The organism is gamma proteobacterium symbiont of Axiagastus rosmarus, from assembly GCF_059730925.1.
This window is the reverse complement of sequence record NZ_AP035925.1, coordinates 2,119,032-2,230,860: the sequence shown is the minus strand read 5'-3', so window position 1 is coordinate 2,230,860 and position 111,829 is coordinate 2,119,032. Positions and strand designations below refer to the sequence as shown.

Below are 111,829 nucleotides of genomic sequence, written 5' to 3'. Positions count from 1 at the left end.
ATAACGCGGCAGCCAGCGGCGGCCCAGCAGCCACACCAGACACATGCTGCCGCACAGGGCAAAATGATCCTGTAAGCCGCTGAAGGTGCAGATGCCAAAACGTAGCAGAATCCCCGCCAGCATCGCGGCCGCCAGCGACTGGGGAATGTGGTTCATCAGCCGGGCGAACAGGCCGGTCACGCCGCTCAGCACAATCAGCAGATTGGTCGCGACAAACACCCCGACCACTTCATTCAGCGTCAGGCCGTGCACGCTGGTGGCCAGCAGCGCGGCACCTGGCGTCGACCAGGCGGCGAGCACCGGCATCCGCGTCCACAGCGACAGGCCGAGTGACGCCAGTCCCATGCCCACGCCCAGCATTGACAGCCAGCCGCCAATCTGCGCCGGTGAGGCGCCTGCGGCCTGCGCCGCCTGGAAGATCAGCGCCGCGGTGCTGCTGTAGCCGACCAGCACGGCGATCAGGCCGGAAATCAGCATCGGAAAGGAAAAAGCCGGACGAACAGTCGCAGTGGTCATGGAATCACATCCTGTTGTGCGTTATAACGCACATTGTGGCACGCACGGTATGGCGCGCACAAGTGGTACACTGCGCGCCCGCTTTTCAGGAGAATTCATGGAAAATCTGCATCAACATCTCAGCCAGGCGCTGAAACAGCTGCGTCAGGCCAATGGCTGGAGCCTGACCCTGGCGGCGGCGCGCACCGGCGTGAGTAAAGCCATGCTCGGTCAGATTGAGCGCGGCGAGTCGAGTCCAACGATCGCCACGCTATGGAAAATCGCCACCGGCTTTAATGTGCCGTTCTCCTTTTTTGTGCAGAGCGGGGCGCAGCCGTCGGGCGACGTGGCGACCTTCAGCCAGCCCAATGCACAAATGCAGGTGAAGCCGCTGCTGCCGTATGACGCGCGTTTGCGCTTCGATCTGCTGGAAGTGACGCTGGCAGCGGGCGCGCAAAGCGATTCGTCAGCGCACGAAAGCGGGGTGATTGAGCAGGTGGTGGTGATGGAAGGTGAGCTGTTGCTGGGCATGGCGGGCAGCTGGCGTCGCCTGCAGGCCGGCGAGGCCAGCCAGTTCGCCGCCGATCAGCCGCACAGCTACCGCAATCCGCTGGCCAGCCCGTTGCGCTTTCATAGCCTGATACACTATTTGCAGCGCAGCTGAGCGGCGGGATGCACAATTACAAATTGATACGAAGGCAAACTACACAGTTTACCTTCGTATTTATATACTGCGGTCTCATCAGTAAAGGAGAAGGGCGATGAGCGAGCTGATTAGCGCCGCTGCCGCGTTACGCAGCATTAATGGCAAACTGATGCGCCGCCTGCGTGAATCGGCCCCGCCGGGCGATCTCACCTGGCCGCAGGTTTCCGTGCTGGGGTATCTGGTGCGCGACGGCGCAATGACGGTGACCGAGCTGGCCGCGCGCGAAGGGGTGCGCAGCCAGTCGATGAGTGCCACGGTCGCCAGCCTGCAGACGCTGGGGTTGGTACAGGGCGTGGCCGATGCGCAGGATGGCCGCAAAACCCGTTATCAGCCTACCGCTGCCTGCCTGCAGCTCATCGCCAGCAATCGCGCCCAGCGTGACGACTGGCTGCTGCACAGTATCAGCAGCCTGCTCAGCCCACAGGAGCAGCAAACGCTACTGGCCGCCATTCCCTTACTGCAACGACTCGCTGACCACTAATTTGAGAGGACTCACCATGGCTGTCACCACGTTAGATGCCCAAACCGCCCTGATTGTCATCGACCTGCAGCACGGCATCGTCCGCCTGCCGGTTACGCCGCGCCATCCGGATGAAGTGATTGCACGCGCCACGCAGCTGACGCAGGCGTTTCGCGCGAAACAGCTACCGGTGGTGCTGGTGAACGTGGCGGGCGGCGCGCCGGGCCGCAATCAGCAGCCGCGCCACGATGCTGCTCTGCCGGCAGACTGGGCGGTGCTGGTGCCGGAAATGACACCGCAGCCGGGCGATATCAGCGTAACGAAAAAAACCTGGGGCGCGTTCCACAATACCGATCTGCACCAGCAACTGCAGCAGCGTGGCGTGACGCAGGTGGTGGTGTGCGGGATTGCCACCAGTATCGGCGTGGAATCCACGGCGCGTCAGGCGTACGAGCTGGGCTACAACGTCACGCTGGCGACTGATGCGATGAGCTGCCTGAACGCTGAAACCCACCACAACAGCATTGAGCGCATCTTCCCGCGCCTCGGCGAAACCGGCACCACTGACGAAATCCTCGCGCTGCTGAACTGATCTTTTCCCTTCAGGGCTGGTGCTGCCGGCCCTTATCTTTGCGGCTCCCTGAAGGCTGTCTGGCGATGCTGGATGTTAGGCTGGCGATGAATAGTTAATTTAATAAAAAATCAGCCCAAAATGTGAGCTTTAAAGTTGCACAGTAACCATTTTTATCAGGCTCATTACCACAAAAACCGCATATAAAAGTAATGAAAATATTGACAGGTAATAATAAGTGTCAAGCCACTTTGTTACGTTTACATCGATAGCATTAAGAAAGGTAGAAATAGCCGCCTGCTCTTTGGGTTGAAAAATAATTTTCTGGCCTTTTTTAAGCCTGGAGAAGAAGTAAGACATGCCAAAAGAGCCAAAAAAACCCATGGAGCCGTAGAATCTATACAGTGGTGGTAATTCGAATGCGCTGTCGAGATATTGCGATAACAAAGTGTTATATTTGCGTTTGTTAATTAAATAAATAATAAACTGTAGCGTAGTTATAAAGAAAGGGATGATCGCACATCCGAGAGCAACATAAGAAAGAGTCGTGTTCATGCTATTTCAACCATAGATCCATAAGATAATCACTTGCTGAGCTGGCAGCAGACCCTGCCACCAATGAACCTACAGCGGCGCAAGCAACCCCTCCGGCTCCTGCAGTGGCTATGCCTACAGCAAAACAAATACCGATACCAGCAGATGCACCCAGCGTCCCTCCAGTCATACCAGCAAATGTACCGCTGGCGAATTTACTATATTCTTTGAAGGCAGTTTTGCCACATTCACTCTCGCGTCCGCTGGTGCACGCGTTAACTACCTCATTAGTGGTGTTTGCAAATGAGAAACCGATACCAATAAAACCGCCCATCCTGAGAAAACGAGCCGCCCTGGCCGCATTCCCTACGTAATATGAATAGCCTGGAATTCCACCCATCCCAACGGTAGACCACTCATGCACAATAGATCTACTGGACAGGTTAAGCGCGCGTTTCATATTCTCGTATTGCTGAAACTTAACTGAATATCGAGCAAGATTACTAAGCACAGGTTTGTTGACCAGTTCTTTCAGCTGGTTCAACAACTGATTTCGCTCAATAAAAAATTGCTGGCTTATCAGTGTTCCCTGAGTGCGAAACTGGTTTTGATAACTTGCTTCGATTTTCTTAAGCGTCTGCTCAATGGCATTGAAGTATTTTTCACCAGCATCACCGACGGTTCCGAAAACCTTATCTCCAGCACTGGTTAGCGCAGCAATTATGCCGTAGTGTTTCTGCATAAAACCGGCCTCGTCAACGCTGACTCCGACCAGGGCGTTATTAGTGCGGGACTTTGCCTGTTTTAATGCTGTAAGTGCCTGCATGGTTAGAGGGGCCGGCGTCTCTGGGTCAGCAACAATCAGTATCTGTCCCGGCCTTAACCAGGGCGTGTCAGCGTTCAACTGCATAAACATGGTAACTGCTGGAGCACGGGTGTCGCGAAACAATTCTCTGGCCTGGTACTCCAGTGATCCAGCGCGTTCGACAACACAATATCCCGGGGCGATGTTACGTGTCATGAATCCTTTCTCCCTTACCTGACTAACATCCTGCACGCCTGACTGCAGCAAACAATATAAGTAATTCTATTGCGCGGCGCAAAATGTGTTGGCTAACAAATGTGGTGTGAGCGCTCAGATGCGTAAATGCGAAACCGGCACCACTGACGAAATTCTCGCGCTGCTGAACTGATCTTTTCCCTCCAGGGCTGGTGCTGCCGGCCCTTATCTTTGCTGCTCGCTGCCGCGGGTTATTCTGCTGCGCCTCGCTTTCCCTGCCGCCGTTGAGAGTTGGTTGTAACAGCGCTGGTTACTGTCACAGTATGCACAGCAACACGATAACCAATATTTAGCCTGACTTTACGTTTTTATTAACACCAGTGAGCAGCAGGATCGGGCAGAGCAGTACAGCGCTATTCTGCTGCAGGGAGGTAGGGATGCTAAAAAAATCAAACGTGCTTTATCTCATCGCCAGCCTGTTTTTTCTGGGCACCGGTATTACCTTAGGTCTGGTGCTGTCACCGTTAATTACCGCGGAAGTGAATGCCACGCAAAAGGAGGTTGATCTGGCGAAACAGCAGGCGCTATATAGCGGCGAGTTTGATCGCCATCAGCCGGGCAGTGATGCGCTTTACTGGGCCAGCGGTAAAGTCTATCTCAATGAAAATGTCATCGCCTTTGAGGGGGAAATTGCCCCCGGGGCACACTATAAAATTTACCTCACCAAAACTCAGGCGTTTGATCAGCACTCATTTCTGCAAATAAAACATCAGTCGGCGTTAATTGGCGATTTAAATAATTTTGGTGATTTTATTAAATCGCTGCCGGAAGGCATCGATCCGCAGGAATATTGTGCCGTGCAAATCTGGAGTGAGCAATTTTCGAAATTTGTCGGCTCAGCGCGTTATCGCACCTGAATAAGGCACCGACGTGCGCCGGTGCCCGCATGAGATTACTGGAAAGCGTAATTTAGCGTCAGGCCGACGCTGTAATTACGCCCCGGTGCGGGTTCGTAATACCGGCCATTGCTCTCATTAACGATGACCGAGCCGATATAGTGGCGATCGAGCAGATTATCCACGCGGCCAAACAGATCCAGCGTCCAGTTCTGCACCAGCCATTTATAGCCGCTGTTCAGTCCCACCACCGTATACGCCGGCGCTTTGACATCATTCTGGTCGTTGGCCACAATGTCGCTCAGGTAGCGCAGGTCGCCGCCGGCATACCAGCCTTGCTCCGGCGCGTAAGCCAGTCCGGCGTAGGCCATATTGCGTGCAATACCGGGGATGCGCTTGCCGTCACAGCTGTCGCTGCCGCAGGCGTTACTGCGGTAGCGCGCGTCGAGCAGCGTCCACGCGGCTTTCAGGTGCCAGTCATAGCCAAACTGCTGATCGAGCCCGAGTTCCAGGCCACGGCGGCGCGTCTCACCGGCGTTTTTGTAGCTGGTGCGGCCTTCGTAACTGCTGTCTGACACGATCTCGTTTTTGGTATCGGTCTGAAACAGCGCAGCGGTCAGCAGACCGTTGCCGAGGCGTTTTTTGCTGCCGAGCTCCACGGTATTGCTGGTGGCCGGCTGCAGGTTGAGATTGAGCCCGGCCTGATCCGCCGCGCGGTAGGAGAGTTCATTGAGCGTCGGCGTTTCAAAGCCGCGACCGGCGGAAACATAGGCGTTCCAGCCATCATCAATCGCGTATTTGAGCGAGGCCGCAGGCAGCCAGCGGTGATAGCGGCGATTGCCGCTGTCATCCGGATCGCTGGCGGTCACGTAATAGTCGTTAGCATCGAAATTGACCGTGCTGAAGCGCACGCCGGCGTCCAGCGACCAGCGATCGCTCAGCTGCCACGCGGTCTGCAGATAGGGATCGAGGTTCCACATCAGGTTGCGCTCGTTGCGGCGCAGATCACCCTGCACGCCGTAGTCGGTGGCGCCGTCACGGCGGGTGAAATTCTGATAGCCTTTGCGCTTCTCGCTCATGGTTTCATAGTCGAGGCCGCCGGTCAGGGTCACCGGCAGCGTCAACAGCGTCGCGCGGTGCGTCCAGCGCGTATCAATGCCCTGGTAGTGGCGCGCCAGTGAAATGACACCACCGGGATAGCCGGCTTTCAGCTGGGTCGCCAGCGGGATGGACTGATACTGGGTGGTTTCGCGCTCACCGGCATAGAGCATCACGCTGAGATCGTCGTTGTCGCTCATCTGGCGCTGGTAGTGCAGACCCGCCTGGGTCTGATCAACGGTTTTGCGCGCGTTGTACAGCGTGACGTTGCTGGCCACCTGGCGCGGATTATCATGCCACTGATCCGGCGTCAGGCCGCCCGGATCCTGCGCCTCGACGTGAACGCTGTTGAACAGCAGTGTCAGGGTGCTGACATCGTCAATGCGCACGCCCAGTCTGGCATTGCCGAGGTTCTTCTGCGCGACGCTGTGGTCGCGATAGCCGTGCGTGGTGAAGCGCGAAGCCGACACCGTATAGTTAACATCGCCGGCATGGCTGCCATCACCGGTGGCACCGCTCGCTTTCACGCTGTTGCGCCAGCTACCGTAGCTGCCGTACCAGCTGCTGGCTTCCAGCGTAGTCGGCTGCTGGCCGCGCTGGGTTTCCACATTGATCACGCCGCCCGATGCGTTGCCGTACAGCGCGGAAAACGGGCCGCGCAGCACTTCCACACGATCGATGGAACCGATATCGATATTCGAGGTTTGCCCCTGGCCATCCGGCATGCTGGCCGGAATGCCGTCGACGTACATTCTGATGCCACGCACGCCGAAGGTGGAACGCGAGCCAAAGCCGCGCACCGAAATCTGCAGGTCCTGCGAATAATTTTGTCTGTTTTGAATTTGCAGACCGGGCACGCTGGTGAGTTTTTCAGACAGGTTAACGCGCGGTGCGGCGTGGCGCATATCGTCGCCGCTGACAACGCTGACCGCCGCCGGGGTATCCAGCTCGGAGAGTCCACTGGCCGCGGGCGCGGCGCTTACCACCAGGGTATTGCTGGCATTGTCCGCCGCCAATAGCGGCAGCGGCAGGAGTGCAGGCAGCATCAGCAACGGCGCCTGTCGCAAAAGAGCAATTTTCATTTTAATAACCGTAAAAGACGTGAAATGAACCAATCGGGACATTTATCGCGCGTATGTTAATCGTTTTAGCGCGGGTTTGAAAAGCGTTAATAGTAGGGCAGAACCCTGTTAAGTGTGGCGTGAAAAATGTCCTTTCACCGCACCTCTGGCCTGGCTGTTAGCCCCAATTTCTGTCAGTGTGATCGTTTTGCCTGCGGTAAGAAGAAGGAGAAAACATGAGTCAGCAACCTGTAGTGGCGGTACTGGGATTAGGCGCGATGGGACACGCATTTGCCGCCAATCTGTTGAAGAAGGGCTTTACCGTGCGCGGCTGGAACCGCACCCGTGCCAAAGGTGAAGATCTGGTGGCCGCAGGCCTGACGCTGAGCGACAGCGCCGCGCAGGCTGTGGAAGGCGCAGACGTGGTGATTGCCATGCTGGCGGACGGCGCTACCACGCGCGCCACGCTTAACCAGGTGCAGAACGCACTGCAGCAGGGGGCTACCGTGGCGCAGATGGGCACCATCGGTGTTGAAGCGACCGACGCGCTGATCGCCGGGCTGGCGGCCGCACGGCCGGACGTGGTGTTTATTGATGCGCCGGTCTCCGGTACCAAAGCGCCGGCTGAAAACGCGCAGATTCTGGTGATGGCCAGCGGCGACCGGCAGCGCGCCCAGGCGGCGGAGCAGGTGTTCGCCGCGATTGGTAAAGGGACGCAGTGGCTGGGGGCCGCCGGTGCCAGCTCGCGCATGAAGCTGGTGGTGAATAGCTGGCTGATTGGCCTGATGCAGAGTCTTGCCGAAAGCACCCGGCTGGCAGAGCAGTTGGGTTTCACTACCGACGATCTCTGGCAGGTGCTGGAAGGCGGTCCGCTGGCAGCGCCGTACGCCAAAATGAAACTCGGCATGATTGCCAGCGGCGACTTTACGCCGCAGATGCATCTGATCTGGGCGCTGAAGGATGCGCGGCTGGCGCTGGACGCGGCCGGCGACACCTCGCTGCCGGCGCTGGAAAACATCGTCGATGTCTGGCAGCAGGCGGTCGATGCCGGTTACGGCGAGCAGGATCTAGCGGCGGTTTATCAGTACCTGAAACGCTAAATGAGTCAGCGGCTCGACTTTGACTTCTCGCAGCGTCCGCTGGTGCCGTATGCGCATGATTACGCGCACGGCGATGCGGAGCCGTGGCACTATCACCACTGCGCGCAGCTGATCCATACCCTGAGCGGCGTGGTGAAAGTGGAAACGCAACACGGCAGCTGGATTGTGCCGCCCAGCCGCGGCGTGTGGCTGCCGGCCGGCACGCGTCATGCGCTGCACATCGTTGGCAGCGTGGCGGCGCGCACGCTGTTTGTCGATCCGCTGGCGCGCGCCGATCTGCCCGCCAGCTGTCAGGTGGTGCAGATATCGCCGCTGCTGCGGGAGCTGATTGTCAGCGCGCTCACGCTGCCGGAGCATTACGCGTCTGGCAGTCGCGCCGAGCGCATTTACGAGCTGATTCTCGATGAAATTCGCGTGATGGACGTGCTGCCGTTTGGCCTGCCACTGCCGCACAGCGACCGGTTGCTGGCGCTGTGCCAGCAGATTCAGCAGGTCCCGGGCGAGAGCTGGACGCTGGCGCGCGCGGCAGCGCAGCTGTGTGTGGCGGAACGGACGCTGGCGCGCCATTTCAGTCGCGAAACCGGTTTGCAGTTTAGCGACTGGCTGCGGCGTGCCCGGCTGAGCGTGGCGCTGACCCGGCTGGCACAGGGCGATACGGTGCTGGCCGTGGCGCTCGATCTCGGTTATGACAGCCCGAGCGCCTTCAGCGCCATGTTTCGCCGTGTGCTGGGCGTTACGCCAGCGAACTACTTTCCGGCGGCAGAAAAGCGCCCGCCGCGTTAAGCAATGCCTGCAGCGAGGCGCGCGTCACGTCATTATCAATACCCACGCCCCACGCACGCTCGCCACGCGGCGTGATGCAGCTGATATAGCACACCGAACGGCTGTCGCTGCGTTTGCCCAGCGTGTGTTCATGGTAATCCTCAATGGTTACGGCCAGATCGTAGCGCTGACGCAGCGCGGCCACCGCTGCTGACAGCAGTCCGTTGCCGCGCCCTTCCAGGGTCAGCTGCTGCGGACCCTGCTGCAGGCGCGCTTTAATCCGCGTCTCGCCCTGATCATCGCTATGGCTCTCCGACTGCAGCAGGCGACACCGCGGCTGTTGCAGGCCGTACTGCTGACAGAACAGCTGCCACAGCGCGTGGTGCGTCATCTCCTGGCCGTGAGCATCGGTCTGCTGCTGCACGCAGCGGCTGAAATCCTGTTGCAGGCCGCGCGGCAGTTGCAGACCGTGATTTTGTTCCAGCAGCCAGGCGGCACCGCCTTTACCGGACTGGCTGTTCACGCGGATCACTGCTTCATAGCTGCAGCCGATGTCCAGCGGATCGAGCGGCAGGTAGGGCATTTGCCATACCACTTCATTACGCGCGCTGCGTTCGGCAAAGCCTTTGCGAATGGCATCCTGATGCGAGCCGGAGAAGGCGGTAAACACCAGTTCGCCAGCGTAAGGATGGCGCGGATGGACCGGCAGCTGGTTACAGCGCGTCACCACTTCCAGCACCTCGCGCATATCGCTAAAGTCCAGCTCAGGCGTCACGCCCTGGGTATAGAGATTCAGAGCCAGCGTCACCAGATCGACGTTGCCGGTGCGCTCGCCGTTACCAAACAGACAGCCTTCAACGCGATCGGCGCCGGCCAGCAGCGCCAGCTCGGCGCAGGCGATGCCGGTGCCGCGATCGTTATGTGGATGGACGCTGATGGCCACCTGCGAGCGCTGGCTGAAGTGGCGACAGAAATACTCGATCTGGTCGGCATAGACGTTGGGCGTGTTGACTTCCACCGTGGCGGGCAGATTGATGATCATCGGCCGCTGCGGTCCCGGCTGCCAGATGGCGGCGACCGCTTCACAGATTTCCAGCGCAAATTCCGGCTCGGTAAAGCAGAAGGTTTCCGGCGAGTACTGAAAGGTCCAGTGTGTGGCGGGCTGCGCCGCACAGCGTGCGCGGATTTGCCGCGCGGCGGCGCAGGCCAGCTCGACGATCTCAGCTTTGCTCTGACGAAATACGCGCTCACGGAACAGCGGGGCGGTGGCGTTATACAGATGGACAATCGCCTGCGGCGCGTCACGCAGTGCTGCAAAGGTGCGATCGATTAAATCGCCGCGCGCCTGGGTTAATACCTGAATAGTGACGTCGTGAGGGATGTGCTGCTGTTCAATCAGCAGGCGCACAAAGTCAAAATCGGTTTGCGAGGCGGCGGGAAACGCCACTTCAATCTCTTTAAAGCCGCAGCGCAGCAGCAGTTGCCAGAATGCTAATTTGCGCGCGCTGTCCATCGGCGTAGCCAGCGCCTGATTGCCATCGCGCAAATCGGTTGAGAGCCAGCGTGGCGTGCGGGTGATCTGGCGTGACGGCCACTGGCGATCCGCCAGATTGATGACAGGCCACGGGCGATATTTTTCAGCAGGTTGAGTCAGCATGAGGGTCTCCTTGAGGTCTGCCTGTAGTCTGCAGTAACCTGCCGGACGCGGCTCACGCATAGCTGACAACCCGGCGTGCAAAACTGACAGCTGCCGCAGCGATACCCGTCAGTTAAACCCTACTGTGCTTCGATCCCGTGTTTTTTCATCATCGCGCGCAGCTGATGATAAGTGACGCGCAACAGTTCAGCGGCGCGGCGCTGGTTGTATCGCGCCTGTTGCAGACTGGCTTCGACCAGGGCGCACTCCTGCTGGTTTTGCCACTGGCGTAAATCCAGCGGCAGCGCCGGCAGGGCATTTTCACGCGGTTCTGCTTCCGCTTCGGTTACCGCAGGAGCACTGCGTGGCGCAAACGGATTGATGATGATGGTGTCGAGCGCCTGTTCGGTGCTGTGATGACGGTACACCGAGCGCTCCACCACGTTTTTCAGTTCACGCACGTTGCCCGGCCAGCTGTACTGCAACAGGGTGAGCTGAGCGCGCTCGCTAAAGCCGGGAAACAGCGCCAGGCCCAGCTCGCGGCACATCTGAATGGCAAAATGCTCGGCCATCACCAGGATATCGCTGCGGCGCTCGCGCAGCGGCGGCAGCTGGACAACATCGAACGCCAGGCGATCGAGCAGGTCGGCGCGAAAACGGCCGGCGGCGGCCAATGCTGGCAGATCCTCGTTGGTGGCGCACACCAGCCGCACGTTAACCTGCAGCGACTGATTGCCGCCTACGCGTTCCAGCTGGCCATACTCAATCACGCGCAGCAGTTTTTCCTGCACCAGCATCGGCGCAGTGGCCAGCTCATCCAGAAACAGCGTGCCACCATCGGCGCGCTCAAAGCGGCCAAGGTGGCGCTTCTGGGCGCCGGTAAAGGCACCGGCTTCATGGCCGAACAGCTCGGAATCCAGCAGGTTTTCATTCAGCGCGGCGCAGTTAAGCGAAATAAACGGCCCCTGCCAGCGGTCGGAGAGGTAGTGCAGGCGGCTGGCAATCAGCTCTTTACCGGTACCGCGTTCGCCAGTCACCAGCACCGGTTTCTCCAGCGGCGCCAGTTTCGATACCTGTTCCAGCACCTCTAAAAAGTTATTCGACTCGCCCAGCAGATTGTCTTTACCGTTTGCCATGATGAAATTCACCACTGATTAATTAATTTCACTACCTTAACGGATTGCGCGGCGCGTGTAAAATACTCAAATTCATTAAAATCAATACGTTAAAAACTGGCACGCATCTTGTATTAGTTATGGGCGTAAAGACATGACAACCAGAGGAACATCATTATGGGTATTTTTTCTCGTTTCGCCGATATCGTGAACGCTAACATCAACTCGCTGCTGGAGCGTGCCGAAGATCCGCAGAAACTGGTACGCCTGATGATTCAGGAAATGGAAGACACGCTGGTGGAAGTGCGTTCCACCTCGGCCCGCGCGCTGGCAGAAAAGAAACAGCTGCTGCGCCGTATTGAGCAGGCCGAAATTCAGCAGGCGGAATGGCAGGAAAAAGCTGAGCTGGCGCTGAGTAAAGAGAAAGAAGACTTAGCCCGTTCGGCGCTGATTGAGAAACAGAAGCTGACCGACCTGATCGCTGCGCTGCAGCAGGAAGCCAGCCACGTTGAAGAGACGCTGGATCGCATGAAAGGCGAGATTGGCGAGCTGGAGAAAAAACTCAGCGAAACCCGCGCCCGTCAGCAGGCCCTGACGCTGCGTCACCAGGCGGCTTCATCGTCACGCGATGTGCGTCGTCAGCTCGACAGCGGCAAGCTGGATGAGGCGATGGCACGCTTCGAATCTTTTGAGCGCCGCATCGATCACATGGAAGCAGAAGCGGAAAGCCAGCGCTTCGGTAAAAGCAAAACGCTGGACCAGCAGTTTGCCGATCTGAAAGCCGATGACGAAATCAGCCAGCAGCTGGCTGCGCTGAAAGCCAAAATGAACCGCAGCGAGTGATCGCCCCGGGCCTGCTAACGGGCCCGGATTGCCGGGTGTACTGAAAAAGGAGAGTCAATGAGCGCACTATTTCTGGCCATACCGTTAACGATCTTCGTGCTGTTTGTGGCACCGATCTGGTTATGGCTGCACTACAGCAACAAACGCAACGGCGGGGCGCTTTCGTCCGGTGACCTGCAGCGCCTGCAGCAGCTGACGCAGGAAGCGCGCCGCATGCGTGACCGGGTCGAGGCGCTGGAAGCGATCCTCGATGCCGAACACCCGAACTGGAGGCAGCCATGATGAACGGACGCAAACTGTGGCGTATTCCGCAGCAGGGCAAAGTGCGCGGCGTGTGTGCCGGGCTGGCCGAGTACCTGGATATTCCGGTGCGGCTGCTGCGTGTGATTGTGGTGCTGTCACTGTTTTTCGGTCTGTTTATGATCACCGTGACCGCCTACTTTATCCTCGGCTACGTGCTGGATGAAAAACCGCTGGACGCACCCTCTGAGCGCACACCAACGGCGCGCGAACTGCTGGATGAGCTGGAGAACACGCTCACCGCCGATGAGCGTAACGTACGCGATATTGAGCGTTACGTGACCTCAGAAACCTTCAGCGTACGCAGCCGTTTCCGTCAGATTTAATCCCTGTCGCGGGCCCGTCAGCGGGTCCGCTGCTCTAAGAGAGGCGCTATGCATACGCAACGTTTAACTGCTCTGCGCCGCCGCGCAACGCCTGCGTTGAAGTCGGCGGGAAAATTCATCATCATCAGTGCAGTAACCTATGCGCCCGGCGGCCTGGCCGGCTGGGCAGTGAAATCGGTGGCGCGCCGTCCGCTGCGCCTGTTGCTGGCGGCCGCCCTGGAACCGTTGCTGAGTAAGGCGTTTAACCGCTTGTCGGCACGTTTCATCAGGGAGAGCGATGAAAAGACTGCAAAATGAGTTGATGGGGCTGATGAACCGTGGCGTGGATCGTCATCTGCGCCTCGCCGTCACCGGCCTGAGCCGCAGCGGCAAAACCGCCTTTATCACCTCGCTGGTTAACCAGCTTCTCAATGTCCACAGCGGCGCGCGTCTGCCGCTGTTTTCCGTGGTGCGCGAAGAGCGGCTGCTGGGCGTGAAGCGCGTACCCCAGCGTGAGCTGGGCACGCCGCGCTTTACCTATGATGAAGGGCTGGCCCAGCTGTACGGCACGCCGCCGATGTGGCCGACTCCGACGCGCGGCGTCAGCGAGATGCGCCTGGCGCTGCGCTACCGGCCGGATCAGTCTCTGCTGCGTCATTTTAAAGATACCGCCACCCTTTACCTCGAAATTGTCGATTATCCCGGCGAGTGGCTGCTCGATCTGCCAATGCTGGCGCAGGATTATCTCAGCTGGTCACGCCAGATGGTCGGCCTGCTGCAGGGCGATCGTCAGCAGTGGGCCGCGCGCTGGCACAGCCTGAGCGCCGATCTCGACCCGTTCGCGCCCGCCGATGAAAACCGCCTGGCGGAGATCGCCGCGGCCTGGACCGACTACCTGCATCAGTGCAAAACCGAAGGATTGCACTTCATCCAGCCGGGACGTTTTGTGTTGCCGGGTGACATGGCTGGCGCGCCGGCACTGCAGTTTTTCCCGTGGCCCAACGTTGATGAACAGCAGGCCGGTAAGCTGTTACAGGCGCCGGCCGGCAGCAATTTCTCCATGCTGCAGCAGCGCTTCCACTACTACTGTCAGCATGTGGTGAAAGGGTTTTATAAAAATCACTTCCTGCGCTTCGATCGTCAGATCGTGCTGGTCGATTGCCTGCAGCCGCTCAACAGTGGACCGCAGGCGTTCAATGATATGCGGCTGGCGCTGACCCAGCTGATGCAAAGTTTTCACTATGGCCAGCGCACGCTGTTTCGCCGTCTGTTCTCGCCGGTCATCGATAAGTTGCTGTTTGCCGCCACCAAGGCTGATCACATCACCGCCGATCAGCACGCCAATATGGTGTCTCTGCTGCAGCAGCTGGTGCAGGACGCGTGGCAGAACGCCGCGTTTGAAGGCATCAGCATGGATTGTCTGGGGCTGGCGTCGGTGCAGGCGACCGAGAGCGGGCTGGTGGATCATCGCGGAGACAAATTACCGGCGCTGCGCGGTCATCGCCTCGCCGACGGTGAACCGCTGACCTTTTACCCGGGCGAAGTACCGCCGCGCCTGCCGGGCAACAGCTTCTGGCAGCAGCAGGGGTTTCAGTTTGAACAGTTCCGGCCGCAGCAGCTGGATGTCGACCGGCCGTTGCCGCATATCCGCATGGATGCTGCGCTGGAATTTTTACTGGGAGATAAATTGCGATGAGCGATGAAACGCCACTCAAACCACGGATAGATTTTGCCCGCCCGTTGCAGGAGCCTGTGGAGCCGACCCTGCGCGCGGCACACACCTTTAGCAGCGACGCGCAACAGGGGTTTCTGGTGACGCCTGACGCGGAGCCGCTGGAAGAGGGCGCCGGCGAGAAAGTGGTGGAAGCCGCGCTGCGGCCAAAGCGCAGCCTGTGGCGCAAAATGGTGGGCGTCGGGCTGGGTATCTTTGGCATCAGCGTGGTGGCGCAGGGCGCCCAGTGGCTGCACGATGCCTGGCTGACGCGCGACTGGTTTGCACTGGGCAGCGGCGTGGCCGGTGGGCTGATTGTCGCCGCCGGCGCGGGCGCGCTGATTGGCGAATGGCGTCGGCTGTATCGTCTGCGTCAGCGGGCGGAAGAGCGGGACGTGGGCCGTGAACTACTGGCCAGCCACGGCATCGGCAAAGGCCGGGCGTTCTGCGAAAAGCTGGCGCGCCAGGCGCAGCTGGATCAGGCGCATCCGGCGCTGCAACGCTGGCATGCGGCGCTGCACGAAACCCATAACGACCGCGAAATTGTCACGCTGTATGCCCAGCTGGTGCAGCCGGTGCTGGACCGTCAGGCGCGGCGCGAAATCAGCCGCCACGCGGCAGAATCGACGCTGATGATTGCCGTCAGCCCGCTGGCGCTGGTGGACATGGCGTTTATCGCCTGGCGCAACCTGCGGCTGGTGAACCGCATCGCGGCCATCTACGGCATTGAGCTCGGCTACTTCAGTCGCATCCGGCTGTTCCGGCTGGTATTGCTGAATATGGCGTTTGCCGGGGCGTCAGAGCTGGTGCGCGAAGTTGGTATGGACTGGATGTCGCAGGACATCGCCGCCCGTCTCTCGGCGCGTGCGGCGCAGGGCATCGGTGCCGGGCTGCTCACCGCCCGACTGGGGATCAAAGCCATGGAATTATGCCGTCCGCTGCCGTGGCTGGCGGAGGACAAACCGCGGCTCGGCGATTTCCGCCGTGAACTGGTGGGTCAGCTTAAAGAATCGCTGGCCAAAAGCGGTGAGAAAGCAGGTCAGGCTGCTAAATAATCTCACCTTGTCTGCCTTTCACGCTGCCGATGGCGTGAAAGGTGAAATTATCTGTGCTCAGGGTGATTTCTGGCGGGATTATTGTTGGTTGTTCCGCTACACTTCTCTTCGTCACCTGCCTCAGAGTGTCAACTTTTCATGACAGAACCCTTCTGAGGCGCTGCAAGTTAGCGTATTATCTCTAAAATCAAAACCTGACTAAGGCTCATCGCAATGCGTTTGGAAGTTTTCTGCCAGGACCGTATCGGTCTGGCGCGCGAGCTACTCGACCTGCTGGTTGCCCGTAATATTGACCTGCGCGGCATTGAAATTGCCTCGCTGGGCCGCATCTACCTCAACTTTTCTGCGCTGGAATTTGACGCATTCAGTAACCTGATGGCGGAGATTCGCCGTACACCGGGCGTGACAGACGTTCGCACCGTGTCTTTCATGCCGTCTGAGCGTGAACATCGCGCGCTGAGCGCGCTGCTGGTGGCGATGCCCGAGCCGGTGTTCTCCCTCGACCTGAAAGGTAAAGTCGAACTGGCGAATCCGGCGGCGCAGAACCTGTTTAACCTCGACGAACAGAAGATTCGTAACCAGAACGCCGGCACGCTGATTGCCGGCTTTAATTTCCAGCGCTGGCTGGAGAGTGAACGTGTTGACGCGCAGGCGCAGCATGTGGTGATCCAGGGGCGTGATTTCCTCATGGAAGCGCGCCCGATCTATCTGGCGCAGGAAGATGAGCAGAACGACCAGCCGGTAGGCGCGATGATCACCCTGAAATCCACTGCGCGCATGGGGCGGCAGTTGCAGAATCTCAGCGTCACCGATGACTCCGAATTCGATCACATCGTGGCGGTGACGCCGAAAATGCGTCAGGTGATCGACCAGGCGCGCAAGCTGGCGATGCACGATGCGCCGCTGCTGATTGTCGGCGACACCGGCACCGGTAAAGATATGCTGGCGCGCGCCTGCCATCTGCGCAGCGCACGCGGTAAAAAACCGTTCCTGGCGCTCAACTGCGGATCGATCCCGGATGACGTCGCTGAGAGCGAGTTGTTTGGTCACGCGGCGGGCGCGTATCCCAACGCGCTGGAAGGGAAGAAGGGCTTCTTTGAGCAGGCGAACGGCGGCTCGGTGCTGCTGGATGAAATCGGCGAGATGTCGCCGCGCATGCAGACTAAACTGCTGCGCTTCCTGAACGATGGCACCTTCCGCCGCGTCGGCGAGGATCATGAAGTGCACGTGGATGTGCGCGTGATCTGCGCCACGCAAAAGAACCTGATTGAGCTGGTGCAGCGCGGCGAGTTCCGCGAAGACCTGTTCTATCGTCTGAACGTGCTGACGCTGAATCTGCCGCCGCTGCGCGAACGTCCGCTGGATATTCTGCCGCTCACCGAAATGTTTGTGGCGCGCTTCGCCGATGAGCAGGGGCTGCCGCGCCCACGTTTGTCACCGCAGCTGACGCCGTTCCTGACGCGCTATAACTGGCCGGGCAACGTGCGCCAGTTGAAAAATGCGCTGTATCGCGCGCTCACGCAGCTGGAAGGTTATGAACTGCGTCCGCAGGATATCGTGCTGCCGGAGCAGGCGCTGGATGTGTCGCTGGGCGAAGAGGCAATGGAAGGGTCGCTGGATGAAATCACCAGCCGTTTCGAGCGTTCCGTGCTGACTCGTCTCTATCTGTCGTATCCCAGCACGCGTAAACTGGCGAAACGCCTTGGGGTGTCACACACCGCGATCGCCAACAAGCTGCGCGAATATGGCCTCGGCCAGAAACGCAGCGAAGGCGAATAATCCGCGTTCTGCATCAACAAGCCGTCTGTGACAGACGGCTTTTTTATCAGCAGTGACCTTACTTCAGCGCTGCCAGTGCCGCTTCATAGTTCGGCTCTTCGGTGATTTCATTCACCAGCTCGCTGTACAGCACCTTGTCGTTCTCATCCAGCACCACCACCGCGCGGGCGGTCAGGCCTTTCAGCGGGCCATCGGCGATCGCGACGCCGTAATTTTCAATAAATTCTGCACCGCGCAGCGTAGACAGCGTCACTACGTTGTTAACGTTCTCGGCGCCGCAGAAGCGCGACTGCGCAAACGGCAGATCGGCAGAGATGCACAGCACCACGGTGTTGTCAGCTTCGCCAGAACGCTCGTTGAATTTGCGCACCGACGCGGCGCACACGCCGGTATCAATGCTTGGGAAAATGTTCAGAACTTTGCGTTTGCCTGCATACTGAGAAAGGGACACATCACTGAGATCTTTCGCTACCAGGTTGAACGGTTTTGCCTGCTCGCCAGCCTGCGGGAAGTGGCCGGCAACCGGCACCGGATTGCCCTGAAAGTGAACATTCTGCGACATACAATTTCCTTTTAACGATGAAATATCTGGCGTTAACCCCACCAGAACAGGTATAGCGTTTGTTTATGACATAAATTTTAAGGGTTTACGAGCCTAATTCAACGTGGAGCTGCACCAGCACGTTATGACGTCATGGATTTGAGGAGTCAGTATGAGAACAGTGAAAAGTTATCCGGAAGCCTGGCCGCTGCACTCGCCGTTTGTTATTTCGCGCGGCAGCCGCACCGAGGCGCACGTGGTGGTGGTGGAGATTGAGCAGGATGGCCTCAAAGGGATTGGCGAGGCCACGCCCTATGCGCGCTATGGCGAAAGTGAGGCTTCGGTGCTGCAGCAGATTGCTTCACAGCTCGGTGCGTTACAAAACGGCATGACGCGGGCGGCGCTGCAACAGGCGTTGCCGGCCGGTGCCGCGCGCAACGCGATTGATTGCGCGCTGTGGGATCTGGAGCGCCAGCAGCAGCGTACCAGCCTGGCGGCGCTGTGTGAGGCGGTGCCGGCACAGGAGATCGTCACGGCGCATACCGTCAGCATTGATACGCCAGAAGCGATGGCCAGCAGCGCGCTGGCGCTGTGGCAGCACGGCGCGCGCCTGCTGAAAATTAAGCTGGATAACCATCTGATCAGCGAACGGCTGGTGGCGATCCGCAGTGCGGTGCCGGACGCCACGCTGATCGTCGATGCCAATGAGTCCTGGCAGGCTGAAGGGCTGGCGGCGCGCTGCCAGCTGCTGGCGGATTTGCAGGTGGCGATGCTGGAGCAGCCGCTGCCTGCCGCGCAGGATGCGGCGCTGGCCCATTTTATCCATCCGCTACCGATCTGTGCGGATGAGAGCTGCCACACGCGCGACAGTCTGGCAGCCCTGCACGGGCGCTACGACATGGTGAATATCAAACTGGATAAAACCGGTGGGCTGACCGAAGCGCTGGCGCTGGCCACGGCCGCGCGCGCGCAGGGATTTGCCATCATGCTGGGCTGTATGTTGTGTACCTCGCGCGCCATTCGTGCCGCGCTACCGTTAACGCCGCAGGCCACGTTTGCTGATCTCGACGGTCCGACGTGGCTGGCGGCCGATGTGGAACCGTCGCTGCACTTCTCGCACGGCGTGCTTAAGACGACGGCTGCCAGCGCAGCAGGTTGATCATCGCATCGAGATACACCTCGGTGGCTTCGTCCACCGAGATGGCGGGCATTTCGGCGGTGATGCAGGGCAGACTGAGATCGGCGCACCAGCTGCCAAACGAGCCCGGCGTGGCGTAGCCGACGCTGCTCACCACCGGCAGACCGGTTTGTTCCGCCAGCCAGCTGGCCAGGGGGCTATGGTGCGGATCATCAATACAGGCCAGCGGTTCGTGCCAGGAGACGACCCAGCGCGGCCGGATACGATGAATCAGCTGGCACAGTGCGGCGGTTTCCGGCTCTGACGCCGGTGCGTTCCCGGTTGAGAGCAACACATCGCGCGCGTCGGCCACGCTGTTCCAGCGATAGACGGTATCGCCCGCTTGCCAGTTGGCGGCAGGGAAGTTGCGGTTGAGATCGACACCGTTGACATTGGCGCGCAGCCCGAGCTGGCAGCCATCCGGATTGACCGCAAGAATCACATGATGACGCCGCAGCGTGTCCGGCAGCGTGCGCATGGCGGCAGAGAGCGTGGCCACCGCCGCGTTTTCATCGCCGTGGGTGCCGGCGATAATCAGTCCGCTGTCCTCGTCGGCCGCCGGTGCCGGAAACCACAGCAGCGGCGCACCCAGCACCGAATGTCCATACTGTTGCCAGACGGCGTCCAGCTTACCGCGCAGCGGGCGCGGGTGGTGTGTCGACATAACTTTCCTCTCTGTCATGCATCGCGTTCAGCCGTAAAAATTGTGAGCTGCCATCCAGCCTCAACATAACGGTAAACAGCAGACGGGGAAATAGCTATTTATCAATCAGCGATTTGCGATAAAGTGCGAAAAGTTGCTGGCGACGCATTGGTTTGGCCGTCGCCCTTTTTTCGGGTCAAGGAGTCGTGATGAAACTAACTTTCCGCACCACGCTGGCCGCGCTCATCATCAGCAGCGCTCTCTCATCCGCCTATGCCGCCAGTGTGCCTGCCGGGGCGCAACTGGCCAGCAGCCAGGAAATCGTGCGCCATATCAAAGATGAACCGGCCTCGCTTGATCCGCTCAAAGCGGTCGGTCTGCCGGAGATTCAGGTGCTACGCGATCTGTTTGAAGGGCTGACTAACCAGGACGCGCAGGGCAAAATCGTGCCGGGCGTTGCGCAGAGCTGGAGCAGCAACGACAACAAAACCTGGCTGTTTACGCTGCGCAAAGACGCACGCTGGTCTAATGGCCAGCCGGTGACCGCACAGGATTTTGTCTATAGCTGGCAACGTCTGGTCGATCCTAAAAACAGTTCGCCTTTCGCCTGGTTTGCTGCGCTGAGCGGCATTGATAATGCTGAAGCCATCACCAAAGGGCAGATGAGCCCGGACAAGCTGGGCGTGGTGGCTACCGATGAAACGCACCTCAAGGTGACATTGTCACGTCCGCTACCGTGGTTCCCCAGCATGGTGGCTAACGTGGCCATGTTCCCGGTGCCGCAAAAGGTCATCGCGCAAAACGGCGATGGCTGGACTGCGCCGGGTAAACTGGTGGGCAATGGCGCTTATCAATTGCAGGAGCGCGTGGTTAACGAAAAGATTGTGCTGGTGCGTAACCCGCACTACTGGGATAACGCCCATTCGGTACTGACGAAAGTGACCTTTATTCCCATCAATGAAGAATCCAGCGCTACCAAGCGTTACCGCGCCGGGGATATCGATATCACGGAATCCTTCCCGAAAAATATGTACGGCCTGTTGAAAAAAGAGCTGCCGGGGCAGGTGTATACGCCGGATCAGCTTGGCACCTACTACTACGCGTTTAATACCCAGAAAGGGCCGACGGCGGATGTGCGGGTGCGTAAGGCGCTGTCATGGAGCATTGACCGCCGCATTATCGCGGAAAAAGTGCTGGGCACCGGCGAGAAACCGGCCTGGCACTTCACACCGGACGTCACTGCCGGCTTCACGCCGCAGCAGAGCTATCTGCAGCAGCACAGCCAGCAGGAACTGAATGCGCAGGCCAAAGCCCTACTGACCGCCGCCGGTTACGGCCCGGCTAAACCGCTGCACCTGACGCTGCTGTATAACACCTCTGAAAGTCACCAGAAGATTGCGATTGCGGTAGCCTCGATGTGGAAAAAGAATCTCGGCGTTGACGTGACATTGCAGAACCAGGAGTGGAAAACCTATATCGACAGCCGCAACAGCGGTAATTTCGATGTGATCCGCGCTTCCTGGGTGGGCGATTACAATGAGCCATCGACCTTCCTCAGCCTGCTGACCGCCAGCCACAGCGGCAATATTTCCCGCTTCAGTAACGCGGAATATGATGCGGTGTTGAGTAAGGCCAGCAATGAAACCAGCGTGGCGGCGCGCAATGCCGATTACAACAAAGCCGAGCAGATCATCGCTGACCAGGCGCCGATTGCGCCGATCTACCAGTACACCAACGGGCGGCTGATCAAGCCGTGGGTTAAGGGCTATCCCATCACTAATCCGGAAGACGTTGCCTACAGCCGGGAATTGTGGATTGAGAAGCACTGACGTTGAACCGCCACGGAGGGCGGTGAACGACCCGGTTGCGCTGTCATTTTTACTCACACCCTGGTAATTGCAACTGTCCCGCGCCGCGCTAGACTGTATCGTATTGTTTTTGTTAGTGAGGCGAGTACGTGAACGTCATTGAAGGAAAAGCGCTGCAGGTGTCGGATGCGATTGTCGCCTGCCAGTTCGACGGCAAGGGTGGCGTTATCGCCATTGAAGATAAAGATGTCATCAACTGCGAGCGTCACTGCTGGCTGCATCTGAACTACACCCAGCGGCAGAGCGCTGACTGGTTGCAGCACACGCCGCTGATTCCTGATGCGGTGCGGGATGCGCTGGCCGGTGACAGCATGCGACCGCGCGTGACGCGCCTCGGTGACGGCTTTATGATCGTGCTGCGCAGCGTGAATCATAACGCCGATTCGCGCCCGGACCAGTTGGTGGCGATGCGGGTATTTATTAATGACAAGCTGATTGTTTCTACCCGCCGTCGTAAAGTGTATGCCATCGATGAAGTGCTGACCGATCTGCAAAACGGCAACGGGCCGGTGGACGGCGGCAGCTGGCTGGTGGACGTCTGCGATGCGCTCACCGACCACGCCAGCGAATTCATTGAAGAGATGCACGATAAAATTATCGCGCTGGAAGATGCGCTGATGGACCAGCAGGTCCCGGCGCGCGGAGAGCTGGCGCTGCTGCGTAAACAGCTGATCGTGATGCGCCGCTATATGGCGCCGCAGCGTGATGTCTATGCGCGGCTGGCAAGCGAGAAACTGCCGTGGATGAGCGATGACGATCGCCGCCGCATGCAGGATGTCGCGGACCGGTTGGGGCGCGGACTGGATGACCTCAATGCGGGCGTGGCGCGTACCGGTATTCTGGCGGATGAAGTGGCCTCGCTGCTGGCGGAATCCATGAACCGGCGCACTTACACCATGTCGCTGATGGCGATGATTTTCCTGCCTGCCACGTTTCTCACCGGGCTGTTTGGCGTCAATCTCGGCGGCATTCCCGGTGGCAGCTGGCCGCACGGCTTTACCATGTTCTGCGGGTTGTTACTGGTGATGGTGCTGGGGGTCGCGCTGTGGCTGAAACGCCGCAACTGGCTGTGATGTTATCAGGGGGTTATCTGCAGGTCATGAACGGGTAATTGTGGCGGTGCAGGGGAGAAAAGCGGAAAAAACCTGATCGACATCAATAAGCGCATAGCCCAACCGGGGCAAACTCTCTCCCGCAGGTGAATGCAACGTCAAGCGATGGGCGTTGCGCTCCATATTGTCTTACTTCCTTTTTTTGAATTACTGCATAGCACATTTGATTCGTACGACGCCGGCTTATCCGCCGGCTTTTTTTTTGCCGTTTGGCTTGCTGCCGCATCCTTTCCTATGCTTAACAGACATTCAGCGAACAGGAGAACGGCATGCGCATGATTCACGCCAGCGAACCTATCCCGACCGATCCGCCACCGATTCCCGAACCCGTGCCGCAACCGCAGCCGATCCCCGAGCCTGAGCCGCCGCACGATCCTGAGTTTCCGCCGATTAGCGATCCTCCACCGCACCGCTAATAAAAAAGGCGCGTTGCCGCAGCGACGCGCCTCTATGTTGCAAAGTCACCGCGTTATTTAATTTCCAGCACGTCGAGGCGAGCGCTCAGGTCCGGCTGATCGTCCTCGTCAGCCTGCCAGCCGACGGGCTGCGCTGGCAGCGATTCGCGATCAAAACCAATGTCCCCGCCGTCAACCACCGCATCACCATGCTTAATGCCTTTAAAATCAAACAGATTAATATCAGCCATATGTGATGGCACGATGTTCTGCATGGCGCTGAACATGGTTTCAATGCGGCCCGGATAGCGCTTGTCCCAGTCACGCAGCATATCGGCAACCACCTGGCGTTGCAGGTTCGGCTGTGAACCACACAGGTTGCACGGAATGATAGGGTACTGGCGCGCTTCGGCGAATCGCACGATATCTTTTTCGCGGCAGTAGGCCAGCGGGCGAATCACGATATGTTTACCGTCATCGCTCATCAGTTTTGGCGGCATGCCTTTCATCTTGCCGCCGTAAAACATGTTGAGGAACAGCGTTTGCAGGATGTCATCGCGATGGTGACCTAAGGCAATCTTGGTGCAGCCCAGTTCAGTGGCGGTACGGTAAAGAATGCCGCGACGCAGGCGTGAACAGAGCGAGCAGGTGGTTTTGCCTTCCGGAATTTTTTCTTTAACGATGGAGTAAGTGTCTTCGTTGACGATCTGATACTCCACGCCCAGCGTGTCGAGGTAAGCCGGCAGCACGTGTGCCGGGAATCCCGGCTGTTTCTGGTCAAGATTCACTGCCACCAGCGAAAAGTTGACCGGCGCGCTCTGCTGCAGGTTACGCAGAATTTCCAGCATGGTGTAGCTGTCTTTACCGCCGGACAGGCACACCATGATGCGATCGCCTTCCTCAATCATGTTGAAATCCGCAATCGCTTCACCGACGTTACGGCGCAGGCGCTTCTGCAGTTTGTTCAGGTTGTACTGCTCTTTTTTATTAACTTCTTGATGTTCAGACATGAATTTCGGTCTCGGTGATCGCTGGTCAGCTGCGGATGTCGCGTTGATGCGGCCCTCGCCAGGCCTGCATTAACCGTGTCCGCGCACGCTGTGGGTCGCTGCGCTGGCCTTTATGGGTGCCGGCTGACCGCAGTCAGCAGGAAAAGTCTGTGGCGTATGGTACGGATTACAGCGCCAAATTCCAGCACGATTTATGGGTTTGCCAGTGATGCGCTCTGTGCGCCGCGCGATCGCGCTCAGAGACCTGTTGCGCTATTCACAATTTTTAGTTTGTCGCGGATTTGGCAAGCGGTACACTGCCTGCTTCCCCAGGGAGGAATAAGCGATGAAAAATGTTGTGTTAAGCATGCTGGCGAAGATTTCACAAATTGATGCCACCACCAAGCAGTTGACCGCGCGCGTTGAGGCTCAGTCGCTGCTGATCGGTGCGCTGGTACTGGCCGTCAGTAAGAAAGGCGGTGTCACTGAAGTTATTGAAAGCGCCAACAAAGCCATCAACATGGTGATTGAGTCAGCCGAGGCTGACGATATGCTTAAGTCGGACGCCGCTATTCTGCTGAGCGAGTTCCAGGATCTGTTGACGATTTCGCGTGCGGTTGACAGCGCCGATGATGTCATCAACCAGCAGGCGCTGGAAGGTATTACCGGTGTGAGCAGCGCCAGCGATGACGACAAAAAGGATCCGTCTTAATCACGCAGCGCCGCAGTCGGCTACCATTGCGCACATTTTGCCAGCGGTAACTGCATATTTATTGATCTGGGTAAAGATTTCTTCTCACTGCGCTGACAGGATGGATTCAGCGCTTTTTTTAGTTTTTAAAGGTGAGGAGAGGAATAATGCAAACGTACGATATGGTGTTTGAGGAGGCGTGCCGGCTGGTGGGGCAATGCTATCTGGAACTGGCGCAGCGCGGTGCCGCTACCGAAAAAGAGGTGCTGGCCAGCGAGTTGCGGAACCTGCAACTGCGCTATCGGGAATTAACCGGCGCGCCCAATCGCGCTGTTGAAATGGCGATTGGACAACTCAAACCCTGCTAACCCAGCCGCCCGGCCTTCAGTGCCGGGCTTTTTATCTTCCCTCCACGGCAGCGGTTAACCCGCCAGCGCCAGCGCAGTCAAACCATTTCCAGCGACTGCACACCTTTGATTTCCATCACTTTGTCATAAATGCTGTGCATAGGAAATCTGCGTGACAACGTCACCTCAACGCTCAGCTCGCACAGGCCGCTCTCTTCGTTACGATTGACTACAGCGATGTGGCCATAGCGCAAATTTTCGCGCTGCAGTACCAGCAACACCAGCGGTACGCTTTTGGCTTTGAGATGGACGATAAGAGTGTGATGGCGGCCAATCAGCCAGTGGCTGATTCGGCGGAACGTTTCCAGCACCACCAGCGCCAGCACCGTGCCGTAAATACCGATTTCGTACATGCCGCTACCGATCACCAGGCCAATCGCGGCGGTCACCCACAGGCCGGCGGCGGTCGTCAGGCCTTTCACAATCTGCTTTTGAATGATGATGGTGCCGGCGCCAAGAAAGCCCATGCCGCTGACCACCTGCGCCGCAATACGGCTGGGATCCAGCGCCACATGGTCGTTAGTCAGCATATCGGCAAAGCCATATTTTGACACCAGCATGAACATGGCGCTGCCAATGCCGACCAGAATGTGGGTGCGCAGGCCCGCTTCTTTAGCGCGCATCTGGCGCTCCAGGCCAATCAGTCCGCCCAGTATTCCGGCTAATGCGATGCGGATGAGCATGTCGGCTAACATCCTTCCTCCTTATTGATTGATGTTTTTTATGAACAGGCAGAGAAAAGAGGCAAAACGCTGCAATCAGGATAATTCTGCTTGCCAACGACGATATTAAATTTTGTAAAAAGCTGTGTCGCCTATCGATCGCGCACCGCTGCTGACATATGCTGGTGCGACTTTTCCGCTCACACTCCCGGAGCCCGACCGATGAAAGCCGCAACTTTACTGCTGGCCGGCGCAGCGCTGTTACTCTCTGCCTGCAGCAGCAACAGCGACAATGAACCGCCGCAACAGGCCACCGCCGCGCACGTGCAGCCGCACGTCGTGATGTCGTCCATGGCAGAAGCCAACTGCAACAGCGCAGGCGGCACGCTGGCGTTCTCGCGTCAGTTAGACGGTTCACGCATCGGGATGTGTCAGCTGGCTAACGGTCGTCGCTGCGACGAACAGGCGCTGATCGGCGGTGCCTGCGCCCGCTAACGCAGGCGCAGAACCTTACGCCTTAACCTGATTCGAACAGGTTTCCCCGCGTGACAGCTGCTGTAAATTACTGAGCGTGGTTTCTGAAATCGCCGTCAGCGCTTCGGCGGTGAGAAAGGCCTGATGGCCGGTAAACAGCACGTTGTGGCAGGCCGACAGGCGGCGGAACACGTCGTCCTGAATCACGTCATTCGACTTGTCTTCAAAAAACAGGTCGCGTTCGTTCTCATACACGTCCATGCCGAGCGAGCCGATTTTCTGCTGTTTCAGCGCCTCAATCGCCGCCTGTGAATCAATCAGCCCACCGCGGCTGGTATTGATAATCATCACGCCATCTTTCATCTGGCTGAACGCCTGTGCGTTGAGCAGATGATGGTTTTCCGGCGTCAGCGGACAGTGCAGGGTGATGACATCGGACTCCGCCAGCAGCGTTTTCAAATCAACATATTCCGCCCCGAGCGCCAGCGCGGCGTCACTGGGGTACGGATCGTACGCCAGCAGACGCATGCCAAAACCTTTCAGGATGCGCATTGTCGCCACACCAATCTTGCCGGTGCCGACCACGCCAGCGGTTTTGTTATGCATGTTGAAACCGGTCAGGCCGTCCAGCGAGAAGTTGGCATCGCGCGTGCGCTGGTAAGCGCGGTGAATGCGGCGGTTGAGCGTCATCATCAGGCCTACCGCGTGTTCCGCCACCGCTTCCGGCGAATAGGCGGGCACGCGTACCACCTGCAGTCCCAGCGCGGCGGCTGCGTCGAGGTCGACGTTATTGAAACCGGCACAGCGCAGCGCGATATATTTCACGCCCAGCGCCGCCAGCTCCTCCAGCACCGCTTTGCTCCCGTCATCGTTAACGAAGATACAGACCGCATCACAGCCAGCGGCGTTTTTCGCCGTGGTTTCGCTCAGCAGGAAGTCAAAAAACTGCAGCTCAAATCCGTAGCCTTCGTTAACGTGCTCGAGGTATTTCTGGTCGTAATGCTTGGTGCTGTAAACCGCAACTTTCATTGTTTCGCTCCTGAAAAATGTTACGTCGGTATCACATCAGGATAACGTTTTCCGCGTCATTTTGCTGTTCTTCAGCCAGACTAAAGCGGTAACGCCTTCATTTGCCGGGCGTAACATGCCATCATCTCTGTCAGGATTGGGTAAAGAACAGGAACGTTAACAGCCATGACGCGGGGCCTCCGTCGACTACTTGCTGCGCTACTGGCGCTGATACTGCTGCTGCTGGGATTGCTGCTGACGCTGACGCACTGGCTGCCGCGGCTGGCAGGTATCTGGCTGCCGGAAAATACCCGCGTCGAGCTACACGGCGCGCCGCACTGGCAGCAGGGCCGGCTGGTATTTCCTGATGTGCGCTATCTGGCCGGTGACTGCCTGCTGGCGCAGGTCGCGGACGTGGGGCTTGGCCGGACGCAACAGCGCTGGCAGCTTGATGCGCGCGAGGTGGCGCTAAACAGCGATTGCCTGCAGGCGCTGCCGCACAGTGCCACGCGCGATGCGCCGCGCAGCCTCGCAGAGTGGCAGCAGATGCTGCCCGGCGCGGATATCCATCTGCAACAGCTCAGTATTTTGCCATGGCAGCAATATGCCGGCCGCTTCGATCTGACTTTAGACAAAGACCTTCAGCAGCTGCGTTATCAGGGCGACAACCTGCGCGTCGCCGCGCGCCTGCAGGGGCAGCAGCTGCACATTGATCAGCTGCAGCTCAGCCATCCCATTCTGCCGCAACCGGTCGAACTGCATGGCAATCTGACGCTGCCAACTTTTGCCGATGGCCTGCCGGTGGCGGGTGAGCTCAGCGGTGCGCTTAACCTGACGCAGTGGCCGCAGCCGCTGGCGCTGACGCTCAACTGGCAGCAGCAGCAGGGCGAACTGGTGGTGCGCCAGCAACAGGAACCACAGCCGTTGTTGCAGTTGCCGTGGCAGGTCGATGCGCAGCAAATCCGCATCACTGCCGGTCACTGGCGCTGGCCATTCGGGTCGCAGCCGCTGTCGGGCGGCGTGGCGCTGACGCTGGATGACTGGCAGCAGGGGCTGGAACAGACGCAGATCCGCGGCCGCTTCAATTTACTGACCGCCGGACGCGGCGGGAAAGGCAACCTGGTACTGAGTGTTGGGCCGGGCAAGCTGAGCCTGACTGACAGCGCACTGCCGTTCCAGTTAACCGGCGAAAGCAAGTTTGCCGACCTGCAGCTGTACGGCACCATTCCCGGACAACTACATGGCATGCTCAGCGATCCGCAGCTCAGCCTGCAGCCGGGCGCACTGCTGCGCCTGCGCGGACGCTTACTCTCGACGCTGGAAGTGGATGAAGCGCGCTGGCCGCTGGCCGGCGTCAGCGTGGCCTCGCGCGGCATCAACGGCCGGTTACAGGCGATTCTCAACGCGCACGACCCCAGTTTCGGCCGCTTCAGGCTGCATCTCGACGGACGCGCCAGCGACTTCTGGCCAGACAGCGGACGCTGGAACTGGCGTTACTGGGGCGAAGGCGTGATGGCGCCGCTTAGCGCCAAATGGGATGTGAAGGGCACCGGTAGCTGGCACGACACCCTGATCAGTCTCGATACGCTGAACACCGGGTTTGATCAGCTGGCGTACGGCATGGTGCAGGTGGATAAGCCGCGCCTGACGCTGACCGCGCCGGTGCGCTGGCAGCGCGATGTGGCACAGCCGGCGTTTAACGGCGGGTTTGCGCTGCGTTCCGGCCAGACCCGCTTTAGCTACGGTGGCTGGCTGCCGCCGTCCGAACTGCATTTCGATGCCAAAGGGCGAGACCCGGGGCATTTTCTGTGGCGCGGTCAGCTGACCGCTGAAGACATCGGACCGCTGCGCGTGCACGGCCGCTGGGACGGCGAGCGGCTGCGCGGCGAAGCCTGGTGGCCGGCGCAGTCGCTCAGTGTCTTTCAGCCGCTGCTGAGCAGCGATCTGAAGATGCGTATCCAGTCTGGCGAGCTGCGCGCGCAGATGGCCTTTTCCGCCGTCAGCGGCCAGGGGTTTGAGGCGGGCGGTTTCTGGGCGGTGAAACAGGGCAGCGTATGGATGCCGGACAGCGAAATCAACGGCATCGATTTTATCCTGCCGTTCCGCCTGAAAGATCATCAGTGGCAGCTGGGGCGCCGCGGGCCGGTGTCGCTGCGCATCGCCGAAGTGAAAAACCAGTTTGCGCTGCAGAACATTACCGCGGATCTGCAGGGCCACTATCCGTGGCAGGAGCGCCAGCCGCTGACGCTCAGCAACGTCAATCTCGATCTGCTCGGCGGGCACGTCAGCATGCCAGCATTGCGTTTACCGCAGCATCAGCCGGCGCGGATTTCGCTGCGTGACATTGATCTCAGCCGGCTGGTGACGGCGCTCAAGCCGAAGCAGTTTGCCATGTCCGGTAAAGTGAATGGCGAATTGCCGCTGTGGGTGAACAATCCGCACTGGCTGATTGAAAAGGGCTGGATCGCTAACAGTGGCCCGCTGACATTCCGCATGGACAAAGACATGGCGGATGCGATTGTCAGCAATAACGTGGCCGCCGGGGCGGCGATGGACTGGCTGCGCTACATGGAGATTGCCCGTTCGTGGGCGACGCTGGATCTGGATAACTTCGGTAACCTGATTCTGCAAAGCGAGGTGAAAGGCACCAGCCAGTTCAGTAACCGCCGCCAGTCCGTCAATCTTAACTACCGTCATCAGGAAAACCTGTTCCAGCTGTGGCGCAGCCTGCGCTTTGGCGATAATTTGCAATCCTGGGTGGAGCAAAACGCCACCCTGCCATCCAACAAGGACCCGAAACCATGAGCCTGAGGGCATTACTGGTGCTGACAGCGGGACTGCCGCTGCTGGGCTGTGTGCCGCGCATCGAAGTCGCCGCACCCAAAGAGCCAATCACCATCAACATGAACGTAAAAATCGAACATGAAATCCACATCAAGGTGGATAAAGACGTCGAAGCGCTGCTGAAGAATCAGAGCGGACTGTTTTGAGGAGAGGCCCGATGAAACGCAAGGGGATAGCGCTGTTGCTGGCGTTTTTGCTGGTGCCGTCGGCCTGGGCACTGACGCTGGATCAGGCGCGCCAGCAGGGGCGCGTGGGCGAAACGCTAAGCGGTTATATCGCCGCTCGTCAGCAGGATGACGAGACGCTGGCGCTGGTTAAGCGCATCAATGAAGGCCGCAGCCAGCAGTATCAGCGCGTGGCGCAGCAGAACAATCTCACCACCGCCGAGGTGGCGCGCATCGCCGGCGAGAAGCTGGTTAACCGTGCCCGCAGCGGCGAATATGTGCGCGGGATTAATGGCCAGTGGGTGCAGAAATAGCTGCTTCCACGACAGCGCAGGCATAAAAAAGCCGGGCACTCAGGCCCGGCAAGACAGATAGCATTGTTTTAATGATGATTACGCAGCAACAATCTGTTTGATGGCGTCTTTGGCATCGCTGGCGGCTTTGGTTGCCACTTCCGGACCGTAAGCAATGCCTTCGGCGAACACGAAGTCAACGTCGGTGATGCCGATGAAGCCAAGGAACAGTTTCACGTACGGGGTCAGCAGATCAGTCGGGGTGTCTTTGTGAATGCCGCCACGGCTGGAGAGGATCACCGCACGTTTGCCTTTCACCAGACCTTCCGGGCCTGCTTCGGTGTAGCGGAAGGTGACGCCGGCACGGGCAATCAGGTCAAAGTAGTTTTTCAGCTGAGTAGGAATGTTGAAGTTGTACATCGGAGCGGCGATAACCACGGTATCGTGCGCCTGCAGTTCAGCAATCAGTTCATCGGACAGGGCCAGCGCGTCCTGCTGACGTGGCGACAGCGGCGCGTCTGAAGGACGCAGGGCGCCAACCAGTTCACCGTCCAGTACCGGAATCGGCTGGGCAGCCAGATCGCGTACCGTGACTTCGTCGCCTTTGGCGCGGGCTTCATCAGCGTAGAAGTCTGCCAGCTGGTTAGACTGTGAATAACCGGCAAGGATGCTTGATTTCAGAACTAAAACTTTGCTCATGGTATTTTCCTGTACGTTACGCGGTTGGCTTACCGCTCAATGCGTTACACTCTACGGAGTTCGTCCGGCAGGTAAAAGCGCAATATTTCGAGGCCTATGTTCGAAATTATTGAATAAGGCGGCACGTCCGGTCAGGTGAGATGTTCCAATCTGTGCTAAGATGGCGGGCATTAATCGATTGAATCCGCCGGAAAATTCTGCCCGGCGCCGAGCCGCAAGTGCCGGCTCACTGCAACAACAGGTAATTCATCACTATGTCATCATCCGTTACGTCACCTCTGGCCCCCCTCTGGTCGCGGCTCGATAACCTGATGCTGCGCGACCGCAAAGCGCTGCAGCGTCGTCTGCACGGTGCGGCGAAGGTGAAAAATCCCGCTGCGCAGCAGGAAATTATGGCTGAGCTGGAGCCGGTGTTCGCCGCGGCAGAACAGCGCGTGGCGCAGCGCGCCGCCGCGACGCCGCGCATTACGTTTCCGGACAATCTGCCGGTCAGCCAGAAGCAGCAGGACATCGCCGACGCGATTCGCGATCATCAGGTAGTGATTGTCGCCGGTGAGACCGGCTCAGGTAAAACCACCCAGCTACCAAAGATCTGTCTGGCGCTCGGGCGCGGTGTGAAAGGGCTGATTGGGCATACGCAGCCGCGTCGTCTGGCGGCACGCACCGTGGCGAACCGCATTGCCGAAGAGCTGGAAACCACACCCGGCGGCACCGTCGGTTACAAGGTGCGGTTTAACGATCAGGTCAGCGAAACCACTCAGGTCAAACTGATGACCGACGGTATTCTGCTGGCGGAAATTCAGCAGGATCGTCTGCTGCTGCAGTATGACACCATCATCATCGATGAAGCGCACGAACGCAGTCTGAACATCGATTTCCTGCTGGGTTACCTGCGCGAACTGCTGCCGCGTCGTCCCGATCTGAAAGTGATCATCACCTCCGCGACCATCGATCCGCAGCGCTTCTCGCGCCACTTCAATAATGCCCCGGTAATCGAGGTTTCGGGCCGCACTTATCCGGTCGATGTACGTTATCGTCCGGTGGTGGAAGATGCCGAGGACACCGAGCGCGATCAGCTGCAGGCAATTTTCGATGCGGTTGACGAACTGAGCAGCGAAGGGCGCGGCGATATCCTGATCTTCATGAGCGGTGAGCGCGAAATTCGCGATACCGCCGATGCGCTGATGAAGCGCGATTTACCGCACACCGAGATTCTGCCGCTCTATGCGCGCCTGTCCAACGCCGAACAGAACCGGGTGTTCCAGGCGCACAGCGGCCGCCGCATTGTGCTGGCGACCAACGTCGCTGAGACCTCGCTCACCGTGCCGGGCATTAAATATGTCATCGATCCCGGCACCGCGCGCATCAGCCGTTACAGCTACCGCACCAAAGTTCAGCGTCTGCCGATCGAGCCGATCTCGCAGGCGTCGGCTAACCAGCGCAAAGGGCGCTGCGGCCGCGTGTCGGAAGGGATCTGTATCCGCCTTTATTCAGAGGATGATTTCCTCAGCCGCCCGGCGTTTACTGACCCGGAAATTCTGCGTACCAACCTGGCGTCGGTAATTTTGCAGATGACGGCGCTTGGACTGGGCGACATCGCCGCATTCCCGTTCGTCGAAGCGCCGGATAAGCGCAATATTCAGGACGGCGTGCGCCTGCTGGAGGAGCTCGGCGCGATCACCCTGAGCGAGGAAGGTGCGTACAAACTGACGCCGTCCGGGCGCAGCCTGGCGCAGCTGCCGGTCGATCCGCGCCTGGCGCGCATGGTGCTGGAAGCGCAGAAATTTGGCTGCGTGCGCGAAGTGATGATTATTGCCGCTGCGCTGTCGATTCAGGATCCGCGCGAGCGTCCGGTGGAGAAACAGCAGGCATCTGACGAGAAACACCGGCGTTTTGCTGACAAAGAGTCGGATTTTCTCGCCTTTGTTAATCTGTGGAACTACCTGCAGGAACAGCAGAAAGCGCTGTCTGGCAACCAGTTCCGCCGCCAGTGTAAAAGCGATTATCTCAATTACCTGCGCGTGCGCGAATGGCAGGACATCTACACCCAGCTGCGTCAGGTGGTGCGGGAACTGGGCATGCCGCTCAACAGCGAGCTGGCACCGTACCACGAAGTGCACTGCGCGCTGCTCACCGGTTTGCTGTCACACATCGGTCAGAAAGATGCGGAAAAGCAGGAGTTTACCGGCGCACGCAATGCGCGGTTTGCTATTTTCCCCGGTTCCGGCCTGTTTAAGAAGCCGCCTAAATGGACCGTGGTGGCGGAACTGGTGGAAACCAGCCGCCTGTGGGGCCGCGTTGCGGCGCGCATCGATCCGGAGTGGATCGAACCGCTGGCCCAGCATCTGCTGAAGCGTAGCTACAGTGAACCGCACTGGGAGAAAGCGCAGGGCGCAGTCATGGCGACGGAAAAGGTCACGCTGTACGGGTTGCCGATTGTGCAGGCGCGCAAGGTCAATTACAGCCGCATCGATCCGCAACTCAGCCGGGAGCTGTTTATTCGTCATGCGCTGGTGGAGGGCGACTGGCAGACGCGTCACGCCTTCTTCCGCAACAACCTGAAACTGCGCAATGAAATCGAGGATCTGGAGCACAAATCGCGGCGGCGCGACATTTTAGTCGATGACGAGACGCTGTTTGCGTTTTACGATCGCCGCATTGGCAGCGAGGTGGTCTCAGCGCGGCATTTTGACAGCTGGTGGAAACAGGCCAGTAAGGACAATCCGGATCTGCTGAGCTTTGATAAGCAAATGCTGATCAAAGACGGCGCGGAGAAGGTCAGCCAGCTGGATTACCCGAACTTCTGGTATCAGGGCAACCTGAAACTGAAGCTCAGCTACCAGTTCGAACCGGGGGCCGATGCGGATGGTGTGACGGTGCACATCCCGCTGCCGCTGCTCAACCAGGTCGACGAAGCCGGCTTCGAGTGGCAGATCCCCGGCGTGCGCCGCGAGCTGATCATCGCACTAATTAAGTCGCTGCCCAAGCCGGTGCGACGCAACTTTGTGCCGGCACCCAACTACGCTGAAGCCTTTCTTGGCCGCGTGACGGCGCTGGAGCAGCCGCTGCTGGATGCGCTGGAGCGTGAGTTCCGCCGCATGTCTGGCGTCACCATTGAGCGCGACGCCTGGCAGTGGGATCAGGTGCCCGATCACCTGAAAATGACCTTCCGCGTGGTGGATGAGCACAACCGGAAGCTGCAGGAAGGCAAAGACCTGCATCAGCTGAAGCAGGTGCTGAAAGGCAAGGTGCAGGAGACGCTGTCCAAGGTGGCGGATGACGGACTGGAGCAGAGCGGATTACACCTGTGGAGCTTCGGCGATCTGCCGCAAAACTATGAGCAGAAGCGCGGCAACTATCAGGTCAAAGCCTGGCCGGCGCTGGTGGATGAAAAAGACAGCGTCGCGATTCGTCTGTTTGACAGTGAACGCGAGCAGCAGAAGATGATGTGGCGCGGCCAGCGGCGGTTACTGCTGCTGAACATTCCTTCGCCAATCAAGTATCTGCACGAGAAGCTGCCGAACAAAGCCAAGCTCGGGCTCTATTTCAATCCGTACGGCAAAGTGCTGGAGCTGATTGATGACTGTATCGCCTGCGGCGTGGATAAGCTGATGGCGGACGCCGGTGGGCCGGCGTGGCAGCAGGAAAACTACGAGCAATTGCGCGATAAAGTACGCGCCGAACTCAACGACACGGTGGTGACCATCGCCAGCCAGGTCGAGCAGATTCTCACCAGCGTGTTCAACATCAACAAGTTCCTCAAGGGGCGGGTGGACATGACGCTGGCACTGGCGCTGGCGGATATCAAAACGCAGCTGAGCGGCCTGGTGTATCGCGGTTTTGTCACCGGCAACGGCTATCAGCGGCTGGGCGACACACTGCGCTATCTGCACGGTATTGAGCGCCGGCTGGAGAAGCTGCCGGTCGATCCACACAGCGATCGGGCGCGGATGCTGAAAGTGCAGGCGGTGGAGCAGGCGTGGCAAAGCTGGCGTAACAAGCTGCCGCCGCAGCGTCAGGACGATGAAGAGGTACAGGCGATTCGCTGGATGCTGGAGGAGCTGCGCATCAGTTATTTTGCGCAGCAGCTGGGCACGCCGTATCCCATCTCCGACAAACGTATCCTGCAGGCGATGGAGCAGCTGGGCTGACTTATTGCGCCAGCGCTTCCAGCTTGTCTTTAAAGGATGTGACGGCAATGGCGCGGTTATCGGCGCGATAGCGATCGGCCGGTGCCGGCGCCGAGCTCTGTACCGCAATCAGCTGCCACTCGCCGTCGCGCTTCAGCAGCAGCGGTGAACCGCTGTCGCCGGGCAGGGTGTCGCACTGGTGCGACAGCACGGCACGCTGCGCCCAGCCGGTGATCAGGCAATCGCTGTGCGAGTAGAGCGTATCCAGATGGTCAGCGGGATAACCGGCCTGTGTCACTTTGCGGTCGGTGGTTTTCAGCGCGGCGGTTAAATCGCTGCGTGAACCGTCAAACAGCGGAATCGGCACGATACCGGACGGCGGATTGTGCAGAATCACCAGGCCGTAATCGTAAGGTGCCGCGTCTGGCGGCACGATCCAGCCTTCACCATCCGCCTGCAGACGCCGCGCCAGCGAAGGCTCTACGCGCGCGTCAATATCATGAATTTCGTAGCGCCAGCCTTTGGCACCCGCCATAAAGCGCAGCGCGACCGGCTTGTCGAATTTGCCCGGGGGCGTCAGTAAGCAGTGTCCGGCCGTCAGCGCCAGATGGGCCGAAATCAACGTGGCACTGCACAGATTGCCGCTTTCCGTCTCTAACTGACCAATGGCATCCCACGGCGCCGCACTGACGTCGGTAATGGCTTTACGATGATCTTTGCCGAAGAACAGGGTCTTAATCTCTTCCGGGCTGGGGCCGTCTTCATCATCGGCATGGGCTGTGAGGTTAAAGCTAAAAAGACCTACAAATAACAGGATAGCCAGGCGCATAGTTCTCTCAATGGCGAGAATAAATAGAGGTTATGGTCATCACGCTTGAGCGATAACTATAGTCGGTGAGCGGTAAAAAAGGGAGAAATATTGGAGTAATCAGCACGCTACAACGACTAGATAAAAAAGCTGGCCGCAATAATGCCGCACAGAATCATGACAATCAGGATAATTTCGAAGCGATAGCGACGCACCATTTTTCGCTACTCCAGTAAATAAACACCCGGCAGAACCGGGTGTTTTCAATCATTAATGCGGTGTTGGCGCGCAAGGCAACCTTATTTAGCAGCTTTTTTCGCTTTGTGGTGCTTTTTAGCAGCCTGAGCTTTCTGAGCAGCAGGTTTGGTTACTTTTTTGTGGTGCTTTTTAGCCGCCTGAGCTTTCTGTGCAGCTGGCTTGGTGGCTTTGTGGTGTTTTTTAGCAGCCTGGGCTTTCTGAGCAGCTGGCTTGGTGGCTTTCTTGTGGTGCTTTTTAGCGGCCTGGGCTTTCTGAGCAGCTGGTTTGGTGGCTTTCTTGTGGTGCTTTTTAGCCGCCTGCGCTTTCTGAGCCGCTGGTGCTTTCTTCTCTACTTTCTTGTGCTTTTTGGCAGCCTGCGCTTTCTGAGCAGCGGCTTTTTTGTGGTGAACAGCTTTGTGCTTAGCCGGTGCAGCGGTAGTTGCAGCAGCAGCAGGAGCAGCAGTTGTTGTCTCAGCAGCGAAGGCTACAGAAGACAGACCCATAGCAGCGGCGATCACCAGCGCAAATAATTTTTTCATTGCAAAACCCTCGAACTATTTTTTCATGTGTAGCCCACTGCGGGGCCGGTGAATGCACTATATGTAAAACAATTCGTGCCTTCAGTGAGGGAATGGTATCGGCGTGTAACGGATTGTACAAAGCAGGAAAACCGGGCGAGGGCGCTGCAATCGCGGGCGACTGTACGGGTAAAAAACGGCGGCCAGCCCGGCCGCCGCACGGTTATGCAGAGAGATAACGCTGTTCCAGATGCTGACGGAAATAGTGTGGGTTGAGCGCTTCGCCAGTGGCGTTGACCAGCAGCTGCTGCGTTGGGAAGCGGCTGCCGTGCTGCCAGATGTTCTGCTGCAGCCAGTCAAACACCGGTTGCAGTTCACCCTGCTGAATCAATTGGTCCACCTGCGGAATGGCGCGTTTTACCGCCTGGAACAGCTGAGCGGCGTACATCGCACCCAGCGTGTAGGTCGGGAAGTAGCCGAAAGCACCGTCGGTCCAGTGAATATCCTGCATACAACCGTCGCGGTAATTACCACGCGTATCGATACCCAGCGACTGCTGCATTTTTTCATCCCACAGCGCCGGAATATCCTCGACTTCAATCTCGCCTTCAATCAGCGCCCGCTCGATTTCGTAACGTAAAATCACGTGGGCCGGATAGCTCAGCTCGTCGGCATCGACGCGAATGAAGCCCGGCTGCACGCGCTGGGTCAGACGAATAAAATTGTTGCGCTCCAGCGCCGGCTGGTCGCCCATCAGCGCCACTACCTGGGGATGAATATGCTGCAGGAACGCGTGGCTGCGCCCCAGCTGCATCTCCATAAACAGGCTTTGCGATTCATGCATCGCGGTCGAGCGCGCCAGCGCCACTGGCTGTCCGCGCCACTGCTGTGGCAGATTCTGTTCATAGCGCGCATGGCCGGTTTCGTGGATCACGCCCATCAGCGCGCTGAGAAAATCGTTTTCGTTGTAGCGCGTAGTGATACGCACATCTTCCGGTACGCCGCCGCAGAACGGGTGCGCGCTCACGTCCAGCCGGCCGTGATTAAAATCAAACCCTAACGTCGCCATCACGCTCAGGCCGAGCTGCTTTTGTGATTCGATGGCGAAGGGGCCGACCGGCTGGGCAATCGGCGTTGCCTGCTGGCGGGCTACCGCTTTTTGCAGCAGATCCGGCAGCCAGCTTTTCAGATCGCCAAAAGTGCTGTCGAGCTGCGCGCTGGTCATGCCTGGCTCAAACACATCCAGCAGCGCATCGTAGCGTGATACGCCGAGCGCATCGGCGCGCAGCTGTGCCTCTTCGCGGCTCAGCTTCACCACTTCTTTCAGGTTAGCGCTGAAGCCCTGCCAGTCATTGGCCGGACGCTGACTGCGCCACGCGTGTTCACAGCGCGAGCCGGCCAGCGATTTGGCTTCCACCAGCGAGGCCGGCAGCAGCGTTGCCTGGCGCCACGCGCGCTGCATTTCGCCCAGATTGGCCTGCTCCACATCGTTCAGCGACTCCTGCTTGGCGGCGTCAAACAGCCCGCCGAGGCGCTTGTCGGTCAGCAGCTCGTGCATAAATACGCTCAGCTCCGCCATCGCTTCTCCACGCGCCTGGCTGCCGCCCGGCGGCATGGTGGTTTGCATATCCACGCCGGCAATCGCGCCCAGATGGCCAAAACGCGCCAGGCGCTGAAAGGTGCGGCTAAGTTCCTGATAAGCTGCGGTCATGTAACAAGCTCCTTATGAAGGTAAGCGCGGCGTCACGTCGCGCAAGGGGAGATCAACTGGCCAGCAGAAGCGCACGCAGGCGCCGCCCAGCGGACTGCTCTCAATCGAGACCTGGCCCTGCAGCGCCTGCGCAATAGAGTGCACAATCGCCAGACCGAGGCCGCAGCCACCGGTGGCGCGATCGCGGCTGGGATCGAGCCGTACAAAAGGCTCGAATACCCGCTGGCGTTCATCCGGCGGAATGCCCGGACCATCATCTTCAACCTGCAGATTGCCGATGGCGCCGTCAAACCACAGGCTGACACGCAGCCGCTGCTGCGCATAGCGCAGGGCGTTATTAACGAGGTTATCCAGCACCCGCTCCATCAGGCGCGTATCTGCCGCGCCAATGTTTTCCAGCTGCGGAATATCCAGCGTAATGTGCGTTTGCGGATTCATGGTCTGCACGTCAGCGATGTGCACGCGCAGCCACTGGGCCAGATCGAAAGATTGCAGATTGAGGTCAACGCGCGGCCGGTCGAGGCGCGCATAGGTCAGCAGCTCCTCAATCAGGCTCTCCAGCTGGCCGACGTCACGGTTCAGCGCCGCGGATTCTGCCGCGCTGAGGTTTTCACTCATCTCCAGCCGGTAACGCAGCCGGACCAGCGGCGTGCGCAGCTCGTGCGCGATACCGTCAATCAGCTGTTTTTTACTCGCCACCAGGGTATTGATGTTGTCCGCCATCTGGTTGAACGCCACGCCAAGGCTGTGCAGGCTGGAGGTGTTTTCAAAATGGGTGCGCACGTCAAGCTCGCCGCGACCAAAGCGCTGAGCCGCTTTCTCCAGCCGCTGCATCTCCTGCCAGTGCGGCCGCAGCCAGATAAACACCGGCAGCGCCAGCGACATGCCAATAAACGCCAGCAGGGCGATATCAAGGATGCGCATCTGGTGCAGATAAAACAGGTAAGGAATCGGTCCGACCGACAGCACATAGTGGCTGCGCGGGATGTGCTGCAGGAAGGTGTACTGATCGTCGAGGGCGACGATCTCACCTGCGCGCAGCCGCTTCATGTCGGCTTCGTCCAGCTGATATTTGCTCATCGGTTCGATGTGCAGCTCAAAGGATAAATCGAGATCGAGGTTGCGGATGGTTTTATTCCAGTCGCGCGGCGGGATCTCACGCAGTTCGCTGCGCATCAGAAACAGCGAGCTGGCCATCAGGTCGTTCATCGACTGGCGTCCGGCGCGCTCGGCGGTGAATTTGTACACCAGACCCACCAGCAGCGTCATCACCAGGAAGCAGACGAACAGCAGCAGATAGAACTGAATGAAGAGCTTTCTCATCAGGAGCGGGTATCCCAGGCCTGCGGCGCGAACAGATAGCCTTTGTTACGGATGGTTTTGATGCGGAACGGCTCGGTGGCGCTGTCGTACAGTTTCTTGCGCAGGCGTGAAATGGCGACGTCGATGCTGCGATCCATGCCGTCATAGCTCACGCCGCGCAGGGTTTTCAGCAACGCGTCACGGTCGAGAATTTCTCCGGCGTGGCTCGCCAGCTCCCACAGCAGGTCAAAATCGGCGGTCGAAAGGGTGATGGGTTCGTCGAACAGGATCACCTGGCGGTTGAGCGCATCAATGGTGAGCGAACCAAACCGCAGCACCTTTTGCGAGCTCTGCACGGCGGGTGCGGCTTCCGGTTTGGCCACGTGCGCCTGGCGCAGATGCAGGCGCAGGCGCGCCAGCAGCACCGCCGGCGGCGTGGTTTTCAGAATATAGTCATTGGCGCCCATTTCCAGCGCCAGAATGTGGTTCATGTCGCTGTCGAGCGAGGTCAGCAGCACAATCGGTCCCTGCCAGTGGGCACGCAAATCGCGGCACAGCGTCATGCCATCTTTGCCCGGCAGCATGATATCCAGTAATACCAGATCCGGATCGGCGGCGAGAATGGTCGCTTCCGCGCGATCGCCGCGCGTCTCAACCAGCACCTCAATATCGTGGCGGCCAAGATAAGCCGCAATCAGTTCGCCGACTTCCGGCTCATCTTCCACATAGACAATTTTGTTCATAATGCTCTGTCATGGCTGAGAATGTCAGCAGCATAGCTTTTCCTGGTCCTGAGCTCTACGCTACCGCACGAATTATCCTTGTCTTACTGGTATGTACACCGTGAAATGTGCCATTATTACCGGCGCGTTCTGGCGCAAGGTTCGGAATCGTACTGAAAACAGGAGGAGTGCGAGGGTGTCTGATAAAGAGCTGGCTTCAGCCGGATACAGTGACCGCATCTGCTTCAACTACAGTGACTTCCTTTCCGCTTCCTGCAAAAAACGCTGGAGCTTTGTCGATGCCATTTACGGCGTGATGCCAATTTTTGGCATGGTGACGCGCAAGTCCGGGCACAGTTTACAGGCCAGCGACGACCATCTGAAAGAATTAGCATTACAAATCATTTCAACCCAGGTCAGCGACGAAATTAACATTGCCCGCCTGATTACCCTGGCCGAACAGCAGCACATCAGCCGCTTCGATATCCAGCTGCCTTATCCGCTGTCCGCTGAGCAGCTTGACGCCATCCATCTGGAATACCGCAAGCCGCTCAATCTGACACAGCAGAATGATCTGCTGTGCGTTTCCATTCCTTTACAACCACACTGATTAGCGCGTCAGCTGCCACAGCGCGGGCAGTGAGGCGGCAATTAACAGCACGATGGCGATGCGCTCCAGCGCAAACAGCGGTTGATCGCCGCGGCCACCGCGTCGTGCATACAGGAACAGCAGCAGACCCGGCGCGTAAAGCACCACTGACAACAGCAGATGCAGCGGCCCCGAGGCGTAGAGCAGCCACAGTCCATAGGCGCTGGCACCGAGACCGGTCAACAGGGCCAGCGGTTTGTGCTGACCACGTACCACTTTGACCAGATACAGACCGACCAGCAAATAGGGCACGAGGATCATTTCTGAGGCGATAGTCAGCAGCGTGTTGTAATCCGCGCCGGTAACCGCAATCAGAATCAGGCACACCTGCACGCTGCCGTTAGTCAGCCACAGTGACGCCGCCGGCGCGTTATGGCGGTTCTGCCGGGCAATGCTGCGCGGAAACGCACCCTGCTGCGCGGCGAGGAACGGGACTTCCGCCGCCATAATGGTCCAGCTGAGATAGGCCCCGCACACCGAGATAATCAGGCCAACCGCAATCACCGCATCGCCCCAGTGACCGAGCAGCCGTTCCATCAGACCGGCCATCGACGGATTGCGCATCTGCGCCAGTTCCGCACGCGGCACCACGCCAAGCGACAGCAACGTCACCAGCAGGTAGACCAGCAGCGCGGCCAGCACCGCCAGCAGCGTGGCGCGCCCGACATCTTTCTTGTGGCGCGCGCGGGCAGAGACCACCACCGCGCCTTCCACGCCAATAAATACCCACAGGGTGATCAGCATGGTCTGTTTAACCTGCTGCCACAGCGGCTGGCCGAGCGCCGCGCCATCAAAGTCAAAACGGAAGCGATCGTAATTAAACGCCAGCAGCGCCAGCACCACGAACAGCAGCAGCGGCACCAGTTTGCCCAGCGTCGCCAGCAGGTTGATGCTGGCCGCGGTCTGTACGCCGCGCAGCACCAGCCAGTGCACCAGCCACAGCAGCACGGAAGCGCCAAGCATCGCCTGCCAGGTGTTGCCATCGCCAAACACGATGCGATCCGGCGTATCGGTAAAGAAGCTCAGCGCTGAAAACACAATCACCAGATACGAGACGTTGGCAATCACCGCGCACAGCCAGTACCCCCATGCCGAGCAGAAGCCGGTCAGCTCGCCGAAGCCGGCGCGCGCGTAGGTGAAGATGCCGCCATCCAGTTCCGGGCGCAGACGCGTCAGCAGCAACATCGCCAGCGACAGAAAGAGGATACCGACACCGGTGATCAGCCAGCCGATCAGCAGCGCCGCCGGACCGGCAACCGCCGCCATATTTTGTGGCAGGCTAAAGACGCCCGCGCCGAGCATCGAGCTGAGCACCAGCGCAGTGAGCGCGCTAAGACCTAATTTTTTATCCAAAACGCCATTCCTGAGCAGCAGAGTGTGCTGGGTAGTAGTTGTTCAGCCAGAGTGTAACGTGGCAATCAGTCCCGTTTAAAACGGAATACCCTGAAAACAGGCGGCAGATTTTACGGAGAGCGAACGGTGAAGGCAATGCAAGACTATGCAGATTTGCACACGGATTATGCAAACGGCAGGGCGACGGGCGCCGCCCTGCGCGGGGATTATTTAAACAGGTCAGCGGTGACGGTCAGGTTGCCGCCGCTCTGGTTCTGCCACTGGCGCGTAATGTGATAGTACTTCGCGCCTTTGGCGATGGCGCGTTTGCCCACGGCTTCTGAAATCTCGGTTGGCGTGCCGAAGTGATCGGAGAAGGAGATGGTGTCAAACGGTTGCATCTGTGCGGCCGTGATCGCATTGACTTCCTGCACGCTGCGGCCATCCGGCTGCGTCACAGTATAACGCTGACCGGTAGAGCTTTGGGTTTCAAAGAAACGACCCACGCTGGTGCTCGGCGTATCCGAGGAAGCAACGCCAGGGATTGCCACTTTCTTCGCCGCTGCGCCGCCCGCAGCCAGGGCTGCTTTACCGGCTTCTGAATCAGCCGGAATGGAGTCAGACGTATCCTGTACCACGCGCGCTTTGGCATCGGCTTTATACACGTAGGCGGTCACGTACTGGTTGCCACCGTTGTTAGCATCCACCTGACGCACAATAAAGAAGGAGGCCGCGCCTTTGTTTTTTGCCGCTTTGGCGATAGCTTCGTTCACGTCCGGCTGGCTGGAGAAGAAGCCGCTGACGGAGACGGTGTCAAACGGCTCAAGGCGATACGCTTCGGCCTTCGGCAGCTCTTTCACGCCGTTGAACATCCGGTATTGCGTGCTTTGTTCCACTTTCGCTGCATTGGCTTTGTACAGATCGGCGGTAACGCGCCAGTTGCCACCGTTACCGTTGCTGTCGTTGATGCCCTGCACGTAGAAAGAGTCCGCGCCTTTGGCGTCGGCGGCTTTAGACACGGCGTCTGTTGCATCGCCAATTGCATTAAAACGGCCGCTAATATTGATGCGTTCGAATGGTTTTAACGTGGCCGCTTGTTCTGGCGTTAACTCTTTGGCAGCAAACGCATTGGCTGCCAGCAGTGATAACAGGGTTGACGCCAGAATGGTGTTCTTCAGCTTCATAAAAATGATCCTTCGCCTTACGCAAATTGAGTACGAAAACGTGCTGGACTCTTGATGTATAACAGATTAGCCGCTGATTATTGCATGTAATAATCGGCCTGTCTCAGCCAATTTATGCGCATAACATTGACAATCCCAGCATTTTATTCATCTGCCTGTCATCTTTCGCTGTTATGGCTTTTTTTTGGTCAGCTTACCGCTTTAACCGGTATCGCTTAGTACCATAATAGTTAACGCATTGTTAAATATAGGTTTTTAAAAACAGTTAATTCGTCATGACACGATTAGGCACAGCAGATTATTTTCCATAATGCCGCAAACCTGGTGGCATCCCGCGGTATTCATCGCTGGCATCTGAATATCTGTGTGAATGTCATAAGTGTGCGTTATGGCGCTAGATCGTCCTGGGCATTTTCAGTAGGTTATAAAGACTTTGTTACATAGTGCATTTCGCTCATAAAAAGCTGAAACAGCGTTTCGGCTTTTAAGCATGTGCCCCTTACAGAACCTCATCCTTTAATCATGGAAAGGAAACAGTATGTTAATTGGGATACCCAAAGAGCGGTTAGCCAATGAGTCCCGCGTCGCAGCGACGCCAAAGACCGTTGAGCAGCTCATCAAGCTGGGATTCAGCGTCACCGTTGAGCAGGGCGCCGGGTTGCGCGCCAGCTTTGATGATGACAGTTTTATCGCCGCCGGTGCCAGCATCAGTCATCCGCAGGATGTCTGGCAGTCCGACATCGTGCTGAAGGTGAACGCGCCAGACGACAGCGAGATCGCCCTGATGCGCGCGGGCAGCACGCTGGTGAGCTTTATCTGGCCAGCGCAGAACCCGGCGCTGCTGGAGAAATTAGCCGCACGCAATATCACCGTGATGGCGATGGATTCCGTACCGCGTATTTCGCGCGCGCAGTCGCTCGATGCGCTCAGCTCGATGGCGAACATCGCCGGTTACCGGGCCATTGTCGAAGCAGCCCATGAGTTTGGCCGCTTCTTCACCGGGCAAATCACCGCCGCCGGTAAAGTGCCACCGGCAAAAGTGATGGTCATCGGGGCTGGCGTGGCCGGTCTGGCGGCGATTGGCGCGGCGGGCAGCCTCGGTGCCATCGTGCGCGCCTTCGATACCCGTCCGGAAGTGAAGGAGCAGGTGCAAAGTATGGGCGCCGAGTTCCTTGAACTCGACTTTGAAGAGGAAGCGGGCAGCGGCGACGGTTACGCCAAAGTGATGTCCGAGGCCTTTATCAAGGCGGAGATGGCGCTGTTCGCGGCGCAGGCGCAGGAAGTGGACATTATCGTCACCACCGCGCTAATCCCGGGCAAACCGGCACCGAAGCTGATCACCGCAGAGATGGTGGCCAGCATGAAGCCGGGCAGCGTGATTGTTGATCTCGCGGCAGCCACCGGCGGTAACTGCGATCTGACCGTCGCCGACCGCGTCACGCTGAGCGACAACGGCGTCAAAATCATCGGCTATACCGATCTGCCGAGCCGGCTGCCAACGCAGTCCTCGCAGCTGTACGGCACCAACCTGGTGAACCTGCTGAAGCTGCTGTGTAAAGAGAAAAACGGCGAGATCGTGGTTGATTTTGACGATGTCGTGGTGCGCGGCGTCACGGTAATTCGTGACGGCGAAGTGACCTGGCCTGCGCCACCAATTCAGGTCTCTGCTGCGCCACAGGCCGCAAAACCTGCCGCACAGCCGCAGGTGAAAGCGGCAGAGAAGCCCGCTGCGCCGTGGCGCAAATATCTGCTGCTGGCGCTGGCGGTAGTGCTGTTCGGCTGCCTGGCCAACGTCGCGCCGGCGGAATTCCTGTCGCACTTTACCGTGTTCGCGCTTGCCTGCGTCGTCGGGTATTACGTGGTGTGGAACGTCAGTCACGCGCTGCATACGCCGTTAATGTCCGTCACCAATGCCATCTCCGGCATTATTGTGGTGGGCGCGGTGCTGCAGATGGGCCATGGCGGCTGGGTCACCTTCCTGGCGTTTATCGCCGTCCTGATTGCCAGCATCAATATCTTCGGTGGTTTCACCGTCACCCAGCGCATGCTGAAAATGTTTCGTAAGAATTAAGGGGTAACAACATGTCTGGCGGATTAGTGACTGCAGCATACATTGTTGCCGCAATTCTGTTTATTTTCAGCCTGGCCGGGCTCTCGAAGCATGAGACCTCAAAGCAGGGCAATATCTTTGGTATCAGCGGCATGGCGCTGGCGCTGCTCGCCACCATTTTTGGTCCGCACAGCGGCAACGTGGCGTGGATTCTGCTGGCGATGGTGATCGGCGGTGCGATTGGCGTGCGTCTGGCGAAGAAAGTCGAAATGACCGAAATGCCGGAGCTGGTGGCGATTTTGCACAGCTTTGTCGGTCTGGCGGCGGTGCTGGTCGGGTTCAACAGCTACCTTGACCACGCGCCAGGACTGTCGGCAGTGATGGAAAATATCCATCTGACCGAAGTGTTCCTCGGCATCTTTATCGGTGCGGTGACCTTCACCGGCTCGGTGGTGGCATTTGGCAAACTGCGCGGCAAGATCTCCTCAAAAGCGCTGATGCTGCCGCATCGCCATAAAATGAACCTGGCGGCGCTGGTGGTCTCATTCCTGCTGATGCTGTGGTTTGTGCGTACCGACAGCTCCGCTGCACAGGTCGTTGCGCTGCTCCTTATGACGGTGATTGCGCTGGTGTTCGGCTGGCATCTGGTGGCGTCGATTGGCGGTGCGGATATGCCGGTGGTGGTCTCGATGCTCAACTCCTATTCGGGCTGGGCGGCGGCGGCGGCGGGCTTTATGTTGAGCAACGACCTGCTGATCGTCACCGGTGCGCTGGTGGGCTCCTCCGGTGCCATCCTGTCGTACATTATGTGTAAAGCGATGAACCGTTCCTTTATCAGCGTGATTGCCGGCGGGTTCGGCACTGACGTGAGCGGTGCCGACGCGGGCGAAGAGGCGGGTGAACACCGTGAAATCAGCGCGGAAGAGACGGCAGAACTGCTGAAAAACTCGACCTCGGTGATCATCACGCCGGGCTACGGTATGGCGGTCGCCCAGGCGCAGTATCCGGTGGCAGAGATCACCGAGAAACTGCGCGCGCGCGGTATCAAGGTGCGTTTCGGTATTCACCCGGTCGCCGGTCGTTTGCCGGGGCACATGAACGTGCTGCTGGCGGAAGCCAAAGTGCCGTACGATGTGGTGCTGGAGATGGATGAGATCAACGATGATTTCAGCGATACCGACACCGTGCTGGTTATCGGTGCCAACGACACCGTCAACCCGGCGGCCCAGGACGATCCGCGCAGCCCGATTGCCGGTATGCCGGTGCTGGAAGTGTGGAAAGCGCAAAACGTCATCGTGTTCAAACGCTCGATGAACACCGGCTATGCCGGAGTGCAGAACCCGCTGTTCTTTAAAGAGAACACCCAGATGCTGTTTGGCGATGCCAAAGCCAGCGTCGAAGGCATTCTGCGCGCGCTGTAGGAAACGAAAAGGGCGGTGATGTCACCGCCCTGACAGGCACAAACCGGGGCGGCGCAGGATGGCCGCCCTGCGTTATTTAATCCTATTCATCTTCCTCATCGTCGAGGTCAATCGGCGATTTGAAATCATCCGGCTTAATCGCCAGCAAATCACAGCGCAGGTGATCGATCACCTGTTCAGCGGTATTGCCGAGAAACGCAGCTGACAGACCGGTACGACCGATGGTGCCCAGCACCACAATCCCGGCGTCGAGATGCGACGCGATATCCGGGATGACTTCTTCCGGCAGGCCCTTCGCTACGTGGGTAAACTCCTCGCCGATGGAGAATTTCTGGCGCAGCGCTTTCATCGCCACCAGATGCTGGCCGCGAATGGCATCGTTATAGACGCTGGGATCAAAATCCGGCAATTCGATGGCAATGTTAATCGGCGTGACGGGATAGGCGCCCACCAGATGCACCTCGGTGTGATTCACCATTTCGGCCAGCCGCGTGGTCTCGCGGATCAGTTTTTGATTAAGCTCATCATGATGCGGTTCCTCGCTGGCGAGGTTTACCGCCACCACCGCTTTGCCGCCTTCCGGCCATGGCTGGTCTTTAACCATCCACACCGGGCACGGGCACTTACGCAGCAGGTGCCAGTCGGTGGGGGTAAAAATCACCGCTTCCAGACGATCGTGCTGGTGCGCCATCTTCAGGACCAAATCATGCTGATGCGCCAGCACTTCCTGAATGATGGCTTCGTACGGCCGGTTATGCCACACCACTTTGATCTCGATATCCACGCCGGCTTCCAGATAGGCCTGCGCCTGTTCGCGGATCCATTCGGTGCGCTGGCTAATCACCCCTTTGCGCATGTTGACGCGCTCGTCGGGCGACAGCAGGGTGGTCATTTCGTAGGAGAAGTCGTAGATAGGCAGGAAGGCTTTGATTTTTCCGCCGATACGTTGATTGAGATACACCGCACGCCGCAGCGCCGGCTGGTCGTCCTGCTGAGCATCAATCGCCACCAGAATATGCTGATACCGGGACATAAGGCACTCTCCTCAAACCAAAGCGAAGTTGGATTAAAGATAGCCTAAGATGGCGCAGGGCAGAAGCGGAAAAGTTGTTGCCGGATCAATAAAATAACATTTATCGACCCGGCAGGCGGTTACGCTGCCTGATCGGTCTGGCCGGCCAGTTCAGCCAGCAGCGCATGGTTTTCGATGGTGATATATTTGCCTTTCACCGCCAGCATGCCGCTTTTCTGGAAACGTCCCAGCAGACGGCTGATGGTTTCGACGGTGAGTCCCAGATAGTTACCGATGTCGCCGCGCGTCATGGTCAGGCGGAATTCACGCTGTGAGAAACCGCGCTGGCCGAAGCGGCGCGACAGGTTCCAGATAAACGCCGCCAGACGCTCTTCCGCGTTCTTTTTCGATAACAGCAGGATCATATCCTGATCGCCTTTGATCTCGCCGCTCATCAGACGCATCATCTGCTGACGCAGCGCCGGCATTTTACCGGACAGATCGTCGAGGGTTTCAAACGGAATTTCACATACCATGGCCGTTTCCAGCGCCTGAGCGAAGCTCGGATGATGCGCGCTGACGATGGCGTCAAAGCCCACCAGATCGCCCGCCAGATGGAAACCGGTGATCTGTTCATCACCCTGTTCGGTAATGGTGTAACTTTTGATGGTGCCGGAGCGGATGGCATAAAGGGATTTCAGTTCATCACCGGCTTTGAACAGCGTCTGGCCTTTCTGAATCGGCTTTTTGCGTTCAATAATATTGTCCAGCTGATCCAGTTCATGTTCGTTCAGCGTGAAGGGAATACACAACTGGCTGATACTGCAATCCTGACAGTGGATGGCACAACCGCCAGACTGAATACGTCGAATGCTGCGTTTTTCCGGGATCATATAGGTACGCTCGATGATTATTGACTGTCGTCAATTTTAACATTTTTCTCTGTCATGTGAACTCATCCGAGCAGTAATAATGATCAAAACCGCACAAATGCTGGGTATTCGCGGCTTTGATGTCTGCAAATTACCAGCCGGTTTTTGATCTGGAACGTTTTCTTTCCATATTTACATCCGGACACAACCTGATCCCGCGCAGAAAGTGACAGATGTGATAGCCGATAACCTTTGCTACTATTTTGCTTTCGGGTGGCATGTTGCGCCCGATTCACCACCAGGCGTGAGGAAAACACCATGAACCTTGATGATGAAGACCTTTTCCGCGATGCCATGGGTGATGTAACCCCGTTAAAAGATTGCGCCAACACCCAGTGGCTGCGCGCGCCGTCTACTAAAGCGCCGCGCCAGCAGCCGCATGACGACGCACCGGAAAACTTCCTGACGCGCGGCTTCCTTGAGATTATCCCGCGCGACACGCCGCTGGAATATAAAGCCGATGGCATTCAGCAGGGCGTGCTCGACAAGCTGCGGCTGGGCAAATATACGCTGGACGCCAGTCTTAATCTGTTACGCCAGCCGGTGGAGACCTGCCGGCAATCGCTGTTCAGCTTTATGCTGGAAGCGCGTAAACAGGGCCTGCGCAATCTGCTGATTATTCATGGCAAAGGGCGGGATGATGAAGCGCACGCCAATATTGTCCGCAGCTACGTGGCACGCTGGCTGCGACAATTTGACGACGTTCAAACTTTCTGCAGTGCGCAACCGCAACACGGCGGCAGCGGCGCAGTCTATGTCGGGCTGCGCAAAACCGATCGCGCGCGCCTCGATAATCGCGAACGCCACGCCAAACGCAGCCGTTAACTGTGAAATTTGCGGATGGTGGCCATCAGCACTTCCGCGCTTAGCGAGAGCGAGTGGCCGCTGCGGGTAATAATGCCCACCGGCTCGCCGGGGCCGGGCGATGCGATGGGTAGCGCGCTGAGCGCATTGTGACTTAAATCTTCCTTCACCGCGCCGGATGGCACAAACCACACATAGTCATAACGCAGCGCCAGCTGGCGGGCCAGCGAGGTGGACGAGGTTTCGACACAGTTGCCCGGCAGCGAGCAGCCTTGTTCATCCAGCATGTGCTGGGCAATACGCCGCGGCGCGGTGCCTTCAGGCGAAATCACCACTGGCCACTGCATGGCGCGGGAAAGTGTGACGTTGTCACTTAAGAGCGGATGCTCCGGTCGCACCACCAGCTTGAGCGATTCGAGAAACAGCAATTCGTAGGTCAGGCCGGTCATCATTTCGCTGTCCGCCATACGGCCAATGCCAATATCAAACTCCCCGGCGCGCAGGCCAGCCAGCAGCACATTATTGTGCAGCGTGGCCACCTGTACCGTGGTGTTCGGCTGCTGTTCGTGGAAGCGATCCAGGATCTGCGGCAGCATCCCCATGGCGGCGGTGGTGAGGGCGCCAAGGCGGATCACGATCGGGCGTCCGGAAACCGGCGAGTTGAAACTTTGTCCGGCGTGGTTAAGCGCATCCAGTACTTTCACCGCGTGGGTCAGGAACTGTTCTCCCAGTGTCGTCAGCTGAGCACCGAGGCGACCGCGCTCAAACAGACGGGCGCCCGCCAGTTCCTCCAGCTCATTCAGCGTTTTAGACAGCGCCGGCTGACTCAGATTGAGGGTTTCCGCCGCGCGGCCCAGCGTGCCCTGTTGCGCGACTGCCACAAAGGTGTGTAAATGGCGCAGACGAATGCGCTGATTAAAGAGATGATTTTTGTCCATAAACGCCAGCGTAATGAGTCAGAGCGGTCAGCGGCAAGTGGCTGACCGAGATTCTGTTAACTTACCTGCAAAATTATATTAACAAAAACGGTCAGCGTGAGAAGTTTTAGTAAGTGGCTGTATTGGTTGGCTTTATAAATAACCGGGCGTCCGGGCGCATCTATGCATTCAGCGTTATCAGTAGCTTAGCGGGAAAAATGTTGAATAATTCTCAATTTCACTTAAAAATCCTGCCCGTTATTGTTAACGATGCGCTATCATAAGCGCCGTTTTTTTTACCAAAACTGATGACCTATTCGTGATAATCCTGCAGGAGTGGTACCGTGACCAGCGCTGAAGCCATTGACGTCCGCCAGCTCATCAACCAGAGCGCGTTAAGCAGCTGGCAGAAGCGTTTAATTGCGCTGTGCTTTGTCGTGGTAGCGCTGGATGGCATGGATATCGCGCTAATGGGCTTTATCGCGCCGACGCTGAAAGCCAGCTGGGGCGTGACCAATCATCAGTTGGGGATGGTGATTAGCGCGGCGCTGATTGGCCTGGCGCTGGGTGCCATGGTGGCTGGACCGCTGGCCGATCGCTACGGCCGCCGCGTGATGATTCTGCTCAGCGTGCTGTTTTTTGGCCTCTGGACGCTGGCGACCGCCATGGCGCAAAACATCGAACAGATGATGCTGTTCCGCTTCCTCACCGGTCTGGGGCTGGGAGCGGCGATGCCCAACGTCGGCACGCTGGTGGCCGAATACGCGCCCGAGCGGCGTCGCTCGTTTATTATCACCGTGGTGTTCTGCGGCTTCACCTTTGGCGCGGCCTCCGGCGGTTTTGCCGCCTCGTGGCTGCTGCCGCGCTATGACTGGCATTCAGTGATGCTGATGGGCGGCGTGCTGCCGCTGCTGGTGCTGCCGTTTCTGCTGCGCGGCCTGCCGGAGTCGGTGCGCTTTCTCATCAGCCAGCGCGCGCCCGCTGCGCGCATTCACGCCATTCTGGCGCGCATGCTGCCGGGCAGCGTCCGGCCTGACAGCCATTTTCAAAGCAGTGAACCGCTGGCCGCGCGTCACGGTGCAGTGGCCACCGTCGTCTCACCCCGCTACCTGTTTGGCAGCCTGATGCTGTGGGGCGGCTACTTTATGGGGCTGTTTCTGGTCTATCTGATCGGCAGCTGGCTGCCATCGCTGATTAACACGCTGGGCATGTCTGTCACGGAAGCGGCCATCGTCACCGCCATGTATCAGGCGGGCGGCACCGTTGGCTCACTGTTTGCCGGCTGGCTGATGGACCGCATCAACGCCAATCTGGCGCTGGCCATCATTTACTTTTGCGGCGGCATCGCCATCGTGGCGCTCGGGTTTTCTCCGGCGCAGGTCGGGTTGATGAGCGGCATCGCCTTCTGCAGCGGCTTCTGTTTTAACGGTGCCAACACCGGCATGAATGCACTCTCGGCCAGTTACTATCCCACTCATGCCCGCGCGACCGGCTCCAGCTGGATGCACGGCGTCGGCCGCATCGGCGCGATCATCAGCGCCTTCGTCGGCGCTGAGCTGCTGTCCCTCGGCTGGTCGTTTAGCCAGATCTTTCTGCTGCTGGCGTTGCCGGCGGCGCTGACCACGCTGATGCTGGTACTGAAATGCCGCTTTGGTGACCAGCCGCGCGCCACCGAGTGACAGGGCGATCACAGTTCCGCGAAAATGTTACCCGCCGCTAAAGGGTTGATCTACAGTAGCAGCAACCCTTTAGCCCAAGGTGATGACCATGGATAACTTTCTCACCCGCGATGCCATCCGCACGCTGTTCTCTCAGGCCATGTCGGCCATGTACCAGCAGGAGGTGCCGCAATATGGCACCCTGACGCAGCTGGTTACCGCCGTTAACGAACGCACCTTAGAAGCCCAGCCGGCGCTGAAAAACCGTCTGGCCGCCGCCGATGAGCTGAGCCGCCTCGGCGTGGAGCGTCACGGTGCCATTCGCGTCGGCACTGCCGCAGAGCTCAGCACGCTGCGGCAGATGTTTGCCGTGATGGGGATGGAGCCGGTGGGCTATTACGATCTGTCACAGGCGGGCGTGCCGGTGCACTCTACTGCCTTTCGCCCGGTCAGCGACAGCGCGCTGCGGCGCAATCCCTTCCGCGTTTTCACCTCGCTGCTGCGGCTGGAGCTGATCGACGATGCCGCACTGCGCGACAAAGCCGCGGCTATTCTGGCGGCGCGCGACATCTTCACGCCTGGCTGCCGGGCACTGATCGCGCAGCATCAGCAGCAGGGCGGTCTCAATGCTGCCGATGCCGCTCGCTTTGTTCAGGAGGCGCTGGAAACCTTTCGCTGGCATGCGCACACCACGGTGGACAGCGCCACCTACCGCGCGCTGAGCCAGCAGCATCGCCTGATTGCCGACGTCGTGTGCTTCCGCGGCTGCCACATCAATCACCTGACGCCACGCACGCTGGACATCGATCGCGTGCAGGCGCTGATGCCTTCGCGCGGCATCGAACCGAAAATCCTGATTGAAGGGCCGCCGCCGCGCGCGGTGCCGATTCTGCTGCGCCAGACCAGCTTCAAAGCGCTGGAAGAGGCGGTGCATTTTAATGATGGCACGCCTGGCACCCATACCGCGCGCTTCGGTGAAATCGAGCAGCGCGGCGCGGCGCTCACGCCTAAAGGCCGCGCGCTATACGACCGGCTGCTGGCGCAGGCCGGTACCGGCAGCGATAACCAGCAGCATCAGCAGCACCTCAGCGCGGTGTTTCGTGATTTTCCTGATGATGAACAGACGCTGCGCGAGCAGGAGCTGGCGTGGTTCCGCTACCGTCTGACGCCGCAGGGTGAGCATCAGCCGCCGCGCGCCGGGGAAACCGTGGCGCAGCTGCTGGCCGCCGGACGTTTACAGGCGGAACCGATTGTCTACGAAGATTTTCTGCCGGTGAGCGCGGCCGGTATCTTCCAGTCGAATCTGGGCAACCAGACTCAGGCCCGCAGCGCCGGCAATGCCAGTCGTGCCGATTTTGAAGCCGCGCTCGGTGCCGCCGTGCAGGATGAGATGGTGCTGTATCAGCAGACGCAACAGCGCAGTCTGGCGCGCTGCGGCGTGCAGGAATAAGGCGTAAAAAAGCGGCCTGAAAAGTGACAGGATCACTTTTACAGGCCGGCTGTTTTTCTTTCTAATGATTATTGCAGGCGTGCGTCGCGCACCAGCGTATATTTTCCGGCACCCAGGAACAGGATGGCCAGCGCGCCCAGCAGGTAAAGCGCTTCCGTTTCCAGCGACCAGGCGCCGACATCGGTGCGATGCCAGAGTGCGCCCATTTTCACCAGCAGCGTTGCGACTACCATGTTAACGGCAATGATAAAGGCCGCCGGGCGCGTCAGCAGGCCAACGATGACCATGATGGGTGCCACAATTTCCCCGATGTAAGCACCGTAAGCGATGAAACCTGGCATGCCTTTGACGCTGAGCAGATGGGCGATCCAGCCGACGCCATGAATCGCCTTAAACTCGCCATGAAACAGCAATAGCCCGCCGAAGGTTAAGCGTAACAGCAATTTACCGAAATCCGGGTGATCGCTCATCCGGGTGAACAGCTGATTGATGCCAGCAAACATCGCGTCTCTCCGTCACGCCAGGTTAACTTGCAACCATAAAACAGAATGCACCGCTGCAGTTAACCAAAAAATTTGATGAAGTTGTTCAATGAATCGGTCGCTTATTCGGCTTAATCTGCAAATGCTTGCAGAACATAGACATTCCACTGAGGCCTGCAAATAATGGAATCAGGCTTTACCAGGAACCCGCAATGAAAAATGAACGACGTCTGAGGATCATGACGGCAGAAGGTGAACTCAGAGGCCTGATGGATGATGAACTGTTTACCTTTAAAGGAATACCTTATGCAGCGCCGCCGATTGGCGCACTGCGCTGGCGTCCGCCGCAGCCGGTGGTACCGTGGCAAACGCTGCGCGACGCCACCGCGTGGGGCGATGCCAGCTGGCAAAATCGTGATTACTGCGTGGCGGCCGGCGGCGGCGATCCGGGCCGCTTCAGCGAAGATTGTCTTTATCTGAATGTCTGGACGCCTGATGTCGAACCCGCTACGCCGTTACCGGTGATGGTATGGCTGCACGGCGGCGGCTTCAGCATCGGCGCCGGCAGCCTTGATCCCTATCGCGGCAAAGCGCTGGCAGCGCAGGGCGTGGTGGTGGTGACACTCAATTACCGCCTTGGCCATTTCGGCTTTTTTGCGCATCCGGCGCTCGACGCCCAGTATCCGCCGGGCAAGGTGGTCAATAATTTTGCGCTGCTGGATCAGATTGCCGCGCTGCAGTGGATTCAGCGTAACATCCCGGCGTTTGGCGGCGATCGCCATAACGTCACGCTGTTTGGCGAATCGTCTGGCGCGCGCAGCGTATTGTCGCTGTGCTGCTCGCCGCTGGCCGAAGGGCTGTTTCATAAGGGCATCGTGCAAAGTGCCTACAGCCTGCCGGACGTGCCGCATAAGCAGGCGCAGCAAACCGGCCTGCAGGTGGCAGCGCATTTCAATCTGGCCGCGGATGCCAGTGCGGAACAGCTGCGCGCACTGCCGGCCGACAGTTTCTGGCCGCTGGAGCGACCGCTGGCGCTGGGGCCGGTGGCCATCAGCGGCGATGCGGTGCTACCCAGACCGATGCTCGACACCTTTATGGCGGGTAAACAGCATCGCGTGCCGTTGATGATTGGCAGCAACAGCGACGAAGCCAGCGTGCTCGACTACTTCGGCGTGGATGCCCGCAGCGTGTTACAGCAGCTGCGCAGCAAAAGTCGCCTGAGTTATCGCCTGCTGAAGTGGCTGTACGATATCCATGATGACAGCCTGCTGGGGCGCGCGGTGGCGCGCGACATGGCGTTTACCGTCATGCCGCTGCTGGTGGCACAGTCGCAGCACAGCATCGGCATGCCTGCGTGGCGTTACTGGTTTGATTATGTGTCAGAAAACGCGCGTCACCTCTACCCGCACGGCACCTGGCACGGCAACGAAATTCCTTATGTCTTCAATACGCTCGCGACGCTGCCGCCGCCGGGTGACTGGCATTACAGCGCCAGCGATATCGCCTTTGCCGGCCGCGTCAGCGCCTGGTGGGTAACCTTTGCACGGGATGCCAGTGAGTTCAGCCATCGGCTGCGGCTCGACGGAGAACCCGACTGGCCGGTGTGGCGGCCGGGGGAAGATTTGACTCTTGCTTTTGGTCACGACGGTAAAGCGGAATCGGTGCTGAAGGCGCGATTTATGCGTGGCCGTCTGCGTCTGTTCCGCCTGATGATGCGCAGCCACGTTAAACTTTAATAAGCCTGCTAATCATGTAAAAAAATCAATGTTTTTTTAAGGCAAATTGGCCGCTATCTGCCTGATTTTACGACCGCTCAGCCGCTCCGCGCGGCGTCCCATCGTGCAATTAATTAGCTTACAAAACATTTATCTTTTCCCGGTTCGCTGCCGATAAATACCCTAAGCCCTGTTTTATCCGGGCTGCCAGCGTTCACACCAGGGGATTATGTATGGGTATGTTAAAAAACTTCACGATTCGCGCCGTTATGCTGACCATTCTCGGGCTTTTCTGCCTGTTATGGTGTGGCGTAGGGCTGTTCAGCGTCCACTCGCTGAATGCGCTCGGCGAGGGTAACGAGATTGATCGTCAGCTGGTAAACCAGATGACGGCGCTCAGCAAAGGCAACGATCAATATTTCCGCGTGGTCACGCGTCTGTCGCGGGTAATGGAAGGCCGCACCGCCGGTAACGCGCCGACCGCAGAAGCGTTCGCGCCGGTGCAGCAGGCACTGGATAACATGAAACAGCAGTTAAGCCAGTTCAAAGCCATGGCGCCGGGTCCGATGGACAGCGAGACGGTGAACAAGGTGATCAGCAGCTGGCAGAAACTGCTGGATGAGGGTATCGCACCACAGGTGGCGCTGGCGCAGCAGGCTTCACTGGATGCATGGCGCGCGCAGGCCAACAATGTCACGCCGCCGCTGAGCCGGGCGTTTGGTGCCAGCGCAGAAGCGTTTAATCAGGCCGCCAGCAGCAAGCTGGATGAGACCCGCGTGACCGTGGATACGCTTACCAGCATGACCAAAGTGATTATTGTGTCGGCGGTGGTGTTCGGCTTATTGATTCTGCTGTTCACTGACCGTTACCTGGTGACGATGCTGGTGAAACCGCTGGATCGCATCCGTAACCATTTCACGGTGATTGCGCAGGGCGATCTCAGCCAGCCGGTGGAAGAATTTGGCCGCAACTGCGTCGGCAAACTGGTGCCACTGCTGCGGGCGATGCAGGACAGCCTGCGTGAAGCAGTCAGCGCCATCCGCAGCGGCACGGAGAACATCTATCGCGGCGCGGCAGAAATTTCAGCCGGCAATAACGATCTTTCATCGCGCACCGAAGAGCAGGCGGCCGCGCTGGAACAGACCGCGGCCAGCATGGAGCAACTGACCGCCACGGTGAAGTTCAACGCCGACAACGCACGTCAGGCCAGCGCGCTGGCGGAGACCGCCACCGGCACCGCGCAGCAGGGCGGCCGTCTGGTTGGCGAAGTGGTGACCACCATGCAGGGCATTTCCGGTAGTTCGAAAAAGATTGCCGAAATCACCAGCGTGATCAACGGCATCGCTTTCCAGACCAACATCCTGGCGCTCAACGCGGCAGTCGAAGCGGCGCGTGCCGGTGAGCAGGGGCGCGGCTTTGCCGTGGTGGCCAGCGAAGTGCGCAACCTGGCGCAACGCAGCGCCGGCGCCGCAAAAGAGATCGCCACGCTGATTGAAGATTCCGTGTCACGCGTTGAAAAGGGCTCGGAGCTGGTCAGCAGCGCTGGCAGCACCATGCATGACATTCTGAAGTCGGTGCAGGATGTGAATGAGATCATGAAGCACATCGCTGCCGCGTCGGAAGAGCAGAGCAAAGGGATTTCGCAGGTCGGCACCGCCGTCACCGAAATGGACAGCGTCACCCAGCAGAACGCGTCGCTGGTGGAGCAGGTGTCGGCGGCGGCCAGCGCGCTGGAGCGTCAGACCGAAGAGCTGCAGGCGTCGGTGGCGAAGTTCCGCCTGTCCGACAGCGCGCCGCGCGCGCAGGCCGTGGCATCCGCTGCTGCACCTGCGCTGCGCCGGCCGGTGTTATCTGCCGCCGCAGGCGCTCAGGGTAAACCCGCCAGCAGTGAAGAGTGGGTTTCATTCTGAGGCTGACACAACCACGCCACCAGCTGCGGCAAAAACGGTGGCGCATCTTTTTCCGCCCGCTGTAACAGGCTGTAGCTCGCCCCGGTTGCCACACTCGCGGCAAACGGGGCGATTAACCGCCCATTCGCCAAATCATTCTCCACCAGCGTAATATCCGCCACCGTCACGCCAAATCCCTGAATCGCCGCGCTGATCGCCAAATCCATGGTGGCGAAGTGCTGATTGCGCGCCATCGGCAGCTGCTCCGCCTGGGCGGACAGCCACAGCTGCCAGTCGCGCGCATCGCCGGTCGGATGCAGGAAGGTGAATCTGGCCAGTTCGCTGACATGGCGCGGCGCCGGCACGCTGCTGGCCAGCACCGGCGTCAGGCGCTCGGCAAACAGCGGAATGGCACCGGCAGGCGGCGTGCCGAATACAATCGCCGCATCAAAGTTTTCCAGCTGCGACGCGTGATCAAGCGTGGTGGTGAGCGCCACGTGGATGTCTGGCCGCTGCTGCTCCAGCGCCACCAGACGCGGCACCAGCCAGCGCATAGCGCAGGTCGGGGCTTTCAGCCGAATCGAGGCATTGCTGCGGCTGGCTTTCTCTGTGGCATTGACCAGCAGATTGAATCCCTGTTGCAGCTCCGGCAGTAGCGCCGCGCCCTGATCGGTGAGATGCAGACCGCGCGCGTGGCGTTCAAACAGGGCAAATCCCAGCCAGCTCTCCAGCGCCGCAATTTTGCGGCTCACCGCGCCCTGAGTGATGCACAGTTCGCTGGCGGCGCGCGTCAGGTTGAGATGACGGGCGGTGACCAGAAAGGCATGAATGGCGTTGAGTGGCAGAGCAGAGCGGGACATAACGGCCTCGAGCTATGATTTTTTATCATGGCTATTATGACAACAATTCGCTTGTCGACTCAAGCGTCGCGCCGTTGAATAGAAATCTACTTCCGATACGTGGTTATGCAACCTGTGGAGCAATGATGACCCTGAACAGCAGCGTGAAGCTCTCCTCCAAACAGCCGGACGTCGGCACCACCATTTTTAGCGTGATCGGCCAGCTGTCCGCACAGCACCAGGCCGTTAATCTCTCTCAGGGCGCACCCAATTTCCCGTGTGACCCGCAGCTGGTTGAGCTGGTCAGCCAGGCGATGCGCGACGGCCATAATCAGTACGCCGCCATGACCGGTTTACCGGCGCTGCGTGAAGCGCTGGCGGAGAAGGTGCACCGCCTGTATGGCCAGCAGTACGATGCCGCCAGCGAAGTCCTGATCACCGGCAGTGCCAGTCAGGGCATCTACATGGCGATTTCGGCGCTGGTGCATCCGGGTGATGAAGTGATCTTCTTTGAGCCAGCCTTTGACAGCTACGCGCCGGTGGTGCGGTTACAGGGCGCGACGCCGATCGGCCTCAAGCTGCAGGTGCCGGATTTTGCGATTGACTGGGACGAACTGCGTGCCGCGATCACGCCGCGTACGCGCATGATTATCATCAATACGCCACATAACCCGAGCGGACAGGTACTGAATGCCGCCGATCTCGACCAGCTGGCGGCCCTGACGCGTAATACCGACATCGTGGTGTTGTCTGATGAAGTCTACGAACACATCGTGTTTGACGGCCAGACGCACTGCGGCATGGCCACGCACGCGGAACTGGCACAGCGCAGCGTGGTGGTGTCCTCCTTCGGTAAAACCTTCCACGTCACCGGCTGGCGCGTCGGCTATGCGCTGGCGCCTGCTGCGCTGATGGCGGAGATCGTCAAGGTGCATCAGTTCATGATGTACGCCGCCGATACGCCCATGCAGGTTGGCTTCGCGCAGTATCTGCAGAACCCGCAAAACTATCTGCAGCTGTCGTCGTTTTATCAGGCGAAGCGCGATCGGCTGCAGACGCTGCTGCAGGATTCACCGTTCAGGCTGTTACCGAGCGCCGGTTCGTTCTTTATGTTGGCCAGCTACGGACATTTCAGTGACGAAAGCGACAGTGAAATGGTAAAACGTCTCATTGTCGATCACGGTGTGGCTACCATTCCGCTGTCGGCGTTTTATATGGATGGCACTGACAATAAATTAATCCGCCTTTCTTTTGCTAAAGACGACGCAACGCTCGAAGCCGGCGCGCAGGCGCTGTGCCGGGTTAAAGGGTAATTAGGGGAAAATAATGAAAAAACTGAACGCACTGTTTATCGCACTGGGCATGATCACCTCCGTGCAGGCGCTGGCGCAGGAGAGCCTGCGCTACGGTCTGGAGTCGCAATATCCGCCATTTGAAAGCCGCAACGCGCAGGGCGAGCTGGAGGGTTTTGACATCGAACTGGGCAAAGCCATCTGCCAGGTCGGCCATTTTGACTGCAAATGGGTTGAGAGCAGCTTTGATGCGCTGATCCCGGCGCTGCAGGCGAAAAAATTCGATGCGATTAACTCGGCGATGAACATCACCGAGGCGCGGGCGAAAAGTATCGACTTCACCAACCCGATCTACCGCATTCCTACCATGCTGATTGTGAAGCAGGGCGAGAAACTCGAGCCGACGGCGGCGTCGCTGAAAGGAAAAAATATCGGCGTGCTGCAGGGCTCGATTCAGGAAACCTACGCTAAAAAGCACTGGGAATCCCAGGGCGTGACGGTGACGTCGTATCAGGATCAGAACCAGGTGTACAACGACATGGTCGCTGGCCGTCTTGACGGTACGCTGGTGATGTCCGCCGCCGGTCAGTCTGGTTTCCTCGATAAGCCGCAGGGCAAAGGTTTCGCCTTCGCCGGTAAGCCGGTGGAAGACGACACCATTCTCGGTTCCGGCATTGGTTTCGGTCTGCGCAAAGGCGATAGCAAGCTGAAAGGGGAACTGGATGCGGCCATCGCCAAAGTCCAGGCCGACGGCACCGTGACTAAACTGGCGGCGAAATTCTTCCCGGGCATTGACGTCAGCGTCAGCAAGTAAGCGGGTGTCAGCCTGATCGGCAATCGCCGGTCAGGCTGTCTCAACATTTCTCTGCAACCGCGCTTATCGGGCTGCCAGATAACACAGCGCTTCCGCCACCTGATACGACTTCACAAATGACGGGATCGGCAGGAATTCAAAACGCGAATGGAAATTGTGCGCGCCGGTGAAGAAATTCGGCGTCAGTAACCCTTTGGCCGACAGCGCAGACCCATCGGTGCCGCCGCGCATCGGAATCACTTTAGGTTCCACGCCCACCTGCTGCAGCGCAGCAAAAATCAGATCGATTGCCCGCCGGTCCTCACCTATCGCGTTACTGATGTTGCTATAGATATCATTGATCTTCAGCGCGACGTGACCAGTCGGATAGTGCGCGGCGATCTGATCGGCGACTTCCACCAGCTGCTGCTTCTTCGCATCAAAACCCTTTAAATCGAAATCGCGAATCGACGCTTTCAATACCGCCTGGCTGGCATTGGCCTGCATATCATTGAACCAGATATAGCCTTCGCGCCCGGCGGTATGCTCGGGCGTGGCAAGCCGGTCGAAGCGGGCGATGAAGTCGTGCGCCATCAGCAGGGGATTCACCAGCACGCCTTTGCCCGACATGGGATGCGCCGGCACGCCGGTGAAGGTAATTTCAGCGGAGGCGCCGTTGAAGCACTCATACACCACTTCGCCCAGCTCGCAGCAGTCAATGGTCCAGGCGAAATCGACGTTAAAGCGCGTCTCCAGGTCCAGCGCCTTGGCGCCGCGCAGGCCGATCTCTTCATCCGGCACAAACGCCACCACCACATCACCGTGCTCGCCACGCAGGTTCTCCACCAGCGTCATCACCACGCTGACTGCCGCTTTGTTGTCGGCCCCCAGCACGCTGGTGCCGTCGCTGAACACAATCTCCTGACCGACATACGGCAGGATTTCCGGATGCTCCGCCACCCGCAGCCAGATGTCCTGCTGCGCATTCAGACACAGATCCGCGCCCTCAAAGCGCAGGGTTTGCGGATGGATATCCGGGGATAGCCCGACATCCACGGTATCAATATGGGTGATAAAGCCTACGCGCGGCGCGCCAGGCCGGTTGCCCGGTTTCACGGCGGTCACGGTGGCATGCTGATCAATCACCACATCCTGCAGACCGAGATCGCGCAGCTCCTGCGCCAGCAGTTCCGCCATGGCGTGTTGCGACGGCGTACTGGGCAGCGTGCTGGATTTGGCATCGCTCTGGCTGGAGACCGCCAGATAACGGTAAAAACGCTGGGTCAGCTGACGGGCAAGTTGGTCTGTCATCACAATTCCTTATTAGCTTTGCGCCACTGGAGATACGCCAGACGGCTAAATCATGTTATTTATGAAATAAATACCGATGCTGGCTCATGGAAGTCAATAAAAAGCGAGAAGACGATGAAAAAGATGATAGGAAAACTGGCGCTTAGCGCACTGGGGTTAGCGGTTGCAGGCGGCGTCTCGGCGAAGACGCTGGTTTACTGTTCTGAAGGCTCGCCGGAGAACTTCAACCCGCAGCTCTACACCTCCGGTACCAGCGTGGACGCCAGCGCCGTGCCGATTTTTAACCGCCTGGTGGATTTCAAACCGGGCACCACCGAGCTGGTGCCCAGCCTGGCGGAGCGCTGGGAGATCAGCCCGGACGGCAAGGTGTATACCTTCCATCTGCGCAAAGGGGTTAATTTCCAGAGCAATAAACAGTTTACGCCGTCGCGCGATCTCAACGCTGACGACGTGATCTTCTCGTTTATGCGCCAGCTCGATACGAAAAACCCGTATCACACCGTTTCGGGCGGTAACTATGCCAACTTTGAAAGCCTCGAGCTGGCAAAACTGATCACCCGTATCGATAAGGTGGATGATCTGACAGTGCGGATTACGCTGGCCCATGCCGAAGCGCCGTTTCTCGCCGATCTGGCGTGGTATTTCGCCTCGATTCACTCGGCGGAATATGCCGACCAGATGCTGAAAGCCGGTACGCCGGAAAAAGTGGACATGCAGCCGATTGGCACCGGACCGTTTGAGCTGGTGCAGTATCAAAAAGATTCCCGCATTCTCTACAAAGCCTTCCCGCAGTACTGGCAGGGCAAGGCTAAAATCGATCGGCTGGTGTTTTCCATCACCCCGGACGCCTCGGTGCGCTATGCCAAACTGGAGAAAAACGAGTGCCAGGTGATGCCGTTCCCTAATCCGGCCGATCTCGACAACATGCGCCACAACCCGAACATCACGCTGGAACAGAAATCTGGCCTCAACACCGGTTTCCTGTCGTTCAACACCACCAAAGCCCCGCTGGATAACGTGAAAGTGCGCCAGGCGCTGGCGATGGCCATCAATAAGCAGGCGATCATTGATGCCATCTTCAAAGGTACCGGCACGGTGGCGAAGAATATTCTGCCGCCGGATGTGTGGAGTGCTGATAAAGATCTGCAGGATTACGCCTACGATCCGCAACAGGCCAAAGCGCTGCTGCAGCAGGCCGGCATTCAGCCGGGCACCGAAATTTCGCTGTGGGCGATGCCGGTCCAGCGGCCGTATAACCCCAACGCCCGCCGCATGGCTGAGATGATTCAGGCCGACTGGGCAAAAGTGGGCATCAAAGCCAACATCGTCAGCTATGAGTGGGGCGAATACCTGAAGCGCGTCAAGGGCGGCGAGCATCAGGCAGCGCTGATGGGCTGGACCACCGCCACAGGCGATCCGGATAACTTCTTCGGGCCATTGTACAGCTGCACCTCGGCGAACGGCGGCTCCAACTCGTCCAAATGGTGCTATGCGCCGTTTGAGAAAATCATCACCCAGGCGCGCGCCGAGCAAAATCACGACAAGCGCGTGGCGCTGTACCGCGAGGCGCAGCAGATGATGCATGACCAGATGCCGGCAGTCATGATTGCGCACTCAACGATTTTCGAGCCGGTGCGTAAATCGGTCAGCGGCTACCAGGTGGATCCGTTCGGCAAGCACATCTTCTATCCGGTGGATATCACGCCTTAATCGCAGCGGACAGCGCGCTGAGCTGCTGTTGCAGAAAGGTCAGAAACAGAGTCAGGGCGGCGCTGCGGGGTCGCCCTGACTGCGTCTGCAGCTGCAGCGTACGCTGGCTTAGCTGATCGATATTGACCGCGCGCATCACCAGACCCTGCTGCTGGGCCTCTTCCGCCAGGGTAAAACTGCTGCAAATGGTCACCGCCAGCGGCGTGCGCAGTAAAAAATGGAACAGGGTGGAGAAATTGTCGCAGGTCAGCACCGGTTCAATCAGGTGGCCACTCATGTGGCTGGCCAGCTCAAACAGCTGGCGTACCGTGGTGTTTTGCTGCGGTAGTGCCAGCGGATAGTGGCTGAGATCGGCCAGCGCCACCTGCGGCACGCCCGCCAGCGGATGGCTGTCATGCATCACCAGCAGCACCGGCGCCGGCCATGAGCCCACCACCTCAACCGCACGTTCCGCGTGCAGGCTGAATTGCAATGCCACATCGCACTCGCCGCTGCGCAACAGTTCAGCCACGCCCTGTGCGCTCGCCACCCGGACGTCAAACAGCACGCCGGGATGATCGCGGCGAAAGGCGGCAATCAGCCGGGGCAGCAGGGTAAACGCCAGCCCGTCGGTGCAGGCGACACGAATCAGCGTGCGCCGCACCGCCTTCAGGCCTTTAATCTCCGCCAGCGCATACTCCATATCCAGCAGATTTTTACGCACGTGATGGGCAAAAATCTCGCCGGCCTCGGTCAGCACCATCCCGCGCGCATGACGGGCAAACAGCGTCACGCCCAGCTGCTGCTCCAGCCGCTGAATTTGACGGCTGATGGCAGAGACCGCCACAAACAGCTGGGCGCTGGCCGCGCTGAGCGAACCGCAATCGGCTACCGCGAGAAAATAACGCATTTCCGTGCTTAACATGCCATGGCCTCCGTCTGTGCCTGCCTCGAAATCGGGCAACGCAGCTTTGCTTTAAAGGCAAATCTTACTCGATAAATTGATAATTGTGGCAAAGCTGCCTTTCCGCAAAGATGAAAAAACAGCAGACCTATAACAGGCAGGGCAAACATGACAGCACAACAGGCGGTTCAGCAGGCCACCGCATATTTCGACAGCGGGGAATTTCAACGTATCCTGGCGCGCCGCGTGGCGTGGCAGACCGAGAGCCAGCGCGACGATCGCGATGCGGCGTTACAGGACTATTTGCAGCAGGAGATTGCACCGCAACTGCAGGCGCTGGGCTTCACGCTACAGCTCATCGATAACCCACACGCCGCCGGCCGGCCATTCCTCGTGGCGGTGCGCATGGAAGATCCCGCCTTACCGACCTTGCTGAGCTACGGGCACGGTGATGTGGTATTCGGCGATGACGAAAACTGGCGCAGCGGGCTCTCGCCGTGGCAGCTGACCGAAGAGGGTGATCGCTGGTACGGGCGTGGCAGCGCCGACAACAAAGGTCAGCACTGCGTCAATCTTGCGGCGCTGGAGCAGGTTTACCAGGCGCGCGGCGGCCGTCTCGGCTTTAACTGCAAATGGCTGTTTGAGATGGGCGAAGAGATCAGCTCGCCGGGGCTGGCGCAGCTGTGTCAGCAGCAGGCGGAACTGTTGCAGGCTGACCTGTTCATTGCCTCAGACGGTCCGCGGCTCAACGCCGTGCGGCCGACGCTGTTCCTCGGTTCGCGCGGTGCGGTAAATTTCCGCCTGACCATCAACGCGCGTGACAATGCTTATCACTCCGGCAACTGGGGCGGACTGCTGAGCAATCCCGGCACCCGACTGGCCAGCGCCATCGCCACGCTGGTGGACGCGCAGGGCGTGCTGCAGGTTGAGGCGCTGCGGCCTGATTCGTTAACACCGCAGGTGCGCGCCATTCTCAGCGATATCGAGGTGGGTGGCATGCCAGGCGATCCCGCGATTGACACCAACTGGGGCGAGCCAGGCCTGACGCCTGCCGAACGCCTGTACGGCTGGAACACGCTGGAAGTGCTGTCGTTTCTCACCGGTAATCCGGCGCGCCCGATGAATGCCATTCCCGGCAGCGCGACGGCGGTGTGCCAGCTGCGTTTTGTGGTCGGTACCGACTGGCAGCGGCTGGCGCAGCACGTCAGCGCGCATCTGGCGCAGCACGGCTTCCATGATGTTGAGGTTGAATTTTTGCGCGGTTCACCCGCCACGCGTCTCGATCCTGACGATCCGCTGGTGCACTGGGTGCTGAACAGCATGGCGGCAACCAGCGGCAAAAAACCGGCGCTGCTGCCCAACCTTGGGGGATCGCTGCCGAATGAGGTGTTCGCGGAGATTCTGGGCCTGCCAACGCTGTGGGTGCCGCATTCGTATCCCGCCTGCGGTCAGCATGGCGTGAATGAGCACATGCTGAAATCGATTGCCCGCGAAGGGCTGCAGATCATGACGCAGCTGCTGTGGGAGCTGGGCGAGCAGGGCACGGAATGGCTGGCGCAACACCGCGCTTATGCGGGAGGTGGCGCATGAGCAGCCTCAGCCATAGCGCACCGCTGAGCGGTGTGAAGCCTAACCTGCATAAAACGCTGTTTGCGACCTGCATCGGTAATGCGCTGGAGTGGTTCGACATTGCGGTATATGGCTTTTTCGCCAGCTATATCGCCCACGCCTTCTTTCCCACCAGCGATGCGTCGGTCTCGCTGCTGCTGACCTTTGGCAGTTTCGGCGTCTCCTTTCTGATTCGCCCGCTGGGCGCGGTGGTGCTGGGCAACTATGCCGATCGCCACGGGCGTAAAAAAGCGCTGCTGCTCTCAATCAATCTGATGATGCTTGGCGGAGCCATCATTACTTTTATGCCGGGCTACGACAGCATCGGCCTGCTCGCACCGCTGCTGATCCTGCTGGCGCGCCTGGTGCAGGGCTTCTCTGCCGGTGGCGAATTTGGCAGCTCTACGGCGTTTCTGGTCGAGCATTTTCCCGAGCGCAAAGCCTTTATCGCCAGCTGGCAGTTCGCCACTCAGGGCGCCAGCACGCTGATGGCCTCGGCGTTTGGTCTCGGTCTGACGCAGATCCTGAGCGAAGGCCAGATTCAGGCGTGGGGCTGGCGTATTCCGTTTGCCTTCGGCCTGCTGATTGGCCCGCTCGGGCTGTATATCCGCCGTCACGTGCACGAGCCCGCCAGCTTTGCCGCGCAGACGCCGGAAGCGGCCCCGCTCAAACGGCTGTTTGGCCGGCAAAAAGCGCTGATGCTGCTGGCGATTGGCCTGATGGTGATCTCCACGGCGGTCAACTACATGCTCAACTACGTGCCGACCTACGCAACCAAAAACCTGCATCTGCCGGGCTCGGTGGCCTTTACTGCCACGCTGCTGGCCGGGGTGATTCTGACGGTGGTGACGCCGCTGATGGGATTGTGGGCGGAACGCATTGGCCGCCTGCCGCTGATGTGGGGCTCGCTCATACTGCTGATGGTCACCATCTATCCGGCCTTTCGGCTGGTGGTCAATCACACCACGCCGACCACGCTGATTGTGCTGGTATGCTGGATGGCGCTGCTGAAATCGATCTATTTTTCTACCGTACCCTCGGTGATGGCGGATCTGTTCCCGATTGGTACGCGCGCCAGCGGCATGGCCATCAGCTATAACATTGCGGTTACGGTATTTGGTGGTTTTGCGCCGCTGATTTGCACGCTGCTGATCAGTGCCACCGGCACCAGTCTGGCGCCGGGCTACTACCTGATGGCGATGTCGCTCTTTAGCGGGGTAGCGCTGCTGCGCAGTCAGAAACGGATACGCTAAGTGGCAACCGGTGCGCGCGCTGCGCACCGGTGTTTACGCATCAGGCAAACTGCAGATAGGCGACGTGCGTTTGCAGATACTCCTCCAGCCCGTGGCGGCCATCGGCACCGCCGATGCCGGATTTGCGCCAGCCGGCATGGAATCCCTGCATCGCTTCAAAATTTTCGCGGTTAATGTAGGTTTCACCGAATTTCAGCCGGCGCAGCGCGATCATCGCGGTGTTCAGATCGCGGGTATACAGCGATGAGGTCAGGCCATAGTCGCAGTCGTTAGCCAGCGCGATGGCTTCATCCAGCGTGTTAAAGCGCATCACCGGCAGCACCGGGCCAAAAATTTCCTCACGCATGATCGCCATCTCCTGACGTACCCCGGTGATGATGGTCGGTTCAAAATAAAAGCCGCGTTCACCGGCGCGTTTGCCGCCCAGCACCACCTTGCCGCCCTGCGCAACGGCGCTGGCGACCTTTTGCCCGACGCGGTCGCACGCGGCTGCGCTAATCAGCGGCCCCATATCCACATCGGCCTGCTGCGCCGGATCGCCAAATTTCACCTGCTGCATCGCCCCGGTCAGGGCGCTGATAAAGCGATCGTAAATGCCGTCTTGCACATACACGCGCTCGGCGCAGTTACACACCTGACCGCTGTTAATAATGCGCGAACTGACGATAGCCCTGACGGCCAGATCGAGGTCGGCGTCGTCCATGACAATTGCCGGTGCTTTACCGCCCAACTCCAGCGACACTTTGGTCACATTCGGCGCTGCGGCGGCCATGGTGGCGATGCCGGCGTTGACGCTGCCGGTCAGGCTCACTAACCCGACTTTAGGATTGGCGGCCAGTTCCTGTCCCACCTCCGGGCCATAGCCGTAAACGATGTTAATTACCCCGGGCGGCAGGCCGATGTCGTCGATAATGGCGGCGAACAGGGCTGCGTTGTTCGGGGTGATCTCACTCGGCTTCAGCACGATAGTGTTGCCGGTGATCAGCGCCGGTGCCGCTTTGCGCGCAATCAGGAAGAAGGGAAAATTCCACGGCAGAATACCGGTGGTCACACCAATCGCTTTCTTAAACACAAAGATGTTTTCGTTTGGGCGATCGCTGTTGACGATTTCCCCTTCGTAGCGTCGCGCCCATTCCGCCATGTAGTCGAGGTAGTCAGCGGTAAACAGCACTTCGGTTTGCGCCAGCGCCTGGGTTTTGCCGCCCTCCGCGACGAGGGTGGCGCTCAGCTCAGGCTCGCGCTGGCGAATTGCCGTGGCGATGCGGTGCAGCCAGCCGCCGCGCGTCACCGCCGGTAACGCTTCCCAGCCGGGCTGAGCGGCTTCTGCGGCGGCAATGGCTGCCGCCGCCTGCTGTTTGCTGCCCTGGGGCACGCGTGACAGCAGGGTCTCCGTCGCCGGGTTAATCACTTCAATCCAGCTATCGTTATGCGCCTCGACAAACGCGCCATTAATATAGTGTTGATGATGAAGGGTCATGTGCAGGGGCTCCACGCTCGGTTTTGTTAAACTGATGTGAAGGAAGAGTGAAGCAGATGAACGCTGGCGACCTTTTTATCACTGCCAGCACCGGCAGGGCGCTGGCAATAGCGGCAAGAATCACGCGACCGACGCAGCATTCTGCGTCAGTGGACCGTTTCAGGAACCGGGCATCATGGCGCCGCTGGCAATAAACCAGACCAGAAAACTGACACCGGCAACGATAATGGCGATGGGGAACAGCAGACCGATTTTCATATGCATCCTGAGCGTTAGGCGAGCTGGATTAGCGCGCGGTGGGTTTTCATCATACTGAATAGCTGAAATTGTGTCGCGTCATCGACCTGACGCAGATGTTCGCCTTTCTGATACTGAATCTGATGCACATGGCCGAGCTGACGCCACACCACAATGGCTGACGCCAGCAGCGCGCAGTTCTCTTCGCTCTGTACGCAGTCCAGCGTGGCGTAGTGGCAGCTATCTAAGCCATTAATGAACACATTCAGCGCCTCGGGCGGCACGATGGCGCGGATGTCATCCAGCATCACGCGGCTCACCGCCTGCGACAGCACCAGCGTTAACCGTTTGCTCTTCATCTCAATCCCTGGTTCCGATGATTTTTCCCACGTTATACGGATTTAACCTCGTCGGGGGAAGTGCTTCGCGCAGCTTTGTGTGAGTGCCATGTTAAGCGGCGCGCTGGCAACAGAGGAAAAACTGTGCCGATCAACACAACATAAATCAAAAATATGCCGAATAATAAGCAACTTAAAGAACTTATCCGGCATAACAGCGGCAAATGCGAATTTGTGATCCTTATGTTGCATATCCCCCCGATTTTGCCAGTCAGCCTGGCTTTACGGCAACCATCCAAAGGCTGAGTCCACGCAGTGCGCCATAGACTGCCACTAATCGGAAACCGCAGGTGTTTCCGTCTGGCCTCAACCTTACGAAGGAATAACAATGAACAGTGCCATTCTTGCAGGTATCTTCTGGCATCTGGTGGGTGCCGCCAGCGCCGCCTGTTTTTATGCTCCGTTTAAACAGGTTAAAAAATGGTCATGGGAAACCATGTGGTCGGTCGGCGGCGTGATGTCGTGGCTGATTCTGCCCTGGGCAGTCAGTGCTGCGCTGTTACCGAACTTCTGGGCGTACTACAGCAGTTTCAGTTTATCGCAGCTGCTGCCGGTGTTTCTGTTCGGTGCCATGTGGGGCATCGGCAACATCAACTATGGCCTCACCATGCGCTATCTGGGGATGTCGATGGGGATTGGCATCGCCATTGGCATTACGCTGGTGGTGGGGACGCTGATGACGCCGCTGTTGCAGGGCCGATTCGTTGAACTGTTCAGCTCCGCCGGCGGCCGGATGACGCTGCTGGGCGTACTGGTTGCGCTGCTGGGTGTGGCGATTGTGTCGCGCGCCGGGCTGCTAAAGGAACGGGCGCTGGGGATTAACGCCGAAGATTTCAACCTGAAGAAAGGCCTGGTGCTGGCGGTGCTGTGCGGCATCTTCTCGGCTGGCATGTCATTTGCCATGGATGCGGCGAAGCCGATGCATGAAGCCGCTGCCAGTCTGGGCATCAATCCGCTGTATGTGGCATTGCCGAGTTACGTGGTGATCATGGGCGGTGGCGCGCTGATCAACCTCGCGTACTGCTTTATCCGCCTGGCGGTGAAGCCGGAGCTTTCGCTGCGCCGCGACTTTTCCGTGGCAAAACCGCTGCTGATCGCCAACATCGCCTTCGCCGTGCTGGGGGGAACCATGTGGTATCTGCAGTTCTTCTTTTATGCCTGGGGCCACGCAAAAATTCCTCCGCAGTACGACTTCGTAAGCTGGATGCTGCACATGAGCCTGTACGTGCTGTGCGGCGGCCTGGTAGGACTGGTGCTGAAGGAGTGGAAATCGGTGGGGCGTCGACCGGTGAGCGTGTTATCGATTGGCTGCGTGGTGATCATTATCGCGGCAAACATTGTCGGTCTCGGTATGGCCGCCTGACCGCGCTTAACATCACACCGCCTGACGCGTCTCTGCGCGCGTCAGGCTTTTTCTTTGTCTGCCATCGGTTCGCGCGGCGACAAAAAACGCTGACGCCACGCGCTGGGTGTTAACCCGGTTTCGCGCGTAAACACCACGGAAAAGTAGTTGCTGTCATCAAACCCGCAGCGTGCCGCCACTTCGCTAATCAGACATGCCTGCGTGCGCAACAGATATTTTGCCTGACACAGCTGCAGCTGACGCAGGTAGTGGCCGATGGTCATGCCGGTTTGCTGACGGAACAGCTGTTTCAGCGACCGTTCGCTGAGCTGATTTTGCTGGCAGAAATGGGGCAGATCGAAGGGGCGGCTGATATCGCCGAGCAGCGCCGACATCAGCAGATCGAGCTGTTCGCCCTCCGGCAGCACCCACGGGCGATCGGCGGCGTAGCCGTGACGGCGCAATATCAGTGCCAGCTGCAAAAACAGCGCTTCCGACAGCTGAATCGATAGCGAATCACTTTTGCGACTTTCGCGCTCCAGCTGGCTGATGACGCCGCGCGCCAGCGCCATGCCGCGCGTGGTCAGACGCCAGCTGGCGGGTGTCTCTTCATCCTGTGGCGGCAGCAGCTGCTGCCAGTCGAGCGCCAGGCTGAAGCGATCGCGGCAGTAGAGAATATTGTCGAGCGCCAGATCGTTGACGCTATCAAAGCTGTGGCAATCACTGTCGCGAATGTAAAACACATCGCCACAGGTGATCAGCCACGGCCGATCGTTGAGGATATGCAGGCCATTACCGCGCCAGACAATCACGATCTCGCTGAACTCATGCCGGTGCGGTGGGAAAGAGGGCTGCGGCATGCGTTCTGCCACGGCAATAGGCAAATTGCTGGCCGGGAAGTAATCCTCGCGCGTCAGTAACAGCGGCATGTCAGCCCTCCGGTTACCCCATCTGCTGGCGCGCCATGCGCGGCGCGCAGCCAAATTCCCGCCGGAACAGGGTGGAGAAGTGATTACTGTCACCAAACCCACACTGATAGGCGATGTCCGTGATGCGCATCTCGCTGTGGCGCAACAGGTGCCGCGCCTGCAATAAACGCAGCCGATTGAGATAGCGCTGCGGCGTGCTGCCGGTCTGCTGCTTCATCTGGCGATGCAGGGTACGCAGCGACAAACAGAAGCGATCGGCCAGCGCTTCCCACGCAATCTCCTCACTGTAGTGCGCATTCAGCCAGTCCAGCAAGCGGTGCAGGCGGGCATCCTGGTCCTGCGCCTGATCGTTGTGCGCCGCCTCGCGCAGCAGCACCAGCAGCTGCAAAAAGTGCTGTTCCTGCTGCGCCTGACGTTCCAGCGACCAGCTGTCCGGCTGCTTCATCTGCGTCACCAGCTGCAGCGCCTGCGCCATCACTTTATGGTTGATCCGCCAGTGTGAAACATACTGGCCGTCCTGTTCGCGCGGCAGCAGCGCCTGCAGACCGGACAGAAAGCGGAACGCCGCCGGACTGCGATACAACACATTCGTCAGGCACAGATTGTCGGTTTGCTCGTACAGATGGCGATCGTGATCGCGCACAAAACAGACGCAGCCGGCGCTGAGCGCCTGCGGCTGACCATTGAATACGTGGATGCCCGAGCCCTGTTCCACCAGCACAATTTCATGAAAATCATGGTGATGCTCCGGAAACGCCGACTGCGGTACACGCGGTTCAATGGCTATCGTGTAATCGCCGGCCGGAAAGAAATCAGCACTGTGTAATACCGTCATCATGCGCCCTCAGTTAACAAAACCGTAACCGAGTCTACGCAGCCGCCTGCCACCTTACCTTGAATTTTGCACCGGGCAGCGCAGGAAAATCGCCAATTATTCAAGATCGCCTAAGTGATTGATGGAATTGCGGCAAGGCTCACAACTCTGCCGTTATGCGGTTCTGTGAGCTCACTCACGAACACCTTTGCAAACCTGCCAGCGGTGATGACCCGCTGGCACTCGCGGGAAGGTGTCTGCGGCGCAGGATTTTTACTCTGTCGCCATGTCTTCACAGGGAGTACTCGCCATGAGTCTGCGTAATATTGTTGCCATCGATTTAGGCGCATCCAGTGGCCGCGTCATGCTGGCCAGCTGGCAGGCTGACCGTCAGCAGCTCAGCCTGCGCGAAGTGCGGCGTTTCGCCAACCCGCGCGTGCAGCGCGGCGATTATGACTGCTGGGACCTGGACCGGCTGGAACAGGAGATTCGCGCCGGACTGCAGCAGCTGGATGAGGAGGGCATTGTGCCGGACAGCCTCGGCATTGATACCTGGGGCGTGGATCTGGTGCTGCTGGACGCGCACGGCGAGCGGGTGGGTGAAGCGGTCAGCTACCGTGATAAACGCACCGACGGCCTGATGGCCCAGGCGATGCGTGAACTCGGGAAACCGGCGCTTTATCAGCGCACCGGCATTCAGTTTCTGCCGTTCAACACGCTGTATCAGCTGCGCGCGCTGCATCTGCAGCAACCGGACTGGCAGGCGCAGGTGAAGCACGCGCTGATGATTCCGGATTATCTTCACTATCGCCTGACCGGTGAACTCAACTGGGAATACACCAACGCCACCACCACCCAACTGCTCAACATTCACAGCGGCGAATGGGATCGTGAGCTGCTGGCCTGGGCGGGCGCAGACGCCAGCTGGTTCGGCACGCCGCGTGCGCCGGGTAACACCGTCGGTTACTGGCGCAACGCCAGCGGCCAGCGCATTCCGGTGATCGCCGTCGCCACCCATGATACCGCCAGCGCGGTGCTGGCCACGCCGCTGGAGCAGGACGATGCTGCCTATCTCAGCTCCGGCACCTGGTCGCTGATCGGCATCGAAAGCCTGCAGCCCTGTGTCAGCGAGGCGGCGCTGCAGGCTAATCTGACCAATGAAGGCGGTGCGGAAGGCTATCGGGTGCTGAAAAACATCATGGGTCTGTGGCTGTTGCAGCGGGTGTGCAGCGAACTGCACATCAGCGATCTCACTGCGCTGATTGCCGACGCCGCGCGGGAACCGGCCTGCCGCGCCCTGATTCACCCTAATCATCACCGTTTCATTAATCCGGCCAGTATGGTGCAGGAGATCCAGAACGCCTGCGCCGAACAGGCGGTGCCCGTGCCGCACAGCCCGGCGGCGCTGGCGCGCACCATCTTTGACAGCCTGGCGCTGCTCTATTCGCAGACGCTGCAGGAGCTTAGCCACCTGCGCGGCACTGCGCTGCGTCAGTTACATATCGTCGGTGGCGGCTGCCAGAATCCGCTGCTTAACCAGCTGTGCGCCGATGCCTGCCAGCTGCCGGTGTTTGCCGGCCCGGTGGAAGCCTCGACGCTGGGCAACATCGGCTGCCAGCTGATCGCGCTGGGTGAGTTGCGCGACGTGGCCGATTTACGCCGCTGCATTCGCCACAATTTCCCGTTAGAAAAATTTATCCCGCTGAATCACAGCGTCTTTGCGGCCCATCAGGCTCGCTTTGCGGCGCTGAGCCTACCTGCTAAGGAACTTGCATATGACAAAGCTGATTGAACAGGCCTTTGAACTGGCCAGACAACGCTACGCCGCCATTGGGGTGGATGTGGAACAGGTGATGGCACAACTGGATACCATTCCGGTGTCGATGCACTGCTGGCAGGGCGACGATGTACGTGGGTTTGAGAATCCGCAGGGGGCGCTCACCGGCGGCATTCAGGCGACCGGCAACTATCCGGGGCGGGCGCGCAACGCGGTTGAACTGCGTGCCGATCTCGACAAAGCGATGTCGCTGATTCCCGGTGCCAAACGCCTCAACCTGCATGCCATCTACCTTGAGAGCGACCGCCCGGTAGAACGTGATGCGATTGAGCCGCAGCACTTCAGCAACTGGCTGGAGTGGGCGAAAAGCAAAAAGCTGGGGCTGGATTTTAACCCAACCTGCTTTTCTCATGCGCTCAGCGCAGACGGGTTTACGCTGTCGCATGCCGATCCGGGCATTCGCCAGTTCTGGATCGACCACTGCACCGCCAGCCGCCGTATTTCCGCCTGGTTTGGCGAGCAGCTGGGCACGCCGTCAGTCATGAATATCTGGGTGCCGGACGGCATGAAAGATCTCACCGTCGATCGCCTCGCGCCGCGCCAGCGTCTCGCCAGCGCGCTGGATGAGATCATCCGCGAACCGCTGAATCCGCAGCACCACATTGATGCGGTAGAAAGCAAACTGTTTGGCATTGGCGCGGAGAGTTACACCGTGGGTTCCAGTGAGTTCTGCCTCGGTTACGCCACCAGCCGCCAGACCGCGCTGACGCTGGATGCCGGCCACTTCCATCCTACCGAAGTGATCTCCGACAAAATCTCCAGCGCCATGCTGTTTGTGCCGCGCCTGCTGTTGCACGTCAGCCGTCCGGTCCGCTGGGACAGCGATCACGTGGTGCTGCTGGATGATGAAACCCAGGCGATTGCCAGTGAGATCGCCCGACAAAAATTGTTCGACAGGGTGCACATCGGTCTCGACTTCTTCGATGCCTCGATCAACCGCATTGCCGCCTGGGTGATCGGCACGCGCAATACCCAAAAAGCCCTGTTGCGGGCGCTGCTGGAGCCGGGCGAACAGCTGCGTCAGCGGGAGCGTGATGGGGATTTCACCGCCCGTCTGGCGCTGCTTGAAGAGCAGAAGTCGCTGCCGTGGCAGGCGGTATGGGAAGCGTGGTGCCTGCGCCACGATGTGCCAGCCGATGCCAGCTGGCTAAGCGAAGTCCGTCACTACGAACAACACGTGCTGCGTCAACGTTAAGGAATCGATTCATGCAAACAATTCTCTCCGCGTGGTTTGTGCGCGACATGGTTAAAGCCACCAGTGACATGTGGCTGAAAGGCTGGGATGAACGTAACGGCGGCAACGTCAGTCTGCGTCTGTTGCCGGAAGAGGTCAGCGCGTATGCCAGCGATTTTTATCCGGCACCGCGCTGTATTGAACTGAGCAAGCCGGCGCCCGCGCTGGCCAACGACTGGTTCCTGGTGACCGGCTCCGGTAAGTTCTTTCGCAACGTGCAGCTCGATCCGTCAGACAGTCTGGTGCTGCTGCAGGTGGATGACAAAGGGCTGTCGTACAAAATTCACTGGGGGCTCAGCAACGGAGGGCTGCCAACGTCCGAGCTGGCGGCGCACTTTCAGTCACACAGCGTACGCAAGGCACTGAGCCACGGCGCGGACCGGGTGATTATGCACTGTCACGCCACCCACTTCATGGCGCTCAGCTATGTGGTGGATCTGGATGCGGCGCGCTTTACCCGCCTGCTGTGGGAGGGCAGCACCGAGTGCCTGGTGGTGTTCCCCGATGGCGTCGGCATTTTGCCCTGGATGGTACCGGGTACCGATGGCATTGGTCAGGCGACGGCAGAAGCGATGGCCAGCCATAGCCTGGTGATGTGGCCTTTCCACGGAATCTTTGGCGCCGGACCGACGCTCGACGAAACCTTTGGTCTGATTGATACCGCTGAGAAGTCATCGCAGGTGGTGGTTATGGCGCTGTCGATGGGCGGCATTCGTCAGAGCATCACCACCGAACAGCTGATCGCGCTGGGCGAACGCTTTAACGTGAAGCCGTGGCCGGCGGCGCTGCAGGCGGAGCGCAGTGATGTTGCGTAAAGCGTTCGTCATGCAGGTCTATGCGCACTGCCATGCGGAGTATCAGCGCCGTCACACGCCGATCTGGCCGGAGCTGGAACGGACGCTGAAAGCGCATGGCGCGCACAACTACGCGATCTGGCTGGATGCTGAACGCAACCTGCTGTTTGCCAGCGTCGAAATTGAATCCGAAGCGCGCTGGCAGGCTGTAGCGCAAACTGAGGTGTGTCAGCGCTGGTGGGCGTCAATGCGTGACCTGATGCCATCAAATCCCGACAACAGCCCGGTGAGCAAAGCACTACAGCCGATGTTTTTCCTGCCTTAGCCGGCCATGTCAGCAGCGGTGCCGCCAGGGGCGCCGCTGCCTGTGAAACGCACTAGCCGTTGGAGCGCAGCTGCGGATAACGGCGGAAAATAGCGATGCACCAGAACAGTCCCGCCAGGCCAATGATTGCGCCCACGTTGCCCACGTCTGCCATCTGCAGATGCAGACTGACCTGGTTACCGAGTAGCGCGCCTGCGCCAATACCGATGTTATAAATACCGGAAAACAGCGACATGGCGACGTCGGTGGCGTCCGGTGCCAGCGATAGCACGCGCACCTGCATCGCCAGGCCGATCATCATCATTGCCATTCCCCAGATAATACACAGCACGGTAATCGCTGCCGGGCGTACCGCAGCAAACACCAGCAGACCCATACACAAGGTAATCAGCGCAATGGCGGCGATCAGCAGCGCGGACGGGAATTTATTGCCCAGCGTGCTGAACAGAATGCTGCCCAGAATGCCGGCTGAGCCGAACAGCAGCAGTAACAGGGTGGTGAAGTTCTCATCGGCACTGGCCACTACCTGCATAAACGGCTCGATATAGCTGTAAGCGGTGTAGTGCGCGGTCACCACGACGGTGACCAGAATGTACATCGCCACCAGCGCCGGGCGGCGAAACAGCATCGGCACGCTGCTGAGTGAACCGGTGTGCTCACTCGGCAGGCGCGGCAGTATCCGCACCAGCATAATCAGCAGTACCAGTGCTGACAGGCCGATCATACCAAAGGTGGTACGCCAGCCCAGATACTGACCCACAATACGACCAATCGGCACGCCCAGCACCATCGCCAGCGCCGTGCCCGTGGCCAGCATACTCAACGCCTGGGTTTTCTTGCCGGCTGGCGCAACGCGAATCGCCAGCGAGGCGGTGATCGACCAGAACACCGCGTGCGCCAGCGCAATGCCAATGCGCGACAGCACCAGCGACGTGAAATCCCACGCCACGGCCGATAACAGGTGGCTGGCAACAAACAGAATAAACAGGATGGCCAGCAGCAGGCGGCGCTCGACGTTGCGCGTCAGCAGCATTAACGGCAGCGATAACAGCGCCACGACCCAGGCATAGATGGTGAGCATGATACCGACATCAGCGGTTTTCATTGCAAAGCTGCTGGCGATGTCCGACAGCAGGCCAACCGGCACAAATTCGGTGGTATTGAAGACAAAAGCAGCGATAGCCAGCAGCACCACGCGCAGCCAGGCTGTTTTACGGGAAACGGTTGTTGATTGCATTGAATTCAAATCGGCTAAACGACGAGTGAGGGGGCAGGAACGCACCCGGTAAAGTGACCTCGATCACAAATTTCCACTATTGTGGAGCATTAGTCAGCCGATGAAAACCGTTAACCCGGGTTTTATCACTGAATATTTCTTATCGCGCTGAGCGTGGTAAATAGCCTGCGGTTATGGGGAGCTGCTGCGCCAGCGTGCTGCCGGCCCGCGAGTCTGCCGTACCAGCACAGGCTAAGTCAGGTGTTTCTGTAATAGAAAAATCGCTTAGCCGTGCTGAGGGCGGGTACCGTGCGGGCGGGTGCGGTTCAGACCAGGATTATCAGAGTCACGCCATATGCTTTAGTGCCACGCTAAAGTTGTGGGTCGGATTTTTTTTTACGCCCACCGGGCAGCAGTGTTCGCAGCCCAACGCAGTGGCGTAAAATTTAAGCGCCTGCTGGATTGCGGCCCCGGGCGTGTAAAAAGTCCCCAGAAAACGACGACCGCCGTCGGATGGCAGGAACGGACAGCCCTTCGCATGCACCACATGATTGTCGTTATAACCGGCATGCTTATCGACATAATAGTAAAGCTCCATCTGACTACCTCATTGCTGTGTAAAAAATAAGTCTATGTATTATTGGAATAGAACGAATTATAGCGATGAATTGCTATTTTGTTTTAAGTGGTACGGCGCGAATGCCTGATAATTCGAATCCAGCGGAGCAGGCGGGACGCTGAGGTCCCGCGCTAACGATGAAGGGTATTACAGTTTGCGGCCCTGTAAACGCAGGCCAACCAGCAGTGCCAGCACCAGCAGGGCGCTGATAAACAGGGTCACGCCCGGCCAGCCGTAGCGGTGCCAGAATACGCCGCCGAGGGTGCCGGCCACGCTGGAGCCCACATAGTAGCTGAACAGATAAAGTGATGATGCCTGGCCTTTCGCCCTGCGCGCGCGCGGTCCAATCCAGCCGCTGGCCACCGAATGGGCGGCAAAGAAGCCGGCAGTGAACAGCATCATGCCCGGCAGAATCAGCCACAGCGAACTATAGGCGGTCAGCAGCAGACCGGCCAGCATGATCGCCGTGGCGCCCGTCATCACCGGACCGCGACCAAAGCGGCTGGTCATCGCGCCAGCTTTCGGCGAACTCCACGAACCGGTGAGATACACCACAGACAGCAGCCCGACCACCGCCTGGCTCAGTGACCAAGGCGCGCTCAGTAAACGGTAGCCGATGTAGTTAAACAGCGTGACAAACGCGCCCATCAGCAGAAAGCCTTCGGCAAACAGCAGCGGCAATCCTTTGTCGCGCCAGTGCAGGCGGAAGTTGATCAGCAGACTGCGTGGCCGCAGCGAGGCAGGGCGAAAATGGCGCGACGCGGGCAGAATTTTCCAGAACATCAGCGCGCCAGCCAGCGCGCAGCAGCCAATGACGCCAATGGCAATACGCCACGAGAAAAAGTCGGTCAGCACACCGGAGAGTAAACGACCGCTCATGCCGCCAATCGAGTTACCGCTGATGTACAGCCCCATGGAGAAGGCGATGACCCGCGGATGCATCTCTTCGCTCAGGTAAGTCATGCCCACCGCCGCGACGCCACTGAGCGACAGACCGGTCAGCGCGCGCATCAGCAGAATCCCCTGCCAGCTGCTCATGGTGGCGGAGATCAGCGTACAAATCGCCGCCAGCATCAGCGCGGTCACCATCACCGATTTACGCCCAATCGCATCTGACAGCGGGCCGGTGAACAGCAGGCCCAGCGCCATCAGCCCGGTGGAGAGCGACAGCGAAATACTGCTTTCGGCAGGCGTCACGCCAAACTGCTGTGACAGCACCGGCAGAATCGGTTGTACGCAATAGAGCAGGGCGAAAGTGGCAAGACCGGCAGAGAACAGCGCCAGCGTCACGCGCATAAACTGCGGCGATCCACGTTCAATCCATTCAGTAGCGGTATCGGCGGTAACAGGCTTCGTGGACAAGCTGTCCTCATCAAGCGTCACAGCCTGGGAAGAGCGACTCACAGTACATCCTCAATTCAGCAAATGTCTGAATACTGTAGGAAAGGCTAAATAGGTTGTACAATATATTAATAATCTCAAATGAGACGTTTAAGATATGATGATTGAGCTGCGCCATCTGCGCTACTTTATTGCCGTTGCGGAAGAGCTGCACTTTGGCCGCGCCGCACAGCGGCTGCACATTTCTCAGCCGCCGCTCAGTCAGCAGATTCTGCAGCTGGAACAGGCGCTGGACGCGCAGCTGTTCACCCGCACTAATCGCAGCGTACAGCTCACGCCGGCCGGCCAGTCGTTTTTACAGGATGCGCGCGCGATTTTATTGCAGGTGGAACAGGCGGCCGGGCGCGCGGCGCGCATTCATCACGGTCAGCAGGGAGAGCTGCGCATCGGCTTTACCTCCTCGGCGCCGTTTACCGGACTGGTGTCGGATGCGCTGTATCACTATCGGCAGCGCTGGCCGGAGGTGCATATTCAGATGCAGGAGTACAACACGCGGCAGCAGCTGGCGCCGCTGCACGAGGGACGACTCGATCTGGGCGTCATGCGCAATACGCCGCTGCCGGAGGATCTTCAGCACCGCCTGTTGCTGCGTGAACCGCTGTGCGCGGTGGTGCACCACGCGCATCCGCTGGCACAGGCCACGTCAATTAGCATCCGGGCGTTAGCCAGCGAACCTTTTGTTTTCTTTGATGCGCAGGGCGGCACGGCCCTGTACGGTGAAATTCTGGCGCTGCTGCATCGCTACCAAATCAAACCTTACATTACCCAGGAAGTGGGTGAAGCCATGACGATACTCGGCCTGGTGGCAACCGGCCTTGGCGTGTCGATTTTACCCGCCTCGTTTGCCCGCGCGCGACTGGCGGAAGTCGCCTGGATTCCGCTACAGGAAAGCGATGCCATTTCTGAGGTGTGGCTGGTGTGGTCAGCGCTGCGCCAGCCGAGTGCGCAGATGAGCAATATGATGGCGCTGCTGCTGCACCATGCCGAGGATTGAACCCACGGGTACAGAAAACCGCGTTCTTTGTGTGCGATAAATCACATTTCTAATCAAATATTTGACGCTGCGCGCCAATCTGCATCACCATAGCTGCTGTTTATTTAGAAGCGCGAAAATATCCGGGAGCAGGGCGTGAATCTGGACAGTCAGCCTGGCCATATTGACCAAATAAAACAGACCAATGCCGGTGCAGTGTATCGTCTGATTGACCATTACGGTCCGATTTCGCGGATTGAGCTGTCGAAACGTGCCCAGCTGGCCCCGGCCAGCATCACCAAAATTGTGCGCGAAATGCTGGATGCGCATCTGGTGCAGGAGACCGAGTTTCAGGAGCCGGGCAGTCGCGGACGGCCGGCGATAGGGCTGATCCTCGATACCCTGGCCTGGCACTATCTGGCTGTTCGCCTCCAGCCGGGGTTCATCACCCTGACGCTGCGCGATCTCAGCAGCCGCGCGCTACAGGAAGATCGCCTGCCGCTGCCTGCCAGCGCCGACACGCCGCTACTGCAGACGCTGCAGGAGCTGGTCAACGCCTTTTTCATTCGCCATCAGCAAAAACTTGAGCGTCTCACCGCTATCGCCATTACCCTGCCGGGACTGATAAACGCCGCCTCCGGCGTGGTGCATCGTATGCCGGGCTATGACGTACAGGATATGCCGCTGGGCGAAACCCTGGCGCAGCGCACCGGGCTGCCGGTATTCGTCCAGCACGATATCTCCGCATGGACGCTGGCAGAGGCGCTGTTTGGTGCTTCACGGGGTGCGCAGGACGTGATTCAGATTGTTATTGACGAAACGGTGGGCGCCGGGGTGATTAGCGGTGGCCAGCTGCTGCACAAAAGCGGACGCGCGCTGGTGGAGATTGGTCATACGCAGATCGATCCTTACGGCCAGCAGTGTTACTGCGGCAACCATGGCTGTCTGGAAACGGTGGCCAGCACCGGCAGCCTGCTGCAGCTGGCGGCACAGCGTTTATCATCGCAGCCGGACAGCCAGCTGCACCAGCAGCCGCTGACGCTGGCCTCGCTGTGTGCTGCTGCGCAGCAGGGCGACCGGCTGGCACGGGACGTCATTGCCGGCGTCGGTCATCATATCGGGCGCATGCTGGCGATGATGGTCAACATCTTTAATCCTCAACAAATTCTTATCGGTTCACCGCTTAACCAGGCGGCGGACGTGCTGTTCCCGGCAGTCAGCAGCACCATTCGCCAGCAGGCGCTGCCGGCGTATAGTCACGCTATCCAGCTAACCCCTGCAGCCTTTAACGATCCCGGCACGCTGGGCGGCGCGGCGCTGATCAAAGACGCGCTCTATAGCGGCCATTTACTGATAAAACTGTTGCAGGGCTAACGCCAGCCCGCCTTAAGTTTGCGCTAACGCAAGCTCTCGCCTGGGACAAATCCTTAAACTGCCTCCTTTGCAGGTTACACATCGCTTTAATGAAGGAGGAGAAAGGTGAAAACGATTTTTGTCACCGGTACCGACACCGCGGTGGGTAAGACCGTGGTTTCCCGCGCACTGTTACAGTGCTTTGCCAAAGCGAATCTGTGTGCCGCTGGCTACAAGCCGGTTGCCAAAAGCGCGCAGCACACGCCGGAAGGGCTCCGTAATAAAGATGCCGTACTGCTGCAGCAGGCATCAGGCCTCACGCTGAACTACAGCGACGTCAATCCCGTGACGCTGGAAGAGGATGAAATCAGCACCAGCCCGGCGCAGCGCATCGATTATCCATTACTCAATCGCGGGCTGGCTGGCTTACAGGATCGCGCTGCACGCGTGGTGGTGGAAGGCACGGGCGGCTGGCGCAGCCTGATGAACGACTTACGGCCGCTGTCGCAGTGGGTGCAGCAGGCGCAACTGCCGGTGGTGCTGGTGGTGGGCATTAAAGAGGGTTGCATTAGCCACGCTTTACTGACCGCCGAAGCGATTGCCGCCGATGGCCTGACGCTGGCGGGCTGGGTCGCCAATCGTATCAATCCAGGTCTGGCGCACTATGCTGAAATCATTGATGTTCTGCGCGATAAGCTGAACGCGCCGCTGTTGGGTGAACTGCCTTATCTGCCGCGCGCCGAACAGCGTGATTTGAGTGGTTATCTGGATATTACGTTACTCGGGGGGGATGCGCTGCACAGCGAGAGTGCAAAGCCCGCCGCCTGATGAAACAAAATGCGGCATATCGCACGCAGCTGAATCCGAAGTTTCAGGAGCGGCTGCTTTTTTTTATGCCTTAAACCTGTTTATATTCAATCATCTGTCCTGAATTCTTCCTGCCCGCTGTCGCCCTGGCGCGTTTCATGCATCAGGCAAACTGATAAATCGTTTGCCGGAGCCCTGCTATGTCGCACCCAGAAGAAGAGAAAGGTTTGTTGTACGGGCTGGATGCCCGCATCGGTCCTGCACCGGCGTTCTTTGCCGCCCTGCAGCACGTGCTGGCCAGCGTGGTCGGTATCATCACGCCGCCGCTGATTATCGGTTCCGTGCTGGGGTTACAGGCCTGGATTCCGTATCTCATTAGCATGTCGCTGCTGGTTTCCGGACTCGGTACCTTTCTGCAGGCGCGCCGTTTCTGCGGCATTGGCGCAGGCATGATCTGTCTGCAGGGCACCAGCTTCGCCTTTCTCGGCGTCATTCTCTCTGCGGGGATGACGGTGAAAGCGCAGGGCGGTTCACCGCAGGCGATCCTCGCCATGATCTTTGGCTGCAACCTGGTGGCGGCGCTGATCCCGATGCTGATTAGCCGCTGCATCACACCGCTGCGAAAAGTGCTGACCCCGGTGGTAACCGGTACGGTGATCACCCTGATTGGTATCAGCCTGATAAAAGTCAGTATTACCGACTGGGCGGGCGGGCATAACGCCCGCGATTTTGGTGCGCCGGGTAATCTGGCGCTGGGGGCGCTGACCCTGCTGGTGATTATCGTGCTTAACCGTTCCCACTCGCGCTGGGCGCGACTGGTGGCGGTGGTCGCCGGCATTGGTGCGGGCTGCATCGCGGCGGCGCTGAGCGGTCATCTGCCGCTGAAGCCGATGGCGGAGACGCACTGGCTGGTGCTGCCTTCGCTACTGCATTTTGGCTTTGATTTTAGCTGGACGCTGTTTGTGCCGATTGCGCTGGTCTCGGTGATCTGCGTGATTGAGGCGGTGGGCGATCTGACCGCCAACTGTCTGATTTCACGCCAGCCGCTGGAAGGCGACGGGTTTCAGCGCCGGCTGCAGGGCGGGATTCTGGCCGATGGCCTCAGCTGTCTGCTGGCGGCACTGTTCTCGGCGTTTCCCAATACCACCTTTGCGCAGAACAACGGGGTGATTCAGATGACCGGTGTCGCCAGTCGCTACGTGGGGATGGTGATTGGCCTGATGCTGGTGCTGCTGGGCATCTTCCCGCTGGTCGGCAACCTGCTACAGCAGATTCCGCCGCCGGTGCTGGGCGGGGCAACGCTGGTGATGTTTGGCAGCGTGGTCGCCGCCGGTATTCGCGTGATGACCCAGGCACCGCTGGGGCGGCGTGAGATGCTGATTGTGGCGGTGTCGTTTGGCATTGGCCTCGGGGTGGAAGCGGTTCCGGACGTGCTGAAACAGTTTCCGCCGCTGGTCAGCAACCTGTTTGGTCACGCAGTCACCACCGGCGGGATTCTCGCCATGCTGCTGAACGTGGTGCTGCCGAATGAAGCTAAAACGGTTGCGGCGGTCGGCGCGGTCGAAGAGAGCCACTGACGCACAATTTACCTGGAGAATCGCGCCCTCCGTGGCGCGGTTCGGTCGGGGTTACGGGTTGAGACGACGGCGCGTGCGGCCGGAGCTGAGGTAATCCGCGATGTAATCCTGCGAAATTTCGCCGCTGTAGCGACCTTCCTCATCGACAATCGGCATCCATACCGTGTTGTGTTCATACAACTTCGACAGCACCACGCGCAGGTTCTCCTCCGCTTTGCCGGTGACCTTAAAGGTGTGCAGCATCTCCTCGCAGCGGCCGGTGGCGCCGCGCGCTTCACGACGTTTGACAAAGCCCAGCGGTTTGCCATCTTCGTCGACCACCGTGACCGAACGCATGTCGTTGTCGTCCATGGTCGCGAACGCCTCCTGCAGCGGGGTACTGCGCTGCACGGTGATGGTCGGCTGCTGATCGGTGACGTCGCCCGCCTGCACCAGTAGCAGACGCTTCAGCGTACGGTCCTGACCGACGAACGAGCCGACAAATTCGTTGGCCGGCTGCGCCAGCAGTTCGTCCGGGCTGGCACACTGTACGATTTTGCCCTGGCCAAACACCGCGATGCGGTCACCGAGTTTCAGCGCCTCATCAATATCGTGGCTCACCAGCATCACGGTTTTCTTCAGCTGGCGCTGCATATCGAGGAACTCGTTCTGAATCACCTCGCGGTTGATCGGATCGACGGCACCGAACGGTTCATCCATCAGCAGTACCGGTGGATCCGCCGCCAGCGCGCGGATCACGCCGATGCGCTGCTGCTGGCCGCCCGACATCTCACGCGGGTAGCGATGCAGAAACTTCGTCGGGTCAAGCGCCACCATGCTCATCAGCTCCGTCGCCCGTTCCCGACAGCGTTTTTTGTCCCAGCCCAGCATGCGCGGCACCACGGTAATGTTCTCTTCAATGGTCATGTTCGGGAACAGACCAATCTGCTGAATCACATAGCCGATGTTGCGGCGCAGCGTGACAGTATCCTGGCCACTGGTGTCTTCGCCATTAATTAAAATCCGTCCGCTGCTGGCGGGGATCAGACGGTTAATCATCTTCAGCGTGGTGGTTTTGCCGCAGCCGGATGGGCCCAGCAGCACACACATCTCCCCGGCAGGCACTTCCAGGCTGACGTTGTCAACGGCATTGAACGTGGTGCCGTTTTTTTGCGTAAAGGTTTTCGTCAGGTTTTCCAGTTTTATCATTATCGAATCCCCTTAGGAGTCAGCGCCGACTGCAGACGATGCAGCAGCCAGTCAAGAATAATCGCCAGTAAACAGATCATCAGTGCGCCGGCTATCAGCATACGCACATCGCTGCCGCTGATGCCGTCCAGCAGTTGCAGGCCCAGGCCGCCGGCACCGATCACCGCCGCAATCGCCATCACGCCGACGTTCATCACCACGGCGGTACGGATACCGCCAAAAATCACCGGCAGCGCCATCGGAATTTCCACCCAGCGCAGGCGCTGCCAGAAGGTCATGCCGATACCGCGACCGGCTTCGCGCAGCCCGGGCGGCAGATTTTCCAGCGCGGTATGGGTATTACGCACAATCGGCAGCAGTGAATAGAGAAACACCGCGGTAATCGCCGGCAGGGCGCCAATCCCCTGACCGATCAGTGAAAACAGCGGAATCATCAGACCAAACAGCGCAATGGTCGGGATGGTCAGCACGATGGTGGCGATGCCCAGCACCGGTGTTGCCAGCCATTTGAAGCGAACAATCAGAATGCCCAGCGGCACGCCGACGAGGATGGCAAAACCTACCGCCACCAGCACCAGCCAGGTGTGCTGCCAGGTCAGCGCCAGCAGCGTGTTCCAGTTATCCATGATGTAATGCAGGGTGTCCATTGCGCCTCCTTACAGCATGTTTTTGGATTTGAGGAAATCATGCGCCACCTGCTGCGGCGACTGGTGATCGATATCGACGCGCTTGTTCATCTCGGTGATGGCTTCATCGGTGATCAGCGGCGACAGCGCATTCAGCGCGGCCTCGAGGCCGGGGTGGCTTTCCAGCACATCCTGACGCACTACTGGCGTGACGTTGTAACTTGGGAAGAAGTGCTTATCATCCTCCAGTACTTTCAAATCAAAGCCTTTTACCCGGCCATCGGTGGTGTAGATCAGTCCGGCGTCGACAAAGCCGTCGCGCACCGCGTTATACACCAGGCCGGGGTCCATCTGACGTATCTGCGGGCGATCCAGTGGCATGTTGTAGGCTTTCTGCAGCGGTTTCAGACCATCCGAGCGGCCGGCAAACTCCAGATCGAGACCGAGTTTCCAGTTGTGATCCGGATCGGTGTTGCGTACCTGTTCCAGCTTCGCCACCAGCTGCGACATGGTGCTGATGCCTTCGGCGTCAGCGCGCTGGCGCTGCATGGCAAACGCGTAGGTGTTGTTCATCGGGGCAGGATCGAGCCACACCAGTCCCAGCTTCGCGTCCAGCTGTTTAACGGTTTTGTACGCCTCTTCAGACGACATCGGCTTGTTGATATGGTTAAAAATAATCAGCGAGGTGCCGGTATATTCCCACGTCATATCAATCTGCTTGTTGATCATCGCGTTGCGCCCGATGGTGGTGGCGATATTGGTTTTCGGGATGACCTGAAAACCTTTCTTTTGCAGCCACATCACCGTCATCGCAGACAAAATATGCTGCTCGGTAAAGCTTTTGGTCGCCATCACGATGGGCGCGGCGGCGAGCGCGCCGTGACTGAGAGTTAAGGTGGCGGTCAGGGCCAGCGCGGTGCGTTTGACCCAGCGCGCCAGCAGATTAGCAGTGGCCATGATTATATGCTCCGGGTTAAGCCGCAGAGTGCGGGCTGAGGACGCGTCCCAATGCTGCCAGCAGCATGTCGAGGATCAGGGCAAACAGGGCGGTGGCCACTGCGCCGAGGATCAGCGTCGGGAAGTCGTTGAGATAAATACCGGGGAAAATCAGCTCACCGTAGCTGCTGGCACCAATTAAAAAGGCCAGCGGCGCGGTGCCGACGTTAATCGCAGTCGCGATGCGCACCCCGGCGAGGATCACCGGCAGCGCATTCGGCAGTTCAACCCGGCGCAGCCGCTGCAGTTTGGTCATGCCGATACCGTTGGCGGCTTCAATCAGCGACGGCGGCACCGCGCTCAGACCGGCATAGGTGTTACGCACAATCGGCAGCAGCGAGGCAAGGAACAAGGCGATCAGCGCCGGGCGATCGCCAATGCCGACAATCACCATCGCCAGCGCCAGCACGGCCAGCGGCGGCAGCGTGTTACCGACGTTGAAGATTTGCATCACATATTCAGCCCAGCGACGGGCGAAGGGACGGCTGAGCAAAATCCCGCTCGGGATGCCAACCAGTAAAGCGCATAACATCGACCAGAACACTAAGTACAGGTGTTGCTGCCCAAGGTAAAGTAAATCCACCTTGCGGTCGCGCAGCGTATCCAGCCCTAATCCCCACACCAGCAGGGCTATCACCACCACGATGGCGAGCAGTGCCAGCCCGGCACGTCGGGCGAGCGATGCATTGTGCATAGCGTGCGTCTCCCTGATTGAAAAAATCGATTGATTTTATGACGTTATTTTCAGCGTGCCGGCGTTATGCGGTGCAATACACAGACGAAAATCCAGCACGCTGTCAAATTGCAGTTAAAATGACTGTTTCCCGGCTTTTTCACAGTGAAAAACCAGAAACTGCCTTTAGAGCTATAGCAACGCTTGATGATCATTGCCAGTTTTCACGGCAAAATCAGGTAGATACAAAAGCGGTAAAACTAAGCGAAACCCGCATGAAATAAGGTGTCGCTCTACAATAAAAAAATTTCATCAAGATAGGTGACATTGTCACAAATAGGCGCACACAGAGGAAACTGAGTCGGCGAAATTTCGACTAGCCTTGTAAGAAAAAGGGAGACGTATGACTGAAAGCGCACAAATACAAACGGAACATCGCCACTGGATTCTGATTGCCTGCATGCTGGCGATGTTTATGGCTGCCATTGAGGTCACCATTGTGGCCACGGCCATGCCAACCATCATTGCCGATCTTGGCGGTTTCGCGCAGTTTGGCTGGGTGTTTTCTATTTATCTGCTGACGCAGGCGGTGAGCGTCCCGTTGTATGGCAGACTGGCGGATATCTGGGGCCGCAAACGATTATTTTTCATCGGCGTAACGCTGTTTTTGCTGGGCTCGGTGCTATGCGGTTTTGCCCATAGTATGACGTGGCTGATTGTGTTTCGTGCCTTTCAGGGACTGGGTGCCGGGGCGATTATGCCGCTGACCACCACCATCGTGGCGGACATTTATTCGCCGCGCGAGCGCGCCAGCGTGCAGGGCTGGCTCTCCAGCGTCTGGGGTGTCGCGGCCGTCATCGGTCCGCTCAGCGGCGCCTGGCTGGTTCAGCACTTTAACTGGTCGGTGATTTTCTGGGTAAACGTGCCGATTGGTCTGCTCTCAATGCTGCAGCTGGCGCGTTTTCTGCCGGCGCGCGAACAGCATCAGGGCGCAACGCTGAATCTGACCGGCAGCTGCTGGTTGATGATCAGCGTCACCGCACTGCTGGTGGCGCTGCTACAGGCGGAAGCGCTGGGGTTCTGGCTGGTGCCGTTTCTGGCGCTGGCGCTGCTGGCCGGCTGGCGGCTGAAACATCACGAGCAGCGCGCCGATGCGCCGCTGTTTCCGCTGGCGCTGTGGCGCAGCCGCCTGATTGTGGCCGGCAATGCCGGGAACCTGATTATCGGGGCCACCATGATGGGCATCAGCGCGTTTCTGCCGACGTGGATTCAGGGCATTACTGGCGGCACGCCGCTGCAGGCGGGCAGCGCGCTGGCGATGATGTCAATTGGCTGGCCGCTGGCCAGTACGCTCAGCGGGCGCCTGATGCTGATCACCTCGTATCGTTTTACCGCGCAGCTCGGCGCGTTTTTACTGATTGCCGGCAGCGCGCTGTTACTGCTGCTGCGCGCCGACAGCAGCATCATGCAGGCCGGGCTGACGGCGTTTGTTATTGGCACCGGGATGGGCATGACCAGCACCACCTTTCTGGTTTCGGTACAAAATCATGCGCACTATGAAATTCGCGGCATCTGCACCGCCTCAATTATGTTCAGCCGCATGCTGGGATCGGCGATCGGCACGGCGATAATGGGCGCGGTGCTCAATCTCAACCTGTCGCTGCGGCTGCCGCAGGCCAGCGATCCGATGCAGAAAATTATGGCACCGGAGAGCCGTCAGGCGCTGCCGCAGGAGCAGTTACACTTCTGGACCGGGCAGATTGCCAGTTCGCTGCACTGGGTATTTGTGGTGTCATTGCTGATTGCGCTGCTGACGTTGTGGATTGCGTGGCTGATGCCGCGTCAGCGGCCGGAGGCGGAATAAAGCAGGGCGGCCGACCAGCCGCCCGAAGAGATTACTGTGCGGGAGCATCCTGCGAGCTGCCCGCGCTGTCCGGCACGCTGCTGTCCGCATCGCGACCGTTTTTCTTGTAAACGATTTTCTGCGTGTCGTTTTCACAGTGGCCAACGACCTGACCACCTGCCTGATCAACCTGATCGTTCGGCACGATATCCAGCGTAAAATCCGATTCCGCCACGCCATTGTTGATGATCTTTTTGCTGATGTCGGCGCGCACGCTTTCGCAGGACGCCTGCACCGCCAGCGGTAACGCTAGCGCCATTAGCAACACAACTGCATTACGTTTTTTCATCACTCACTCCTTGTTGCGTCATTCCCGTGAAAACTATAGCAGCTGGCGCGCATTACGGCGCCAGCGGACGGCCGGTGCGGCGATCGAGGCAGCGCAGGGTGTTCGGTTCCCAGTACGCATTAACGTTGTAGCTTTTTTCGCAGGCGTCGCGGGTATCAAAGGCCCGGTCTGCCTTGTCGAACTCTTTCTCCACGCGGGTATTTACCTTGTTACGCAGGTTGCGCGTATCGTTCCACTGCTCTTTGCTCTGACGCGCCGCCTCGTTGCTGGCCGCGTTGTTGCCATCTTCAATAATCAGGCGATCCGTCTTAGCGACAGCCAGCGGCGCAGTCAGCAATACGCTGGCGGTCAGCGTGGTAGCCAGCAGGGCGGAAAACAGTTTTTTCATCGTCATTTCCTTTCGTTAACTCCAGCACAGCGCGCAGGGCGGCTGTCACAACACTGTCTGCCAGTATATCATCGCTGCTTCTTTGCTCACCAGCGGTGAGCGGTTTGTTTAACGATCAGAGAGACTTTGTATGCTGGTGAAAACCGCGCTGCTGTTTTTTATCACTGCGATTGCCGAGATCACTGGCTGTTTTCTGCCGTGGCTGTGGCTGAAGCGCGGCATGAGCGCCTGGCTATTGTTACCGGCCGCAGCCAGCCTGGCGCTGTTTGTCTGGCTGCTGACCCTGCATCCGGCAGCCAGCGGTCGGGTTTATGCGGCTTATGGCGGCGTGTATGTGTTAACGGCGCTGATCTGGCTGCGGCTGGTCGATGGCGTCAAACTGAGTGCGTGGGATTGGGTCGGTGCGCTGGTGGCGTTCAGCGGCATGCTGATTATCGTTATCGGCTGGGGCAAGGCCTGAACCGGGCGCGCAGGGCGACCCGACGGGCCGCCACGCGCAGCTTGCTTATCCTTTAAACACTTTCAGTCCGGCGGTGGTTTGCGTCACCGGCATGATTTCCAGCGTGTTGATGTTGACGTGCTTCGGCAGCGTGGTCACCCAATAGACCGCTTCCGTCACGTCTTCCGCCGTCAGCGCGGTGGTGCCTTCATACACCGCATCCGCGCGGCCATCGTCACCTTTGAAGCGCACGTTCGAAAACTCGGTGCCGCCCACCAGGCCAGGCTCGATATCGGTGACGCGCAGCGCGGTGCCGTGCAGGTCGGTGCGCAGGTTGAGGCTGAACTGGCGCACAAACGCCTTGGTTGCCCCGTACACGTTGCCGCCGGCGTACGGCCAACTGCCGGCTATCGAGCCAATGTTGACGATGTGACCGACGTTGCGCTCTACCATGGCAGGCAGCACGGCGCGCGTCATATACACCAGCCCTTTGTTGTTGGTGTCGATCATATTTTCCCAGTCTTCAACGCTGGCTTTATGCGCCGGTTCGACGCCCAGCGCCAGCCCGGCATTGTTCACCAGCACATCGATATCACGCCATTCGGCGGGCAGGGCAGCGATGGCTTCTTCGATAGCCGCGCGGTTACGCACATCCAGCTGCACGGTATACAGGTTGTCGCCCAGTTCCTGTTTTAATTCCTGCAAACGCTCAGCACGGCGTCCGCTGGCGATCACTTTGTGACCTGTAGCAATGAAGCGGCGGGTGATACTTTGACCAAAACCGGCGGTCGCACCGGTAACAAAAATAATCATCTCACTGTTCCTTATACGATTTCAGGTTCTCTGCCACACCTTAGCATCAACCCCGCAGCGGCGCTCATGAAAAGCGTGAGCGGCGTGTTGCAGAATCTTTCCTGCACGTTTGCGGTGCAGTCCTGCACCATGAGCGTGCCCGATCAGGCACCTTTTCCCGGCGTAAAACGCCAGCGCAATGCGCAAGGGCAATACCACGAACAGGCAATCGGTTACGCATACGATTGCCTGCAATTTTTGCGACGATAATCGCGTTGAAATTGGGTATTTATCTGAATTTAAAGTGATTGTTGGGTGGACTTGCCTGGCATGCGGTTTGCAATATCTTTGCTATATCTATCTGAAACCTGCATTACACCCTGAAGGAAGCGTCATGTCTGACTCTGTTGTAACCCGCCTGCGCGCCAGTTTTTTTGATTTCCCCGCGCTGGCTGACAAGCCCGATGGCCTCGCCGACCAGGCACGCTACCTCGAAGACGGTCTGCTGACGCTGCGCGACGGCAAAGTGGTGAGCCTGGAGCGCTGGCAGCCGGCACATCAACACCTGGAATCAACGCAGGTGATCGATCTGCGCGGCAAGCTGATCCTGCCGGGGTTTGTGGATACCCATATTCACTATCCGCAGACCGAAATGATCGGCGCGTTCGGTGAACAGCTGCTGGAGTGGCTCAATCAGTACACTTTTCCGGTCGAGAGCCAGTACCACTGTGCGGCGCACGCGGCACGCATGTCAGCGTTTTTCCTGCAACAGCTGCTGGCCAACGGCACCACGACTGCGCTGGTGTTTGGTACGGTGCATCCGCAATCGGTAGACGCGCTGTTCAGCGCCGCCGAACAGCTGGAGATGCGGCTGATTGCCGGCAAGGTAATGATGGATCGCCACGCACCGCCGGAACTGACCGAAACGCCGGCGCAAAGTTATCAGCAGACGCGTGAGCTGATTCAGCGCTGGCACCAGCGCGGGCGTCTCGGTTATGCGCTGACGCCGCGCTTTGCGCCGACCTCATCGCCGCAGCTGCTGGAAAAAGTGCAGCAGCTGAAAAACGAGTTTCCCGACACCTGGCTGCATACCCATCTCAGCGAAAATCAGCAGGAGATCGCCTGGGTAAAAACGCTGTTTCCCGCCCATGATGGCTATCTTGATGTGTATCACCAGCATCAGCTCACCGGCAAACGCAGCGTATTTGCCCACTGCCTGCATCTTGAGGATCGCGAATGGCAGTGCCTGCACGATACCGACTCGGCGATGGCCTTCTGTCCGACCTCCAACCTGTTCCTCGGCAGCGGACTGTTCAATCTTAAACGCCGCTGGCAGCAGCGCGTGCGCATGGGCATGGGCACCGATGTCGGCGCCGGCACCACCTTCAATATGCTGCAGACGCTGGGTGAAGCCTATAAGGTGGGGCAGCTGCAGCAGTACAAACTCAGCGCCGCAGAAGCGATTTACCACGCCACGCTGGGCGGCGCCCATGCGCTGGATCTTGATGACAAAATCGGCAACTTTAACCCCGGTAAAGAGGCGGATTTTGTGGTGATCGATCCTGCCGTATCACCGCTGCAGCAGCTGCGCATGGCCAACAGCGACGATATCCATCAGCGTTTGTTTGTCCTGATGACGCTGGGTGATGACCGTAACATCGCGCAAACCTGGGTCAACGGGAAGTGTGTGTGGCAGCGCGAAAGCCATACGCACGCGCAAGGTTGTTGCCAGGCGACGAAACTGCCAGGATAAAAGCATCCCGCCGCAGGTGGCTGCGGCGTTGCTGATTATCAGGAGCGATAATGACTTCACGTGCCAATCCGTTTTTTAACGTCAGCCCGTTGCCGTACCAGACACCGCCGTTTGATCTGATCGACGAAGCGCATTTCCTGCCGGCGCTGGAAGCCGGAATCGCCGAAAAGCGCCAGGAAGTGGCGGCCATCGCCAGCAACCCCGAGCCGGCAACCTTTGCTAATACCTATGAAGCGCTGGAGCGCAGCGGTAGCCTGCTAAATCGCGTGTACCCCGTTTTTGCCGCGATGACCTCAGCCAATACCAGCGAGCGGCTCCAGCAGGTTGACGAGCTGATCACCCCGCAGCTGACGGCGCTCAATGACGAAATCTACCTTAACCCGGCGCTGTTTGCGCGGCTCGACAGCGTGTATCAGCAGCGCGGTTCGCAGTGCCCGGATGCCGAAGCGATGCGTCTGGTAGAAGTCACCTGGCAGCGCTTCCAGCTGGCCGGCGCCAGCCTGAGTCAGCGCGATAAAGCGCAACTGCGCGCCTGCAATCAGGAGCTGGCCAGTCTGGGCACGCGTTTCGGTAACCGGCTGCTGGCAGCAACTAACGCTGCGGCTTATACCGTCAGCAGCGCGGCGGCGCTGGACGGTCTGTCGCCGGCGGCGCTGGCACAGGCGAAGGATGCCGCCGAGGCGCGCGGGCTGCACGACGCATGGCTAATCCCTCTGCAAAATACCACCCAGCAGCCGGTGCTGCAGTCGCTGACGGTGCGCGCCACGCGCGAAGCGCTGTTTCAGCAGGCGCTGACGCGCAGCGAGCAGGGTGACGACAACGACACGCGCGCCATCGTATCGCGCATGGCGCAACTGCGTGCGCAGCAGGCCAGTCTGCTGGGCTTCGACAGCTTCGCAGCATGGAGCCTGCAGGATCAGATGGCGAAAACGCCGGAAGCCGCCCAGTCCTTCATGCGCAACATCGTGCCCGCCGCGACGGCGCGCGCCGGGCGTGAAGCGGCGGATATTCAGCAGCTGATCGCCGATCAAAACCACAGCTTCACGCTGCGCGCCTGGGACTGGAATTACTACGCGGAGCAGGTACGCACCGCGCAATACGCGCTGGACGAAGGGCAAATCCGCCCCTATTTTGAGCTCAACACTGTACTGGAAAAGGGCGTGTTCTGGTGTGCCAGCCAGCTGTATGGCATTCGATTTGAACAGCGCCACGATCTGCCGGTCTACCATTCGGACGTCAACGTTTATGAGATTTTCGATGCCGACGGTGCACCGTTAGCGCTGTTCTACACTGACTTCTTCACGCGGGATAACAAGAGCGGTGGCGCATGGATGGGCAATTTCGTCGACCAGTCGACATTGCTGGAAAGCCGGCCGGTGATTTACAACGTCTGCAATTACAGCAAGCCGCAGCCCGGTCAGCCGGCACTGCTCAGCTGGGATGAGGTGATCACGCTGTTCCATGAATTTGGCCACACGCTGCACGGCCTGTTCGCCACCCAGCGCTATGCCAGCCTGTCCGGCACCGCCACACCGCGTGATTTTGTCGAGTTTCCGTCGCAAATCAACGAACACTGGGCCAGTCAGGATCAGGTTTTTGCCCACTATGCACGCCATTATCAGACCGGTGAAGCGATGCCCGCAGTGCTGCGCGACAAAATGGTGCGCGCCGCGAAATTCAACAAAGGCTATGACATGACCGAACTGCTGGCGGCGGCACTGCTTGATTTGCAGTGGCACTCGCTGTCACCGCACGATAATCCGCAGGATGTCAGCCATTTTGAGCAGCAGGCGCTGGCGGCGGAGAATATTGCCCTGAGTGCCGTGCCGCCGCGCTATCGTTCCAGCTACTTCCGTCATATCTGGGGTGGCGGCTATGCGGCCGGGTATTACGCCTATATCTGGACGCAGATGCTGGCCGACGATGGTTATCAGGCGTTTGTCGAGCGGGGCGGTATGACGCGCGAAAATGGTCAGCGCTTCCGTGAGCAGATTCTGTCGCGCGGTAACAGCAGCGATCTGCAGCATCTGTGGCTGGCCTGGCGCGGTAAAGCGCCGGACATCGGGCCGATGCTGAAACACCGCGGCCTCGACGAGGCGTAACGCGCCGTAACCGAAGGGCCAGCCAGCGGTGCAGCTGGCTGGCCTGCACGCTTATCCCAGCGGACCGCCTTCAATGGTGTCACACATGCCGGCCAGCACGCGCTCGCCAGTTTCCTCTTTCAGTCCGGCATACCATTCCGCGGTGACCGCCGCATCTTTGGCGTGGGTGACATCACAACGCTTGCGCGCTTTCAGCACCAAATCACGGGTGCGCTCGACGCGGCGCGCTTCATAGCGCAGCAGCCCGTCCTCAATGCCCAGCGAGTGGGCGGTCAGGGTTTGCGCCAGTACCACCGCATCTTCCATGGCCGCACAGCCGCCCTGACCGATATCCGGCGTGGTGCTGTGTGCCGCATCCCCCAGCAGCGCCACACGTCCTCTGACAAAGCGGCTGAAGGGTTCGATATCATGAATCTCCACGCGATTGGTGGTTTGTGCGTCAATGCTGGCGATCAGCCGCTGAACCGGCTCGGCCCAGCCGGCAAAATAGCCGCGCAGATCGTCTTTCACCGTTGCGCGATCCTGCGCCAGCCCTTTCGGCAGCGGGACATCAAAGAAAAAGTAGAAGCGGTTACCGCTCACCGGCATCAGCGAGACGCGCTTGCCCTCGCCGACAAACGTGGTCCACTGATCGGCGGGCGCGATGCTTTCATCGATAGTGACCAGGCCATTCCAGTTGACGTAGCCTGCGTAGCGGCGCTCGACGTGTTCGCCCAGCACGTGATGGCGAATCACCGAGTGGGTGCCGTCGGCGGCCACCATAAAATCCCCTTCAGCCTGGCTGCCGTCATCAAACCAGGCGGTCACGCCGCTGGCATGCTGCTCCACTCGCACAACGCGTTTGCCAAAGCGAATGCGTTCGCGGCCGTAGCTGTCGATCAGCAGCGCCTGTAACTCTGCGCGTGCGACCGGATAAGGATACTCGCCGACCTGCTGCACCAGCGGTGACAAACTGAAGCGGGTCAGGGTGCTGCCGCTGTGGCCATTGTTGTAAGCCATAAACGCCATATTGCCGCCGAGCGCGCGCAGCTGTGCCTTGAGACCCAGCGCATTGAGGCACTTCACGCCGTTAGGCCAGATAGAGATGGCCGCGCCGACCGGTTTCATCTCTTTCACCGCTTCATACACTGCGGTGCTGAAACCCGCTTTTTCCAGCGCCAGCGCCGCGCTCATGCCGCCGATACCCGCTCCAATCACAATCGCTTTCATTACCGTCTCCTTTACTGTGCACCCTAAGCCCTGCAACTTTTGTACCATCTTGCAGGGCTAGGGTGATGGTGAGTTAAAGTATTGAAAATAATTATTTCTATTCTGGTTGGGTCAGACGCTGCTTCGGCAATGGGCACAGATGCTGCACCTTAACAGGGCGTCATCCGGGGGAAGGTGAACCAAAGGTTTCACGCTGGCAATCATCCGGCCAGCGTTCATACTCTCTACATCCATCCTGCGAGGACTGAATGATGAAGTGGATAACGATGTTATTTCTGCTGGGCAGCCTGAGCGCAGCGGCGCAAACACCGTGGCAGCCGGAGAGAAAAGGGGATGTGCCGCAGCTCACGCCGGTAGCAGCGAAGTGTGATGTCTCTTCCTGTCAGCAGAACTGTTACGTGCAGCAATCGCAGTGCAAGAATGACAACGGCGGCGGCTGTGGCTCGCTGGCGCAGATTTGCGTACAAAACTGTGCCAGCCAGTGCCGCTAGAGCGTTTACGGATCGTCTTTGATACGGCGATCGATGGCGAAGGGTGCGGAGGTCGCTGTGGCAATCAGCGCGGCCGCGCCCGGATGATCGGGGTTAAACAGCGCATTATCTTCGCCGGTGAGGATGCTGGGTACCGTCATCAGCAGGGGAAAGCCGTTGTGCGGATCGAGAAACGCCGCGCCGATGGCCTGCGTCTCCTCCTGCTGCTGATATTTTTCCCAGCCGGCCGGCAGTTTACTGCTGTCGAGGGCGATGATGTCGGACTCGGGTACCGCCACGGTAAACACCACAAAGCGGCTTTGCTCCAGCAGCGTTTTCCCGGCGTGCACCACCAGTTCCAGCGTCGCCAGCGCTTTTGAGCTGCTGAGGTAAACCGCTTTCATCCCGGGCGGATTCCAGCGGCCACCCCATTTTTCTGCGCCAGCACCGTTAAACGCCTGGCTGGCGTACTCCGCTTTGACAATTCGATAGAACACCCTGACGGGTGCGGCCGGATCCTTCCGTCGTGTCATCAGACAATCACTCCGTGCTCAAGGCGGCCAATCAGCGTCAGCACCGCATCGCAGCCGGCGGGCGTACTGAGCATGTTAATCGGCTGCGCGTTGTCGAGCGCCAGTGCAGGCTGATACATCCAGTGCATCGCCACTTCCGGATCGCCAGCGAACAGCTGGATCACCGCATCCAGCACTTCAAACACCTGATAGATGCGTGCACCCTGTTCGACCGAGAGCTGCGATCCAGACTTCTCGCGGCGCCGGTAGGTGTTGCGGTCAATCGAGACCATTTGCGCGATGTCGATCGGCGTCGCTTTCAGAATCGTGGCGGCGCGTTCGACAATGCCGACATCCATGCCGTCGGTGATCAACTTATGCGCCTTAAGCCGGTTACGCGGCAGCCCCATCTGATCCATAAAAGAGGGGCGGGCGTGCTGAATCAGCGACGGATCAAAGATGCGCGATCCGCTGGTGGGATTAAAAGCCGATGCGGTGGACATCACAACCTCCTGATAATGTTCATGTGAACATTTTAATGCATCAAGTGTACAGCATTTGCCCGCCGGTGTCATGGTTTGTTCACGCCGCACCGCCATTAACTGGCGGTGCGCCAGATGTCGCTCATCGCCAGCTCAAGTTTTTTAAACAGCCGGTAGCGTGTGTCATGGAACGCGAAGCGCGCCGCGCGGGGCTGCAGCGCCTCCGGCGTAAGCGTGACCGCCTGCTGCACGGCGGCAGCCAGATTCGGCCACTGACCCACGCCCACGCCCGCACACAGGGCCGCGCCCAGCGCCCCGGTTTCGTGGCAGGTTGCGACGCGAATCGGCATCCCCAGCACATCCGCAAACATTTGCGGCCAGACACTGCTGCGCGTCGCGCCGCCGGAGAGCGTGGCCTGGTTGACCGTAATGCCGGCCGCGCGCAGCCGGTCAATGTGCGCCCGGTGGGCAAAGGTCACGCCTTCAAACAGGGCAAACAGCATGTCAGCGCGCGTATGCCAGCCGCCGAGGCCGTAAAAGCCGGCTTTGGCGGGTTCGGCTTTCCGCCCTGAATAGAGGTAAGGGTGATACAGCGGCAGCTGCGCGTCAGGCCTGACCTGTGCCACGCTGTCGCTGCTGCGCGCCGCGCCCTGGCCGGCGCGGCCATCATCAAATTCACGCAGGAACCAGTCAAGATTGGCGGCAGAAGTGGCGCTGGCCTCGATCGCCATGTAGCGGTCGCGTTCGATGATCGAATTCATAAACACCGGGCGCAGATAGTCAGGTTTGTCGACCACCACCTGATTGATGCTCCAGGTACCGGCGACAATGGAGGCCTCACCGCAGTTCACTACGCCCGAGCCGACCGCGCTGGCAACCACGTCAAACATGCCGGCCACCACCGGGATGCCGGCCGGTAAACCGGTGAGCTGTGCCGCCCGGGCCGAGACCACGCCGGTAACCTCGCAGGATTCATGCAGAGGTGGTAGCAGGGCGAGCGCCTCTTCGATGCCATATAACGCCAGCAATTCACGACTGTAGCCGCGCTGGCGGTAATCAATCAGCCCGGCACCGGCGGCATCCGAATAGTCCGCGCTGACGTTGCCGCACAGAAAATGGGCGATGACATCTTTGGCACACAGCAGATGGCCGATCTGCGCCCAGCGTTCCGGCTGATGCTGACGCATCCAGCTGATCAGCACCGGCGTGGCGGCGGGCCACGGTTTTTGCAACGACAGCGCGTAAATCTGCTGCGCCGCACCGCTGGATTCCAGCGCCTGTACCGTGGCGCTGGCGCGATGATCAATCGACTGGATGCCAAACAGCGGGCGCTGCTGACGATCCAGCGCATACAACCCGTTGCCGTGACCGGCGGCCCCGACGGCAATCACTTCGCTGCCACGCGTGCCGGCTTGCTGCAGGCAGCGACTCACCGCGTTGCTGACGCCGCGCCAGATATCTTCAACTGGCCGTTCAGCAAAGCCTTCCTGCGGCTGATGCGTTTCGCCTGCGCACTCCGCTACCGACAGCACGCGGCCGCTCAGGTCAAACAGTACCGCTTTGATCATGGTATTTCCGGCATCGATGCCGAGAATCTGGCTCATATCCGACTCCGTTTCAGGCGAAGACGGCGCACCGCTTAAGCGCCGGTGCAGGTCACGCTTAACCCTGCTGGTAGATGTCCAGCGCATCCGCGCCGCTGACACCCTGATGAATAATCGCCATCAGCGCGCTGACCACGCGTGATGGATTATCATGTTGATAAACGTTGCGGCCATACACCATGCCGCTGGCACCCTGCGCCATCAGCGCGGCGCTTTTCGCCAGCACCGCGCCCAGTTCCCCTTTGCCGCCGCCGCGCACCAGCGTCGGACAGCGCGCCGCCTCCACCACGCGATGGAAATCCTCTACGTTGTCCGTGGGGTCGGCTTTAATGATGTCGGCGCCCAGCTCCCGCGCCAGACGCACCAGCGGCACGATTTGTCTGACGTCACCCAGCGAGCCGTACGCCGCGCCCTGGCCGGCGGGGGCCATCACCAGCGGCTCCACCATTAGCGGCATGGCATAGCGATCGCAGGCATGGCGCAGGCGGCCAATGTTCTCCACGCACATGCGAAAAATGCCCGGTTCATCCGGGATCTGGTAGAGATTGACCACCACCGCGGCGGCATCCATCTGCAGCGCGGCAAGAATCGGTGCCTCCGGATTATGCAGTACCGCCCACATCTCGCGGTGGCGCGCCGCGTTATAGGCATTGCCGACGTCGGTGCGCATCACCAGCGCCGGTTTGCGCCCGGCAACGCGCTGCAGCAGATCGGCCTGACCATAATTGACCTGGATCGCATCCGGCTGTGCGGCAATCAGGTTGCGCATCACGCTTTCAATATCTTCCAGCCCCAGCAGAAAATCGGGCTCGTTGGCGATGCCATGGTCGATCGCCACATCCAGGCACTTGCCGTGGTGAAATAACCGGTTGAGGCGAACTTTAGGGGTGAGTGACATCCTGAACTTCCTCCTGTGAAAACGCGGATGCGAGCGCGTGCAGCCCATGGCGCTGCGCCAGGCTGATTGCGGTGCGCTGCAGATGTTCAGCGCGCTGGCTGTCCTGCCAGCCGAGCGAGTCGGCCAGCAGCTGCGAAATTTCCTGCATGAGCGGCGGCGTTAATTCACCGCAGATAGCCAGCGACGTGCGGCGCACCAGCACATCTTCCAGCTGGCACACCTGTTCATGCTCAATCAGATAGCGCAGTTCGGTGGCGCTGTAACCGGCATGATGCTGCAGCGGCTGTTCGCCGTGCTGCTGAATCTGCTGCAGCAGCGGCAGGGCCCGGCTACCGTAGCGTTTCACCAGTTGCGTCACGCGCACCAGCGGAAGGTCATAGTGCTGCGCCAGCGCACTGAGCCAGGCGGGCTGGGCGGACGGCGCCGGAAAATCCCGGCCGCCGCCAATCGGCAGGTCGCTGCTGGAGACGCGACGCTTTTCTCCCAGCAGGCGCAACACGCGGTCGGCGGCCTCTTCCCCGAAGCGGCGGAAGGTGGTCCATTTACCGCCGACCAGACACAGCGTGCTCCAGGCACGCGCGTGGTCAGGCGGCAGCAGCACCAGCGAATGGTTACGCGAAATCTGACCATTCACTTTGGCCTCGCTGGCCGGCAGCGGGCGCACGCCGCAGAAGGTGTAAACCACTGCGGATGCGGGCACCACAATGTCAGGAAATACAAAGCGCAGCGACTCAAGAATGTAAGCCTGCTCTTCGGCTTCGCACACCACGCTATCGGGGTCATCAACGCGGATATCGGTGGAGCCCACCAGCACTTTGCCGAACCAGGGAAACATGATGCACACCCGGCCTTCCTGATTTTCGAAATAGACCATTTCACCGTCCAGCATCTGTAACAGCTGTGGGTGATCGAGGATCAGGTGCGATCCTTTGGTGCCGCCTATCAGTCTGGTCGGTGGTGAATGCACGGCCAGTTGCTGATTCAGCTGGTCGATCCATGCACCGCCGGCATTCACCAGCACGTGCGGCTGCAGGCTAAAGCGCTCACCGCTCAGCGTATCTTCCAGCAGCATCGTCTCGTCGCTGGCGCTGACCACCCGCAGATAATTGAGCGCCAGCGCCTCCGGGCAGGCGCGTTCCGCATCTTCAATCAGCTCAAACCCGAGTCGCTCCGGCGCGCTAATCCACGCGTCGTAGTAGCTGGCGCTGTATTTCACCCAGGGCGCGAAGCCAGGCCAGCGATCGCGCGTGGCGGCTTCGTTACGCAGCTGGTGGCGCGGCATAGCGCCGTACTGTCGCGTGTAGAGGTCGTACAGGCTCAGGCCGGTTTTGATCAGCAGCGCGCCGCGCCGGGTGGGCTTATCGCTCAGGCGCAGGAAACGTCGCGTGGCGTTAACCAGCCCACCGCCGAGATTATCGATCGGTACGGTGGTGCGCAGCGGAAACACATAGTGCGCGGCGTTTTTAAGCAGGCGATCGCGCTCCATCACCGACTCCTTCACCAGGCCAAACTCGCCGGTCTCCAGATAGCGCAAGCCGCCGTGAATCATGCGCGACAGCGCGCCGCTGGCCGCCTGGCACCAGTCACCTTTCTCCACCAGCACCGCAGGAATGCCCTGTAATGCCAGCTCACGAAAAGTACTGATGCCGTTGATGCCGCCGCCGACGATCAGCACCGGCAGCGAACTGCGCGCGCGCAGGCGGCTAAGCCGTTGTTCGCGGGTCAAAACCTGTTCCATTGTCAGCTCCTTGCGATGAACGCTTACTTGTCAAAGGTATAGGAGCGGGCGCAGCAAACGGCAAATCAGGTCATACAGGATGTGATTTTGTTCACTACCAATGAGAATTGTCGGGAAGCCTGGCAGGGGTAACGATATACTGCCGGTCAGACATCATGGTTAACCTGCAGGAAAAGGAATTTTCATGTATTCATGGGCCCGATTAAGCGCACTTGCGCTGCTGGTCAGCGGCAGTGCGCTGGCAACGACATCACCAGACAGCATCATCAAACCGCTGATGCAGCAGTATCAGATCCCCGGTATGGCGGTGGCGATTCTGCACGACGGCAAAACCGAATTTTATAACTACGGCGTGGCATCGAAAGAGAGCGGACAGCCAATCAACGAGCAGACGCTGTTTGAAATCGGTTCGCTGAGTAAAACGTTTACCGCCACCTTAGCCAGCTATGCGGCGCAGCAGAATAAACTGAAATTCAGCGACGCGGCCAGCCAGTGGCTGCCGGAACTGAAAGGCAGCGCTTTTGATCGCGTCTCGCTGCTGAATCTGGCGACGCACACCAGCGGCACGCCGCTGTTCGTACCGGATGACGTGACCAATACCCGCGAGCTGATGCGCTGGTACAAACAGTGGCAGCCAGAGGCCCAGCCGGGCACGGTGCGCGTTTATTCCAACCTCGGTATCGGTATGCTCGGCATGATTGCGGCTAAAAGTCTGCATCAGCCGTTCATCAGCGCGATGGAAAAGCAGCTGCTGCCGGCGATGGGCATGACGCACAGCTATGTGCAGGTGCCTGCATCGCAGATGGGGCGCTACGCCCAGGGTTATAACAAGCAGGATCGCCCGGTGCGGGTCACGCCAGGCCCGCTGGATGCGGAATCGTATGGCCTGAAATCCACCTCTGCCGATCTGATTCGCTGGCTGGCGATCCAGCTGCAGCAGCAGCCGGTTGCGCCCGCGTGGCAGCAGGCGGTAGCCGCCACGCATCAGGGCTATTACCACACCGAGGCGGCGTTCACTCAGGCGATGATGTGGGAGTATTACCCACTGCCGGTCACCACGCAGCAGCTGGTGGACGGCAACAGCGGCGCGCGCATCATGAAGGGCATGAAAGCCACGCTGATTACGCCGCCCCAGACTGCGCCGCAGCAGGCGTGGTACAACAAAACCGGCTCCACCAACGGATTCGCCACCTATGCGGTCTTTATTCCGTCGCAGCGGGTTGCGCTGATTATGCTGGCAAATAAGTGGTTCCCGAATGACGATCGGGTGGTGGCTGCGGAAAAAATCATCAGCAACATCGGGACGGGCGAATGATCACCATCAGAGCGCTGCGCGCCGAAGATTTCATGCCGTGGCTGGCGCTGTGGCAGGGCTATCAGCGCTTTTATCAGACCACCATTGACGATAACACCACCGGCGAGAGCTTCCGCCGCTTGCTGTCCCGCGCGGAACCCATGCACTGTCTGGTGGCCGAGCAGGACGGCGCGATGGTCGGGCTGGTGCATTTCCTTACCCATCGCTCAACCTGGACTCAGGGCGACTACTGCTATTTGCAGGACCTCTACGTCAGCGAAGCCGCGCGCGGTCTGGGCGCCGGCAAGGCGCTGATTCTGGCAGTCTATGAACAGGCAGAGAAGCTCGGCTGTTCGCGCGTTTACTGGCTGACGCAGGCGTCTAATAGCCACGCGCGGGCGCTGTACGATCGGCTGGCGCAACAAACCGACTTTGTGCAGTACCGTCATTTATTCGATCAGCCATAATTTTCCCGGGCTGCCATGGAGGGCGGCCCTCGCGTGCCTGATCAAGGCGCGCTTGCGTTATTCATCCCACCGTTTCGCTCCCTGAACCCTTTCAAACGAAAATCCCTCAGATAAATAACTGTGATCATGCTCGCTATTTTTTGCCTACGTGCTGTCTTTTTGTTCGCTCGATGTTATGAATGAATATGTAATGTGTTTCGAATGAAACTAAGGCGTAAACAGACGGAGTGCGAGATGAACACCACTTTTACCTCAGAACAACAACCCGACGATTTTAAACAGCATGTGCGCCTGATGAAGCAGGCGCTCAGAGCACAGATTGGCGATGTCGAAGGCCTGTTTAAGCAGGTCAGAAGTAAGATTGTCAGTGAAATCGCGGCCGCGCGCGCCGAAGAGAAGCAGCACGGAACGGCGTGGCCGCAGGTCAGCTTCGCGGATCTGGCCGCCGGTCGCATCAGCGAACAGACCAAAGATCATATCCGCCGCCGCGGCTGCGTGGTGGTGAAGCAAACCTTCAGCCGCGAGCAGGCGCTGGCGTGGGATGCTGACATGCTCAACTACCTCGACGACAATGATTTCGACCGTGTCTATCAGGGGCCGGGCGACAACTTCTTTGGCAACCTCGACGCCTCGCGGCCGGAGATCTACCCCATTTACTGGAGCGATGCGCAGATGTCAGCCCGCCAGAGCGAGGCCATGGCGCAAACCCAGGCGTTCCTCAATCGCCTGTGGAAATTCGAATCCGCCGGTACGCGCTGGTTTGATCCGGACGTGAGCATCATCTATCTGGATCGCATCCGGCGCCGGCTGCCGGGTACCACCTCAAAAGGGCTGGGCGCGCACACCGATTCCGGCGCGCTGGAGCGCTGGCTGTTGCCGGCCTATCAGCAGGTGTTCAGCAAGATCTTTTCTAACCAGTTCGATCAGTATGATCCGTGGGACGCGGCGCACCGCACGGCCGTGCAGGAGTATCAGTCTGGCACCACCACCAAATGTTCGGTGTTCCGCACGTTCCAGGGCTGGACCGCACTCTCCGACATGCAGCCCGGTCAGGGACTGCTGCACGTGGTGCCGGTGCCGGAAGCCATGGCCTATCTGCTGCTGCGTCCGTTACTGAAGGATGTGCCGGAAGAGGAACTGTGCGGCGTGGCGCCGGGCAAAGTGCTGCCGGTATCGGAGCGCTGGCATCCGGAATTAATTGCCGGCCTGTGTTCGATCCCGGCGCTGCAGGCGGGCGATTCGGTGTGGTGGCACTGCGATGTGATTCATGCGGTGGCGCCGGTAGAAAATCAGCAGGGCTGGGGCAACGTGATGTACATTCCCGCCGCGCCGATGTGCGATAAAAACGCCGACTATGCGCAGCAGGTGGCGCAGGCGCTGGCGACCGGTGTCTCGCCGGGCGATTTCCCCAAAGAGGATTACGAAGCCAGCTGGCGCGGCCGTTTTACGCCGCAGGATCTGAATGAAAACGGCCGGCGCAGTCTGGGATTAGCGTGATTTCTGCTAAGCTGGGCAAAAACTTTTTAACAGCAGGCTCTATGAACGCACGTCATCAGCACATTATTCAACTGGTCAGCGAGCGCGGCAGCGTCAGCGTCAATGAACTGGCGCAAACCACCGGCGTTTCGGAGGTGACGGTGCGCCAGGATCTGAACCTGCTGGAGAAGGGCGGCTTTCTGCGCCGCGTGCACGGTTCCGCCGTGGCGCCGGAAAGTGATGACGTAGGCGCGCGCATGCAAACCCGCTTTGCGGTGAAAAAACGCCTGGCGGAGTACGCCGCCGGGCTGGTTAACCCCGGCGAAACGGTGTTTATTGAAGGTGGCAGCACCAATGCGCTGCTGGCGCGAGAGCTCAGCCATCGGCAGGATATCACCATCATCACTGTCAGCCATTACATCGCCGGACTGCTGCGTGAGCAGGGCGGCGATGTGATTATCCTCGGTGGGCTGTTTCAGAAAAGCAGTGAGTCAGTGGTCGGGCCGTTAACGCGGCTGTGCATTCAGCACCTCAACTTCCATAAGGCGTTTATTGGCATTGACGGCTGGGATGAGGCGACCGGTTTCACCAGCCGCGACATGCTGCGCTGCGATGTGGTGAACGCCATCATGGAAAAGCCCACCCACACCGTCGCGCTCACCGACTCCTCCAAATTTGGTCAGATTCATCCCTATGCGCTGGCGCCGCTACAGCCGTTTAAGCAGGTGATCACCGACGCGGAACTCGCCGCAGGCTGGCAGCAGCAGCTGCGTGCGCAGTCGCTGCAGCTCAGTCTGGTTTAACCTGATTCATGCGCTGAGTAGCGCCTGCGCGGTCAGCTCGTCGGTGATCAAACCGGTGACGAGTCCGCTGGCCAGCACCGCGCGGATCGCCGCCACTTTGCTCGGTCCGCCGGTCAGCGCCACGATCTCTGCGCGCTGCGCCAGATCCAGCGGCACCGACAGCGTGCGTGCCGTCAGCGAGTTGTGAATCATCTGCCCGTCGGCAGCGAAAAAGTGCCCCAGCAGTTCGCCCACCGCACCGGCTTCCGACAGGGCGCGGATCTCGGCTGCATCGATCATCCCGGCTTCCACCAGCTGGGCGGCTGGTTCCACGGTGCCAATGCCCACCAGCTTCACTTCACTGTGCGCGGCCATGCTAAATACTTCGCTGACACCACGCTGCGCCAGCAGCACATCGCGATCCTCTTCGGTGTTGGCAAAAAACGGTACCGGCATCATGTAGGCCTGCGCACCGGTTTTTTCGGCGATGCGATGCATCACGTCATGCGGATTGAGCGCGTAGTTGCGCGTCAGACAGCCGAGCAGGGAGACAAAGCGCAGGTGCGGCGCGTCGATACGTGCCAGCTGGTGAATCGCTGCCGACAGCGTCCGGCCATGGCCGAGACCCAGCGTGATTGCCGGCGTGGAGGCCAGCAGATTACGCAAATAGTCGGCACCGGCCATGCCCAGCGCGCGCACCGGCAGGCCTTCTTCACCGAGATCGGGTGCCACCTGACAAAAGTTCAGGCCGTAGCGGCTGCGCAACTGCTCTTCCAGCGTCACGCAGGCGACAATCGCGCCGTCGATGGTGACTTTCACCGCGCCTTCGGCCACCATGCGCGCAATCAGCCGATGGGTTTTCACCGACGGCAGGCCGAGCCGTTTGGCTACTTCAGCCTGCGTCAGGCCGCCAACATAGTGCAGCCAGGCCGCCCGCAGGGCCAGAGAGTCATCGCGTTCAGCGGAAGTCGGTGCGGATTTCATCGGGTTGTCCCTGTCTGGTTGAGGGGTGCTGCGGGCTGACGAAAGCCCTCAGCACGGCATGCTCACGCGAGATGCAAATCCTGCACCCCGGTATCAATATGGTCGGCCCAGAACGCCACGCTTTCGGCAATCTCCGCCACCACATTGCTGTCGGTGGGTTCGCGCTCTTTGAAGCTTAGCTCGAGGCAAATCTCGTTATCCTGCGCGCCGCCGCGCGCCAGCGCCTCAAGCAGCGGCTGCGGCTGAATGCGACCGCCGGCATTGTACTGCAATGTAAAGGGCCTGTGCCCGCCTTTATCCATCATGCTCTGCTTTATATGGATGATGGGCGAAAAGCGCGGCACCGCTTCAGCCCACGCGTAAGGATCGTAGTCACGCGGATCGTCAGAGGTGACATCGCCATGATCGATATCCGCCATCATCCACATCGGCAGGGCAAACTGTGCCGCGCTCAGCCGCTGTTGCAGCGCCATACAGGCGGGAATGGTTTCGCCAAATTCGCGCCCGACGCTCATTGGTTCCCAGAAAAGGTAATGCAGACCGGCCGCTTTGGCGTGTTCCGCCACTTCCGCCCAGCAGTCAATGGCGATGGCAATCAGCGCTTCACGCCGCGCCGCATCGTTAAAATCCCGTTGAGTGAAGATGGCAAACTGCGAGCCCACCGCGACGCCGCCCAGTTCCGCGGTGATGTCGGCAAAGGTCTTGAACCAGTCAATGTAGTAGCGACGTACCGCCGCATCCGGATGACCAAAATGGTTGAGGCGGCCATACGGGCCGGTCATGCCGGAGGTGACGCGCACGCCGGTGGCACGCAGCGCCTGCTGCATGCGGCGCGTCATGTGGGTGAGCGTGGCAGCAGACCAGCCGGGATTGATAAACTCATGCGTCAGCTGCAGATCGCGGATGCGGATCTGCTGAGCCACGGTGTGAATTAAATCGCCGGGATCGGCGAAGCGGTTCACCAGCGGATTGGTATTCAGCGAAAGCGTTAATGGCATGCGGCACCTCTCAGCCAGCGTGGGCGCGCAGCGGCGCGGCAGGGTGGAAAGTCTGTTCGAACCACTGGCTGAACGCGGTGCGCTGTGCAGCGCTGAGGTGCAGCTGATGTTTGGTGCGACGCCAGAGAATGTCTTCCGGCTGCTGCGCCCATTCGTACTGCACCAGATAACGCACCTCGGCCTCGTACAGCTGGCCGCCAAAATGCTCACCGAGATCGCTCAGCGAACTGGCGGTGCCCAGCAGCGTGCTCATACGCGCACCGTACAGTCGCGCATAGTGCTTGCGCAGCGGCTGCGGCAGCCACGGCCAGCGCGTTTTGATCTCCTCCAGGAAGCTGTCAAAATCGGCATTGGCGATCTCGCCGCCCGGCAGCGTGGCGCTGCGCGTCCAGTCCGCGCCCATGTTGGGGAAAAACGGCGCCAGCTGCTGCAGCGCATGCTCGGCCAGCTTGCGGAACGTGGTAATTTTGCCGCCGAACACGTGCAGCAGCGGGGCATCCTGTTGATTATCGAGGTCGAACACATAATCCCGCGTCACCGCCGAGGGATTGCCTTTACCGTCGTCAAACAGCGGCCGTACGCCGGAGAAGCGGGTAATCACATCGCTGGCGCGCAGCTTAACCTTGAAGTAGCGATTCACCACGTCGATCAGGTACTGCTGCTCACTATCATCCGCACTGACATCTTCCGCTTTGCCCTGCCAGGGAATGTCGGTGGTGCCGATTAACGCTTTATCACCCTCATAAGGATTGATAAAAATCACCCGCTTGTCGGTGTTTTGCACCAGATAGGCCTGCTGGCCCTCCCAGAATTTCGGCACGATGAGGTGCGAGCCTTTCACCAGCCGCACGCTGCGCTGGCTTTGCGTGTGGCTAACCTGATTGACGATATCCAGCACCCACGGCCCGGCGGCATTCACCAGCGCACGGGCGAACACCGTGCGCTGCGCGCCGCTGGCCTGATCCTGCAGGGTAATCTGCCATTTGCCCGGCAGACGCTGTGCTGCCACGCAGCGGGTGCGCGGCAGAATGGTGGCGCCGCGCTCGGCGGCATCCAGCGCATTGAGTGTCACCAGCCGGGCATCGTCCACCCAGCAATCGGAGTACTCAAAGCCTTTCTGGTAGCTGTCCAGCAGCGGTGCGCCTTCAGGATCGCGCGTCAGATCGAGCACGCGCGTGCCCGGCAGTTTTTTGCGTCCGCCAAGGTGGTCATACAGGAACAGCCCCAGCCGCACCAGCCACGCCGGACGATCGGACGGGCTGTGCGGCAGCACAAAGCGCATCGGCCAGATAATGTGCGGCGCCGCGTTCAGCAGCACCTCGCGTTCAATCAGCGCCTCGCGCACCAGGCGGAATTCGTAGTACTCCAGATAGCGCAGGCCGCCGTGCACCAGTTTACCGGAGCGCGAGGAGGTGCCTGCGGCAAGATCGTCCTTTTCACACATCATCACCGACAGCCCGCGCCCGGCGGCATCGCGCGCGATACCGGCACCGTTAATGCCACCGCCGATCACAAACAGATCCAACGTGTTGTCACTCATGCGTTACTCCTTAAAACTGTTTAATGCCTGCCAGGCGGCAGGAAGATCGCGGCGGATCTGCTGATATTGAGGGAACAGCTGCTGGTAGCGCTGCATCAGCGCAGGCGATGGCGCTTCGGCGTCGTCCAGCAGCGGGCGCACCCAGCGTTCAACGCACTGCGCCATGTCCGGATACGCGCCAATCGCCACCGCTGCCATCATGGCCGCACCCGCTGCGCCGGCTTCCTCGCGCTGGCTGATGCGCACCGGCGCGCCGATACAGGCGGCAAGGATTTGCCTGAGCGGCTGCGATCGCACCGCACCGCCGGTAAGGCGAATTTCTCCCGGCAGCGTGGCGCCCATCGCCTGATAACAGTCGCGAGCTGCCATGCCGATGCCTTCAATCACGCCGCGCACCAGGTCGCCAAAGTTGTGCTGGTAGTTAAGGCCGGTGAAACTGGCGCGCGCGTCGGCGTTGACAAACGGTCCGCGTTCACCGGCCAGTGAAATGTAAGGATGGAACAGCAGGGTACCCGGCTGCGCGTCGTTGAGCCAGCGATCGATCTGCTGCACCAGCCGCGCATGATCGGTTTCACAACCAAAGCTGCTCAGCAGATCGCTGGCCACGTTCAGCAGCCAGTCGAGATTGAGCGTGGAGGCCATGTTGGTTTGTACCTGAGTGACATAACCTGGCCACGGCAGCGGGATCACGTAGCCGGTTTGCGCCGGGTTGAGCCATACCTCGTCAATGGTGACGCTGCGCAGATGCACGCCGGTTGAGCCGACAATCGAACAGGCGGTATTGGCTTCACCGGTGTGCACCCCGGCACCGAGCGCGGTCATCGCCATATCGACATAGCCGAGACACACCGGCGTGCCAGCCAGCAGGCCGGTTTGCCGGGCGGCGT

General features: G+C 59.2%; 109 protein-coding genes (2 of these 109 only partly in view). 57 read left to right on the top strand and 52 right to left on the bottom strand.

Features of this window, described 5'->3' with window-relative positions; translation table 11 throughout:
- A protein-coding gene (locus AC6I8F_RS10385) for a benzoate/H(+) symporter BenE family transporter (RefSeq protein WP_498028000.1) crosses the window boundary here: on the bottom strand, positions 1-516 show its 5' portion. 663 nt of this gene lie to the left of the window's left edge; 516 of the gene's 1,179 nt are visible here — the first part of the coding sequence; it begins with the start codon at positions 514-516; its stop codon lies beyond the left edge, outside the window.
- 97 nt (positions 517-613) lie between these two features.
- Here AC6I8F_RS10385 and AC6I8F_RS10380 point away from each other — a divergent pair, with 97 nt between their 5' ends.
- From AC6I8F_RS10380 to AC6I8F_RS10370, 3 genes are all read left to right on the top strand, one after another.
- Positions 614-1,159 (top strand): helix-turn-helix domain-containing protein, encoded by a 546-nt coding sequence (locus tag AC6I8F_RS10380; RefSeq protein ID WP_159378206.1) that lies wholly within the window; start codon positions 614-616, stop codon positions 1,157-1,159.
- Between the two features lie 97 nt (positions 1,160-1,256).
- Positions 1,257-1,682 carry a MarR family winged helix-turn-helix transcriptional regulator gene (locus tag AC6I8F_RS10375; protein WP_021506146.1) on the top strand — a complete coding sequence of 142 codons (426 nt, stop codon included), beginning with the start codon at positions 1,257-1,259 and terminating at the stop codon, positions 1,680-1,682.
- 16 nt (positions 1,683-1,698) lie between these two features.
- The gene (locus tag AC6I8F_RS10370) at positions 1,699-2,253 is read left to right on the top strand and encodes an isochorismatase family protein (RefSeq protein WP_058758482.1); all 555 of its coding nucleotides are present in this window, start codon (positions 1,699-1,701) and stop codon (positions 2,251-2,253) included.
- A gap of 129 nt (positions 2,254-2,382) precedes the next feature.
- Here the strand turns inward: AC6I8F_RS10370 and AC6I8F_RS10365 are convergent, their stop codons facing one another.
- Both AC6I8F_RS10365 and AC6I8F_RS10360 read right to left on the bottom strand, forming a co-directional pair.
- On the bottom strand, positions 2,383-2,787 hold the full coding sequence (locus tag AC6I8F_RS10365; RefSeq protein WP_058769737.1) for a hypothetical protein: 405 nt from the start codon (positions 2,785-2,787) through the stop codon (positions 2,383-2,385).
- 1 nt (position 2,788) lies between these two features.
- Positions 2,789-3,787: a hypothetical protein gene (locus tag AC6I8F_RS10360; RefSeq protein WP_494260082.1), complete on the bottom strand. Its 999-nt coding sequence runs from the start codon at positions 3,785-3,787 to the stop codon at positions 2,789-2,791.
- Between the two features lie 416 nt (positions 3,788-4,203).
- On the opposite strand from AC6I8F_RS10360, the gene AC6I8F_RS10355 reads away from it, so the two are divergent.
- Complete coding sequence (locus AC6I8F_RS10355; RefSeq protein ID WP_498027999.1) at positions 4,204-4,683, top strand: DM13 domain-containing protein; 480 nt, start codon at positions 4,204-4,206, stop codon at positions 4,681-4,683.
- Between the two features lie 35 nt (positions 4,684-4,718).
- Here AC6I8F_RS10355 and pqqU read toward each other — a convergent pair whose 3' ends face one another.
- Positions 4,719-6,842, bottom strand: coding sequence for a TonB-dependent receptor PqqU (gene pqqU / locus AC6I8F_RS10350; protein WP_498027998.1), 2,124 nt, complete (start codon positions 6,840-6,842; stop codon positions 4,719-4,721).
- Positions 6,843-7,057: 215 nt separating this feature from the next.
- Between pqqU and AC6I8F_RS10345 the strand changes: the two genes are divergently transcribed.
- Positions 7,058-7,921 carry an NAD(P)-dependent oxidoreductase gene (locus AC6I8F_RS10345; protein WP_498027997.1) on the top strand — a complete coding sequence of 288 codons (864 nt, stop codon included), beginning with the start codon at positions 7,058-7,060 and terminating at the stop codon, positions 7,919-7,921.
- The gene (locus AC6I8F_RS10340) at positions 7,922-8,704 is read left to right on the top strand and encodes an AraC family transcriptional regulator (RefSeq protein ID WP_498027996.1); all 783 of its coding nucleotides are present in this window, start codon (positions 7,922-7,924) and stop codon (positions 8,702-8,704) included.
- On the opposite strand, the gene leuA is transcribed toward AC6I8F_RS10340, so the two are convergent.
- Positions 8,655-10,340, bottom strand: a complete 1,686-nt coding sequence (gene leuA / locus AC6I8F_RS10335; RefSeq protein WP_498027995.1) for a 2-isopropylmalate synthase — start codon at positions 10,338-10,340, stop codon at positions 8,655-8,657. The genes AC6I8F_RS10340 and leuA overlap by 50 nt on opposite strands.
- 119 nt (positions 10,341-10,459) lie before the next feature.
- On the bottom strand, positions 10,460-11,455 hold the full coding sequence (pspF, locus tag AC6I8F_RS10330) for a phage shock protein operon transcriptional activator (protein ID WP_498027994.1): 996 nt from the start codon (positions 11,453-11,455) through the stop codon (positions 10,460-10,462).
- A gap of 156 nt (positions 11,456-11,611) precedes the next feature.
- On the opposite strand from pspF, the gene pspA reads away from it, so the two are divergent.
- From pspA to tyrR, 7 genes are all read left to right on the top strand, one after another.
- Positions 11,612-12,277, top strand: coding sequence for a phage shock protein PspA (pspA, locus tag AC6I8F_RS10325; protein ID WP_058758491.1), 666 nt, complete (start codon positions 11,612-11,614; stop codon positions 12,275-12,277).
- Between the two features lie 57 nt (positions 12,278-12,334).
- Positions 12,335-12,559, top strand: a complete 225-nt coding sequence (gene pspB / locus AC6I8F_RS10320; protein ID WP_058769745.1) for an envelope stress response membrane protein PspB — start codon at positions 12,335-12,337, stop codon at positions 12,557-12,559.
- Entirely contained in the window at positions 12,556-12,903 is a 348-nt protein-coding gene (pspC, locus tag AC6I8F_RS10315) for an envelope stress response membrane protein PspC (protein ID WP_058758492.1), read from the top strand. The genes pspB and pspC overlap by 4 nt, the downstream gene beginning before the upstream one ends.
- A 48-nt stretch (positions 12,904-12,951) precedes the next feature.
- Positions 12,952-13,200 carry a phage shock protein PspD gene (gene pspD / locus AC6I8F_RS10310; protein WP_021506136.1) on the top strand — a complete coding sequence of 83 codons (249 nt, stop codon included), beginning with the start codon at positions 12,952-12,954 and terminating at the stop codon, positions 13,198-13,200.
- Positions 13,181-14,578, top strand: a complete 1,398-nt coding sequence (locus AC6I8F_RS10305) for a YcjX family GTP-binding protein (RefSeq protein WP_498027993.1) — start codon at positions 13,181-13,183, stop codon at positions 14,576-14,578. Before pspD ends, AC6I8F_RS10305 begins: the two co-directional genes overlap by 20 nt.
- Positions 14,575-15,648: a YcjF family protein gene (locus tag AC6I8F_RS10300; protein WP_150058149.1), complete on the top strand. Its 1,074-nt coding sequence runs from the start codon at positions 14,575-14,577 to the stop codon at positions 15,646-15,648. Before AC6I8F_RS10305 ends, AC6I8F_RS10300 begins: the two co-directional genes overlap by 4 nt.
- A gap of 213 nt (positions 15,649-15,861) precedes the next feature.
- Positions 15,862-17,427 (top strand): transcriptional regulator TyrR, encoded by a 1,566-nt coding sequence (tyrR, locus tag AC6I8F_RS10295; RefSeq protein WP_021506133.1) that lies wholly within the window; start codon positions 15,862-15,864, stop codon positions 17,425-17,427.
- Positions 17,428-17,485: 58 nt separating this feature from the next.
- Here tyrR and tpx read toward each other — a convergent pair whose 3' ends face one another.
- The gene (tpx, locus tag AC6I8F_RS10290; RefSeq protein WP_058780606.1) at positions 17,486-17,989 is read right to left on the bottom strand and encodes a thiol peroxidase; all 504 of its coding nucleotides are present in this window, start codon (positions 17,987-17,989) and stop codon (positions 17,486-17,488) included.
- 151 nt (positions 17,990-18,140) lie between these two features.
- Between tpx and ycjG the strand changes: the two genes are divergently transcribed.
- Complete coding sequence (gene ycjG, locus AC6I8F_RS10285; protein WP_021506131.1) at positions 18,141-19,127, top strand: L-Ala-D/L-Glu epimerase; 987 nt, start codon at positions 18,141-18,143, stop codon at positions 19,125-19,127.
- On the opposite strand, the gene mpaA is transcribed toward ycjG, so the two are convergent.
- Complete coding sequence (mpaA, locus tag AC6I8F_RS10280) at positions 19,096-19,809, bottom strand: murein tripeptide amidase MpaA (protein ID WP_021506130.1); 714 nt, start codon at positions 19,807-19,809, stop codon at positions 19,096-19,098. The genes ycjG and mpaA overlap by 32 nt on opposite strands.
- A 188-nt stretch (positions 19,810-19,997) precedes the next feature.
- Here mpaA and AC6I8F_RS10275 point away from each other — a divergent pair, with 188 nt between their 5' ends.
- From AC6I8F_RS10275 to AC6I8F_RS10265, 3 genes are all read left to right on the top strand, one after another.
- On the top strand, positions 19,998-21,617 hold the full coding sequence (locus AC6I8F_RS10275; protein ID WP_215480281.1) for a peptide ABC transporter substrate-binding protein: 1,620 nt from the start codon (positions 19,998-20,000) through the stop codon (positions 21,615-21,617).
- 128 nt (positions 21,618-21,745) lie between these two features.
- The gene (zntB, locus tag AC6I8F_RS10270) at positions 21,746-22,729 is read left to right on the top strand and encodes a zinc transporter ZntB (RefSeq protein WP_021506128.1); all 984 of its coding nucleotides are present in this window, start codon (positions 21,746-21,748) and stop codon (positions 22,727-22,729) included.
- Positions 22,730-23,037: 308 nt separating this feature from the next.
- On the top strand, positions 23,038-23,184 hold the full coding sequence (locus tag AC6I8F_RS10265) for a hypothetical protein (RefSeq protein WP_021506127.1): 147 nt from the start codon (positions 23,038-23,040) through the stop codon (positions 23,182-23,184).
- Between the two features lie 53 nt (positions 23,185-23,237).
- Here the strand turns inward: AC6I8F_RS10265 and ttcA are convergent, their stop codons facing one another.
- Positions 23,238-24,173 carry a tRNA 2-thiocytidine(32) synthetase TtcA gene (gene ttcA, locus AC6I8F_RS10260; protein WP_021506126.1) on the bottom strand — a complete coding sequence of 312 codons (936 nt, stop codon included), beginning with the start codon at positions 24,171-24,173 and terminating at the stop codon, positions 23,238-23,240.
- A gap of 325 nt (positions 24,174-24,498) precedes the next feature.
- Between ttcA and iraP the strand changes: the two genes are divergently transcribed.
- Complete coding sequence (iraP, locus tag AC6I8F_RS10255; protein WP_010618425.1) at positions 24,499-24,864, top strand: anti-adapter protein IraP; 366 nt, start codon at positions 24,499-24,501, stop codon at positions 24,862-24,864.
- A 146-nt stretch (positions 24,865-25,010) separates the two neighbouring features.
- Complete coding sequence (locus tag AC6I8F_RS10250; protein ID WP_010618426.1) at positions 25,011-25,211, top strand: DUF2767 family protein; 201 nt, start codon at positions 25,011-25,013, stop codon at positions 25,209-25,211.
- A gap of 77 nt (positions 25,212-25,288) precedes the next feature.
- Here the strand turns inward: AC6I8F_RS10250 and AC6I8F_RS10245 are convergent, their stop codons facing one another.
- Positions 25,289-25,945: an MgtC/SapB family protein gene (locus tag AC6I8F_RS10245; RefSeq protein WP_021506125.1), complete on the bottom strand. Its 657-nt coding sequence runs from the start codon at positions 25,943-25,945 to the stop codon at positions 25,289-25,291.
- A gap of 189 nt (positions 25,946-26,134) precedes the next feature.
- Between AC6I8F_RS10245 and AC6I8F_RS10240 the strand changes: the two genes are divergently transcribed.
- Positions 26,135-26,407 carry a putative hemolysin gene (locus AC6I8F_RS10240; RefSeq protein ID WP_021506124.1) on the top strand — a complete coding sequence of 91 codons (273 nt, stop codon included), beginning with the start codon at positions 26,135-26,137 and terminating at the stop codon, positions 26,405-26,407.
- A 15-nt stretch (positions 26,408-26,422) separates the two neighbouring features.
- On the opposite strand, the gene AC6I8F_RS10235 is transcribed toward AC6I8F_RS10240, so the two are convergent.
- On the bottom strand, positions 26,423-27,415 hold the full coding sequence (locus AC6I8F_RS10235) for a 2-hydroxyacid dehydrogenase (RefSeq protein WP_059008751.1): 993 nt from the start codon (positions 27,413-27,415) through the stop codon (positions 26,423-26,425).
- 165 nt (positions 27,416-27,580) lie between these two features.
- Here AC6I8F_RS10235 and AC6I8F_RS10230 point away from each other — a divergent pair, with 165 nt between their 5' ends.
- From AC6I8F_RS10230 to AC6I8F_RS10220, 3 genes are read left to right on the top strand one after another with little or no spacing between them, the layout of a single operon-like run.
- Positions 27,581-30,199, top strand: a complete 2,619-nt coding sequence (locus AC6I8F_RS10230; RefSeq protein ID WP_267410544.1) for a YdbH family protein — start codon at positions 27,581-27,583, stop codon at positions 30,197-30,199.
- Positions 30,196-30,384, top strand: a complete 189-nt coding sequence (locus tag AC6I8F_RS10225) for a YnbE family lipoprotein (protein ID WP_010618431.1) — start codon at positions 30,196-30,198, stop codon at positions 30,382-30,384. Before AC6I8F_RS10230 ends, AC6I8F_RS10225 begins: the two co-directional genes overlap by 4 nt.
- Positions 30,385-30,395: 11 nt before the next feature.
- Positions 30,396-30,716 carry a YdbL family probable chaperone protein gene (locus AC6I8F_RS10220; protein WP_059008755.1) on the top strand — a complete coding sequence of 107 codons (321 nt, stop codon included), beginning with the start codon at positions 30,396-30,398 and terminating at the stop codon, positions 30,714-30,716.
- A gap of 78 nt (positions 30,717-30,794) precedes the next feature.
- On the opposite strand, the gene azoR is transcribed toward AC6I8F_RS10220, so the two are convergent.
- Complete coding sequence (gene azoR / locus AC6I8F_RS10215; protein WP_021506120.1) at positions 30,795-31,394, bottom strand: FMN-dependent NADH-azoreductase; 600 nt, start codon at positions 31,392-31,394, stop codon at positions 30,795-30,797.
- A gap of 254 nt (positions 31,395-31,648) precedes the next feature.
- On the opposite strand from azoR, the gene hrpA reads away from it, so the two are divergent.
- Complete coding sequence (gene hrpA, locus AC6I8F_RS10210) at positions 31,649-35,545, top strand: ATP-dependent RNA helicase HrpA (protein ID WP_498027992.1); 3,897 nt, start codon at positions 31,649-31,651, stop codon at positions 35,543-35,545.
- 1 nt (position 35,546) lies between these two features.
- On the opposite strand, the gene AC6I8F_RS10205 is transcribed toward hrpA, so the two are convergent.
- From AC6I8F_RS10205 to rstA, 6 genes are all read right to left on the bottom strand, one after another.
- Positions 35,547-36,353, bottom strand: coding sequence for a trypsin-like serine peptidase (locus AC6I8F_RS10205; RefSeq protein ID WP_021506118.1), 807 nt, complete (start codon positions 36,351-36,353; stop codon positions 35,547-35,549).
- A gap of 116 nt (positions 36,354-36,469) precedes the next feature.
- Positions 36,470-36,550, bottom strand: coding sequence for a small membrane protein YdgU (ydgU, locus tag AC6I8F_RS10200; RefSeq protein ID WP_021506117.1), 81 nt, complete (start codon positions 36,548-36,550; stop codon positions 36,470-36,472).
- 81 nt (positions 36,551-36,631) lie between these two features.
- The gene (gene asr / locus AC6I8F_RS10195; RefSeq protein WP_071813568.1) at positions 36,632-37,108 is read right to left on the bottom strand and encodes an acid resistance repetitive basic protein Asr; all 477 of its coding nucleotides are present in this window, start codon (positions 37,106-37,108) and stop codon (positions 36,632-36,634) included.
- A 202-nt stretch (positions 37,109-37,310) separates the two neighbouring features.
- Positions 37,311-38,798 carry a carboxypeptidase M32 gene (locus AC6I8F_RS10190; protein WP_021506115.1) on the bottom strand — a complete coding sequence of 496 codons (1,488 nt, stop codon included), beginning with the start codon at positions 38,796-38,798 and terminating at the stop codon, positions 37,311-37,313.
- Positions 38,799-38,810: 12 nt separating this feature from the next.
- Positions 38,811-40,121, bottom strand: a complete 1,311-nt coding sequence (gene rstB, locus AC6I8F_RS10185) for a two-component system sensor histidine kinase RstB (RefSeq protein WP_021506114.1) — start codon at positions 40,119-40,121, stop codon at positions 38,811-38,813.
- The gene (gene rstA, locus AC6I8F_RS10180) at positions 40,121-40,843 is read right to left on the bottom strand and encodes a two-component system response regulator RstA (protein WP_021506113.1); all 723 of its coding nucleotides are present in this window, start codon (positions 40,841-40,843) and stop codon (positions 40,121-40,123) included. Before rstA ends, rstB begins: the two co-directional genes overlap by 1 nt.
- A gap of 175 nt (positions 40,844-41,018) precedes the next feature.
- On the opposite strand from rstA, the gene AC6I8F_RS10175 reads away from it, so the two are divergent.
- Positions 41,019-41,432, top strand: coding sequence for a hypothetical protein (locus AC6I8F_RS10175; protein ID WP_021506112.1), 414 nt, complete (start codon positions 41,019-41,021; stop codon positions 41,430-41,432).
- Here the strand turns inward: AC6I8F_RS10175 and AC6I8F_RS10170 are convergent, their stop codons facing one another.
- Both AC6I8F_RS10170 and ydgH read right to left on the bottom strand, forming a co-directional pair.
- A complete protein-coding gene (locus tag AC6I8F_RS10170; RefSeq protein ID WP_021506111.1) occupies positions 41,433-42,824 on the bottom strand; it encodes a basic amino acid/polyamine antiporter in 1,392 nt (463 codons plus the stop codon).
- Between the two features lie 206 nt (positions 42,825-43,030).
- Entirely contained in the window at positions 43,031-43,987 is a 957-nt protein-coding gene (ydgH, locus tag AC6I8F_RS10165; protein WP_498027991.1) for a DUF1471 family protein YdgH, read from the bottom strand.
- Between the two features lie 538 nt (positions 43,988-44,525).
- On the opposite strand from ydgH, the gene pntA reads away from it, so the two are divergent.
- Together pntA and pntB are read left to right on the top strand one after the other, a co-directional pair.
- Positions 44,526-46,058, top strand: a complete 1,533-nt coding sequence (gene pntA / locus AC6I8F_RS10160; protein ID WP_058774716.1) for a Re/Si-specific NAD(P)(+) transhydrogenase subunit alpha — start codon at positions 44,526-44,528, stop codon at positions 46,056-46,058.
- 11 nt (positions 46,059-46,069) lie between these two features.
- Positions 46,070-47,458 (top strand): Re/Si-specific NAD(P)(+) transhydrogenase subunit beta, encoded by a 1,389-nt coding sequence (pntB, locus tag AC6I8F_RS10155; protein ID WP_421039263.1) that lies wholly within the window; start codon positions 46,070-46,072, stop codon positions 47,456-47,458.
- An 82-nt stretch (positions 47,459-47,540) separates the two neighbouring features.
- Here the strand turns inward: pntB and uspE are convergent, their stop codons facing one another.
- The gene (uspE, locus tag AC6I8F_RS10150) at positions 47,541-48,491 is read right to left on the bottom strand and encodes a universal stress protein UspE (RefSeq protein ID WP_498027990.1); all 951 of its coding nucleotides are present in this window, start codon (positions 48,489-48,491) and stop codon (positions 47,541-47,543) included.
- A gap of 119 nt (positions 48,492-48,610) precedes the next feature.
- Complete coding sequence (gene fnr / locus AC6I8F_RS10145; RefSeq protein ID WP_031279133.1) at positions 48,611-49,363, bottom strand: fumarate/nitrate reduction transcriptional regulator Fnr; 753 nt, start codon at positions 49,361-49,363, stop codon at positions 48,611-48,613.
- Between the two features lie 297 nt (positions 49,364-49,660).
- Between fnr and smrA the strand changes: the two genes are divergently transcribed.
- Positions 49,661-50,227 carry a DNA endonuclease SmrA gene (gene smrA, locus AC6I8F_RS10140; protein WP_021506105.1) on the top strand — a complete coding sequence of 189 codons (567 nt, stop codon included), beginning with the start codon at positions 49,661-49,663 and terminating at the stop codon, positions 50,225-50,227.
- On the opposite strand, the gene AC6I8F_RS10135 is transcribed toward smrA, so the two are convergent.
- Entirely contained in the window at positions 50,224-51,144 is a 921-nt protein-coding gene (locus AC6I8F_RS10135; RefSeq protein WP_021506104.1) for a LysR substrate-binding domain-containing protein, read from the bottom strand. The two genes, smrA and AC6I8F_RS10135, sit on opposite strands and share 4 nt — an antisense overlap.
- 323 nt (positions 51,145-51,467) lie before the next feature.
- On the opposite strand from AC6I8F_RS10135, the gene AC6I8F_RS10130 reads away from it, so the two are divergent.
- Entirely contained in the window at positions 51,468-52,802 is a 1,335-nt protein-coding gene (locus tag AC6I8F_RS10130; RefSeq protein WP_498027989.1) for an MFS transporter, read from the top strand.
- 88 nt (positions 52,803-52,890) lie between these two features.
- The gene (gene hglS / locus AC6I8F_RS10125; RefSeq protein ID WP_021506102.1) at positions 52,891-54,231 is read left to right on the top strand and encodes a 2-oxoadipate dioxygenase/decarboxylase HglS; all 1,341 of its coding nucleotides are present in this window, start codon (positions 52,891-52,893) and stop codon (positions 54,229-54,231) included.
- 68 nt (positions 54,232-54,299) lie between these two features.
- Here the strand turns inward: hglS and AC6I8F_RS10120 are convergent, their stop codons facing one another.
- A complete protein-coding gene (locus AC6I8F_RS10120; protein WP_058769762.1) occupies positions 54,300-54,734 on the bottom strand; it encodes a DoxX family protein in 435 nt (144 codons plus the stop codon).
- A gap of 191 nt (positions 54,735-54,925) precedes the next feature.
- Between AC6I8F_RS10120 and AC6I8F_RS10115 the strand changes: the two genes are divergently transcribed.
- Positions 54,926-56,449: a carboxylesterase/lipase family protein gene (locus tag AC6I8F_RS10115; protein ID WP_498027988.1), complete on the top strand. Its 1,524-nt coding sequence runs from the start codon at positions 54,926-54,928 to the stop codon at positions 56,447-56,449.
- A 212-nt stretch (positions 56,450-56,661) separates the two neighbouring features.
- Complete coding sequence (locus AC6I8F_RS10110; protein ID WP_498027987.1) at positions 56,662-58,338, top strand: methyl-accepting chemotaxis protein; 1,677 nt, start codon at positions 56,662-56,664, stop codon at positions 58,336-58,338.
- Here the strand turns inward: AC6I8F_RS10110 and AC6I8F_RS10105 are convergent.
- Positions 58,296-59,177, bottom strand: a complete 882-nt coding sequence (locus tag AC6I8F_RS10105) for a LysR substrate-binding domain-containing protein (protein WP_498027986.1) — start codon at positions 59,175-59,177, stop codon at positions 58,296-58,298. The genes AC6I8F_RS10110 and AC6I8F_RS10105 overlap by 43 nt on opposite strands.
- Positions 59,178-59,302: 125 nt before the next feature.
- Here AC6I8F_RS10105 and AC6I8F_RS10100 point away from each other — a divergent pair, with 125 nt between their 5' ends.
- Both AC6I8F_RS10100 and AC6I8F_RS10095 read left to right on the top strand, forming a co-directional pair.
- Entirely contained in the window at positions 59,303-60,469 is a 1,167-nt protein-coding gene (locus AC6I8F_RS10100; RefSeq protein WP_059008773.1) for a methionine aminotransferase, read from the top strand.
- Positions 60,470-60,482: 13 nt separating this feature from the next.
- A complete protein-coding gene (locus tag AC6I8F_RS10095) occupies positions 60,483-61,262 on the top strand; it encodes a transporter substrate-binding domain-containing protein (protein WP_021506096.1) in 780 nt (259 codons plus the stop codon).
- A gap of 63 nt (positions 61,263-61,325) precedes the next feature.
- On the opposite strand, the gene pepT is transcribed toward AC6I8F_RS10095, so the two are convergent.
- On the bottom strand, positions 61,326-62,552 hold the full coding sequence (pepT, locus tag AC6I8F_RS10090) for a peptidase T (protein WP_058780594.1): 1,227 nt from the start codon (positions 62,550-62,552) through the stop codon (positions 61,326-61,328).
- A gap of 114 nt (positions 62,553-62,666) precedes the next feature.
- On the opposite strand from pepT, the gene AC6I8F_RS10085 reads away from it, so the two are divergent.
- Positions 62,667-64,262, top strand: a complete 1,596-nt coding sequence (locus AC6I8F_RS10085) for an ABC transporter substrate-binding protein (RefSeq protein WP_498027985.1) — start codon at positions 62,667-62,669, stop codon at positions 64,260-64,262.
- Here the strand turns inward: AC6I8F_RS10085 and AC6I8F_RS10080 are convergent.
- Entirely contained in the window at positions 64,252-65,166 is a 915-nt protein-coding gene (locus tag AC6I8F_RS10080; protein WP_021506093.1) for a LysR family transcriptional regulator, read from the bottom strand. The genes AC6I8F_RS10085 and AC6I8F_RS10080 overlap by 11 nt on opposite strands.
- 147 nt (positions 65,167-65,313) lie before the next feature.
- Here AC6I8F_RS10080 and AC6I8F_RS10075 point away from each other — a divergent pair, with 147 nt between their 5' ends.
- A complete protein-coding gene (locus AC6I8F_RS10075) occupies positions 65,314-66,735 on the top strand; it encodes a M20 family metallopeptidase (RefSeq protein ID WP_498027984.1) in 1,422 nt (473 codons plus the stop codon).
- Complete coding sequence (locus tag AC6I8F_RS10070) at positions 66,732-68,006, top strand: MFS transporter (RefSeq protein WP_215785969.1); 1,275 nt, start codon at positions 66,732-66,734, stop codon at positions 68,004-68,006. Before AC6I8F_RS10075 ends, AC6I8F_RS10070 begins: the two co-directional genes overlap by 4 nt.
- 40 nt (positions 68,007-68,046) lie before the next feature.
- Here AC6I8F_RS10070 and aldA read toward each other — a convergent pair whose 3' ends face one another.
- From aldA to AC6I8F_RS10055, 3 genes are all read right to left on the bottom strand, one after another.
- On the bottom strand, positions 68,047-69,483 hold the full coding sequence (gene aldA, locus AC6I8F_RS10065) for an aldehyde dehydrogenase (RefSeq protein ID WP_215480298.1): 1,437 nt from the start codon (positions 69,481-69,483) through the stop codon (positions 68,047-68,049).
- Between the two features lie 159 nt (positions 69,484-69,642).
- Entirely contained in the window at positions 69,643-69,741 is a 99-nt protein-coding gene (locus AC6I8F_RS10060) for a YoaK family small membrane protein (protein ID WP_021313714.1), read from the bottom strand.
- A gap of 14 nt (positions 69,742-69,755) precedes the next feature.
- Positions 69,756-70,079 carry a hypothetical protein gene (locus tag AC6I8F_RS10055; protein WP_058769772.1) on the bottom strand — a complete coding sequence of 108 codons (324 nt, stop codon included), beginning with the start codon at positions 70,077-70,079 and terminating at the stop codon, positions 69,756-69,758.
- A gap of 367 nt (positions 70,080-70,446) precedes the next feature.
- On the opposite strand from AC6I8F_RS10055, the gene rhaT reads away from it, so the two are divergent.
- Entirely contained in the window at positions 70,447-71,481 is a 1,035-nt protein-coding gene (gene rhaT, locus AC6I8F_RS10050) for an L-rhamnose/proton symporter RhaT (RefSeq protein ID WP_021506088.1), read from the top strand.
- A gap of 41 nt (positions 71,482-71,522) precedes the next feature.
- On the opposite strand, the gene rhaR is transcribed toward rhaT, so the two are convergent.
- Together rhaR and rhaS are read right to left on the bottom strand one after the other, a co-directional pair.
- On the bottom strand, positions 71,523-72,389 hold the full coding sequence (gene rhaR / locus AC6I8F_RS10045) for an HTH-type transcriptional activator RhaR (protein ID WP_058758520.1): 867 nt from the start codon (positions 72,387-72,389) through the stop codon (positions 71,523-71,525).
- A 13-nt stretch (positions 72,390-72,402) separates the two neighbouring features.
- Complete coding sequence (rhaS, locus tag AC6I8F_RS10040; protein WP_031279128.1) at positions 72,403-73,224, bottom strand: HTH-type transcriptional activator RhaS; 822 nt, start codon at positions 73,222-73,224, stop codon at positions 72,403-72,405.
- A 289-nt stretch (positions 73,225-73,513) separates the two neighbouring features.
- Here rhaS and rhaB point away from each other — a divergent pair, with 289 nt between their 5' ends.
- The 4 genes from rhaB to rhaM are packed head-to-tail and all read left to right on the top strand — an operon-like array spanning position 73,514 to position 77,393.
- The gene (rhaB, locus tag AC6I8F_RS10035) at positions 73,514-74,995 is read left to right on the top strand and encodes a rhamnulokinase (RefSeq protein WP_498027983.1); all 1,482 of its coding nucleotides are present in this window, start codon (positions 73,514-73,516) and stop codon (positions 74,993-74,995) included.
- A complete protein-coding gene (locus AC6I8F_RS10030; RefSeq protein WP_058758522.1) occupies positions 74,979-76,235 on the top strand; it encodes an L-rhamnose isomerase in 1,257 nt (418 codons plus the stop codon). The genes rhaB and AC6I8F_RS10030 overlap by 17 nt, the downstream gene beginning before the upstream one ends.
- A gap of 11 nt (positions 76,236-76,246) precedes the next feature.
- Positions 76,247-77,089 carry a rhamnulose-1-phosphate aldolase gene (gene rhaD / locus AC6I8F_RS10025; protein WP_104092925.1) on the top strand — a complete coding sequence of 281 codons (843 nt, stop codon included), beginning with the start codon at positions 76,247-76,249 and terminating at the stop codon, positions 77,087-77,089.
- The gene (gene rhaM / locus AC6I8F_RS10020; RefSeq protein WP_150361035.1) at positions 77,079-77,393 is read left to right on the top strand and encodes an L-rhamnose mutarotase; all 315 of its coding nucleotides are present in this window, start codon (positions 77,079-77,081) and stop codon (positions 77,391-77,393) included. Before rhaD ends, rhaM begins: the two co-directional genes overlap by 11 nt.
- A 52-nt stretch (positions 77,394-77,445) precedes the next feature.
- Here the strand turns inward: rhaM and AC6I8F_RS10015 are convergent, their stop codons facing one another.
- The 3 genes from AC6I8F_RS10015 to ynfM all read right to left on the bottom strand — a co-directional run bounded on the left by AC6I8F_RS10015 (position 77,446) and on the right by ynfM (position 80,632).
- Positions 77,446-78,630, bottom strand: a complete 1,185-nt coding sequence (locus AC6I8F_RS10015; protein ID WP_031279126.1) for a sugar transporter — start codon at positions 78,628-78,630, stop codon at positions 77,446-77,448.
- Positions 78,631-78,955: 325 nt separating this feature from the next.
- The gene (locus tag AC6I8F_RS10010; RefSeq protein ID WP_498027982.1) at positions 78,956-79,207 is read right to left on the bottom strand and encodes a hypothetical protein; all 252 of its coding nucleotides are present in this window, start codon (positions 79,205-79,207) and stop codon (positions 78,956-78,958) included.
- A gap of 168 nt (positions 79,208-79,375) precedes the next feature.
- Positions 79,376-80,632 carry a multidrug efflux MFS transporter YnfM/SxtP(Kp) gene (gene ynfM, locus AC6I8F_RS10005; protein WP_498027981.1) on the bottom strand — a complete coding sequence of 419 codons (1,257 nt, stop codon included), beginning with the start codon at positions 80,630-80,632 and terminating at the stop codon, positions 79,376-79,378.
- A gap of 94 nt (positions 80,633-80,726) precedes the next feature.
- On the opposite strand from ynfM, the gene AC6I8F_RS10000 reads away from it, so the two are divergent.
- From AC6I8F_RS10000 to AC6I8F_RS09985, 4 genes are all read left to right on the top strand, one after another.
- On the top strand, positions 80,727-81,623 hold the full coding sequence (locus tag AC6I8F_RS10000; protein ID WP_498027980.1) for a LysR family transcriptional regulator: 897 nt from the start codon (positions 80,727-80,729) through the stop codon (positions 81,621-81,623).
- Positions 81,624-81,758: 135 nt separating this feature from the next.
- Positions 81,759-82,976 (top strand): sugar metabolism global transcriptional regulator Mlc, encoded by a 1,218-nt coding sequence (gene mlc / locus AC6I8F_RS09995; RefSeq protein WP_021506077.1) that lies wholly within the window; start codon positions 81,759-81,761, stop codon positions 82,974-82,976.
- Positions 82,977-83,081: 105 nt separating this feature from the next.
- On the top strand, positions 83,082-83,783 hold the full coding sequence (gene bioD / locus AC6I8F_RS09990) for a dethiobiotin synthase (protein WP_021506076.1): 702 nt from the start codon (positions 83,082-83,084) through the stop codon (positions 83,781-83,783).
- A gap of 179 nt (positions 83,784-83,962) precedes the next feature.
- The gene (locus AC6I8F_RS09985) at positions 83,963-85,339 is read left to right on the top strand and encodes a nucleobase:cation symporter-2 family protein (protein WP_264239726.1); all 1,377 of its coding nucleotides are present in this window, start codon (positions 83,963-83,965) and stop codon (positions 85,337-85,339) included.
- Between the two features lie 51 nt (positions 85,340-85,390).
- On the opposite strand, the gene osmV is transcribed toward AC6I8F_RS09985, so the two are convergent.
- Genes osmV through AC6I8F_RS09965 form a run of 4 tightly spaced genes read right to left on the bottom strand, consistent with a single transcriptional unit; the run spans position 85,391 to position 88,843 of the window.
- Entirely contained in the window at positions 85,391-86,527 is a 1,137-nt protein-coding gene (gene osmV / locus AC6I8F_RS09980; protein ID WP_021506074.1) for an osmoprotectant ABC transporter ATP-binding protein OsmV, read from the bottom strand.
- Positions 86,527-87,174 carry an osmoprotectant ABC transporter permease OsmW gene (osmW, locus tag AC6I8F_RS09975; RefSeq protein WP_021506073.1) on the bottom strand — a complete coding sequence of 216 codons (648 nt, stop codon included), beginning with the start codon at positions 87,172-87,174 and terminating at the stop codon, positions 86,527-86,529. The genes osmV and osmW overlap by 1 nt, the downstream gene beginning before the upstream one ends.
- Positions 87,175-87,183: 9 nt before the next feature.
- Positions 87,184-88,110 carry a glycine betaine ABC transporter substrate-binding protein gene (locus AC6I8F_RS09970; RefSeq protein ID WP_498027979.1) on the bottom strand — a complete coding sequence of 309 codons (927 nt, stop codon included), beginning with the start codon at positions 88,108-88,110 and terminating at the stop codon, positions 87,184-87,186.
- A 16-nt stretch (positions 88,111-88,126) separates the two neighbouring features.
- Complete coding sequence (locus AC6I8F_RS09965) at positions 88,127-88,843, bottom strand: ABC transporter permease (RefSeq protein WP_021506071.1); 717 nt, start codon at positions 88,841-88,843, stop codon at positions 88,127-88,129.
- Positions 88,844-88,860: 17 nt separating this feature from the next.
- On the opposite strand from AC6I8F_RS09965, the gene AC6I8F_RS09960 reads away from it, so the two are divergent.
- Both AC6I8F_RS09960 and AC6I8F_RS09955 read left to right on the top strand, forming a co-directional pair.
- Positions 88,861-89,106, top strand: coding sequence for a hypothetical protein (locus AC6I8F_RS09960; protein ID WP_222950950.1), 246 nt, complete (start codon positions 88,861-88,863; stop codon positions 89,104-89,106).
- A gap of 119 nt (positions 89,107-89,225) precedes the next feature.
- Positions 89,226-90,686, top strand: coding sequence for an MDR family MFS transporter (locus AC6I8F_RS09955; protein WP_498027978.1), 1,461 nt, complete (start codon positions 89,226-89,228; stop codon positions 90,684-90,686).
- Between the two features lie 31 nt (positions 90,687-90,717).
- On the opposite strand, the gene AC6I8F_RS09950 is transcribed toward AC6I8F_RS09955, so the two are convergent.
- Both AC6I8F_RS09950 and AC6I8F_RS09945 read right to left on the bottom strand, forming a co-directional pair.
- A complete protein-coding gene (locus AC6I8F_RS09950; protein WP_058769782.1) occupies positions 90,718-91,014 on the bottom strand; it encodes a DUF1161 domain-containing protein in 297 nt (98 codons plus the stop codon).
- Positions 91,015-91,066: 52 nt separating this feature from the next.
- The gene (locus AC6I8F_RS09945; protein WP_010618460.1) at positions 91,067-91,402 is read right to left on the bottom strand and encodes a DUF1283 family protein; all 336 of its coding nucleotides are present in this window, start codon (positions 91,400-91,402) and stop codon (positions 91,067-91,069) included.
- Positions 91,403-91,535: 133 nt separating this feature from the next.
- Here AC6I8F_RS09945 and AC6I8F_RS09940 point away from each other — a divergent pair, with 133 nt between their 5' ends.
- Positions 91,536-91,862: a YnfA family protein gene (locus AC6I8F_RS09940; RefSeq protein ID WP_031279118.1), complete on the top strand. Its 327-nt coding sequence runs from the start codon at positions 91,536-91,538 to the stop codon at positions 91,860-91,862.
- A 45-nt stretch (positions 91,863-91,907) separates the two neighbouring features.
- Here the strand turns inward: AC6I8F_RS09940 and ydfG are convergent, their stop codons facing one another.
- Positions 91,908-92,654 (bottom strand): bifunctional NADP-dependent 3-hydroxy acid dehydrogenase/3-hydroxypropionate dehydrogenase YdfG, encoded by a 747-nt coding sequence (ydfG, locus tag AC6I8F_RS09935; RefSeq protein WP_010618462.1) that lies wholly within the window; start codon positions 92,652-92,654, stop codon positions 91,908-91,910.
- 66 nt (positions 92,655-92,720) lie between these two features.
- Between ydfG and AC6I8F_RS09930 the strand changes: the two genes are divergently transcribed.
- From AC6I8F_RS09930 to dcp, 3 genes are all read left to right on the top strand, one after another.
- The gene (locus AC6I8F_RS09930; protein ID WP_152999325.1) at positions 92,721-92,903 is read left to right on the top strand and encodes a hypothetical protein; all 183 of its coding nucleotides are present in this window, start codon (positions 92,721-92,723) and stop codon (positions 92,901-92,903) included.
- 124 nt (positions 92,904-93,027) lie between these two features.
- On the top strand, positions 93,028-94,386 hold the full coding sequence (guaD, locus tag AC6I8F_RS09925; RefSeq protein WP_222950949.1) for a guanine deaminase: 1,359 nt from the start codon (positions 93,028-93,030) through the stop codon (positions 94,384-94,386).
- A gap of 50 nt (positions 94,387-94,436) precedes the next feature.
- Entirely contained in the window at positions 94,437-96,488 is a 2,052-nt protein-coding gene (gene dcp, locus AC6I8F_RS09920; protein WP_498027977.1) for a peptidyl-dipeptidase Dcp, read from the top strand.
- A gap of 51 nt (positions 96,489-96,539) precedes the next feature.
- On the opposite strand, the gene hpxO is transcribed toward dcp, so the two are convergent.
- Entirely contained in the window at positions 96,540-97,697 is a 1,158-nt protein-coding gene (gene hpxO, locus AC6I8F_RS09915; RefSeq protein WP_498027976.1) for an FAD-dependent urate hydroxylase HpxO, read from the bottom strand.
- A 248-nt stretch (positions 97,698-97,945) separates the two neighbouring features.
- On the opposite strand from hpxO, the gene AC6I8F_RS09910 reads away from it, so the two are divergent.
- The gene (locus tag AC6I8F_RS09910; protein ID WP_371221050.1) at positions 97,946-98,188 is read left to right on the top strand and encodes a hypothetical protein; all 243 of its coding nucleotides are present in this window, start codon (positions 97,946-97,948) and stop codon (positions 98,186-98,188) included.
- 5 nt (positions 98,189-98,193) lie between these two features.
- Here AC6I8F_RS09910 and AC6I8F_RS09905 read toward each other — a convergent pair whose 3' ends face one another.
- From AC6I8F_RS09905 to AC6I8F_RS09885, 5 genes are all read right to left on the bottom strand, one after another.
- Entirely contained in the window at positions 98,194-98,700 is a 507-nt protein-coding gene (locus tag AC6I8F_RS09905) for an RES family NAD+ phosphorylase (protein ID WP_031279110.1), read from the bottom strand.
- A complete protein-coding gene (locus AC6I8F_RS09900; protein WP_021506062.1) occupies positions 98,700-99,182 on the bottom strand; it encodes an Xre family toxin-antitoxin system antitoxin in 483 nt (160 codons plus the stop codon). Before AC6I8F_RS09900 ends, AC6I8F_RS09905 begins: the two co-directional genes overlap by 1 nt.
- 95 nt (positions 99,183-99,277) lie before the next feature.
- Positions 99,278-100,765, bottom strand: coding sequence for an FGGY-family carbohydrate kinase (locus AC6I8F_RS09895; RefSeq protein ID WP_338670256.1), 1,488 nt, complete (start codon positions 100,763-100,765; stop codon positions 99,278-99,280).
- A 58-nt stretch (positions 100,766-100,823) separates the two neighbouring features.
- Positions 100,824-101,663, bottom strand: a complete 840-nt coding sequence (locus AC6I8F_RS09890; protein WP_021506060.1) for a class I fructose-bisphosphate aldolase — start codon at positions 101,661-101,663, stop codon at positions 100,824-100,826.
- Entirely contained in the window at positions 101,647-103,401 is a 1,755-nt protein-coding gene (locus AC6I8F_RS09885; RefSeq protein ID WP_498027975.1) for a glycerol-3-phosphate dehydrogenase/oxidase, read from the bottom strand. The genes AC6I8F_RS09890 and AC6I8F_RS09885 overlap by 17 nt, the downstream gene beginning before the upstream one ends.
- 184 nt (positions 103,402-103,585) lie before the next feature.
- Between AC6I8F_RS09885 and ampC the strand changes: the two genes are divergently transcribed.
- The 4 genes from ampC (at position 103,586) to AC6I8F_RS09865 (ending at position 107,441) form a co-directional block, all read left to right on the top strand.
- A complete protein-coding gene (ampC, locus tag AC6I8F_RS09880; protein WP_498027974.1) occupies positions 103,586-104,716 on the top strand; it encodes a class C beta-lactamase in 1,131 nt (376 codons plus the stop codon).
- Positions 104,713-105,162 carry a GNAT family N-acetyltransferase gene (locus AC6I8F_RS09875; RefSeq protein ID WP_021506057.1) on the top strand — a complete coding sequence of 150 codons (450 nt, stop codon included), beginning with the start codon at positions 104,713-104,715 and terminating at the stop codon, positions 105,160-105,162. The genes ampC and AC6I8F_RS09875 overlap by 4 nt, the downstream gene beginning before the upstream one ends.
- Positions 105,163-105,396: 234 nt before the next feature.
- Entirely contained in the window at positions 105,397-106,659 is a 1,263-nt protein-coding gene (locus AC6I8F_RS09870) for a DUF1479 domain-containing protein (protein WP_498027973.1), read from the top strand.
- Between the two features lie 41 nt (positions 106,660-106,700).
- Positions 106,701-107,441 carry a DeoR/GlpR family DNA-binding transcription regulator gene (locus AC6I8F_RS09865; RefSeq protein ID WP_058769793.1) on the top strand — a complete coding sequence of 247 codons (741 nt, stop codon included), beginning with the start codon at positions 106,701-106,703 and terminating at the stop codon, positions 107,439-107,441.
- Between the two features lie 6 nt (positions 107,442-107,447).
- Here AC6I8F_RS09865 and AC6I8F_RS09860 read toward each other — a convergent pair whose 3' ends face one another.
- The 4 genes from AC6I8F_RS09860 to AC6I8F_RS09845 all read right to left on the bottom strand — a co-directional run.
- The gene (locus tag AC6I8F_RS09860; RefSeq protein WP_059008814.1) at positions 107,448-108,404 is read right to left on the bottom strand and encodes a sugar-binding transcriptional regulator; all 957 of its coding nucleotides are present in this window, start codon (positions 108,402-108,404) and stop codon (positions 107,448-107,450) included.
- Positions 108,405-108,466: 62 nt separating this feature from the next.
- Positions 108,467-109,402 carry a sugar phosphate isomerase/epimerase family protein gene (locus AC6I8F_RS09855; protein ID WP_498027972.1) on the bottom strand — a complete coding sequence of 312 codons (936 nt, stop codon included), beginning with the start codon at positions 109,400-109,402 and terminating at the stop codon, positions 108,467-108,469.
- Positions 109,403-109,412: 10 nt separating this feature from the next.
- Positions 109,413-110,942: a glycerol-3-phosphate dehydrogenase gene (locus tag AC6I8F_RS09850; protein ID WP_059008817.1), complete on the bottom strand. Its 1,530-nt coding sequence runs from the start codon at positions 110,940-110,942 to the stop codon at positions 109,413-109,415.
- Positions 110,943-110,945: 3 nt separating this feature from the next.
- Positions 110,946-111,829, bottom strand: the 3' portion of a protein-coding gene (locus AC6I8F_RS09845) for an FGGY-family carbohydrate kinase (RefSeq protein WP_059008819.1). 673 nt of this gene lie beyond the right edge of the window; 884 of the gene's 1,557 nt are visible here — the last part of the coding sequence; its start codon lies beyond the right edge, outside the window; it ends in the stop codon at positions 110,946-110,948.

What these genes read in the sequence shown, in the direction of transcription:
- smrA (WP_021506105.1), top strand. Translation starts at nt 49,661, where the DNA reads ATGAACCTTGATGATGAAGACCTTTTCCGCGATGCCATGGGTGATGTA.
- AC6I8F_RS09855 (WP_498027972.1), bottom strand. Translation starts at nt 109,402, where the DNA reads ATGCCATTAACGCTTTCGCTGAATACCAATCCGCTGGTGAACCGCTTC.
- aldA (WP_215480298.1), bottom strand. Translation starts at nt 69,483, where the DNA reads ATGACCCTTCATCATCAACACTATATTAATGGCGCGTTTGTCGAGGCG.
- AC6I8F_RS10070 (WP_215785969.1), top strand. Translation starts at nt 66,732, where the DNA reads ATGAGCAGCCTCAGCCATAGCGCACCGCTGAGCGGTGTGAAGCCTAAC.
- AC6I8F_RS10085 (WP_498027985.1), top strand. Translation starts at nt 62,667, where the DNA reads ATGAAAAAGATGATAGGAAAACTGGCGCTTAGCGCACTGGGGTTAGCG.
- AC6I8F_RS10000 (WP_498027980.1), top strand. Translation starts at nt 80,727, where the DNA reads ATGATGATTGAGCTGCGCCATCTGCGCTACTTTATTGCCGTTGCGGAA.
- AC6I8F_RS09850 (WP_059008817.1), bottom strand. Translation starts at nt 110,942, where the DNA reads ATGAGTGACAACACGTTGGATCTGTTTGTGATCGGCGGTGGCATTAAC.
- fnr (WP_031279133.1), bottom strand. Translation starts at nt 49,363, where the DNA reads ATGATCCCGGAAAAACGCAGCATTCGACGTATTCAGTCTGGCGGTTGT.
- pspF (WP_498027994.1), bottom strand. Translation starts at nt 11,455, where the DNA reads ATGGCAAACGGTAAAGACAATCTGCTGGGCGAGTCGAATAACTTTTTA.
- rhaS (WP_031279128.1), bottom strand. Translation starts at nt 73,224, where the DNA reads ATGACGGTATTACACAGTGCTGATTTCTTTCCGGCCGGCGATTACACG.
- rhaD (WP_104092925.1), top strand. Translation starts at nt 76,247, where the DNA reads ATGCAAACAATTCTCTCCGCGTGGTTTGTGCGCGACATGGTTAAAGCC.
- pqqU (WP_498027998.1), bottom strand. Translation starts at nt 6,842, where the DNA reads ATGAAAATTGCTCTTTTGCGACAGGCGCCGTTGCTGATGCTGCCTGCA.
- AC6I8F_RS10205 (WP_021506118.1), bottom strand. Translation starts at nt 36,353, where the DNA reads ATGCGCCTGGCTATCCTGTTATTTGTAGGTCTTTTTAGCTTTAACCTC.
- hpxO (WP_498027976.1), bottom strand. Translation starts at nt 97,697, where the DNA reads ATGAAAGCGATTGTGATTGGAGCGGGTATCGGCGGCATGAGCGCGGCG.
- AC6I8F_RS10360 (WP_494260082.1), bottom strand. Translation starts at nt 3,787, where the DNA reads ATGACACGTAACATCGCCCCGGGATATTGTGTTGTCGAACGCGCTGGA.
- AC6I8F_RS10365 (WP_058769737.1), bottom strand. Translation starts at nt 2,787, where the DNA reads ATGAACACGACTCTTTCTTATGTTGCTCTCGGATGTGCGATCATCCCT.
- tyrR (WP_021506133.1), top strand. Translation starts at nt 15,862, where the DNA reads ATGCGTTTGGAAGTTTTCTGCCAGGACCGTATCGGTCTGGCGCGCGAG.
- AC6I8F_RS10055 (WP_058769772.1), bottom strand. Translation starts at nt 70,079, where the DNA reads ATGAAGAGCAAACGGTTAACGCTGGTGCTGTCGCAGGCGGTGAGCCGC.
- leuA (WP_498027995.1), bottom strand. Translation starts at nt 10,340, where the DNA reads ATGCTGACTCAACCTGCTGAAAAATATCGCCCGTGGCCTGTCATCAAT.
- AC6I8F_RS09860 (WP_059008814.1), bottom strand. Translation starts at nt 108,404, where the DNA reads ATGAAATCCGCACCGACTTCCGCTGAACGCGATGACTCTCTGGCCCTG.
- uspE (WP_498027990.1), bottom strand. Translation starts at nt 48,491, where the DNA reads ATGTCCCGGTATCAGCATATTCTGGTGGCGATTGATGCTCAGCAGGAC.
- AC6I8F_RS10300 (WP_150058149.1), top strand. Translation starts at nt 14,575, where the DNA reads ATGAGCGATGAAACGCCACTCAAACCACGGATAGATTTTGCCCGCCCG.
- AC6I8F_RS10190 (WP_021506115.1), bottom strand. Translation starts at nt 38,798, where the DNA reads ATGACCGCAGCTTATCAGGAACTTAGCCGCACCTTTCAGCGCCTGGCG.
- AC6I8F_RS09895 (WP_338670256.1), bottom strand. Translation starts at nt 100,765, where the DNA reads ATGAGCCAGATTCTCGGCATCGATGCCGGAAATACCATGATCAAAGCG.
- pspB (WP_058769745.1), top strand. Translation starts at nt 12,335, where the DNA reads ATGAGCGCACTATTTCTGGCCATACCGTTAACGATCTTCGTGCTGTTT.
- AC6I8F_RS10135 (WP_021506104.1), bottom strand. Translation starts at nt 51,144, where the DNA reads ATGGACAAAAATCATCTCTTTAATCAGCGCATTCGTCTGCGCCATTTA.
- AC6I8F_RS09905 (WP_031279110.1), bottom strand. Translation starts at nt 98,700, where the DNA reads ATGACACGACGGAAGGATCCGGCCGCACCCGTCAGGGTGTTCTATCGA.
- AC6I8F_RS10120 (WP_058769762.1), bottom strand. Translation starts at nt 54,734, where the DNA reads ATGTTTGCTGGCATCAATCAGCTGTTCACCCGGATGAGCGATCACCCG.
- AC6I8F_RS09985 (WP_264239726.1), top strand. Translation starts at nt 83,963, where the DNA reads ATGTCGCACCCAGAAGAAGAGAAAGGTTTGTTGTACGGGCTGGATGCC.
- tpx (WP_058780606.1), bottom strand. Translation starts at nt 17,989, where the DNA reads ATGTCGCAGAATGTTCACTTTCAGGGCAATCCGGTGCCGGTTGCCGGC.
- AC6I8F_RS09900 (WP_021506062.1), bottom strand. Translation starts at nt 99,182, where the DNA reads ATGTCCACCGCATCGGCTTTTAATCCCACCAGCGGATCGCGCATCTTT.
- AC6I8F_RS10105 (WP_498027986.1), bottom strand. Translation starts at nt 59,177, where the DNA reads ATGTCCCGCTCTGCTCTGCCACTCAACGCCATTCATGCCTTTCTGGTC.
- AC6I8F_RS10015 (WP_031279126.1), bottom strand. Translation starts at nt 78,630, where the DNA reads ATGCAATCAACAACCGTTTCCCGTAAAACAGCCTGGCTGCGCGTGGTG.
- AC6I8F_RS10355 (WP_498027999.1), top strand. Translation starts at nt 4,204, where the DNA reads ATGCTAAAAAAATCAAACGTGCTTTATCTCATCGCCAGCCTGTTTTTT.
- rhaR (WP_058758520.1), bottom strand. Translation starts at nt 72,389, where the DNA reads ATGCCGCTGTTACTGACGCGCGAGGATTACTTCCCGGCCAGCAATTTG.
- iraP (WP_010618425.1), top strand. Translation starts at nt 24,499, where the DNA reads ATGAAAAATGTTGTGTTAAGCATGCTGGCGAAGATTTCACAAATTGAT.
- ycjG (WP_021506131.1), top strand. Translation starts at nt 18,141, where the DNA reads ATGAGAACAGTGAAAAGTTATCCGGAAGCCTGGCCGCTGCACTCGCCG.
- guaD (WP_222950949.1), top strand. Translation starts at nt 93,028, where the DNA reads ATGTCTGACTCTGTTGTAACCCGCCTGCGCGCCAGTTTTTTTGATTTC.
- AC6I8F_RS10225 (WP_010618431.1), top strand. Translation starts at nt 30,196, where the DNA reads ATGAGCCTGAGGGCATTACTGGTGCTGACAGCGGGACTGCCGCTGCTG.
- AC6I8F_RS10110 (WP_498027987.1), top strand. Translation starts at nt 56,662, where the DNA reads ATGGGTATGTTAAAAAACTTCACGATTCGCGCCGTTATGCTGACCATT.
- AC6I8F_RS10275 (WP_215480281.1), top strand. Translation starts at nt 19,998, where the DNA reads ATGAAACTAACTTTCCGCACCACGCTGGCCGCGCTCATCATCAGCAGC.
- hrpA (WP_498027992.1), top strand. Translation starts at nt 31,649, where the DNA reads ATGTCATCATCCGTTACGTCACCTCTGGCCCCCCTCTGGTCGCGGCTC.
- AC6I8F_RS10235 (WP_059008751.1), bottom strand. Translation starts at nt 27,415, where the DNA reads ATGAAAGTTGCGGTTTACAGCACCAAGCATTACGACCAGAAATACCTC.
- mpaA (WP_021506130.1), bottom strand. Translation starts at nt 19,809, where the DNA reads ATGTCGACACACCACCCGCGCCCGCTGCGCGGTAAGCTGGACGCCGTC.
- osmV (WP_021506074.1), bottom strand. Translation starts at nt 86,527, where the DNA reads ATGATAAAACTGGAAAACCTGACGAAAACCTTTACGCAAAAAAACGGC.
- AC6I8F_RS10305 (WP_498027993.1), top strand. Translation starts at nt 13,181, where the DNA reads ATGAAAAGACTGCAAAATGAGTTGATGGGGCTGATGAACCGTGGCGTG.
- pntA (WP_058774716.1), top strand. Translation starts at nt 44,526, where the DNA reads ATGTTAATTGGGATACCCAAAGAGCGGTTAGCCAATGAGTCCCGCGTC.
- AC6I8F_RS09870 (WP_498027973.1), top strand. Translation starts at nt 105,397, where the DNA reads ATGAACACCACTTTTACCTCAGAACAACAACCCGACGATTTTAAACAG.
- AC6I8F_RS09950 (WP_058769782.1), bottom strand. Translation starts at nt 91,014, where the DNA reads ATGAAAAAACGTAATGCAGTTGTGTTGCTAATGGCGCTAGCGTTACCG.
- AC6I8F_RS10115 (WP_498027988.1), top strand. Translation starts at nt 54,926, where the DNA reads ATGAAAAATGAACGACGTCTGAGGATCATGACGGCAGAAGGTGAACTC.
- ampC (WP_498027974.1), top strand. Translation starts at nt 103,586, where the DNA reads ATGTATTCATGGGCCCGATTAAGCGCACTTGCGCTGCTGGTCAGCGGC.
- osmW (WP_021506073.1), bottom strand. Translation starts at nt 87,174, where the DNA reads ATGGACACCCTGCATTACATCATGGATAACTGGAACACGCTGCTGGCG.
- AC6I8F_RS10095 (WP_021506096.1), top strand. Translation starts at nt 60,483, where the DNA reads ATGAAAAAACTGAACGCACTGTTTATCGCACTGGGCATGATCACCTCC.
- AC6I8F_RS10375 (WP_021506146.1), top strand. Translation starts at nt 1,257, where the DNA reads ATGAGCGAGCTGATTAGCGCCGCTGCCGCGTTACGCAGCATTAATGGC.
- AC6I8F_RS10370 (WP_058758482.1), top strand. Translation starts at nt 1,699, where the DNA reads ATGGCTGTCACCACGTTAGATGCCCAAACCGCCCTGATTGTCATCGAC.
- pspA (WP_058758491.1), top strand. Translation starts at nt 11,612, where the DNA reads ATGGGTATTTTTTCTCGTTTCGCCGATATCGTGAACGCTAACATCAAC.
- AC6I8F_RS10220 (WP_059008755.1), top strand. Translation starts at nt 30,396, where the DNA reads ATGAAACGCAAGGGGATAGCGCTGTTGCTGGCGTTTTTGCTGGTGCCG.
- rhaB (WP_498027983.1), top strand. Translation starts at nt 73,514, where the DNA reads ATGAGTCTGCGTAATATTGTTGCCATCGATTTAGGCGCATCCAGTGGC.
- pepT (WP_058780594.1), bottom strand. Translation starts at nt 62,552, where the DNA reads ATGACAGACCAACTTGCCCGTCAGCTGACCCAGCGTTTTTACCGTTAT.
- pspD (WP_021506136.1), top strand. Translation starts at nt 12,952, where the DNA reads ATGCATACGCAACGTTTAACTGCTCTGCGCCGCCGCGCAACGCCTGCG.
- AC6I8F_RS09970 (WP_498027979.1), bottom strand. Translation starts at nt 88,110, where the DNA reads ATGGCCACTGCTAATCTGCTGGCGCGCTGGGTCAAACGCACCGCGCTG.
- AC6I8F_RS09955 (WP_498027978.1), top strand. Translation starts at nt 89,226, where the DNA reads ATGACTGAAAGCGCACAAATACAAACGGAACATCGCCACTGGATTCTG.
- AC6I8F_RS10245 (WP_021506125.1), bottom strand. Translation starts at nt 25,945, where the DNA reads ATGTTAGCCGACATGCTCATCCGCATCGCATTAGCCGGAATACTGGGC.
- AC6I8F_RS09910 (WP_371221050.1), top strand. Translation starts at nt 97,946, where the DNA reads ATGATGAAGTGGATAACGATGTTATTTCTGCTGGGCAGCCTGAGCGCA.
- ydfG (WP_010618462.1), bottom strand. Translation starts at nt 92,654, where the DNA reads ATGATTATTTTTGTTACCGGTGCGACCGCCGGTTTTGGTCAAAGTATC.
- AC6I8F_RS10345 (WP_498027997.1), top strand. Translation starts at nt 7,058, where the DNA reads ATGAGTCAGCAACCTGTAGTGGCGGTACTGGGATTAGGCGCGATGGGA.
- rhaT (WP_021506088.1), top strand. Translation starts at nt 70,447, where the DNA reads ATGAACAGTGCCATTCTTGCAGGTATCTTCTGGCATCTGGTGGGTGCC.
- pntB (WP_421039263.1), top strand. Translation starts at nt 46,070, where the DNA reads ATGTCTGGCGGATTAGTGACTGCAGCATACATTGTTGCCGCAATTCTG.
- AC6I8F_RS09885 (WP_498027975.1), bottom strand. Translation starts at nt 103,401, where the DNA reads ATGGAACAGGTTTTGACCCGCGAACAACGGCTTAGCCGCCTGCGCGCG.
- AC6I8F_RS10080 (WP_021506093.1), bottom strand. Translation starts at nt 65,166, where the DNA reads ATGTTAAGCACGGAAATGCGTTATTTTCTCGCGGTAGCCGATTGCGGT.
- rstA (WP_021506113.1), bottom strand. Translation starts at nt 40,843, where the DNA reads ATGAACAAAATTGTCTATGTGGAAGATGAGCCGGAAGTCGGCGAACTG.
- AC6I8F_RS10060 (WP_021313714.1), bottom strand. Translation starts at nt 69,741, where the DNA reads ATGAAAATCGGTCTGCTGTTCCCCATCGCCATTATCGTTGCCGGTGTC.
- AC6I8F_RS10265 (WP_021506127.1), top strand. Translation starts at nt 23,038, where the DNA reads ATGCGCATGATTCACGCCAGCGAACCTATCCCGACCGATCCGCCACCG.
- pspC (WP_058758492.1), top strand. Translation starts at nt 12,556, where the DNA reads ATGATGAACGGACGCAAACTGTGGCGTATTCCGCAGCAGGGCAAAGTG.
- AC6I8F_RS09875 (WP_021506057.1), top strand. Translation starts at nt 104,713, where the DNA reads ATGATCACCATCAGAGCGCTGCGCGCCGAAGATTTCATGCCGTGGCTG.
- azoR (WP_021506120.1), bottom strand. Translation starts at nt 31,394, where the DNA reads ATGAGCAAAGTTTTAGTTCTGAAATCAAGCATCCTTGCCGGTTATTCA.
- AC6I8F_RS09930 (WP_152999325.1), top strand. Translation starts at nt 92,721, where the DNA reads ATGAAAAGCGTGAGCGGCGTGTTGCAGAATCTTTCCTGCACGTTTGCG.
- AC6I8F_RS10380 (WP_159378206.1), top strand. Translation starts at nt 614, where the DNA reads ATGGAAAATCTGCATCAACATCTCAGCCAGGCGCTGAAACAGCTGCGT.
- AC6I8F_RS10250 (WP_010618426.1), top strand. Translation starts at nt 25,011, where the DNA reads ATGCAAACGTACGATATGGTGTTTGAGGAGGCGTGCCGGCTGGTGGGG.
- ydgH (WP_498027991.1), bottom strand. Translation starts at nt 43,987, where the DNA reads ATGAAGCTGAAGAACACCATTCTGGCGTCAACCCTGTTATCACTGCTG.
- dcp (WP_498027977.1), top strand. Translation starts at nt 94,437, where the DNA reads ATGACTTCACGTGCCAATCCGTTTTTTAACGTCAGCCCGTTGCCGTAC.
- AC6I8F_RS09865 (WP_058769793.1), top strand. Translation starts at nt 106,701, where the DNA reads ATGAACGCACGTCATCAGCACATTATTCAACTGGTCAGCGAGCGCGGC.
- asr (WP_071813568.1), bottom strand. Translation starts at nt 37,108, where the DNA reads ATGAAAAAATTATTTGCGCTGGTGATCGCCGCTGCTATGGGTCTGTCT.
- ttcA (WP_021506126.1), bottom strand. Translation starts at nt 24,173, where the DNA reads ATGTCTGAACATCAAGAAGTTAATAAAAAAGAGCAGTACAACCTGAAC.
- AC6I8F_RS09965 (WP_021506071.1), bottom strand. Translation starts at nt 88,843, where the DNA reads ATGCACAATGCATCGCTCGCCCGACGTGCCGGGCTGGCACTGCTCGCC.
- rstB (WP_021506114.1), bottom strand. Translation starts at nt 40,121, where the DNA reads ATGAGAAAGCTCTTCATTCAGTTCTATCTGCTGCTGTTCGTCTGCTTC.
- AC6I8F_RS10240 (WP_021506124.1), top strand. Translation starts at nt 26,135, where the DNA reads ATGAAAGCCGCAACTTTACTGCTGGCCGGCGCAGCGCTGTTACTCTCT.
- AC6I8F_RS10075 (WP_498027984.1), top strand. Translation starts at nt 65,314, where the DNA reads ATGACAGCACAACAGGCGGTTCAGCAGGCCACCGCATATTTCGACAGC.
- AC6I8F_RS10230 (WP_267410544.1), top strand. Translation starts at nt 27,581, where the DNA reads ATGACGCGGGGCCTCCGTCGACTACTTGCTGCGCTACTGGCGCTGATA.
- ydgU (WP_021506117.1), bottom strand. Translation starts at nt 36,550, where the DNA reads ATGGTGCGTCGCTATCGCTTCGAAATTATCCTGATTGTCATGATTCTG.
- rhaM (WP_150361035.1), top strand. Translation starts at nt 77,079, where the DNA reads ATGTTGCGTAAAGCGTTCGTCATGCAGGTCTATGCGCACTGCCATGCG.
- hglS (WP_021506102.1), top strand. Translation starts at nt 52,891, where the DNA reads ATGGATAACTTTCTCACCCGCGATGCCATCCGCACGCTGTTCTCTCAG.
- AC6I8F_RS09890 (WP_021506060.1), bottom strand. Translation starts at nt 101,663, where the DNA reads ATGTCACTCACCCCTAAAGTTCGCCTCAACCGGTTATTTCACCACGGC.
- AC6I8F_RS10030 (WP_058758522.1), top strand. Translation starts at nt 74,979, where the DNA reads ATGACAAAGCTGATTGAACAGGCCTTTGAACTGGCCAGACAACGCTAC.
- AC6I8F_RS10010 (WP_498027982.1), bottom strand. Translation starts at nt 79,207, where the DNA reads ATGGAGCTTTACTATTATGTCGATAAGCATGCCGGTTATAACGACAAT.
- AC6I8F_RS10100 (WP_059008773.1), top strand. Translation starts at nt 59,303, where the DNA reads ATGACCCTGAACAGCAGCGTGAAGCTCTCCTCCAAACAGCCGGACGTC.
- AC6I8F_RS10340 (WP_498027996.1), top strand. Translation starts at nt 7,922, where the DNA reads ATGAGTCAGCGGCTCGACTTTGACTTCTCGCAGCGTCCGCTGGTGCCG.
- AC6I8F_RS09945 (WP_010618460.1), bottom strand. Translation starts at nt 91,402, where the DNA reads ATGAAAAAACTGTTTTCCGCCCTGCTGGCTACCACGCTGACCGCCAGC.